Origin of the sequence: Streptoalloteichus tenebrarius (assembly GCF_024171885.1) — a bacterium.
GTDB classification, from domain to species: Bacteria; Actinomycetota; Actinomycetes; order Mycobacteriales; family Pseudonocardiaceae; genus Streptoalloteichus; species Streptoalloteichus tenebrarius.
Genome location: NZ_JAMTCP010000008.1, coordinates 113,820 through 212,692 on the forward strand (window position 1 = coordinate 113,820; position 98,873 = coordinate 212,692).

The window sequence follows — 98,873 nt, forward strand, 5'->3', positions numbered from 1 at the left end:
GGAGTCGGGTAGGCTCGGCAACCGATCAACTACTTTGGGTAATCGGGCGGACCGACGGAACGGGGGCGGCGTGGGCTGGCGGGGGGTGCGTGCGGCCGGGGTGGTCGTCCTCGGCCTTCTCGCCCTCGCCCTGGTCGGCTTCGGGTTGGCGCCGTCCTCCTCGGCGGCGGTGCCCTCGGTGCCCTTCTCGTCCGCCGCCCCGTGCGGCGAGGTCGAGGCGACGCGACCGGAACGGGAGGTGTCGGCCGACGCCTCGCTCCGGAGTCGCGCCGTTCCCCGGGGTCGGGTCGCGCGACGCGGTCCCGCTCCCCGGGACGACGGTCGCCCTCCCTGTCACGGTCGAGGAAATCTCATGACAACGGGGTCCGCCGAACGGCTCCCCGTGTCGCGGACAACCGCCGCGCTTCAGGTGTTCCGACGCTGATCGGCTTCTGTCGGGTGCGCTTTCGGAAACATCGTGGAAACAAGAGGGAAATCCCCTCGTCAATCGACGCCGCTCGTTGGGGCGCGTCCCTTTTCGTCCGCTGAGAGACCGGCGGGCCAACCAGATGGGTCCGCCTGACGTGCGGCTTCCACTCCCGTCGCTGTCCGTTTCGTGGATCTTCATGACGTTCGACCGATCTGTCCCATCGGGTGAGGAATTCCGCTAGGCTGATGATCGAAGTGCGGTGACGGGGGTTCCAACCGGCCGTCGTTCGGTCGGTTCGGGTGATTCGTTCCGCACGACTCGGGTGCGAATGGCGCAGCGCCCCGAGTTCCTTCGTGGGCGCCATTGTCGCCGTCCACGTGCCGCCGCGTTCACCGCTGGAAAACCGGGCCGTTCCCTGCCTTCCCTCGGCCCGATCGGACAACGAGTGACCCAGAGGCGAAGAGATGACATTCGAGCAACTCGTCGAGAACGCCCGCGCGCACCAGGCGCGGATCCCCGTCGCCCAGCGACGCCGACTCGCGGCCGGCCAGTCACCGGTCGCCCTGTTCATCACCTGCTCCGACTCCCGCGTCGTCCCGACGCTGATCACCGGCGCCGCCCCCGGCCAGCTCTTCGAGCTGAGGACGGCGGGCAACATCGTGCCGCCCTACCAGGAGGACCGGCCCAGCAGCGAGATCGCCACCATCGAGTTCGCCGTGGAGGAACTGGGCGTCTCCGACGTCGTGGTCTGCGGCCACTCGCACTGCGGGGCCGTGGCCGCCCGGCAACGCATCGACCAGATGGACCGGCTGCCGGCCGTCCGCGACTGGCTCCGCCTCACGACCGGGCGACCCGGCGCGCCCGTGGCCGAATCCGACCCCGCCGTGCGCGAGGCGGCTCGGCGCCACCTCGCCGAACAGCTCGCCACGCTCGCCGACTACCCGTTCGTGCGGTCCCGGGTGGAGCGCGGCGACCTCCGGCTGCACGGCTGGTTCTACGAGCTGGACACCGGGGTGGTCTGGTCGTGCCCTCCGGGGGCCGAACCGGCCGAGCCCGCCCTCCAGCCACTCTGAGCGGGGAGAAGCCATGAGTGTCGTGAACTACGTGGACCGGATCTCCCTGTGGTGGCGTCGGGACGCGGTGGCGGACCTCGGCGCGTCGCTGGTCGTGTTCCTGGTGGCCGTGCCGCTGTGCGTGGGCGTGGCGGTCGCCTCGGGCGCCCCCGCCGAGTTGGGGATCGTCACCGGCATCGTGGGCGGCCTGGTGGTGGGCGTGCTGCCCGGCAGCAGCCTCCAGGTCAGCGGGCCGGCGGCCGGGCTGACCGTGCTCGTCGCCGAGGCGGTGGCCCGGCACGGGCTGCCGGCCCTCGGCGTGATCGTGGCGGCCAGCGGCCTGATGCAGGTCCTGATGGGGCTGGCCAGGCTGGGCGGCTGGTTCCGCGCGATCTCGCCCTCGGTCGTCCAGGGCATGCTCGCCGGCATCGGCCTGGTGCTGCTGCTCGGCCAGGTCTACCCGGTGTTCGGCGCGCGGCAGCCGGGCAGCACGGCGGAGAAGCTGCTGGGCCTGCCCGGCCTGGTCGGCGGGCTGGACCAGGCGAGCGTCGCCGCGTCCTTCGGCGTGGGCGCGCTGACGCTGGCCGTGGTCGTGGGCTGGCAGCGGATGCCGGCCCGGCTGCGGGTGGTGCCCGGCGCCCTGGTCGCCGTGGTGCTGACCGCCGCGGCGGTGGCCGTGTTCGGCCTGCCGGTGGCCACGGTCGAGGTCGGCGGGCTCGGCTCCGTCATCGACCCGCCGGGGCCGCACCGGTTCGGGATGCTCGCCGATCCCGCGGTCCTCGGCGCGGCCGTCACCTTCGCCCTGGTGGCCTCGGCCGAGAGCCTGTTCAGCGCCGCGGCCGTCGACCGGATGCACTCCGGCCCGCCCACCCGGTACAACACCGAGCTGATCGCGCAGGGGGTGGGCAACACCGCGGCCGGGATGCTCGGCGCGTTGCCCATGACCGCGGTCATCGTGCGCAGCGCCGCCAACGTCCAGGCGGGGGCCCGCACGAAGGCGTCGCGGGTCCTGCACGGCGCCTGGCTGCTGCTCTTCGCGGTCTGGCTGCCGGGCCTGCTCGCCCTCGTCCCGCTCAGCACCCTGGCGGCGTTGCTGCTGCACGCCGGCTGGAAGTTGCTCGACCTGCGCCAGCTCGCCGCGCTGGCGCGGGCCCACCGCGCCGAGGCCGGCATCGTCGTGCTCACCGCCGGCGTGATCGCCGCCGTCGACCTGCTCGTCGGGGTGCTGGTCGGCCTGGCGGCGGCGGTCGCGAAGGCGGCGTGGGACGTCTCGCACTTCCACGTCACGTGGCAGGAGGACGGCGACGACCTGCTCGTGCGGCTCAGCGGCAACGCGACCTTCCTGCGGCTGCCCCGGCTGCTGGCCGCGTTGCAGGAGGTGCCGTCCGCCCGCCGGGTCCGGCTGGACCTGTCCGGCGTGCGGCACCTCGACCGGGCGTGCCGCCAGGCCGTGGAGAACTGGGCCGCCCAGCGGCGCAGGGGCGACAGCGACGTCCGGGTGTCGCCGCCGGTCGAGGTCGGGGTGTGAGGTCAGGGGCGTGACGCGCGGGGCGTGGGTGGGGAACGGCGGTTCCCCACCCACGCCCCTGCCCCTCCCGAGGTCTGCCCCTCCCGACGTCTGGCCCGGTCGGCCCCGCCTTCGGCCTTGGCTGTTTCCTCGCCGGCGGCCCGGGGGAGACGAGTCAGTCGAGCGGGATCCAGCTCCGCTGGACGCGCTGGGTGCCGGCGCGGACGCGGTAGGAGCGGGCGTGGGTCACCCCGCTGTCCGCCTTCTTCCGGTCCGCCAGGTAGTACCAGTCCATCTGGGCGGCGACGGGCGTCACCTCCAGCACCGACGCGCCGTGCGAGTCCAGCTCCACCCACCGGATGTGCCGGTTCAGGGCCATGATCCCGGCCTCCAGCGGGACCGACGCGGTGCGCGGCGGCGCCTTCAGGAAGTCGTCGATGTTGTCCGACGTGACCGACGTGCACACCAGCTCGGTCGCCACCGAGGGGCTCAGCGGGTAGGTGCCGGCGTCCAGCGGCACGTCCGACGCCCACGACGAGTGGATGTCCCCGGTGAGGAACACGGTGTCCCGCACGTGGTGGTCGGCCAGCGCGCGGAGCAGGGTGCGGCGGTCGGCGGCGTAGCCGTCCCACTGGTCGGTGAGCACCGCGCCGCCCTCCCTGGGCAGCCCGAGCAGTTCGGCCACGGGCGCGGTCAGCTCGGCGGGCAGCGGCGGCAGGAGCACCGGCGAGACCATCACCGAGGTGCCGACGAGCTTCCACTGCGCGGTCGAGCCCACCAGGCCGTCGACGAGCCAGCGCATCTGCTCCGCGCCGGTCATCGTGCGCTTCGGGTCGTCCACCGCGCCGTCGAACGGCTTGGCCTGCTGGGACCGGTAGCTGCGCAGGTCGAGCAGCGACAGCTCGGCCAGTCGGCCGAACCGGAGCCGGCGGTAGATCCGGTCCCCGACGTTGCGCACCGGCATCCACTCGAAGTACGCGCGGTGCGCGGCGGCCTTCCTCGTCGCGTAGTCGCCCTCGGTGTCCGGGCTGTGGTTCTGCGCTCCGCCGGACCACGCGTCGTTCGCGACTTCGTGGTCGTCCCACGTGACGATGAAGGGGTGGGTGGCGTGCAGCCGCTGGAGGTGCGGGTCCGTCTTGTACTGGGCGTGCCGCCGCCGGTAGTCGGCGAGGGTGACGGCCTCGTGCGGCGGGTCGTGCGGGCGGACCGAGTAGCCGAGCGGGAAGCCGCCGGGCCCGTACTCGTAGAGGTAGTCGCCCATGTGGAGCACGGCGTCCAGGTCGGCGCGTTCGGCGAGGAAGCGGTACGCGCCGAAGTGGCCCGCCTGCCAGTTGGCGCAGGAGACGACGCCGAAGCGCAGGCGCGCCACGGGGGCGTCGGCGGCGGGCGCGGTCCGCGTGAAGCCCACCGGGGAGGTCTGGCCGCCGTGGTGGAACCGGTAGGCGTAGCGCGTGGCCGGGGCGAGCCCGCCCACGTCCACCTTGACCGTGTGGTCGTGGTCGGGACCGGTGCGGACGACGCCGGAGGCGACGACCGCGCCGAAGGAGGCGTCGGTGGCGACCTCCCACCGCACCTCGACCTCGGGACCGACCCCGGAGCCGGGGACGGCGTCCTCGGTCGGCGAGACCCTGGTCCAGAGCAGGACGCCGTCCGGGAGGGGGTCGCCGGAGGCGACGCCGTGCTGGAACGTGCTGGCCGCGGCGGTCGCGGCGTGGGCGCCGGACGGGAGGGTGCCGGCCGCGGCGACGCCCAGCGCGGCGGCTCCGGTGGCGCGTAACAGGGTGCGCCGGTCCCACGGGGTGCTCACACCCCGTTACTGTGGGGTAACCGAGCGAAGATGAAAAGTCTTCGGATCAGGTGTTCACGAGACGATCACCGATCGGACCAGTGGCGTTCGGCGCGGCCACACCCGCCCCCGCCACCGGCTCCACCAGCGGCGGGGCCGCCAGCTCGGCCCGCAGCGCGGCCATCTCCCGCGCCGCCTCGTGCGCCAGGCAGGCCCGCATGCCGGCACGGAGGCACCGGTCCACGACGTGCCGGTGCTCCCGCCACAGGCGCATCCCCCGCCGCACCAACACCGGGACGGGCTTCCGCGCCTCCGACACGTCCCGCACGAACCGGCGGACGAACGTCACGCTCGCGCGGGGCGCCAGCACCAGCGCGTCGGCCAGCAGGCCGGCCTCCCGGCACCGCCCGACCAGCCGGTCGGCGAACAGCCCCTCGGCGAAGAACACCGGCGCGCCGTCCAGCCGCAGCTCGCGCGTGTCCACCCTGCGGTCGGCGCCGATCTCGTAGACCGGCGCGGCCACGGACCCGTGCGCGCACAGCTCGGCGATGGCCTCGAACGCCTCGTCCACCGCCCACGCGTCCGGGTCGTCCCAGTCGACCCTGCCCTCGGCGTCCCTGGGCAGCAACGGGTCGTCGCCGTCGCGGTAGAAGTCGTCCAGCCGGAGCACGGGCCAGTTGAGGCGGGCGGCGAGGGTGGACTTCCCGGACCCGGAGGGCCCGGCGAGGAGAACGACCTGGGCGGGCCTGGCTTCGACGGCGGGTGACGGCACGGGCAACGAGTGTCGCACGTTCGGGTGAGTCGCCCAAACCCCGGTCGTGTCGGGCGCGGGCGGTAGCGTCGGCGTCGTGGACGACGCGCTGTTCGACGAGGGCCTCTTCGACGTCGGCGGCCCCGGCTCCCGGCAGGAGGCCGCCGCGCCGGTCGTGGGACTGGGCGCGCCCGGTCCGTCCGGCTCGGGGAGCGAGCGGCTGGCGGCGAACGCCCCGCTGGCCGTCCGGATGCGCCCGCGCTCGCTGGACGAGGTGGTCGGGCAGGGGCACCTGCTCGGCCCCGGCGCCCCGCTGCGCCGGCTGGTCGAGGGGGCCGCTCCGGCGTCCGTGCTGCTCTACGGCCCGCCGGGCACCGGGAAGACCACGCTGGCCACCCTGGTCTCCCAGGCCACCGGCCGCCGGTTCGTGGCGTTGTCGGCGCTGACCGCCGGGGTCAAGGAGGTGCGCGGCGTCATCGAGGAGGCGCGCCGCCGGCTGGTCCGCTCCGGCGAGGCCACCGTGCTGTTCATCGACGAGGTCCACCGGTTCTCCCGCACCCAGCAGGACGCCCTGCTCGGCGCGGTGGAGGACCGGGTCGTGCTGCTCGTCGCCGCGACCACCGAGAACCCGTTCTTCTCGGTGGTCTCGCCGCTGCTGTCCCGCTCGCTGGTGTTGCAGCTCCGCCCGCTGACCGACGACGACGTGCGCGCGCTCGTGCGCCGCGCGCTGGCCGACGAGCGGGGGCTGGGCGGCGCGCTCACCCTGGAGCCCGACGCCGAGGACCACCTGGTGCGCCTCGCGGGCGGCGACGCGCGGCGGGCGCTCACCGCGCTGGAGGCCGCCGCCGACGCCGCCGCGTCGACCGAGGCGCGGGTGATCGACCTGCCCACGCTGGAGTCCACTGTGGACAAGGCCGCCGTGCGCTACGACCGCTCCGGCGACCAGCACTACGACGTCACCAGCGCGTTCATCAAGTCCATCCGGGGATCGGACGTCGACGCCGCGCTGCACTACCTGGCCCGCATGATCGAGGCGGGCGAGGACCCGAGGTTCATCGCCCGCCGGTTGATCGTCCACGCCAGCGAGGACGTCGGCATGGCCGACCCGACGGCGTTGCAGACCGCGGTCGCCGCCGCGCAGGCCGTGCAGCTCGTCGGCCTGCCCGAGGGGCGGCTCGCGCTGGCGCAGGCCACGATCCACCTCGCGACCGCGCCCAAGTCCAACGCGGTGATCACCGCGATCGACAGCGCGGCCGCCGACGTCCGCAAGGGCGAGGCCGGCACGGTCCCCCCGCACCTGCGCGACGGCCACTACGCGGGCGCGAACCGGCTGGGCAACGCCCAGGGCTACCGCTACCCGCACAACGTGCCCGAAGGCGTGGTGGCCCAGCAGTACGCGCCGGACGGCCTCGTCGGCCGGGACTACTACCGGCCCACCTCGCGCGGCGCGGAGCGCGTGCTCGCCGACCGCGTGCCCAAGCTGCGGCGGATGGTGCGGGGCGAGGGCTCCTCGTAGGCGGACGGGGCCGTCAGGGCGGTAGCGTCCCCTGGCCGTGGACACAGTGCGCACAGTGCATGCCTCGGCGACCGCGGAGCACCGCGCGGCGCGCGCCGAGCTGGCGGCGGCCGAACGCCAGCTCCGCGCCGCCGCCGAGCGGGTCGCGGCCCTGCGCCGGTCCCTCCCGCCGGGACCCGAGGTCGACCCGGCCACGCCGCTGACGACGGCCAGCGGCAAGCCGGTCACGCTGGGCGGCCTGTTCGGCCCGCACCGGACGCTGCTGACCTACGGGATGCGGTTCGACGAGGGGTGGGACGAGCCCTGCCCGACCTGCGCGATGTGGGTCGACGGCCTGGACGGCGTCGCGCCGCACCTGGCCGAGCGCGCCGGGGTCGCGGTGCTGGCCCCGGCCAGCCCCGGCCAGCTCGCCGCCGTCGCGGCGCGTCGTGCGTGGACGTGGGTCCCCGTGGCCTCCACCCAGCCCGGCGACCTCCTGGACCGGCTCGGGGCGCGCGACGAGGACGGCCGGCCGACGGCGGTGTTGTCGGTCTTCCACTGGGGTGAGGACGGTCGGGTGCGCCTGCACTGGCAGGGGCCGGCCGGTGAGGTGGGCTCCGCGAGCCGCGAGGCCGGGGCCACCGGAGAGGCTGACGGGGAGCCGGCCGGGGAGCCGGCCGGGGAGCCCGACGGGGAGATCGACCTCGTGCGGTCGCTGTGCGCGGCGTGGGGCCTGCTCGACCTGCTGCCGGAGGGGCCGGGCGACTGGCGCCCGACGCGGCGGGACCGCCCGGCGCCGCGCCGCTGACACCCCGCTCGCCCGCTGTCGCGCCGCCCACCGGGCGCCCGGCGTCCCCGAGCGTGGGGGGCGCCGGGCCGGCGGCGGTGGTCACCAGCCGTCGGGCGGCGGCAGCGTGGCGACGCGGTGCAGCGGATTGGGGATCTCTCCCCGGGGTTGGATCGCGTGGCGGTGCGGCAGCTCCGCGTACCCGGTCTGGAGGAGGCGGTCGCCGTTGAGCGGGTAGCGGGCGAAGGTGGGGGAGAGCAGGTCGCCCTCCGCCATCCGGTCGGCCAGGTCCGGGTGACGGCGGCGGTAGGACTCCACCTCGCCGCGCACCAGCCCCCACAGCCGCTCCTCCCGCAGCCCGTGGTGCTCGGCCAGCAGCACCGCCAGCGGGCGGAGCACGCCCACGAGCAGGGCGTCCACCAGGTACTGCCGGAGCACGCGCCAGGGCTTGCGGGGCAGGACGCGGTCGTGCGAGTCCGGTTCGGGGCCGCGCTCGGGCACCGGTTCCGCCGACACGTTGACGTCGTCGACGAGGTCCTTGAGGACCGCCCTGCGGGGCAGCCCGTCGGGGCCGACGATCACGAGCACGTTCTCGCCGTGCGGGTTCACCGTGATCCCGTAGCGGTACAGGACGTGCAGCAACGGTCGGAGCAGCGCCCGCAGCAGCGCCGCGAGCCACGCCTCGGCGTCGCCGCCGGCCCGCGCGACGTACTCGCCGACCAGGGGCCGGCCGTCCGGGTCGACGTGCAGGACGGCCGCCAGCGGCCACGCCCGCTCGCCGGGGGCCAGCGCCGGCTCCACCGGCTCGCGCCAGACGCAGCCCAGCGTCTCCAGCCAGGTGTACGGGACACCGTCCACTGAGGACAGAAACGGGTGGCGCACCGTCACCGAGGCCACCTCGCCGAGCAACACCGTCCCCCACTCCGCGAGCAGCTTGTCCGCTCGCCAGAGCCCGCGCAGCCACTGCGTGACCACCGGGGCCGCCAGCGTGCAGTGCGGGGGGATTCCCCGCCACACCGCGGTGTTGAGGACGCGCAGCGGCAGCTTGACCTGGAACCGGCCTGGATCGTCCACATTGGACATCGTGCGCACGGACTGCGTCGGCAGGTACCGGTCGGGGGCCTCGCCCAGCTCCACGATCCGGTCCGTGGCCAGCTCGGGCGCCCACAGCGTGCGGACCACGTGGTCGACCTGCCAGGGGTGCGCGGGCAGCCAGACGTAGGCGTCCGGGTCCAGACCGCGGCCCCGCAGCAGCTCCTCGAACGCGTGGACGGTCTCCGGGGCCAGCTCCCGGTCCCGCACGCCCCGCTCCGACAGCTCGGGCGTGCCCCGGAACTCGGCCAGTCCCCGGTGCACGGCCAGCCACGGCAGGCGCAGCGGCCGTCGGGACTCCGGGGCGTAGGCAGCGAGGTCTTCGGCCGAGAACCCCACCCTGCCCTTGTTGGCCACCAGCCACGGGTGCCCGGTGAGGTGGCCCTCCAACTCCGCGTGCCCGAACTCGGCCAGCTCGGCGGCCGGCCGCGCGGTGGCCGCCATGGCCACGTCGGCGGTGAGGGTGGCGGTCACCTCGTTCAGGTAACCGGCGAGCGTGGCCGGCGCGATCCCGACGGCGGGGGCCGCGTCGACCAGGAACTGCCGCACGTCCTCGGCGACCTGGCCGACGTCGTCGCCGAGGATGCCCGTCGCGGTCCGCCGCGCCGACCCCGGCTCCACGAGCCAGCCGCCGAAGGCGGTGCGACGCGCCAGGAAGGTGTAGGTGGCCCCCGGGAGGCGCAGCGCGTGGCGGTCGCCGCCGAGGGGTTCGGGGTCGAGCATCGCCTCGAAGGCCAGCTCGCCGATCGTCTTGGCCAGCAACGCCCGGCTGGCGCGCCGCCACGGGTCGTCGGTCACCGGACACCTCCCGGGGCGGCGAAGGTCGTGAACGCGGTCCGCTTCGGCAGCCGGTAGACCTCCCTGCTGGTCACGGCGTTGAGGATCGTGGCGTTGCGCACCGCGGCGATGTCCAGGTTCGGCGAGGACACGCCGTGGCTGTGCAGCTCCGCGTTGGCCACGAACACCCGGCAGCCGCCGACCTCGTCGGCCAGCTCGAGCGAGTGGTCCAGGCGGACCACCGGCCGTCCCCGGTCGTCCCGCCGGACCAGGTGCTCCACCGGGGCGAGGAACGCCGGCCGGCGCGGCGCGTAGCCCGTGGCCGCGACGACGAGGTCGGTGGGGTGCTCGAAGACGCGTCCGGTGTCCCGGTGCCGGCAGGTGAGCACCGGGCGACCACGCGCGTCGGTCCCCGAGGACTCCACGGCGACCCCGCACCGCAGCTCCACGTCGGCCAGGCCGTGCTCCAGCTCCCTGCGGTAGAGCAGCTCGTGGATCTCGTCCAACGTCGTCGTCGAGATCCCCTTGTAGAACTGCCACTGCTCGGCGGTGAGCTGGTCCCTGCGCTCCTGCGGCAACGCGTGGAAGTACCGCATGTACGCCGGCGTGGTCATCTCCAGCACCAGCTTGGTGTAGTCGAGCGGGGCGAACGACGGCGTCCTGGTCAGCCAGGTCACCGAGGGGCCGCCGGCCAGGTTGCGGCGCAGCAGGTCCACCACGACCTCCGCACCGGACTGGCCGGAGCCGACGACCGTGACATGCCCTGCTTTGTCCACATCGGACAGACGGTGCAGGTAGTCCGCCGTGTGCGTCAGGCGTTCGCCCGGCACGCCGGCCAGCGCGGGTGGCACGAACGGCTCGGTGCCCACGCCGAGCACGAGGTCGGCGGCCAGCATCCGCAGCCGCGCGCCGTCGCCCCTGACCACGTGGACGGCGAACCGCCGGGCCTCGGGGCACCACCGCACGCCCTCCACACGGTGCGAGAACCGCACGGACGGCAGCCGGGCCGCCGCCCACCGCAGGTAGTCCTCGTACTCCCTGCGGCTGGGGTGGAAGTCCTGGCGGATCGTGAACGGGTACAGCCGGTCCTGGTCGTGCAGGTAGGACAGGAACGACAGCGGGTGCGTCGGCGCGACCAGGGTGACCAGGTCGGCCAGGAAGTTCACCTGGAGCGCGGCGTCGTCGAACATCATGCCGGGGTGCCAGCGCAGCTCGGGCCGCGCCTCCAGCACCACGAGGTCAAGGTCGTCCACTGTGGACGCCAGTGCGGCGAGCCCGAGGTTGCACGGGCCGCAGCCCACGGCCACCACGTCGTGGACGGACGTCGGGACGGTGTCGCTCGCGGTTCGGGTGCTCAACGGGGCAGGTCCTCCTCGGTGCGCGGGTGCACGAGCAGCTCGGCGGTCTTGTCCGGCAGGCGGACCACGCCGCCGGCGACGAAGCCCGCCGCCAGGAAGGCGCGGATCGACGGGCCGTTGCCCACGTCGGGCTCGGCCACCACGCGGCGGCACGCCGGGTCGGCGTCCAGCAGGCCGCGGGCCACGGCGCGCAGCAGCGCGCGGCCCAGCCCCCGGCCGGTCCGCCCCAGCTCGCCCACGGCCACGTGCACGCCGATGTCGTGCGGGTGGTGCGGGTAGTGCCCGGCGAGCCGGTCCCTGACCACCCGGTACACCTCCAGGTAGGCCACCGGCTCCCCGTCCAGCGCGACCAGGCACGGCAGGGAGTGGTCGCCGGCGCGTTGCGCGGCCAGCTCCTCGGCCCACCGCCCGCGCGGCCACGCCTGCCGCCAGAACGCGGCCACGTGCGGGGCCCTCATCCAGCGGTGCACCAGCTCCAGGTCGGGTCCGTCGGGGCGCGCCGGCCACACCGTCCACGGCGGGCCGAGCACCGGGAGCGGCGGCGCGGGCGGGACCGGCCCCCGCGCCGGTCGCCGCATGTCCACTATGGACTCCACTGTGCACTCCACTGTGGACTTCACTGCGGATTCCACTGTGGACTCCAGTGTGGTCCCCGACGCGGTTCTCGACGCGCTTCCCGAGAGGGGCTCCGAGAAGGTCACGCGGCCACCTCCCGGAGCGGGTTGGGCGTGGTGAGGTAGACCGACTGGGCGGTCACCGGCGCGAGCACCTCGTCGATGCCGCGCAGCCGGGTCAGCAGGTTCGCCTTGCACGGCAGCGCGTCCGCCTCCAGCCAGCGCCGGGCCAGCCGGTCGCCGTCCGGTCCGGCGGCCGCCAACGCCGGCAGCGCCGCGCGCAGCCGCTCGGCCACCACCGCGAGCAGCTCGCGCTCGTCCGCGAGCCCGTCGACGCCCAGACACCCCACGACCGCCAGCGCCTGGTTGCGCAGCAGGTAGTAGGACAGCCGATCGTCGACGATCGGGTCGGCGACGGCCTCCAGGGTCGTCGAGTCCCCGCCGAGCAGGTCCAGCACCCGGGGCAGGTGCGACTCCGCCAGGTAGTAGCCCTGGTTGTCCCGGTACGCCCCACCGGCCACGGACCCGTCGGGGGCCAACCGAACCAGCGTGTTCTGCTGGTGGGCCTCCAGCCCGATCCCGGTGGCCGCGTACAGGTGCAGCATGGGCACCAGCACGCGGTCGACGTAGTCGGCCACCCACCGCGCCGCCCCGCCGCTGCCCATCCCGGTCACGAGCTGTCCGAGCCGGCTCCGCCCGACCCCCGGTCGCGGGGCGACGAGCCCGGCCAGGCAGCGCAGGTCGGTGACGCCGCCCGGCACCTCCCGCACCGCCACGTCCAGCCCGGTCACCTCCGGGCCCTCCGGCCGGCCCGGCTCGTCCACCGCCAGCCACGCGGGGTCCCGCACGATGGAGAAGCCCGGGTGCGCGCGCAGCGTGCCCGCCGCGTATCCGGCGTCCAACAGCCGGTTGACCTCCAGACCCCGCCGCAGCTCCTTCCTGGTCGCCTCGCGACGCGAGTTGGTGATCCGCAGCCCCAGCGAGAGCTTCAGCATCACCGGCGCGTCCGGCCGGTAGACGGTCCGCAGGCTCGACGTGGCCCACCAGCGAGGGCCCGCCGGCCCGAGGGGCTCCACCAGACCGGCCTCGACCAGCGCGGCGATCCGGGGCCGCATGATCAGGTCCCTTGCCTGCCACGGGTGGGCTGGCACCAGCACCCTGCCGTCCGCGCGCAACCCGGACAGGTCCGCCAACAGGGTGGCGCAGTCCCGGCCGCCCAACGCCGGCGCGCCCGCCACGGCGTCCTGCGACACGACGGCCGGGTCGGCGGCGAACCAGAAGAGCGGGAACGCGGCGCGCGTCTCCGGGGAGAAGCCGGCGGACTCCGCGACGGGAACCCCGTCCCGGCTCTTCGGGGCCGGGTGGTGCAGGTGCCCCAGCACCAACGCCTGCTCGGCGTCCAGGAACCCGTCCACCTCCGGGGGAGGGGCCGGGCGGTCCGCGCGGTACGCGAGGAACGCCGTCACCTGGCGCACCGAGTCGACGACCCGGGAGACCAGGTCGGTGATCTCGGCGGTGTCGACGCCGCCCGCCATGGCGCCGGCCTCGCCGGCCAGGAGGGTGGCGACCATGACCGGGTCCGCCGGGTTCGGCTCGTGCGGTCCGCCGTGCGGGAGGGCCAGGGACACCGGCCCGAACCGGTGCCACCCGGTGGGCGAGGCGTGCCGCACCTCCGTCACCACCGCCCGGCCCGTCGCCGGCAGCTCGATCCGCAGCGGACCCTCCGTGACCGGGGTGTTGGTCTCCCGGAGCCAGCACCGCAACAGCGCCTCCAGGTGGGCGTGTTCGGCCGCCTCGCGCGCCGGCAGTTCGTGCAGCAGGTCAGTCGTGCGGGCCAGCATGGTCACGCGGCCCCCTCCTCGGTCGTCAGGGCGGAGGTCGGGTCAGGGGTCGTCAGGGCGGCGTCGGTGGCATCGCTGACGGGTTCCGGCATGGCGCGATCCCTCCTCGGTCGGCCGGCGCGTCCGGCCACGCACGCGCGGGCGGCGTCGAGCACCGCGTCGACGAGGGCGTCCACGTCCTCGCGCGTCGCGGTCGGGTTGAGCAGGGTGAACTTCAGACAGACCCGACGCGGTGACCCCGGGCCGGCCAGCCGCACGGCGGTGCGGCCGACCAGGGCGTGGCCCTCCTCGGCGAGACGCCGCCGCAGGCCGGCGTTGACATCGTCGTCCCACGCGGGGTCGGGCGCGCGGTAGCGGAAGACCACGGTGGTCAGCTCGGCCGGGCCGACCAGCTCCAGCTCCGGCTCGGCGGCGATCCGCCGCTGCGCGTGCCCGGCCAGGGCGTGACAGGCGTCGACCATCCGGCCCAACCCGTGCCGGCCGTGCGCCAGCAACGTCGCCGCGATCTTCACCGCGTCCGGCCGGCGGGTGGTCTGGAGGCTGCGGCCGAGCAACCCGTCGTAGCCGGCGAGGCTGTCGTCGGCGGGGTTGAGGTAGGCGACCTCGCGGTCCAGCGCGGCGAACGCGGACGCGTCGGCGGTCAGCAGCGCGCTGGCCGCCGCCGGCTGCCACCCCAGCTTGTGCAGGTCCACCGTGACCGAGTCGGCCAGCTCCAGCCCGGCCAGCCGCGGCGCGAGCCGCTCGGAGAACAGGGCGCCGAAGCCGTAGGCGGCGTCGACGTGCAGCCAGACGCCGTGCTCGGCCGCCACCTCGGCGAGCTGGGGGAGCGGGTCGACCACGCCGAAGTCCGTGCTGCCCGCGGTCGCGACGATCGCGAGTGGGGTGTGCCCCGCGCCGAGGCGGCGAAGCCGCGCCGCCACCACGTCGACCCGCATGCGCCGCCGGTGGTCGACGGGCACCGGGCGCACCGCGCACTCGCCGAGGCCCAGCGCCGCGCACGCCCGGTGCACCGAGAAGTGCGCCAGCTCGGAGCAGAGGACCACCGGCCCGGGCAGCGCGGCCACCCCGTCCCGGCGGACGTCCATGCCCAGCCGGGTGGCGGCGGCGTCCCTGGCCAGCAGCAGGGCGAGCAGGTTGGACAGCGACCCGCCGGGCGTGAGCACGCCGTCAGCCCGGTCCCCGAGGCCGGCCAGCCCGGCCAGCGCGCCCACCACCCACCGCTCCACGGCCAGGGTGGCCGGGCCGGAGTCGTAGGTGTCCAGGGAGGAGTTGCCCGCGCTGGCCAGCGCGTCGGCGGCCACCGCCACCGCCAGCGGCGGGGGTTGCAGGTGCGCGGCGGCGAGGGGGTGCGCCAGGTCGACGCCGTGGCCGACCAGCACCCGGGCCAGCCGGTGCAGCGCGGCGTCCTCGCCGACGCCGACCAGGGGCAGGACGGCGGGGCCGAGGGCGTCGGCGGCGGACCGGAGCACGTCGGCGGGGGCGCCGACCGGCAGCGGGCCGCCGGACCGGGGCGCCGCCAGCGCCGCGCCCACGGCCGAGGCCAACGCCGTGGAGGTGGCGAGCAGGCCGTCGGGGGAGCCGGCCAGCAGGTCGGGGGCGAACCGGGGAAGGGGGTCGGGGGAGAGACGGGCGGGGGTCGTCGGGTGGGGGGTGGTGTGGGTCACCGCACCTCCGGCGGGGGACGAACGGAGCAGCCTGAGTTGACTTAGGTAAGCCTTACCTCAGTGACTGCGGTGACACCTGTCAAGGGGGAAACGCGTGAGGGCGGGCGTACGTCACGCGATCAGGGCGGCGCGGTAGCCTGACCCGCGATCACGGCAGACGCCTCGCGTCGGCCGGCGTGGCGCCGCCGGCGCGGGCCGGTTGGGCGAGCGCGCGACAATGCAACGCAACGCAAACGGACACCGACGGACCGGTGGGCCCACCATCGGCCGTCCAGGCTGACAACTCAGGAGGGCACGTGTCGCCAGGGCAGATCGCGGCGCTCATCGCAGCGGGCGCCTTCGTGCTGCTGGTGCTGCTGCTGGCGATCCCGCTGGTCAAGCTGGGGCGCGCCCTCGACGAGGCGACCATCGCCATCCGCAAGGCGCACGAGAACAGCACCCCGCTGTTCGTCGAGGCCAACACCACGTTGAACCACGTCAACACCCAGCTTGAGCGGGTCGACGGCATCACCGCGAACGCGCGCGCCGTCACCGGCAACGTCTCCGCGCTGACCTCGCTGTTCACCGCCACCCTCGGCGGCCCGCTCGTCAAGGCCGCCGCCCTGTCCTACGGGGTGAGCAAGGCCCTGCGCGCCCGGCGCGCCAAGAAGGGCGGCGACGCCGACGCGGGCCGCCGCTCCCGTCGCGCTCGGGGAGGTCGCAAGTGAGCCGTCTGTTCTGGTTCGCCCTCGGCGCGGCCGCGGGCGTCATGGTCACCAGGAAGGCGACCGAGACCGCGCGCCAGGCCACCCCGGCCGGCATCGCGGCCAACGTCTCGGACGCGCTCCGCGAGCTGGCCGGCGCGGTCGGCTCCTTCGGCGCCGAGGTGCGCGCCGGCATGTCGGAGCGGGAGCGGGAGCTGCACACCGTCGTGGAGCGGCGCACCGGCGGCCCCGCCGGCGCCGTCGAGGGTGGCTGGACCCCGCCCGCCGCGCTGCCCTGGGCGGGCAGCGACCTCGGGCAGGACCGGACCGCGCGGCGCTCGCCGGCCCGCCGGTCCCCCGGCGCGCGAGCGCGCCGGGCGGGAGGCTGATCCCGCTCCCCCCAGGGCGTCGCCACCGCCGCCCGGCGGTGGCCGCCCCCGATGAGCACCCGCGCCCCGCGCGGCGCCTCCCGCCGCCCCCGCCCGCCACAGCCACCGCTGACGTCGGCGGGAGAGGTACCGTCGACGCAGCCCACCACGAGGAACACCACCGTGCAGACCCACGAGATCCGCAAGCGCTTCCTTGAGCACTTCGAGCGCAACGGCCACACCGTCGTGCCGAGCGCGTCGCTCATCCTGGACGACCCGAACCTGCTGTTCGTCAACGCCGGGATGGTGCAGTTCAAGCCGTACTTCCTCGGCGAGGCCCCCGCGCCCTACCGGCGCGCGACCAGCATCCAGAAGTGTGTCCGCACCGGCGACATCGACAACGTCGGCCTCACCACGCGGCACAACACGTTCTTCCAGATGGCCGGCAACTTCTCGTTCGGCGACTACTTCAAGGAAGGCGCCATCGAGCTGGCCTGGGAGCTGGTGACCAAGAGCCAGGACGAGGGCGGCTACGGCTTCTCCCCCGACCGCATCTGGGTCACCGTCTACCAGGACGACGACGAGGCCATCGCCCTGTGGAAGAAGGTCGCCGGCCTGCCCGAGGAGCGCATCCAGCGCCGGGGCGGCGAGGACAACTACTGGGACATGGGCGTGCCCGGCCCCGGCGGCCCCTGCTCCGAGATCTACTTCGACCGCGGCCCCGAGTACGGCCGCGACGGCGGACCCGTCGTCGACGAGGACCGGTACCTGGAGATCTGGAACCTCGTCTTCATGCAGGACGAGCGCGGCGAGCTGAGCCCGAAGAAGGGCCACCCGCCGATCGGCGAGCTGCCCACCAAGAACATCGACACCGGCATGGGCATGGAGCGGGTCGCCTACCTGCTCCAGGGCGTGGACAACGTCTACGAGACCGACCTGGTCCGCCCGGTGATCGCCAGGGCCGAGGAGCTGACCGGCCGCCGGTACGGCGCCAACCCCGAGGACGACGTCCGGTTCCGGGTCATCGCCGACCACGCCCGCAGCGGCGTCATGCTCGTGGGTGACGGCGTCACCCCGGGCAACGAGGCGCGCGGCTACGTGCTGCGCCGGCTGCTGCGCCGCATCGTGCGCTCGGCCCGCCTGCTCGGCACCACCGAGCCGGTCCTCGGCACGTTCGCCGAGGTGGTGCGGGACGCGATGGGCCCGGCCTACCCCGAGCTGGTGACGGACTTCGAGCGCATCCACCGGGTGGTCACCGCCGAGGAGAACACCTTCCTCCAGACCCTGAGCACCGGCACGAAGATCTTCGACATGGCGGTGGCCGAGACGAGGTCGGCCGGGCGCAGCCTGCTCACCGGCGACAAGGCGTTCCAGCTCCACGACACCTACGGCTTCCCCATCGACCTGACGCTGGAGATGGCCGCCGAGCAGGGGCTGACCGTCGACGAGGACGGCTTCCGCAAGCTCATGGCCGAGCAGCGGGCCAGGGCCAAGGCCGACGCCGCCGCCCGCAAGACCGGCCACGGCGACAAGACCGTCTACCGCGAGCTGCTGGAGCTGGGCGCCACCGAGTTCACCGGCTACCACGAGCTGGCCAGCGAGGCGACCGTGCGCGGCCTGGTCCGCGACGGCCAGCGGGTCCGCTCCGCCGGCGAGGGCGAGATCGTCGAGCTGGTGCTCGACCGCACCCCGCTCTACGCCGAGTCCGGCGGCCAGGAGAGCGACGCGGGCACGATCACCTCGCCCAACGCCGAGCTGGAGGTGCTCGACGTCCAGAAGGTGGCCCGCAAGCTGTGGGTCCACCAGGTGCGGGTGCGCAACGGCGAGATCGCCGAGGGCCAGCACGTGATCGCCCAGGTCGACCAGGAGTGGCGGGTCGGCGCGCGGCAGGCGCACTCCGGCACCCACGTGGTGCACGCGGCGCTGCGCGAGGTGCTCGGTCCGTCCGCCCTCCAGAGCGGCTCGTACAACAAGCCGGGCTACCTGCGGCTGGACTTCGCGTGGACCTCGGCGCTGTCGCCGGAGACCCGCAGCGAGATCGAGGAGGTCTCCAACCTCGCGGTGCGGCGCGACCTGCCCGTGCGGGTCCTGTACACCTCGCTGCCGGAGGCCCAGCAGATGGGCGCCCTGGCGCTGTTCGGCGAGACCTACGACGAGACCGTCCGCGTCGTCGAGATCGGCGGGCCCTGGTCGCGCGAGCTGTGCGGCGGCACGCACGTCGACCACTCCTCGCAGATCGGCCCGGTGATGCTGCTCGGCGAGTCCTCGGTCGGCTCCGGGGTGCGGCGCCTGGAGGCCTACGTCGGCATCGAGGCGTTCCGCTACCTGGCCAGGGAGCGGGCGCTGGTGCAGAACATCGCCGGGATGCTCAAGGTGCCGAACGAGGAGTTGCCCGGCCGGATCGAGAGCCTGGTCGAGCGGCTGCGCGCCGCCGAGAAGGAGCTGGAGCGGCTGCGCGCCGCCCAGTTGCTGTCCTCGGTCGGCCAGCTCGCCGACACGGCCCAGGACGTGCGGGGCACCGCGCTCGTCGCGGCCGCCCTCCCGGACGGCGTCGGCGGCAACGACCTGCGCCAGGTCGCCACGGAGGTGCGCAACCGGCTGGGCGGCAAGCCCGGCGTGGTCGCGCTGTTCTCCGCCGACCAGGCCGCCGGCAAGGTGAACTTCGTCGTCGCCACCACCCCCGCCGCGCGGGAGGCCGGGCTGGCCGCCGGCAAGCTGGTGCCCGCCTTCGCCGCCGAGCTCGGCGGCCGGGGCGGCGGCAAGCCGGACATGGCCCAGGGCGGGGGCACCAACCCCGCCGGCGTGCCGGCCGCCATCGCCGCGCTGCGGGCCGCCCTCGAGGGGGTGGCCGGGGCGTGAGCCGTCCCGGGCCGGGCCGCCAGCCCGACCGCCCGGGGACGGACGACCCCGGGCCGGGCCGGCGGCTCGGCGTGGACGTCGGCGCGGTACGCGTCGGGGTGGCGCTGAGCGATCCGGCCCCGCTGCTGGCCAGTCCCCTCGTTACCCTGGCCAGGGACGCGGCCGCCGGCGCCGACCTCGACGCGTTGGCCGCGCTCGTGGCCGAGCACGAGGTGGTCGAGGTGGTGGTGGGCTTGCCGAGGACGCTGGCCGGCCGGCACGGCCCCGCGGCCGAGGCCGCGGTGGACTACGCCGAGGCCCTCGCCACCAGGATCGCCCCGGTGCCCGTGCGGCTGGCCGACGAGCGGCTGACGACCGTGACCGCGTCCCGGATGTTGTCCCAGCGCGGGGTCAGGGGCCGTCGGCAGCGGGCGGTCGTGGACCAGGCCGCCGCGGTGGAGATCCTCCAGTCCTGGCTGGACGCGCGGAAGGGCGCTTCGTGACCGACGACCTCGGCCTGTTCACCGACACCTCCTCGGACGACGCCGGCTCGGGCGGGGGCGACGACGCGCCGTCGAGGCGCCGCGGGGGCAAGCGGCGCCGGCTCACGACGATCGCGTTCGTCGTCGCCGGCCTGCTGATCATCGGTGGCGGCGGCTGGTACGCGATGTCGTTGTTCGGCGGCCTCGGCGGGTACGAGGACTACGAGGGCTCCGGCGAGCAGGACGTCGTGGTCAAGGTCGAGCAGGGCGACCTGCTCGCCAAGATCGGCAGCCGGCTGAACCAGCAGGGCGTCGTCGCCAGCGTGAAGGCGTTCACCAGGGCCGCGGACAAGAACAGCAAGGCCAGCGCCGTGCAGGCCGGGTACTACGTCCTGAAGACGAAGATGTCCGGCGAGGCCGCCGTGGCCCGGCTGGTCGACCCCAAGTCCAGGGTCGGCTCCTTCGAGGTGCGGGGCGGCCAGCAGCTCGACGACACCACCGACAACGCCGGCAAGATCTACGAGGGGATCTTCACCAAGATCTCCAAGGCGAGCTGCGCGACCCTGAACGGCAAGGACACCTGCGTCCCCGCCGACCAGCTCAAGGCCACGGCGGAGCAGACCGACCCCTCGGCGCTGGGCGTGCCGAGCTGGGCCGTGCCGAACGTGGCCAGGGCCGAGCCGAGGCGCCGGCTGGAGGGCCTGATCGTCCCCGGCACCTACGACGTCCGGCCCGGCTCCGACGCCGAGGAGCTGCTGCGCGAGGTGCTCCGGTCCTCCGCGCTGCGGTTGCAGGCCGCCGGGATGCCGGACAACACGGCCGACACCGGGTTCAGCCCGTACGAGATCCTGGTGATGGCGTCGCTGATCGAGCGCGAGGCGATCACCAAGGACTTCGGCAAGATCTCCAGGGTCATCTACAACCGCCTCGCCGTGAACCACAAGCTCGAGTTCGACTCGACCGTGAACTACCTGCTGTACAAGCAGCACATCACCACCGACGGCAACGCGCGGTCCGACCCCAGCCCGTACAACACCTACGTCTCCAAGGGCCTGCCCCCGACCCCCATCTCCGCGCCGAGCAAGCAGGCGATCGAGGCGGCGGTCAAGCCGGAGGCCGGCAAGTGGTTCTACTTCGTGGCCTGCGAGAAGGACGGCACGAGCTGCTTCTCCGAGACCTACCCGGAGCAGCAGGAGAACGAGCGCAGGGCCAGGGCGAACGGGGTGTACTGAGCCGGGGGACGGGCACTCCCTAGGCTGGTGGGCGTGACATCTCGGAGGGCGGCGGTCGTCGGGTCGCCGATCGAGCACTCGCTGTCCCCGGTCCTGCACCGCGCCGCCTACGCGGCCCTCGGCCTCGACGGCTGGACCTACGACCGCGTCGAGTGCGACGACACCCGGCTGCCAGCGCTGCTCGCCTCGCTCGGCCCGGAGTGGGCCGGGCTCTCCGTGACCATGCCGGGCAAGCGCGTCGCCCTGGCCGTCGCCGACGAGACGACCGAGCGCGCGGACGTCGTGGGCGCCGCGAACACCCTGGTCCGGCTGCCGGGCGGCGGCTGGCGCGCGGACTGCACGGACGTCGACGGCGTGGTGGGCGCGCTCAGGGCCGCAGGCGGGTACCGGCGCGGAGCCGGTGGTTCGGCGGTGGTTCTCGGCGCCGGCGGGACGGCGTTGGCCGCGTTGGCCGGGCTGGTGGAGTTGGGCGTGACCGAGGCGCGGTTGGTGGTGCGGGAGCCGGCGAGGGCGGGCGACGCGGCGCGCTGCGCGGAGCGCCTCGGGCTCCACCTGGAGACGCTGCGCTGGGCCGAGGTGGACCTCGGCGCGTTGGCGGCCGGGGCCGACGTCGCGATCAGCACCGTGCCGGCCGGGGTCGCGGACGCCGAGGCGGAGCGGCTGGCCGAGGCGCCCTGCGTGTTGGACGTGGTCTACCACCCGTGGCCGACGCCGTTGGCCAGCGCGGTGGCCGCCCGAGGGGGACGCCTGGCCACCGGGCTGGACATGTTGCTGCACCAGGCTTTCGGGCAGGTCGAACAGTTCACCGGGCGGAGCGCCCCCAAGGCCGCCATGCGGGACGCGTTGCGCTCCGCCACCGGCGACGTGCTGCCGCTTCCCCTCGACTGAGCGCGCGGCGGCGACCACTCGGAGGACCACCAGGACGTGTCCTCGAAGTTGGTGTGGCCGATCTGTTTGCTCCCGGGGCGTGGTGCGCAGGCACGAATTGACCGACGAGCAGTGGCAGGCGTGAGGACAGACCCCAGGAGGCGAGCGTCGCGCCTACTGCCGCAGGGACCGGCTCGAAGACCGGAAAGTGAAGGGTCCCACCGTCCGGTCGGGGGCTCGGACGGTGGGACCCCGTGCCCGGCGCGGGGCCGGGCCTCACTGTGGTTCTCGCGCTCAGCTCTCGTCGAGGTCGGTCGCGATGAGCGCGGCGACCGCGTCCAGCGCGGTCTCGGCGCCCTCGCCCTCGGCGGCGAGCACGACCTCGTCGCCGTGCATGGCGCCCAGCGTCATCAGCCCCAGGACGCTGGCGGCCTCCACCGGCTGGCCGCCCTCCTTGCGGATGGTGACCTTCGCCGGCTGCTCGGCGGCGGTCCTGGCGAGCACGGCGGCGGGCCGGGCGTGCAGGCCGACCTTGCTGGCGACGACGACCCGTCGTTCCGGCATGCTGATCCCTCTCTCCTTCGGTCGGGTGGCGACGCTCAGGCCCTGGTGGCCCGGGTCGTGCGGGTGGTCTCGCCGGTGGTCTCCACGTCGGTGGCGGCGTCCTCGTCCTCGCGGCCCGGCGTGCGCAGGTTCCACTTCTTGATCACGAACCGGAACACGACGTAGTAGATGACCGCGTAACCGAGGCCGACCGGGATGACCAGCCACGCGTTCGTGGAGATGCCCCAGTTCAGCACGTAGTCGATCGCGCCGGCGGAGAACGTGAATCCGGTGTGGACGTCCAGCGCGTTCATCAGCGCGTGCGAGGTGCCGGTCAGGAAGGCGTGGATGAAGTACAGCGGCCACGCCACGAACATGAACGAGAACTCCAGCGGCTCGGTCACGCCGGTGAGGAACGAGGTCAGGGCGGCGGAGAGCATGATGCCGCCGACGACCTTGCGCTGCTTCGGCCTGGCGCACTGCCAGATGGCGAGCGCCGCCGCGGGCAGGGCGAACATGAAGATCGGGAAGAAGCCGCTCTGGAAGGCGCCGGCGTCCGGGTCGTGGGCCTTGATGAACCGGTTGATGTCGCCCTTCTCGCCGCCGAACTCGCCGAAGACGAACCAGACGAAGGTGTTGATGATGTGGTGCAGGCCGAACGGCAGCAGCAGGCGGTTGATCACGCCGTAGGCGGCGCCGCCGATCACCGCGCTGCCGGTGATCGCCTCACCGATCCCGGTGATGCCCGCGTCGAACAGCGGGAACAGCAGGCCGAGCACGACACCGAGCACGACCATGGCCGCCGCGGTGATGATCGGCACGAACCGCCGGCCGCCGAAGAAGGCCAGGTACGGCGGCAGCTTCACCCGGTGGTACTTCTGCCACAACTGGGCGGAGACCAGACCGGCGATCAGGCCGGTCAGCACGCCGTAGGGCCACTTCTGCGGCATGACGCCCACGGCGTCGGCGATCGCGGTGGCGTCGGGCTTGCCGGGCACCGGCTGCGGGTCGAACGTCATGACCACCCGGCTCAGCACCAGGTAGCCGACGACGGCGGCCAGCGCGGTGGAGCCGTCGGACTTGCGGGCGAAGCCGATCGCGACGCCCACCGCGAACAGCAGCGGCAGGTAGTCGAACAGGACGCCGCCGGCGCCGCCGATGATCTCGGCGACCTTGAGCGTCCTCAGCACCTCGAAGCGGCCGAGCAGGTCGTCCTGGCCGAGGCGGAGCAGCAGACCGGCCGCGGGCAACGCGGCGATCGGCAGCATCAGGCTGCGGCCCAGCCGTTGGAGGACGGCCAGGCCCTTGATGTCGCGTGCTCCCGCGGGATTGGCGCTCATCGGGAACCTCCCTGGGCGGGGTGGGGACCGGAACCCGGGACGTTCCGGTCGAGCTGCATGGTCACCTGGTATAGATCGCCCCGGTACCAGGACGTCATGTCCTCGACGGGCTCCCCGTGGGCGCTGGCCACCCGCCGGAAGGCGAGCAGCGGGCTGCCGGGGCGGACGTCGAGCGAGCGCGCGGTCGCGGGGTCGGCGGTCTCGGCCCAGACGGTCTGCCGGCCGCTGTCGAGCACCACGCCGTACTCCTGCGCGAGCAGCCCGTACAGCGAGCCGGTCAGGTCGTGGCGGAGGAGGCCGGGCAGCAGGCGGGGGCCGTACCAGCCCCGTTCCACCGAGATCGGGGTGCCGTCGGCGGTGCGCAGCCGCTCCAGCCAGTAGGCGGGCTCGCCGGGGGAGAGCGCCAGCGCGTGGGCGGTCGCCGGCGGCGGGACCCGCTCCTCGGCGGCGAGCACGACCGTGCCCGGCTCCATGCCCCGCTGCCGCATATCCTCCGTGAACGACTCCAGGTAGAGCTGGGCCTCGACGCGGGGGCGGGCGGTGAACGTGCCCCTGCCCCTGGCCCTGGTCAGCAGCCCGTCGGCCACCAGTTGGCCGATCGCCTCGCGGACGGTCAGGCGGGAGACTCCGTAGCGGGCGGCCAGCTCGCGCTCGGACGGCACGGGGGAGCCGGGCGGCAGCTCGTGCTCGGCGAGCCGGCGCAGGATCTCGCGGAGCTGCGCGTGCTTGGGCGTGGGGCCGTCCAGCAGACGGGGAGTGGTGGCCGGGTGGTCGGAGTCGGGGGACCCCGTTCCCGGGCGTGCCTCGTCGGGCACGGCGCACCTCCCTGTGCTGGCCTGCGTGGATGTCGGCGTGGTCGACCGGGGCGCCGGACGTGTCCCGCCCCCGTGGTCACCGGCCGTCCGCCATTGGTACGGTCCGGTCTAAACCAGTTTGCGCCCGGCAGGATGCGCTTCCACCCGAACGGGTGTCAACTGCGGGCCGACGGACGTTGGCCGAGCCGTAACCTGCGGGCGCTCGACCCGACACCCGGCGCGACCAGCCGGAGCACGGCCGCTCCGGCGAACGGACTTCCAGGAGGACCAGGTGGCAGACAAGGCGGCGGCGATCCTCGCCGGTCTCGGCGGATCGGACAACATCGAGGAGATCGAGGCCTGCATCACCCGGCTGCGGTGCGAGGTGAAGGACGCGGCGCTGGTGGACCAGGCGGCGCTGAAGGCCGCCGGCGCCCACGGCGTGATGCAGCAGGGCACCGTGGTGCAGGTCGTGGTGGGCCCGGAGGCCGACACCCTGGCCGAGGACATCGAGGACCTGCGGTGACCCTGCGTGTCCTGAGCCCGGTCGCGGGCACGGTGGTGCCGCTGACCGAGGTGCCCGACCCGGTGTTCGCGCAGGCGATGGTCGGCCCGGGGATCGCGGTCGACCCCGACCGCGCGGCGGGCGACGCGGTCGCCCCGGTCGACGGCACGGTCGTGACGCTGCACCCGCACGCGTTCGTCGTGGCCACCGAGGGCGGCGCGGCGGTGCTCGTGCACCTGGGGATCGACACCGTCCAGCTCAAGGGCGAGGGCTTCACCCTGCACGTCGTCAAGGGCGAGGCCGTCCGCGCCGGCCAGCGGATGATCAGTTGGGACCCCTCGGCCATCGAGGCCGGCGGCAAGTCCCCGGTCTGCCCGGTGATCGCGCTGGACGCGCCGGCCGAGGCGCTGGTCGACGTGCGGGCGAACGGCCCGGTCGCGGCCGGCGAGCCGCTCTTCACCTGGCAGCGCTGAGCCGCCTCGGGAGGCGATGACGCGAAGGGGACGTCCGGTGGGGCGTCCCCTTCGTTCGCTCGCACGCGGCGCCGTCGTCTGAATCGATCCGTGGTGTCGCGAGAACGAGGGTTCGCCCGCCGGTGTGGCACGGGTGGCGACGGATTCGCATGACACGCGGCGACCCGCCCTGACCAGCGCGAATTTGTCGTGGCTCGGCCGCACCCTGTCGGCATGACCGAGACGATGCGCGCAGTTGTTCTGACGGTGGTGGCGGCAGGCGTGGGAGCGCTCCTGGGAGTCGGCGGACGCCTTCTCCTGCGCCGGCTCCGACGCGGTGTCGCCGTGCGACCCCCATGGTGCGAGATCGCCGTCGGCGGGCTCACCGCCGTCGTCGGCGCCCGCGCCACGGCGGGACACCTCACGCCGACATGGGCGCCGGTTCCCGTCGCACTGGGCTGGCTCGCCGTGCTGCTCACCGCGACGGACCTGGCCCGCCGCCGGCTCCCCGACGCCCTGACCCTGCCCGCCTACCCCGGCGTGGCGGCACTCCTCGGCGTCGCGGCCTGGGGCGGGGCCGGCCCCGGCCTCGTCGGGCGGGCATTGGCCGGCGCGGCGGTCTTCGGGTGCGCCCACGCGCTGGTCCACCTCGCGGCGCCCTCGGCCATGGGCGCGGGGGACGTGAAGCTCGCCGGGGTCCTCGGCGCCGTGCTGGCCGCGGTGGACTGGGCCGCCCTGCTCGTCGCGGCGTTCGGGGCGAACCTGCTGACCGCCCTCCTCGGCCTCCTGACGCCGGCGCGGTGCCGGGACGGACCGGCGTCGTCCCCCGGGGCGCGCGCGGTGCCGCACGGACCCGGGCTCCTCGCCGCCACCTGGTTGGTCGCCGCGTTCCCCGGCGAGGCGGTCTTCGCAGGTGATCGGACGTCCCCGTGGTGACCTCGCGGGCGGTCCCCCGCCCGGGACATGGCAGGATCGGGGGGTGCTGCGCTGGATGACCGCTGGGGAGTCGCACGGGCCGGCGCTGGTCGCCGTGCTGGAGGGCTTGGTGGCCGGGGTCGAGGTGACGAGCGCGGACGTGGCCACGCAGTTGGCCCGCCGCCGGCTCGGCCACGGCCGGGGCGCCCGGATGAAGTTCGAGGCCGACGAGGTGGAGTTCCTCGGCGGCGTGCGGCACGGGCGCACCATGGGCGGCCCGGTGGCGGTGCGCGTGGGCAACAGCGAGTGGCCCCGGTGGGAGAAGGTCATGTCTCCCGACCCGGTCGACCCCGCCGAGATCGCCCACCTGTCCCGCAACGCGCCGCTGACCCGGCCCCGTCCCGGCCACGCCGACCTGCCGGGCATGCAGAAGTACGGCTTCTCCGACGCCCGGCCGGTGCTGGAGCGGGCGAGCGCCAGGGAGACCGCCGCGCGCACCGCGCTCGGCACGGTGGCCAGGGCGTTCCTGCGGCAGGCGCTGGGCGTCGAGGTGCTCAGCCACGTGGTCTCGATCGGCGAGGTCGACGTGCCCGAGGACGCCGTGCTGCCCGGCCCCGGCGACCTGGCCGCGATCGACGAGAACCCGGTGCGCTGCTTCGACCAGCGCGCCAGCGAGGCGATGGTGGCCGAGGTCGACGCCGCGAAGAAGGACGGCGACACCCTCGGCGGCGTGGTCGAGGTGCTGGCCTACGGCCTGCCGCCGGGGCTGGGCTCGCACGTGCACTGGGACCGCCGGCTCGACTCCCGGCTCGCCGGCGCGCTCATGGGCATCCAGGCGATCAAGGGTGTCGAGGTCGGCGACGGGTTCACCACGGCGCGCCGGCGGGGCAGCCGGGCGCACGACGAGATCGAGCCGGCCGGCGGGGTCACCGGCGTGACCCGGCGGTCCAACCGGGCCGGCGGGCTGGAGGGCGGCATCACCAACGGCGAGCCACTGCGCGTGCGCGCCGCGATGAAGCCCATCTCCACCGTGCCCCGCGCGCTGTCCACTGTGGACGTCGCAACCGGGGGCCCGGCGGTGGCGATCAGCCAGCGCTCCGACGCGTGTGCCGTGCCGGCGGCCGGGGTGGTGGCCGAGGCCATGGTCGCCCTGGTGCTGGCGGACGCGGTGCTGGAGAAGTTTGGCGGCGACTCGATCGCCGAGACCCGGCGCAACGCCGAGTCCTACCTCGCGGAGCTGCGCGCGGCGGCCGAGCGCCGAGCCCAGTCCACTGTGGACCAGGAGGCCGGGTCGGCGGCCCAGGGGGAGGACCGGCGATGAGTCCGGTGGTCGTCCTGGTCGGCCCGCCGGGGTCGGGCAAGACCACCATCGGCGAGTTGCTGGCCGAGCGGCTGGGCGTCGCCTTCCGCGACACCGACGCCGACGTCGAGGCGACGGCCGGCCGGAGCGTGTCGGAGATCTTCACCGAGGACGGCGAGCCGGTGTTCCGGGCCATGGAGGAGCGGGCCGTGGCCGCCGCCCTGGCGGAGCACGACGGCGTGCTGGCCCTCGGCGGCGGCGCGGTGCTGTCGGCCGAGACCAGGCGGCGGCTCGCCGGGCACCCCGTCGTCTTCCTCAACGTGGGCCTGGCCGAGGGCGTGCGCCGCACCGGCCTGTCCACCGCCCGGCCGTTGCTGGCCGGGGTGAACCCGAGGGCGACGTTCCGGACGTTGCTGGAGGCCCGCCTCCCGCTTTACCGCGAGGTGGCCTCGGTGGAGGTCACCACCGACGAGCGGTCGCCCGACGAGGTGGCCGACTCGGTGCTGGCCGGCCTGTCGGGGTGCGGCGGCTGACGCGGTGATGCGATGAACCCGAATCGTCCGTGACAGGAGCGGGGACACAGTGACGACCGGCGACAGCGGGAGCTTCCGGGATCTTCCCCTCCGAACGCGGTCACGCCCGCCGCGGATTATCACCCTGAGGGTGAGGAGGTACCGGGCGCTCCGGGACATCCAGCTCGAGAAGCTTTCTGGCATGACGGTCCTCATCGGGCCGAACGGGAGTGGGAAGTCGACCCTCTTCGACGTGTTCGCCTTCCTGGACGCCTGCTTCTCCAAAGGGGTCTGGGCCGCCTGCGAGGAACGAGGCGGCCTCGGTGACATCAGGTCCAGGGGAACCCACGGTCCCGTGGCGGTGGAGCTGGAGTACCGCGAGTGGCCTCCCGACTTCGGCCCCCAGGGGCGGTTGCTCCACTATCAGTTGGAGGTCGACGAGCGGGATGGGCGTCCCGTCGTCTCGCGGGAGACGCTGCGCTGGAAGGGGAACCCAGGACCGGGCCGGAGCAGGTCCATCCTGAACTTCGAGAACGGCCAGGGCGAGGTCTTCGACGAGGGGAGTGGAAGCCGCCGCGAGGAGGCGTTGGCTGAGCCGGACATGCTCGCGGTGAACACTCTGGGACAACTCAAGGGGCACCCGAGGATCGAGGCGCTGCGACGGTTCATCTCGGGCTGGTATCTCTCGTACTTCTCGTCCGAGGAGGCCCGGGGGGTGCCCCGGTCCGGCCCCCAGGAGCGGTTGACGCGCACGGCCGACAACCTGGGAAACGTTCTTCAGTACCTGAAGCAGCGGGACCCGTCGCGGCTGCGGTCCGTGCTCGGGGCGCTGCGCGACACCGTCCCTGGACTGGAACGAGCCGATTACGAGACCACTGTTGACGGGCGTCTTGTCGTCCTTTTCAAGGACAAGCCGTTCCAGCAGCCGGTGCTCTCGAAGTTCGCCTCGGACGGCACGGTGAAGATGCTCGCCTATCTCGTGTTGCTGTCCGACCCCACTCCGCCGCCGTTCATCGGGATCGAGGAGCCCGAGAACCAGCTCTACCACTCTCTGCTTCCCGGACTCGCCGACCTCTGTCGGCAGGCAGCGGATCGCTCTCAGGTGTTGGTCACGACGCATTCGCACGAGTTCGTCAACGCTTGTCAGCCCAACGAGGTGATCGCGTTGTACCGGGAGTCCGACGGTTTCACCCGAGCGGTTCCGGCTGCTCATAACCCGTCGGTTCGCGCCATGCTGGAAAGTGGGGGGAAGCTCGGACACCTCTGGCAGGAGGGTTATTTCGACGTACCGCGTCCGATCACGCCGGGTGAGACGTGCGGGTGATCGTGCTCATCGACCGCGACGGCGACGACTGCGCACAACTGAAGGAGCGGTTGGAGAAGGAAGCGCGGTCGGCCAGGTTGGTGACGAGGGCCACCTCTCCGACGGAATGGGTGGTCGCCACACGCATCGCCGCGCGGGAGCTCGAAAACTGGTACTTCGGTGACTGGACGGCGGTCAGGCGGTCTTTCTCGCAGGTCGCGGAGCGTCCGCCCGCGTCCTACCGAAACAACCCGGATTGTGCCGCGAAGAAGACGTCCGAGGCCTTCGTGGGTGTCCTGAGGGATGCCGGCATCAGGCTGGAGTCGAAGCCGACGTGGGCGAAGAGGATCGCACCGCACCTGGAACCTGAGCGGAACACGTCTCCCAGTTTCCGCGCCTTCTGGAAGGCGGTCGAGGAGCTGGCGGACCCATGAGCCCGCGGTCGGGCGCTTCGCCGCGTGGACCTGTCCCTCCACGGGCGGGGGTCATCTGGTGGGATGGGGAGCGGTCCGGCGGGGAGAGTGAAGGGATCGTGATGTCCGAACCGGTGCGCATCAGGGTGGCCGCCGAGCGGCCCTACGACGTGGTGGTCGGGCGCGGTCTGCTCGGCGAGCTGGTCGAGACGCTGAAGGGCGTCGCGACCGCCGCCATCGTGCACCAGCCCACGTTGGCCGCCACGGCGGAGACGGTGCGCGAGGAGCTGGCCAACGCGGGGGTGGACGCCCACCGCGTGGAGATCCCGGACGCCGAGGACGGCAAGAGCCTGGCCGTGGCCGGCTTCTGCTGGGAGGTGCTCGGCCGGATCGGCATGGACCGCGGCGGCGTGGTGATCTCGCTGGGCGGCGGGGCCGTGACCGACCTCGCCGGGTTCGTGGCCGGCACCTGGATGCGCGGCGTGCGCGTGGTGCACGTGCCGACCACGTTGCTGGCGATGGTCGACGCCGCCGTCGGCGGCAAGGCCGGGATCAACACCGACGCCGGGAAGAACCTGGTCGGCGTGTTCCACGAGCCCACGGCGGTGCTGGTGGACCTGGCGACCCTGGAGTCGCTGCCGCGCAACGAGCTGGTCGCCGGCATGGCCGAGGTGGTCAAGGCCGGGTTCATCGCCGACCCGCGCATCCTGGAGCTGGTCGAGGAGGACCCGGAGCGGGCGACCGACCCGACGGGGGAGGTCCTCGGCGAGCTGGTCCGCCGCGCCATCCAGGTCAAGGCCGACGTCGTCTCCGCGGACCTGCGCGAGTCGCACCTGCGTGAGGTGCTCAACTACGGCCACACGCTGGCGCACGCGATCGAGCGGCGTGAGCGGTACCGGTGGCGGCACGGCGCGGCGGTGAGCGTCGGCCTGGTGTTCGCCGCCGAGCTGGCCAGGGCGGCCGGCCGGCTGGACGACGAGACCGCCGACCGGCACCGCGCGGTGCTGTCCGCGCTCGGGCTGCCGACCACCTACGACGCCGACGCGCTGCCCCAGCTCATGGAGGGCATGCGGGCCGACAAGAAGAACCGCTCCGGGGTGCTGCGGTTCGTCGTGCTCGACGGCCTGGCCAAGCCGGGGCGTCTGGAGGGGCCGGACCCGACGTTGATCGCCGCGGCCTACTCGGCCGTCGCCGGGGGCGGCTCGGGCGGTGGGACGATCCTGCTCTGAGCCGCCGGGGCCGGCGGCGCGAGGGACCGAGGCGGACCGAGGCGGACCGAGGCGAGGGAGTGCTGCGGTGAGGGTGCTGGTGCTCAACGGGCCGAACCTGGGTCGGCTCGGCACGCGGGAGCCGGAGATCTACGGCCGCACGACGCACGCCGACCTGGTGGTGCTCTGCGAGCGGACCGCGGCCGAGCTGGGCGTGGAGGTCGAGGTCCGGCAGACCGACCACGAGGGCGAGATGCTGGCCTGGCTGCACGAGGCCGCGGACCGGCGGCTTCCCGTGGTCCTCAACGCGGCCGCGTGGACGCACTACTCGGTCGCCGTCCGCGACGCCTGCGCCATGCTCACCGCCCCGCTGGTCGAGGTGCACATCTCGAACGTCCACCAGCGCGAGGAGTTCCGGCACCACAGCCTGATCTCGGCCGTGGCCTCCGGGGTGATCGTCGGTCTCGGCGTCACCGGGTACGCCCTCGCGCTCCGCTGGCTCGCGGAGACCGTCAGCGAGTGACCACGCACGAGTGACACCCCGCTCGGTGATTCCGAGCGGGGTCACCGGCCGCTGCGCCCGTTCCCGGTGACGGCCGGTAGGCAGGCGTGACGAAGTACCGGGCCAACTCCCCCACTCGGGTGATCAGGGGTCCCTAGACTGACGGGACCCGGGCGGCATCGGCTCCCGGGTCCCGGCACGGGCCGGGACACCCGAGCTGACGGAGGATCAGGAACACGATGCGCAAGCCGCGCCGAGCCCCGCGTGCCGCTGGTCCGCTGCTTGGCGTCGTGCTGCTCGCCGCGTGCGGCAACGCCGACGGCTCGCCGCAGCAGGAGCCCCCGCCCGCGCCGTCGGCGTCGGGCCAGCCCAGCGCCTCCAAGAAGCAGGACCGGCCGGCGTCGGCGGTGGCGTTGCAGGTCGACCGGGCGCGCCAGAGCCAGGGCGTGGTCGCCTCGGGCGGCCCGAGCGCGCCGTACAACTACGGCCCCACGGTCCTCCAGGAGGGCGGGCGGTACCGGGTGTGGTGGTGCAGCCAGCTCCCCGGCGCGGGACCGGCCGGCGACGACGTGCTCCACGCCGAGTCCACCAGCATCGACGGCCCGTTCGCCGCCGCCGGTGGCGCGCCCGCCGTGCCGGTGTTCAGCGGCAGCGGCTCGGGTTTCGACGGGATGCACACCTGCGACCCGTCGGTGATCAAGGTCGACGGGACCTACTACCTCTACTACACGGGCGCGGCCAGCGACGACCACGCGCACGGCAACGCCATCGGCGTGGCGAGCAGCCCGGACGGCCTCACGTGGACCCGCATGGCCAACGGCCAGCCGATCGTCACGCCGGCCGGCGACACCGTCCGGAAGAACGCCTACGGCGCGGGGCAGCCCTCGGCGCTGTACCTCGACGGCTGGTTCTACCTGATGTTCACCGACACCAGCGCGAAGGGCGCTGGCTGGAACGGCGCCGGCCAGTTCGTGCTCCGCGCCAAGGACCCGGCGTTCCAGACCGGGGTGCAGGCGCTGGGGCAGTCCGGCTTCACCGCCGTCACCTCGGAGAAGGCCCCGCGCGCCCGCTCGATCGTCGACGCGTTCAGCGCGGACTGGATGTGGGTCGACGCCCTCGACGCCTTCGCGATCGCCCACCAGACCGAGCAGGGCACCACGATCACCTTCTGGGACAGGGACTTCACCAGGAACCCGTACCAGCCGCTGGTGGTCAAGGGGCCGTGGCGGGAGGGGCCCGGCCTGGTGCGCCGGGCCGACGGGCACGCGCCCGTGTCGCGGGAGGACCCGTGCGGCCGGGTCCCGATCGACGTCCTGCGTGCCACCCGCACGGTCTCGGTGCCGCAGGAGGTGCCGACCGACCTGGCCCACTTCGGGCTGGAGGTGCACGGGGTGAACGCCTGCCGCGACCGGGGACGGGCGGCCGAGGTGCTGGAGGGCTTCGCGGTGCCGTCCCCCGAACGCACGGTGGACCTGGTGGTCGGCGGCGGTTTCGTGCGGGTGGAGCGGCGCAGCGTGGCCTCCGCCCTGGCCGTCCGCGTCCTCGACCACCGCCCGGCGATCCTGGAGGAGCTGCCGGTGACCGCCAGGATGTCGGCCGGTGTCCCCGCGGTCCGCGCGCCGGGCCGCCCGCTGGGCATGCTGCTCGACGACGGGCGGCTGTGGCTGGTGGGTTCGGAGCAGGTGGCGGCCCTGAACTCCTCGCCGGTCAGCGAGGTGAGCGAGGAGCGGTGGCGGCAGTACCCCAGCGCCCCGAACCTCGCCGCCCTGCGCTGACGCCCTCGACACGGACGGTCGGCGCCGCTCGCGGCCCGCGGCCAACGCGCCCCGGGCCAACGTGTCGCGGCGGCCCCTGGCACGCGACGCGCGGTGCCAGGGGCCGCGACGCCGTCAGCTCGTGATGTCCTTGGTGGCGAACCGCCGGCCAGCCAGCAGCAGGAAGACCGCGGAGTAGGCCACGGCCGAGAACGCGCCGCGCGCCATGTCGGTCCACTCGACCTCCGAGGTCAACACGTCGGACCAGGCGAACGAGTAGTGCGTCGGCAGGTAGACCCGCAGGTCGCCGAGCGCGGTGATCGAGTCGAGGATCTGCGACAGGATCGACGCCAGCACCGCGCCACCGACCGCGCCCAGCGGCGCGTCGGTCGACACGCTGAGCAGCAGCGCGAGCCCGGCCACCCAGCTCAGGTGCACGGCGAGGTAGACCACCGCGACCGCGAGCCGCAGCACGGCGACGCCGAAGGGCAGGGCCTCGCCGGTCGGGGTGACCAGCTCGCCGGTGCCGTACCAGAGCACGCCCGCGCCGAGCGAGACCAGCGGCAGCAGCACCAGCGCGAGCAGCGACAGCACACCCGAGACGACGGCCTTCTGCCGGAGCAGCCGATGTCGGGGCACCGGGATCGCCAGCAGGTACTTCAGGCTCGACCACGACGCCTCGCTGGCGACCGTGTCCCCGAAGAACAACGCCACCACGACGACGAACAGGAAGCTGGCCGAGGCGAACAACGCGAACGACACGAAGTTCGCCCCGCTGGCGGTCGCCAGGTCGACCAGACCTCCCGAGCGGCGGTTCCGCTCGTCCGACCCCAGCTCGAAGGCCAGCAACAACAGCAACGGCAGCGCCGCGAGCAGCCCCAGCGTGACCTGCGTGCGCCGCCGCCGGAGCTGGCGGACCAGCTCCACCCGCAGCGGCAGCGTGTGCCGCGCCCGGTAGCCCTCGGCCGAGCCGTCCGGGTTGGGGCCGGCCCCGCCGGGCTCCGGCAGCTCGGGCACGACGTGGCCGGTGTGACCCTCGCTCATTCCACCGCCTCCTCTCCGACGAGCTGGAGGAACGCGTCCTCCAGCCGGCGGCGCGGTCCCACCTGGTCGACGGCGACACCGGCCGCGACCAGCGCGGCCACCGCCGCGGACCGCGGCAGCACCCCGAGGTCGGCGTGCACGACCTGGCCGTCGGGGGTCACCGCGCCCACCCCGGGCAGCCCGCGCAGCGCGTCGGCGGCCAGCTCCACGTCGTCGACGCGGAACGCGACCTCCCCGCCGTCCACGATCTCGCCCACCTCGCCCACGGCGACCAGCCGGCCGTGGTGCATGACGACGACGTGGGTGCACGTCTGCTCCACCTCGGCGAGCAGGTGGCTGGACACCACGACGGTGCGCCCGGTGGCCGCGTAGCGCCGCAGCACCTCGCGCATGTGGTGGATCTGGGGCGGGTCCAGCCCGTTGGTCGGCTCGTCGAGCACCAGCAGGTCCGGCAGGCCGAGCATGGCCTGGGCGATCGCCAGGCGTTGCCGCATGCCCTGGCTGTACGTGCCGACCCTGCGGTGCACGGCCTTCCCGAGCCCGGCGATCTCCAGCGCCTCCTCAGCGTGGGCCTGCTCGGCGGGCCGTCCGGTGGCCGCCCAGTGCAGCCGGAGGTTGTCCAGGCCGGACAGGTGCGGCAGGAAACCCGTGCGCTCGACGAACGCGCCGATCCGGGACAGCACGGGCACGCCGGGCAGGACCCGGTGGCCGAACACCCTGATCTCGCCGGTGCTCGGGCGGACCAGGCCCATCAGCATGCGCAGCGTGGTGGTCTTCCCGGCGCCGTTGGGACCGAGCAGGCCCAGCACCTGTCCCCGCTCCACCCGGAACGACAGCCCGTCCACGGCCTTCAGGCCGCCCCGGTAGGACTTGCTGAGGTCCCTGATCACCAGGGGGACGTCGGCCAGCTCCTCGTGGACGTCGTCGAGGTGCCGGCGGCGGACCGCGACGCCCAGCGCGACCAGCGCCACGACCGCCAGCACGATCCCGACGCCCAGCAGCGGCAGGGCGGGCGTCCCGCCGGTGGCGGCCCGCCGGCCCGGCACCGTCGGCACGGAGAGCTGCCCGTCGCCGGCCAGCTCGATCCGGTGGACGGCGGGCGCGGTGGGGCCGGCGTAGCCCTGGTCGGTGGTGGTGACCGCGAGCTGCAACCGGTGGCCGGCCTCCACCGGCCGCACCACGCCGGGCAGCGTCACCGAGACCTCGACCGGCGTGCCGTCCGCCGGCAGACCGCCGACGCGCACCGGGGCGACGGCGTTACCGGGCAGGGTGCGCCGACCGTCCGGCCCCACGTCGTAGAGCTTGACGAACAGCACCGCCTCGCCCGTCGCGGGCTGTCCGGGCACCGAGGAGACCCGCAGCCGCACGCGGGAGGACCCCGTCACGAGCACCTGCGCGTCGACCGGCTCGCTGGTGAACACCGCGGTCTGGCCCGGCACGTCGGCGGCCAGGCCCCCGGCCAGGGCGGCGGCCCCCGAGCCGGCCCCGGACAGTCGGGAGCCGAGCCCCGGCAACGAGCTGAGCGAGGCGGGATTGCCGCCAGGCGGGTTGAGCACGACCTGCGCGGGGCCGCGCAGCGCGACCGGTCGCCGCTCCACGCCCTGGTCGTCCGGCCCGTCCAGGCCGGGGTAGCGGTCGGCCACGGCGACCCGGACCGTGGGGCCGCCGCTGCGGAACGCGCCCTGCACCGCGTACTCGAAGCCGGTCCCCGGATCGGGGCCGGTGTGTTTGAGGTGGAACGCGAACCAGTCCGCGATCTGGCCGCGCACGCTCGGACCCGGGTTGCCGCCGTCGTGGCCGCCGCTGTACCAGACGGTCTTCACCGTGCCGCCGCCCGCGGCGATCTGGCGGGCGGTGGCGTCGGACTGGTCGAGTCCGAACAGGGTGTCCTGCTCGCCCTGCACCAGCAGGGTGGGCGCCTTGATCCGTTCCGTCACGCTGGCGGGGGAGGAGCGCCGCAGCAGCTCGACGGTGGCGGCGCTGGCCCTGCCGGTTGTGGTGACCTCCACGTACGCCTGGCAGACCTCGGGGCGGAAGCGGCCGCAGGTCGCCGGCCCCTGCTGGGGCACGGGTTGGCCGGTCCTGGGGGCCTCGCCCCTGTCCGGCCGGCTTCCCTGGTCCAACTGGCCGCCCTGCGTCGGGCTGGGCGTCGGGGCCGCGCCCGGCTCGGGCGCCTGGCCCTTCGGCGTCGCGCCGCCGCCGGGACCCAGGCCGGCCGCGAAGAACAGCCCGGCCCAGTTCCGCTTGAACACGCCGTCGGCGGAGAAGGCGCCGGCGGCCGGCGTCCTCGGGGTGATCTTGCCCGTGGTGCCGGCGTTGGGCAGCAGCGCCTGGCCGAGGTCGTTGTAGGTGATCACGGGGGCGATGGCGTCGACCCGCGGGTCGACCCCGGCCAGCAGCAGGGCGAGCGCGCCGCCGTAGGAGCCGCCGGTCACGCCCACGCGCGGGTCGCCGGGGGCGTCCGTGGTGACCTCGGGCTGCCGGGAGAGCCAGTCCAGGAGCTGCTGGGCGTCGGCCACCTCGTAGTCGGGGGAGTTCAGCGCGATCTGGCCGGTGGACCGGCCGAAGCCGCGCGCCGAGTAGGCGAGGGCGACGAACCCGCGCTCGGCCAGCTCCCTGGCGTCCGCGGCCACCGCGTCCTTGTCGCCGCCGAAGCCGTGCGCGACGAGCACGGCCGGCGCCGGGGTGCGCTGGGGGAGGTGGAGGGTGGCGTCGAGCTGGACCGGCTGGTCCCTGCCGGGGCCGTCGGCCACGTCGATCCGCACGTCCCTGGTGCGGACCGGGGGTGGTCCGTCGTCGGCGCGGGTCCACACCACGGCGCCGGCGACGCCGGCCAGCACGACGACGACCGCGAGCAGGGCGAGCGTCCGGCGGCTGCGGGGGGAGGGGGCCACACGATCGACGGTAGGCGACCACGCCCCGTCGTGGGGCACCAGCCCGCCGGACCGGGCCGACCTGCGACTCCCCGTCCCGGGTCGTCGCCGAGGGTGGCGACGCGCACGCGGACTGCCCGGGTCGGGCTACCGCGCCGGCGGCTCAGTTGTCGGCGAAGGTCGTGGCGGCGGTGGTGACGTTGGCGGCGGCCGGTTGGTCGGCGGCGCCAGCCTCCTCGGCCCTGTCAGCGCTGGCGGGGCCGTCGGGGGAGACGGGGACGGTCTCGCAGTGGAGCTGGACGCCCTGGTCGACGAACGGCGGCTCGGCGAAGAACTCGCTGACCGCCTCCCGCCACCGCACGAAGCCGTCCGAGCCCTGGAACACGGCGCTGGGGTCGTCGACGGAGTCCCACTCGCCGATCACCAGGAACCGACGGGGGTCGCTGGAGCTGCGGACCAGGCGCAGGGTGCGACAGCCGACCGCGAGCACGTGCTGCGAGGCGTCGCGGTAGGCGGCGAGGAAGGCCTCCTCCGCCCCCTTGCGGATCAGCAGCTCCACCACGGTCACGACCACCTGGTGATGGTCGCACGACCCGTGTGGCGCTGTCCGCCCCCGATTAGGCCAAAAGTGTGATCTATCTTCCGGTGAGTGAGGAAAATGTGCTGAAATGGCTACCCACTGTGTCTGAATCGCGCAGGTTGGGGGCGCCGCATCCGGCGCGCCTGCCGCCAACCGGGTGCGTTCCGTGTTCAAGACCGTGTGAATGGTCACCCCCGCTGGTGTGCGGGGACGTGGGTCAGTGACAATCTTGGCCAGCGTGGAGGGGAGTATTCCTTCGCGGCGGCATCGTCATCACGGACCTCCGGGTCCCGGTGCCGTCGACCGGCTGGCCGTCGGTGGAAGAGACCTCCGGTCACTGGCGCATGCCCTGTACCGGAGGTGGACATGAACGTGCCCGTGTGGGTCTGGTTCGCGAGCATCGCGGGCCTGCTGGTCCTGCTCGCGGTCGACCTGGTGATCGTCGATCGGAAGCCGCACGAGGTCACCGTCGGCGAGGCCGCCCGCTGGGTCGTCTTCTACATCGCGTGCGCCGTGTTGTTCGGTGTCGGGATCTGGGCGTTCGCCGGGGGCTCCTACGCCGGCGAGTTCTTCGCCGGGTGGATCACCGAGTATTCACTGAGCGTCGACAACCTGTTCGTCTTCGTCATCATCATGGCGAAGTTCGCGGTGCCGCCGATCCACCAGCACCGCGTGCTGCTGGTCGGCATCCTGCTCGCGTTGATCATGCGGAGCATCTTCATCGCGGCGGGCGCCGCGGTCATCGCCCAGTTCAGTTGGGTCTTCTACCTGTTCGGCGCCTTCCTCATCTACACCGCGTGGAAGCTGGCCACCTCCGACGACGAGGGCGACGAGGAGTTCAAGGAGAACCCGGTCCTGCGGGTGCTGCGCCGGGTGCTGCCGGTGACCGACACCTACCACGACGGGCGCTCGTTCGTCCGGATCGAGGGTCGCCGCTGGGTCACCCCGATGTTCGTGGTGATGGTCGCGATCGGCACCACGGACCTGCTGTTCGCGCTCGACTCGATCCCGGCGATCTTCGGCCTCACCAAGGAGCCGTTCCTGGTCTTCACGGCGAACGCGTTCGCCCTGATGGGCCTGCGCCAGCTCTACTTCCTCATCGGCGGGTTGCTGAACCGGCTGGTCTACCTGTCGATCGGCCTGTCGGTGATCCTCGGCTTCATCGGCGTGAAGCTGATCCTGGAGGCGCTGCACACCAACTCGCTGCCGTTCCTCAACGGCGGTCAGCCGCTGCCGGTGCCGACGGTGAGCATCACCGTGTCGCTGACGGTGATCGTCGTGGTGCTCACGATCACGACGGTCGCGAGCCTGCTCAAGGTCCGCCGCGACCCGAGCGCGGTCAAGAAGGTGGGCTGAGCGCGCGTTCCTCGTCGGGCCCCCGTCGGCCCCCGCGAAGCCGGGGCGGTCGACGGGGGCCCGGTCGTGGTGGGCCGCGCGGAGTCGGCCCGAGGGGTCGTGAGCCTTGCTAACGATCGGGTAGCGTCGCCGTCCATGCGACCCGAGGACCTCACCCTGATCCCCACGATCGGCCGGCCGGCCCTGCGCGGCGACCTCCTCCTCGTCGACGTCGCCTGGCCCGACCTCGCCGCCGACGAGCAGCGCGGCGCGGTCTGGCGGGTGCCCCTCGACCGGGCCGAGGGCGGCCCCGGGGACCCCGAGGAGTGGACCAGGGGCGAGCGCGACAGCGCGCCCCGCGTCTCGCCGGACGGCCGCTGGGTGGCCTTCCTCCGCAAGGGGGCGAAGGGGCGGCCCCAGCTTCACGTCATCCCGACCGGCGGTGGCGAGGCCCGCCGCCTCACCGACCTGCCGCTGGGCGTCGGCTCGCCGGTGTGGGCCCCGGACTCCCGCCGGATCGCCTTCGTCGCCAGGGTCCCCGAGCCCGGCCGGTACGGCACCGAGGAGGGCGTGGGGCCGGAGGCGGAGGCGCCCCGGCGCATCACCCGGCTCACCTACCGCCTGGACGACGTCGGCTTCCTGCTCGACCGGCCGACGCAGCTCTTCGTGGTCGACGCCGCCGCCGAGGACCCCGCGCCCCGCCAGCTCACCACCGTCCCGACCAGCGTCTCCGGCCCGGCGTGGACGCCCGACGGGCTACACCTGGTCGTCGAGACCGAGCGGGACGGCGAACGGCCCGAGGACAGCCTGCACAGCGACCTCCTCGCCGTGCCGGCCGACGGCGGCGACGCGACGACGCTGGTCCGCACCCACGGCCGGGCGGAGCACCCGGTCGTGACCGAGGACGGCGTCCTGCTCTACCTCGGCTCCGAGTTCGAGGGGATCCACGCCGTCGCCAGGAACACCGGCCTGTGGGCGGTGCCGCTGCGCCTGGGCGAGGAGTGCGTGGCCGAGGCCGCGCCGCGTCGGCTCACCGACGTGGAGACGGTCGACTGCGAGCAACTGGCCGGTCCGCCCGTGCCCATGGGTGACGGCGTGGTCGTGGCCGTGCGCGACCGGGGAGCGGTGGAGCTGCGCCGGGTGCCGCTGGACGCCGAGGGCGCGACCCTGGCGGACCTGCCGGTGCTCGTGGGCGAGCGGGCCGCGGTGCGGGCGTTCGAGGTCGACGGCGACCGGATCGCGGCCGTGGTGTCCACGCCGGAGACCCCTGGCGAGGTGGTCCTCGTCGAGGCCGGTGGCGCCGCCAGGACCCTCACGAACTGGAGCGCGCCGCTGCGGGCCGCCGGCGTGCGCCCGGCCCGCGAGATCACCGCGACCGCGCCGGACGGCTACCCGGTGCACGGGTGGCTGGTGGCGCCGGAGGGCGAGGGGCCGCACCCGGTCCTGCTGTGCGTGCACGGCGGCCCGTTCCAGTACCACGGCTGGGGTTTCTTCGACGAGGCCCAGGTCTACGCGGCGGCCGGCTACGCGGTCGTGCTGCCCAACCCCCGGGGGTCGGCCGGCTACGGCCAGGAGCACGGACGCGCCGTGATCGGCGGGTTCGGCACGGTCGACGTCGACGACGTCCTGGCCCTGCTCAACGCCGCGCTGGAGCGCCCGGAGTGCGACGCGGAGCGGGTCGGCGTGATGGGCGGCTCGTACGGGGGCCTGCTCACCACCTGGCTGGCCGCCCACCACGGCCACCGGTTCCGCGCCGCGTGGAGCGAGCGGGCCGTCAACGCCTGGGACTCCTTCCGGGGCTCCTCCGACATCGGCTGGTGGTTCGCGGACGCCTACTGCGGCCCCGACCCCGAGGCGCAGCGCGCGATGAGCCCGTTGACGCACGCCCACCGCATCCGCATCCCGTTCGCGGTCGTGCACTCGGAGGCGGACTGGCGGTGCCCGGTGGAGCAGGCGCAGCGGCTGTTCGTCGCGCTCCGGCTCAACGGGGTGGCGGCCGAGATGGTCCTCTTCCCCGGAGAGGGGCACGAATTGACCCGGTCGGGTCGGCCCCGGCACCGCAGGCAGCGGTTCGACCTGGTCCTGGAGTGGTGGGAACGGCACCTGCTCGGCCGGCAGAAGTAGCCCTGATCGGGTGAAGCGGGAACGGTTGAGTACGGGTTGGCGACCAGATACCTACCTCGGACGGAGCAATCTGCCGGCCGTGACCTACACGATCGAGGCGTTCTACGCCAACCCGCGGGGCGTGAGCCCGGTCCTGCTGTCCACACCCGACGAGCTCGACCAGCTCGTCGACGACCTGTTCTCGGGCGTCCCCGCCGGCCATCCCGGCGGGGACGTCGCTCGTCGGGCCGACCACGACGCGTTGCTCTACCTCGCCGGCGGCGGGATGGGCATGCCCGACCACGAACTCCGGGTGGTGGTCGACCGGTCCGGGCGCGTGGGCGCCCTGTCCTTCGTCGCCGACGCCACCGACGTCGGCGGGACGTGGTTCAGCCGCTCGACCCTGCGCCTGGTCGAGCCGCCCACGCTCTACGCCGACTGCGGCAGCCTGCTCCGCTTCCCGACGAACTCGATCCTGGCCCTGCCCGACGTCCGGGAGGCGCTGCACGAGTTCCAGCGCACGGGCGCGCGGCCGACCTGCGTCGACTGGCAGCCCGCCGCCGGCTACCTCGTGGCCGCCGCCAGGGACGCCCTCACCTGGCTGCCGACGACAGCCTGACGGATTCCGCCTCCTCGTGACGACCTCGTCCGGCACCATGACCGGCATGGAGTGGCGGACCCGGCGCGCGGTGGCGGAGGACGTCCCGGAGATCGCCTCGATCAACGTGGCGGCCTGGCGGTCCGCCTATCGCGGGATCGTGCCCCAGGCCGTGCTCGACGGGATGTCCGAGCAGCGCCGCGCCGCGGGATGGAGCGGGTTCCTCCGCGAACCGGAGCCCACGGCGTTGTTCGTGGCGGTGCGCGCGGACGGGCGGATCGGCGCCTACTGCTCGGTCGGCGCCGTCCGCCTCGACGCCGACGCCCACCGGGATCTCCCCACCGGTGAGCTTTTCGCGATCTACGCCGCACCTGACCTGCGTGGCACCGGAGCCGGGCACGCGGTGCACGAGCACGCGCGGGAACACCTGGCGGCGTCGGGGTTCCGCCACGCCGTGCTGTGGGTCCTCGTCGACAACGCGCCCTCCCGCCGCTTCTACGAGGCCCACGGCTGGCGGTGCGACGACGTGGTCCAGAACCTGCGGATGGCCGGTGAGGACGTCGTGGAGGTCCGGTACTCGCGATCACTCGGCTGAGCGGGGAGGGCGAGGGCTCACCCGAGGAGCGTGTAGTTCAGTTCCTCGCAGATCCGGGCCAGCGGGAGGTCGAGGCCGGGGTGTTCCAGCGGGAGTAACACGTCCGGCGTGTCCGGCAGCGCGCTCGCGCCCGGCGGGTCCCACAGGCAGATCGCGGGGTTTCCGGAGTCCATCGAGGACCGGTACCACAGGCCGTCCAGCTCGGGGTAGGCCGCGCGGATCGCCCTGGCCCACGCCTGCGTCCTGTCCTTGGGGCCGCTGGAGATCGCCTGCGACGCGCCGGCCCTGGTCGGCCACAGCCCGGCCAGGTCGAGCAGGCGCAGCGTGCGGCGGGGCCGCAGCACCACGAGGTGGGGCTGCCGGGTTCGTCTGTCCACAGTGGACGTCGCCTGGTAGACCTCGGCGACGCTGGTGCGGACCGACAGGCCGAAGTAGAGCACGCCGTGCTCCCTCGTCCCGCTGGGACTGCCGTCCGGCGCGATGGGGTGCGGGTCGAAGCGGGCGTGCGGCAGCGGACCGGAGAACCGGAACGTGTTCCACTGCTGCGGGTGTCGGCCGGCGGCGGTGAAGACCCGCACCAGTCGGGTGGCGCGGTGCACCGCGACCACGTCCTCGGTGCGGCGCAGCAGCGCCTGGAGGACAGCCGGAGGGGGCGGCTGGGGGAGCCGTGCCATGCGCGTCCAGTCGTCTCGTCGTGGGCCGGGAGGGGGGTGGTCAACCCGGGCTAGGCCGGGCTGCCCAGGACGGACGCCAGCCGTGCCACGCGTTGCGGGTCGCCGCCGGCGAGCAGCCACTCCCTGGGGGTGGCCTGCCGGTCGCCGATCGGCAGGTCCTCCTGCGGGGTGGTCATGAACGCGGCCACCACCAGCGGCGGCTGGTCCGGCGGGAAGGCGGGGAGCACCACGTCCAGGCCGGGCAGCACCCTGGCGTCGGCGAACTGCCACGCCGGCAGCCGCCATCCGCCCCGGTCCTTCCAGCCCGTCAGCCGGCCGTCCGCGAGCCGGTGCCGGATCCGGCTCGCGTCGACGCCGAGCTGGGCCGCGACCTCGGTCACGGACAACGCGGTGTCCCGCAGGACGGCCTGGGTGGCCACGGCCCTGGCCCTGGGGTCTGGGTCGCCGTCGACGCGCGGCGAGAGGTCGAGGCCGACCTCCGCCAACGCCTCGCGCTGGTCGGGGGAGAAGTACGCGCCGGGGGTCGGGTGTGGTGGGGCGAGCCTGCGGGCCGCGTCCTCCACCAGTTCGAGGAACTCGGCGGCGGTGGCCTTCAGACCAGCTCTCGCCAACACCGTCTCCAGCGCGACAGTCATGCGCACAGTTTATAGCGGCTGTGCGCATTCGTGCGCTCTTGTGGCCAAATCAACCTGCTGCTTTCACCATACGCGCGCACACCGCTACAATGCGTTGTTCTGTTCGGGTGATTCTGTCGTGCTCGACTCGCTCACATGGCCCCCGTGCTTCCCCGTGTGAGGGCGCGCAACCGGAGGCCGAGCACCACCAGCGCGACACCCCACAGGATCGCGAAGACCCCGATCACCGTGACGAGCGCCAGCGCGCCCGCCCCCGGCTGGACGAACAGCAACACCCCCAACAGGACGGAGAGCGCGCCCGCGATCCCCAGCAGCCACTCGTTGCGGATCACCCGGCGCAGGCGGACCGCCCCGACGATCTGGAGCACCCCGACGACCACCGCCCACGCGGCGATGACGAGCAGCAACGCGAGCGCGGTGATCCCCGGCCAGACCAGGGCCGCCAGCCCCGCCAACAGGCCGAGCACGCCGAGCAGGCCCCACGTCCAGCGGTCGACGCCGGGCACCCCGCGGTCGGTGGCCACCATCGACAGCGCGACCACCCCGTCGACCAGGGCGAAGACGCCCCACAGCAGCACGAGGGCCAGCAGCGTGACGCCCGGCCAGACCAGGGCCAGCACGCCGAAGAGAATCGCGGCGACCCCGCGCACCACCGGCATCCACCACCGGCGCAGCAACAGCTCACCCATGACGGCCTCCTCGCTCCGACCTCCCTGGTCGGATCGCCGGGGGCGTCCGGCCCGAAACCCGCCTCCGGCCGTCCGGCGAGAAATGGGCGCCGCCGGGCGCCGAGGGACGCCCACGATTCGCTTCCACCGCCGATTCGTCACTCGCCGTGTTCGCGCCGGCGCGCGAATCGATCCCTCTCCGTCGATCCGCCGGTCGGCCGCGCCGACCGCGCGCACAACGGACACCGCCCTCGGTATGACAGATCTGTCGATCCCCGGCGTCTTGGTCAACCGCGGACATCGCGAGCGCCCGCGCGCCGAATTGCAAGAGCCCGAACAGACTCTTCTCCCGCCGGGTCCGACATATTCGTGGATCATGTGCGCGCAATTCAGCGCGCGCGTCGTCACGTGTCATCACGCGGCGCGCCACCGCCGGCGCGGTGGTCAGCTCCCCGCGCGTTCGAGGTCGCTGACCTCCGTGCCCGCCTTGGCCATGAGTTGCTGCGCGAGGTCCATCAGCGCCCTGGCCCCTGCCAGCTCCTCGCCGATGCGGGGCTCGTTGGGGTCCCGTGGCTCCCGGCTGGCGCGGCCCCTCGCCCGCAGCTCGCTGCCGTCCCGCAGGCGGAGCAGGGCGGCCGCCCTGGTGTGCGAGTCGTCCTCGTCGAACTCCACCTCGACGTGCCATCCGACTGGCTGCATCACGCTCACCTCCCCTTCCCGTCCAGGGTGCGCCCACCCCGGGACACCCGCCAGACCGCGGCGCCCGCCAGGCGTCCGCGCGGTCCCCGTGGGCCGCGTCACGCGTTCGGGACGGCGAGGCGCATGCTGATCTGGTGAGTGAGGAGGGCCGAATGGCGGAACGCAGGGACTGGCGGGAGCTGCGGGACCGGACGGCCGAACTCCTCCGGCGACGGACCGGCGTCGATCTGGCCGAGTGGAACCGACGGGTGCGGTCGGCCGAGCCGCGCTCCGAGAGCGAGCTGCGGGAGTGGCTCGCGACGCGCGGCGTCACGGGCTACCCGCAGACGGTGCTCGTCATGGAGCGCTTCGGCTACCCCGGCTACCTGCTGGCCTCGGCCGACGAGCTGATCGAGGGCCAGTACGCCGACCGGCCCGCGTTGCGTGAGGTCCTGGACCGGGTGGTGGAGGTGGCCGCCGGGCTCGGTCCCCTGCACGTCCAGGCGCGCAAGGGCTACGTCGCGCTGGTCGGGCCCCGCCGGACCTTCGCCCTGGTGCGCGCCTCCACGAAGCAGCGGGTCGACCTCGGGCTCCGCCTCCCCGGCCAGGCGCCGACCGGGCGTCTGCTGGCGGCCCGCTCCCTGGGCAACGAGACGATCAACACGCGCATCCCGCTGTCCGCGCCAGGGGACGTCGACGACGACGTGCTCAACTGGCTCCGACGCGCCTACGAGGCCAACCTCTGACCCGTGCCCTCCTCCGCCTCCGTCAGGGCGGGCGCGCGCAGACCCCGGCTGACCGTCGCCGCGACCGCCAGCGCGAGGAGGACGACCTCGAACGCCAGCAGGGTCCCGTGCGCGCCGAGCCGGTCCAGCGCCGCGCCGGTCAGCGCGTAGCCCAGAGGCGTCCCACCCTCCCCCAGGAAGGTGAGGAACCCCTCCACCCGACCCATCCGCCCGTGCGGCACCAGGCTCATCAGGTACCTGGACTGGATCACGTTGAGCACCGCGACCTGGAGGGAGATCGCGCCGAGCACGAGCGCGACACCCCAGCTCGGCAGGTCGAGCGGGAACAGGGCGAACAACGCCGCGGTGGCCCAGTGCTTGCCGACGACCGCGGGCAGCAGGCCGAGCCGGTCCTCCAGGCGGGACGCGAGCAGCGAGCCGAGGATCGAGCCGACGGCCGGCGCGGCCAGCACCAGGCCCGTCTGCGCGGCCGAGGCCCCGTGCTCCCGCACGAGGACGATCATCAGCAGCCCGATCCCGGCGAACAGGACGTCGCCGACGACGGTCAGCAGGGTCAGGGCGCGGACGGTCGGCTGTCGCAGGACCGTGCGCGCCCCGGTGGTCAGGTCCCGGCGCCAGCGCACGGACGGGTAGGGGCGGTCCGCGCCGAGACGGGTCCGGATGCCGAGGACGCACCCGGCGACCACCGCGAAGGTCGCGGCGTCGACCAGGAACGGCGCGGCGGGCGCCCACTCGAACAACAGGCCGGCCAGGGGTGGGGCGGTCACCGCGGAAACGCCCCAGATGGCCTCGTTCTGGCCGGCGGCCGTGCCGAGCTGGTCCCTCCCCACGATCCGGGGCAGCGCCGCGGTGTCGGCGATCCGGTACACCGTCGACGCCAGGCTGTTGACGAAGGCCACCGCGTAGAGGTGGGGCAGGGCGGGCTCGCCGCCGAGGAAGGCGAGGGCCACCGAGGTGATCGAGACCATGCTCACCGCCGCCGAGCCGACCAGCAGCGCGCGCCGGGACGTCCGGTCGACCAGCACGCCGATGGGCAACGCCAGCGCCAGCGGTGGGACCGCCTCCACGGCGCCGACCAGACCCGCGTGCAGCGGCGACCCGGTGAGCAGCAGGATCACCAGGGGGAAGGCCACGATCGTGATCTCGTCGCCGAGCGAGGAGACGACCGTGCCGCCCCACCAGAGCCGGAAGTCCCGGTTGTCCCGCAACCGCTGCCCGCGCGCCATCGACGTCCCCTCCCGACCCGGCCGCCGCCCGGGGGATGGTGCTGGAGGTCGCGGCGCTGCCGCACGCGGGTTTCGGCTGGGCCACCGGGAGGATCAAGATCATTCGAATGGGGCACGACGGGTGAGGGACGGCCCGATCGGTGTTAAGAAGGACGCAGCTCGACGGGCGGCTCGGCGCGCCTCGGTCCCGCGTCGTCCCTGCCTGACCCGGCGAGGATCGCGGCGCGCGGGCGGACGGTGATGCGGGTGGTCTCGGCTGAGGGCGTGGGGAGCACGTCCCTGTTGCTCGCGGTGGCCCGCGCGGCGGAGAGCCGTCGGCCCGACCGGCTGTTCACCGACCCCTACGCGGCGGAGTTCGCGGCCGCCGCGCCCGCCCTGCCCGACCTGCCGATGGAGTCGGGGGCCCGCCGGACCGCGCTGGCCGACTACCTGGCCGTGCGCACCCGCTTCTTCGACGACAGCCTGGTGGAGGCGGCCAACTTCGGCTGCCGGCAGGTCGTGCAGCTCGGGGCGGGGCTGGACACCAGGGCGTTCCGCCTCGACTGGCCGGCGGACACCACCGTCTTCGAGATCGACCAGCCGGCGGTGCTGGAGTTCAAGGAGTCGGTGCTGGAGCGGTGCGCCGCCACGCCGCGCTCGGGCAGGGTGGTGGTGCCGGCCGACCTCACCGCCGGCTGGGCCACGGCCCTGGTCGACGCCGGGTTCGATCCCGCGGAGCGCACCGTCTGGTCGGCCGAGGGCGTGCTGTACTACCTGACCGCCGAGGAGGGGGACCGGGTGATGGTCGCGCTCGGGGAGCGGACCGCGCCCGGCGGGCGGTTCGTCGTCGAGCACATCACCCGGGAGGTCGAGGGCTCGGTCACGCTCAGCGGCGTCCGGTCCGAGCTGGCCCGGCGCAGGGCGGAGTGGCGGTCCCACGTCGACGACCCGGTCGCCTGGCTCCGCGGCCACGGCTGGCACGTCCGCCTGTTCACACCGAACGAGCTGTTGGCGGCGAGCGGACGACAGCCCGAGGGGGAGGGCGCCGAGGCGCGGACGATCGGGTGGCTCGCGGTCTGCGAGCGGTGACGGCGCGACCTCGGGGCCGGGGCGCGGTCAGGAGGGTGGCGGGTCGCGGAGGTCGGTGCGCAGGGGGTGACCCTCGGGCACCTCGACCAGCACCAGCCGCAGCCCGTCCGGGTCGCTGATCCACGCCTCGTGCAGGCCCCACGGCTCGCGGCGCGGCTCCCGCAGGACGGGGACGCCGCGCCCGCGCAGGTCCTCGACGGTGCGGGCCAGGTCGCGCACCTGGAGCCAGAGCGCGAGGGCGTCGCCCGGGGCGGACGCGCCCCGGCCGGACACCTCCAGCAGGCCCTGGCCGAGGAAGAACACCGTCCCGCCGGGGAACTCGCGGTAGACGGCCAGGCCCAGGGTGTCGCGGTAGAAGGCGAGCGAACGGGCGGGGTCGCGGGGCCGGAGGATCACCCGGCTGCTCAGCAGTTCCACTCTTCCTCCGTACCAGTCCCGACTGGTCGGGGCACGCCGTCCGTGACGCCGCGCGCACGCGGTTGAAGTTTCAACTAACTCCGGTCATGGTGGGGACGTCACCCTCGGCACCCAGGAAGAGGCGGCCATGGACCCCACCGTCACCACAGCCACCACCACGTCGACCGCGCCGGGCGGGCGGATGCCCGTCCTCTACCTCGGCCACGGCGCGCCGCCCCTGGCCGACGACCCGCTGTGGACGCGACAGCTCGCCGGATGGGCGGCCGACCTGCCCCGCCCCGAGGCGGTCCTGATCGTCTCCGCGCACTGGGAGGAGGCCCCGCTCACCGTCGGGGCGACCACGACCGTGCCGCTGGTCTACGACTTCTGGGGCTTTCCCGAGCGGTACTACCAGGTCCGGTACCCCGCGCCCGGCGCGCCGCGCCTGGCCGAGGACGTCCGCAAGCTGCTCCGCTCGCCGGCGACCCCGGTCCACGACGAGCCGGAGCGGGGGTTGGACCACGGCGCGTACGTCCCGCTCGTCGAGATGTACCCGGAGGCCGACGTCCCGGTGCTCCAGATCTCCATGCCCACCCTCGACCCCCGGGGCCTGGTGGACCTCGGCCGTCGGCTCGCGCCGCTGCGCGACCAGGGCGTGCTGATCGTGGGGAGCGGGTTCATGACCCACAACCTCCGGGCGGTGGACCTGGGCAGGGAACCCGACTACGCCCCGCCCACCTGGTCCTCGGAGTTCGACGACTGGGTGGAGCGCGCCCTAAGCGCCCAGGACGTGGACGCGTTGCTGGACTTCCGGCACAAGGCGCCCGCCGCGCGGACCGCCCACCCGAGGACGGAGCACTTCGCCCCGCTCTTCGTCGCGTTGGGCGCGGCGTTGGACCGCCCCGAGGAGCAACGGAGTGTCATCGACGGCTACTGGTACGGGCTGTCGAAGCGCTCCGTCCAGTTCGGGTGACCGCGCCCCCGTCACCCGAAAGCGTCCACTGTGGACGTCGAGGTGTGGGCGGCGGCGTGCGGGGAAGCCGTTGTGACGCCGGGGAAGCCCGCCCCGGTGTCACGTGGTCCGGACCATTGGTCGGTACCGGGGTCCGGTCCGGGCGCGTAGGGTGCCGGCGAGAGCAACGTCACCCGAGGAAATACCTCTCGGGTGGTACCGCGTTGTCATGACCGTTGTTTCCCGTGGACGTGATGGTGGAGGACTCTCCCTGATGAGCACGGTTCCCAACGTTGAGCTCAACAACGGCGTGCAGATCCCGCAGCTCGGCTTCGGCGTCTTCCAGGTCCCGGACGCGGAGGTCGACGTCGCGCTCCGGGCCGCGCTCGAAGCCGGGTACCGCAGCATCGACACCGCGGCGATCTACCAGAACGAGAAGGGCGTCGGGCGGGTCATCGCCGAGTCCGACGTGCCGCGCTCCGAGCTGTTCGTCACCACCAAGCTGTGGAACGGCGAGCAGGGCTACGACGCGACGATGCGGGCCTTCGACGAGAGCCTGCGGCAGTTGCGGCTCGACTACCTCGACCTGTACCTCATCCACTGGCCGGTCCCGTCGCTGAACCGGTACGTGGACACCTGGAAGGCGTTCGTCAAGCTGCGCGAGGAGGGGCGGGTCCGCGCGATCGGCGTCTCCAACTTCACGCAGGACCACCTGACCCGGGTGATCGAGGAGACGGGCGTGGTGCCGGCCGTCAACCAGATCGAGCTGCACCCCAACTTCCCGCAGACCGAGCTGCGCGAGTTCCACGCGCGGCACGGCATCGCGACCGAGGCGTGGGCGCCGCTGGCCCAGGGCGGAGACCTGCTCAGGGACGCCTCCCTCGCCGGTGTCGCCGAGAAGCACGGCAGGACGCCGGCCCAGGTGGTCCTGCGGTGGCACCTCCAGCTCGGCAACATCGTGATCCCCAAGTCGGTCACCCCGTCCCGGATCAGGGAGAACATCGCGGTGTTCGACTTCGAGCTGGACGACGAGGACATGGCGACCATCGCGCGGCTGGAGACCGGCAAGCGCAACGGCCCCGACCCGGAGACCTTCGACGTCGTCGGCTGACCGTTCCCCGCGTCGCGACCGTCGGCGGGCCGCCCCATCCCGAGGTGGGGCGGCCCGCCCCGGCGTCGTCGGCCAGGCCGTGGTCTGGTAGTTGATCTTGGGTGCCTCGTGGGGAGCTGACCGAACAGGCGTGAGTACGGATCAAGCCGCTGCCGCCCATGGCCGAACGCTCGGGGCTATGACAGTCGGTCCCGGTTCCAGCGTGGACAAGCCGACGGCAGGCTGAGCGCGGTTACCGGAAGTACGCGCAGGCTTCTGACGACCCCACCAGCAGGGGTAAAGCGGACCACCAACGTGGACACCGTGTTGCACGCCGCGCCACGCTTCACCGGTCTGACGGCCGGCATCCCCTGTCACACCTGGTCTGGACGCATCCCCACCCACCCAGACCGGGTGCTCACCAACGAGGCCCACGACACCCGCGCGAACCACGAACACCGTGAAAGGTCGCACCAACCGCGTCACGCAAGGGCGCAGCCTGGCTAGCCGATACGACAGACCGCCCAGTCCTACCCGGCCGCCCTCACGATCACCAGCATGATGATCTGGTCAGCCACCGAACAGACAGCGACGCCCTAGGCGCGGGTGGCCACGGCGTACTCGGCGGGAAGGTCCAACGGGCTGCCGTCCGCCAGCCGGTCGGTCGTGCGCAGCGTGACCCGTCCCGTCTCCAGCAGGCGCAGGCCCGCCGCCTCCAGCAGGCGACGCTCGTTCAGGTCGGACCACTGCGCGGCGACGATCCCGTACCCCATCACCCGCTTCACCTTGGGAATTCCCTCCTCCTCTCCCGCCGCGGAGTCGAGAAGGTCGCCGGCCTCCGGCGTGAGCTCCAGCGCGAACACGTGGCCGCGCTCGCCCAGCAGCCGGGCCAGGTTCGCCGCCGCCGCCAGTTTGCTCTCCGGCGGGAGCTGGTGCAGCACCGCCCGCATGTAGACGTTGGCGTCGCCCAGCTCGGCGGACAGGTCCGCCACCGCCGCGGTGTCGAGCAGGTCGAGCCGGCGGAACTCCACGTTGTCCGGCACGTACCCGGCCCTGGCGCGCTCCACCGCCGACTCCGAGACGTCGAGCCCGATCACCCGGGGGAAGCACGTCCCCAGGAACAGGGTCTGCCTGCCGTTGCCGCACCCGATGTCGAGCAGCGGCAGGTCGCGTTCGAAGTACGGCTCGAAGAGCGGCACGTGCTCGGCCACGTGCGCCGTGGCGTCCCCGTCCCACGGCGCCGCGCCCGGTGTCGTCGGCAGGTCGTGCCAGTACCGTTCCCATGCCTCGGCGAGCCCGCTGGTCATCTCGTCCTCCTCCGTCCGGCGCAACCAGGCTGCGCCTCCCCGGCGCCCTCCGCCAACTCTGATCCCCGGCGATCCCCCGGACGCGGGGCGCCCGCCGAACGGCCGCGCTGTGACGCCCGTCAAGACGAGGACGAGTTGACCTCCTGATTACTTGAGGTTGGAGGCTGGGCGCATGACAACGACGGACGCGCGGCCGCCCCTGATCGAGGACTCCACCGTGGACCACGAGCGGGACGTCGCCGCGATCAGGCAGATCATCGCCGACGCCGAGAAGGCGTTCAACACCAACGACGCCGAGTTGCTGACCGCCCCCTTCGCCCGCAACGCGTCGGTCGTCAACGCGATGGGCGTCCAGATGACGGGGCGCGAGGCCATCCAGGACGCCAACCAGCGCGGCCTGTCCGGGTTCCTCCGCGACGAGCACGCCCGGTACCGCATGACCGACGTTGTCTTCCTCCGCCCCGACGTCGCGGTCGCCCACAAGCACGCGTGGGCGACGACGCCGGACGGCGAGCTGATCGACACCGACCACGCCATGGTCGCGATCTACGTCCTGGTGAAGGAGGACGGCCGCTGGTGGGTCGCCGCCCGCCAGAACACCCTCGTCGCCCGCTGACCCACCCGGGGACGTCGCCGGCGGGGGCCGCCCACGGGGGAGGGACGGCCCCCGCCCGAGCGCCGTCAGGGGCGCGGGAGGAACGAGGCGACCTCCGCCAGCGCCCCGAGCACCTCGTCGTCCACGGTCCCGCCCAGCCGCTCGGTCTCGGCGATCGTGATCGTGTCGCCGTTCGGGTGGGGGTGGTAGTGCCGTCCGGTGAACCTGATCTCCGCCATCCCCAGCAACCCGCTGCCCAACGGTCTGACGTCCCCGCTCCCGTGAACGTCCATCACGCTCCTGAAACGACGCACGTCGTCCCTGCGGGGGAAGCGGACCCACACCACCGAGACCACCGCCGTGTTCTGGCCGTCGCCCACCGCGAACAGCATCCGGTCCAGCGACGTGCACGGGGTCCGCGCGAAGAACCGCTGGACCTCTCCGAACGAGTTGCGCAGGCAGTCCAGATCCCGCCGCGCCGCCTGCCGGAGCCGCCGCATCCCCAGGCGACGCCACGCCTCGTCGGCGTCACCCCGACGCGCGGCCTCGCGGCTCTCGGACTTCCGCGCCCGAACGCTCCGCCCCGCCGCGGACCCACCGGCGCCGGAGGACCCGGCCGTGGCCCCGCCCGAGGACCCCAGCGTCATGCCACCGACCGTTCCGGCACCGCCACTCGCGGCGACGAGGCCGGCGGTCACGGCGGCCGCGACGAACACAGCGGCCTTCCCGCGACGCGGCGCGGGGTCAGAGCCGCCGCCCGCCCCGCCGATCCTCCGGTCCGCCATCCGGCTCCTCCCTCGCCATCCGGGATCCCGGGTATTCGAAGGGAAGTGACGGATTGGTGAGTGCGGAAACCGGTCAGAAACCCCCGATCAGTTGATCTCCGCGATCGAGGTCCGGGGTCGGCCGTGCCCGCCTCTGCCCGTTCTCTATTCGCCGTCGTGCGAGGGCACGGACAGCAGCGACAGGCTTTCCTCATGCGCCGGCTCGGCGGCTCGACGCGGGGTCGGGCCGGGCGAGCCGGGTCCGGCGTCGCGCGTCTCCTGGAGACCACGCACCGCGAGGCGGTCGGCGCGCTCGTTCTCCGGATGCCCCGCGTGCCCCTTGACCCAGTACCACCCCACCTCGTGCGGGGCCATCGCGGCGTCCAGCCGCTGCCACAGGTCCACGTTCTTCACCGGCTTCTTTTCGCTGGTCAGCCAGCCGTTGGCCTTCCAGCGGGGCATCCACGACGTGACCCCGTTCTTCACGTAGGTGCTGTCGGTGTGCAGCCGGACCACGCTCGGGCGCTTCAGGCACTCCAACGCCTGGATCGGAGCCATCAGCTCCATCCGGTTGTTGGTCGTCATCCCCGGCTCGCCGCCGTACAGCTCCTTCTCGTGCCGGCCGGACCGCAGGACCGCGCCCCAGCCGCCGGGCCCGGGATTCCCGCTGCACGCACCGTCGGTGTAGATGTCCACGGTCGGCCTGGTCCCGAGCTCCGTCACACCCGGACCATACCGACCCGCCCCGCGAAGCCCCGCCGCTCCCCTCGGCCGCCCTCGACACCACCCTGGCGAAACGGAACGGGGCCGCCTGAGGTGCCAGGCGGCCCCGTTCGGGAAGATCCTCGGATCACCAGCCGCGTTCGCGCCACTCGGCGAGGTGGGGGCGCTGCTCGCCGAGGGTGGAGTCGTCGCCGTGGCCGGGGTAGAACCAGGTGTCGTCCGGCAGCACGTCGAAGATCCGCTCCTTCACGTCGGTGAACAGCGACGTGAAGTCCTCGGGGCTGGTCGTCTTGCCCACGCCGCCGGGGAAGAGCGAGTCGCCGGTGAACAGGTGCGGGTGCCCCTGCGGGTCGCGGTAGAGCAGGGCGATCGAGCCGGGGGTGTGCCCACGCAGGTGGATCACCTCCAGCTCGCACTGGCCGAACCGCACGACGTCGCCGTGCTCGACCAGTTGGTCCGGCGGCACCGGGAGGGCCTCCGCGTCGGCCGGGTGGGCCACGGTGTTCGCCCCGGTCGCCCCGGCCACCGCGCCCAGCGCCTGCCAGTGGTCGCCGTGCTGGTGCGTGGTCACGATCGTGGTGAGCTGGGGCCGGTCGGCGTCGTGCCCGATGAGGTCGGACAGCCGCTCCGGGTCGTTGGCCGCGTCCACCAGCAGGGCCTCCCCGCTGCGGCGGCACACCAGGAGGTAGGCGTTGTTGTCCATCGGGCCGACCGAGATCTTGCTGATGGTCAGCTCCGCCAGCGTGCGCCGGGCGGCGGGGCCGCCGGGCTCGACGTGGCCGGTGTAGTCGTCGAGAACCTCCACGATCGCGACCGTAGTGCACCGCGCCGGCGGGCAGGGGGCTGCCCCGAGGATCTCTCACCGGGGTGACCGGAAGTTCTCAGCTCGTCTTCAGGTGCGCCCCCTACGCTGGCCACAAAAGATCTTGACGAGAGGAGGACGACTCACCGAACCCGGTGCCACGAGCCGTCACCCTGCGAGCCGGCCCCACCGGCGCGAGGGACCGTCGCTCGCGAACGACCCGCTGTCCCAGGACGGTCGGTCGTCACGCCGCCTTCCCTGCCTTCCCTGGGGCGCGGCCCTGAACGACGACGCGGCCCTGGCCACCCGGTTCACGCCCCCGAAACCCGGCACCCGACCCGGGCAACCCCACGGAGCGGCAAGCCCGACGTCGGAAGCCCAACCCCCACCAGCCCGACCCGAACGACCCCAGTCCGAAACGGCCCAGCCTCGAACCAACCCGATCCCGAACCAACCCAGTCCCGACGATCGCCGGGGCGAGGGCGGCCACCCCCTGTCCGCTCCCCGCCCGAGGGTCCGACCCCGTCCGAGAGCCCGACCGCGCGCTCCCACCCGAGGGAACGCACCCCGACCGGTCCGGGTTCCCGCCGTCGGTGGTCTGATCCGGCGCGCGCCGACCGGAGCCCTCCCCGCCCGGTGGCGCCACGGCGACCGAGCCGACCGAAACGCCCGTCCCCCGTGCCCGACCCGACCCGCACCAGCCCGATCACGACCTCCCTGACCACGACCTCCCCGACCCTGACCGACCCCGTCCCGGAACGGGCGGTTCCCCGGCGGCCGGACCCGGCGCCGCCGGACCCGACCGTGGCGGCGGGGACAACCGCGCACACCGTCCCGCGGGCGGCCATCGCCCGACCGATGCCGCTCCCCGCGGGACGGGGTCCCCCGACACCTCCCCGGGCCGGGCGAGCCGTTGACCCCCGACGGCCCGCACGACCTCCTGTGGGAAACACCCGCGCCCGTGGCACGCGCACGCCCCGGCGCCGAGGACACCCGGTCCCCGACGCCGTCGCGCCAGCCCGTGCCGCCCCCAACGGGCGCGGCCCGACCGGCACCCCCACTGCCGACCCGAACCGCCGACCCCGAATCGGCCCGTTCCGCCGGTTCCCGTCCGGAAACCCCTGACCTTGATTCCCGAACAGCGTTCCCCCGAAGGCGCCCTCCCCGACCCGGCGCCGTCCCCCCGCCCGTCCACCGGCTCCCGGCGCCGCACGAGCTGGGACCTGCTCCGCGTCGTCGCGGTGCTGGCCGTCGTCCTCCAACACGCCACCCATCAGGGCCCCATCAGCCACCCGGAGCTGGGGCCCACCCCCTTCACGTTCTCCGTGCAGGCCGGCGCCGCCACCCTGCTCGTCATCTCGGCGTTCTTCGTGTGCTGCACGGTGCGCCGCGCCCGGCCGCTGCGGTGGTGGTGGAACCGGGTGAGCCGGTTGATGCCGCCGTACCTGGTCGCCGTGCTGGTCACCTACGCGCTCGTCGTCCTGGTGGCGGCGCCCGACTGGTACCGGCCGACCCTCGGCGACCTGCTGGGCAACCTGCTGCTGGCGCAGGCCTGGTGGCCCGACGTGCACTACGTCGACGGGTCGTACTGGACCCTGCCCGTCCAGCTCCTCGCGTTCACGGCGGCCGCCGTGCTGTGGCCGCTGCGCTGGATGCGCGGCTGGCGCGCCCCGCTGACGCTGTGGGCCATCGTCGTCGTCCCGACGCTGCTCCGGCTCACCTGGCGCACCGACGACGCCAGCCAACTCGTCCGCTCCGTCTACGACGGGCTCGGCCTCTACCGCACCCACCTGTTCGCCGCCGGCGTGGGCATCTGGCTGTGGAGCCGCCGCCGGCTGCGCGGCTGGCACCTGACGCTCCTGCTGGGCGCCGTGCTCCTGGCCCACGAGGTGCAGACGAAGGACCGGCCCTCCACCATCGCGGTCGGGGTGATGCTCGGCCTGGTGTGTCTGGCGGCCGCGGGACCGGACTGGACCTTCGCGCGGTTCCTCCGCCAGCCGGCCACGTTCCTCGCCGGCATCTCCTACGGCGTGTACCTGCTCAACCAGGAGATCGGCTACCTGCTCGCCCGGCTCCTGCTCGACCGGGGCGCGGGGCCGTGGACGCGCCTGCTGGCGACGGTCGCCGCCGCGATCCTGCTGGGCTGGTTGCTGACGACCCTGGTCGAGCGGCCGGCGCACCGCTGGCTCACCGGACCGGTCGCCGACCGCCTGGCGACCGCCGGCCGGGCGGCGGGTCTGCGCGCCGGTTGGGGCGTGCGGCTGGCGCTGGCCCTCGGGTTCCGCTGGGCGGTGCGGATCGCGGGCCTCCACCAGCTCCCCGCGCCCAGGGGGTCGGCCGGTCAGATCCAGGGCGGCAGGTCGGGCAGCTCCCCGGCCAGGGCCATCCCGTCACCCCGTCCGGTCAGCCAGGCGAGCACGCTGGCCGCCTGGCCCCTGACCGAGACCGGGTTCCCGCTGACCGGGGAGAGGACCTCCCACACCCGCTGACTCCCGTCGGGAAGGTCGACGTGCAACCGCATCGGCGGCACGTCGGCCCGACCGCGGAAGTGGACGACGGCGTCGTCCAGCAGCGGCTTCAGGTGGTCGTCGGGGATGTCGCCGAACCCCACGTCGCGGTCGAGGTCCACCAGGTGCACCCAGACCTCGCGCAACCGCATCCAGGGGATGTCGTAGGCCATGATCGGGCGGCCTCGGCTGCCCACCACCTCGGCGCGCCAGGAGTCCTCGGTCAGCCGGGCGGCCGCGGCCGTGAACCGCTCACACGCGGCGCGCAGGTCCTCGGCCAGCAGCCGCCAGTGCCGCGCCGCGCCCTCCTCGATGTCGGCGTCCCGGTCGGCCCTGCTCGCGTACATCTGGTGTTCGATCCCGGTTCTCGCCCAGGTGAGCAGGTTGACCAGCGCGTCGGCGTTGCGGGCCAGGTGGGTGATGACGTGGGCCCTGGTCCAGCCCGGGCACAGGCTCGACCCGTGCGCCGTGGCCTCGTCCATCCTCTCGACGACGTCGAGGAGGCGGCCGGTGGCGTGGTCCAGGGCGGTCAGTCCGGCGGTGGCCCGTCCGGCGGCCTGGGCTGCGGCCGCGGACCGGGCGAGGGCCAGGGACCGGAGGTCCGGTCGCGTCTCCGCTGCGGACATGGCGCCCCTCCTGGAGGTGGGGTGAGCGGGTGGCGTGAGCGGGGTGCGGCAGGGATGCGGTAGGGAACAGGGTAAGTGCGACGAGCAACCCCCCGATAGACCCGATCGGGGTCGCTGAACCGCTGCCGACCACTGGTTTTGCCCATCGTCGCCCGGTGGTGGTGACGGAGCGTGTACGCGGGGTCGGTCGCGTGGCGCAACTACTCTCACCAAGTGGAACGAAACCGCCGAACGGTGGAACCTGTCGGGCGTCTCCGGTTAGCTCTCCTTCCCGGGGGAGAGCTGAGCGGAGGCCGACGGTGACCAGCACGGTGCCCGAGACACGGGCGGAACAGGGGCGTACCCGACGCAGGGGACTGGTGGCGGCGTCCATCGGCAACGCCCTGGAGTGGTTCGACTGGAACAGTTTCGCCATCTTCTCGGCGTTCTTCGCCCCGCAGTTCTTCGCCAAGGGCGACCCGGCCGTGGCGCTGCTCAGCGCGTTGGCGATCTTCGCGGTCGGCTTCTTCTTCCGCCCCCTCGGGGGCGCGCTGCTCGCGGCGTTCGCCGACCGCAGGGGCCGCAGGGCCGGGCTGACGCTGTCGGTGGTGCTGATGGCCGGCGGCAGCCTGCTGATCGCGGTGAGCCCGACCTACGAGCAGGTGGGGCTGCTGGCGCCGGTCCTGCTGCTGCTCGCCCGCATCGCGCAGGGCCTGTCCACGGGCGGCGAGTTCGCGGCGTCCTCGACCTACCTCGCCGAGCTGGCGCCGCCCGGCCGTCGCGGGTTCTACGCGAGCTTCCTGTACCTGAGCACCACGCTGGGGACGGTCCTCTCGACGCTGCTCGCCACGGTGCTCACCGGGACGCTCGGCAAGGCCGCCGTGGCCGAGTGGGCCTGGCGGATCCCGTTCGCGATCGGCGCGCTGCTGGGCGTCTACGGCCTGTACCTGCGGCGCACGCTGGAGGAGACCGAGGCGTACACGGAGGGCCGGGGGCGCCGGGTGTCCCGCCCCACGCTGGAGTTGCTCCGCAAGCACCCGCTCGGCGCCCTGCGGGTGGTCGGCTTCACGGTCGGCGCCACCACCGCCTACTACACGTTCGCGGTCTACCTGCCGAACTACGCGCAGAAGGAGCACGCCGTTCCGACGTCGTCGGCGCTGTGGGCGTCGGTGGCGGCGCAGCTCGTCATGATGGGCGTCCTCCCGCTGCTCGGCGCGTTGTCGGACCGCGTGGGCCGTCGGCCGCTGCTGATCACCTTCGCCGTCGGGTTCGTGGTGCTCGTCGTCCCGCTGTTCGCCCTGCTCGACTCGTCGGCGTTCACGCTGTTCGCGGTCATGACCGTCGGTCTGGCGCTCTTCTCCTGCTACGGGGCGGTGGCCCCGGCGGCGATGGCCGAGCTGTTCCCCACCGAGGTGCGCGCGGCCGGCGTCGGCCTGCCGTACGCCCTCACGGTCGCGCTGTTCGGCGGCACCGCGCCCTACGTGGTCGAGTGGCTTGCCGCACAGGGGCGCGGGGGGCTCTACCCCTGGTACCTCAGCCTGCTGTGCCTGGTGAGTCTGGTGGTGTACCTGAGGGGGAAGGAGACGCGGGACGCCGACCTCGTTCGGGTGGACAAGGGCTGAGCCGGGTCCCTGCGGGCGGAACAGAACGACCCGCCTCACCGGTTGTTGTCGGTGGGCGGGCCTACAGTGGTCGGCGGCCGTCCTGGGCGGTTCGGCCAGGGCACGACGGCGCACGTCCGGCGCTTCGGCGTCGGGCCGCGTCGCCTCGCCGGTCGGCGCCGGGTCGATGTTCCCCGGCGACGTCGTGGGACTCCCGTCCGCGACGCCGCCGAGGGCGTCGACGGCGCCCGGCGGCGCTCCACGACACAACCGCCCGCCCCTCCGCACGGACCTGATCCGAAGGGACCTGCCCCAGTGGCCGACCGACTCGTCGTTCGCGGTGCCCGAGAGCACAACCTCCGCGGCGTGGACCTGGAGCTGCCGCGGGACAGCCTGATCGTGTTCACCGGGCTGTCCGGGTCGGGGAAGTCCAGCCTGGCCTTCGACACGATCTTCGCCGAGGGGCAGCGACGGTACGTCGAGTCGCTCTCGGCCTACGCCAGGCAGTTCCTCGGCCAGATGGACAAGCCCGACGTGGACTTCATCGAGGGCCTGTCGCCCGCGGTGTCCATCGACCAGAAGTCGACCTCGCGCAACCCGCGCTCGACGGTCGGCACCATCACCGAGGTCTACGACTACCTGCGGCTGCTGTACGCGCGCGCCGGCAAGCCGCACTGCCCGACCTGCGGCGAGCCGATCAGCCGGCAGACCCCGCAGCAGATCGTCGACCAGGTGCTCGCCATGGAGGAGGGCACCCGGTTCCAGGTGCTCGCCCCGGTCGTGCGCGGCCGCAAGGGCGAGTACGTGGACCTGTTCGAGCAGCTCCAGACCCAGGGCTTCTCCCGGGTCAGGGTGGACGGCGAGGTCCACCCGCTGACCGAGCCGCCGAAGCTGAAGAAGCAGGAGAAGCACCACATCGCGGTGGTCGTCGACCGGCTCACCGTGAAGCGCAACGCCAAGCAGCGGCTGACCGACTCGGTCGAGACCGCGCTGCGCCTGGCCGACGGCCTCGTCGTGCTGGAGTTCGTCGACCTGCCCGAGGGCGACCCGCAGCGCGAGCGCGGCTTCTCCGAGCGCATGGCCTGCCCGAACGGCCACCCGTTGGCGATCGACGAGCTGGAGCCGCGCTCGTTCTCCTTCAACTCGCCGTTCGGGGCCTGCCCGGAGTGCACCGGCATCGGCGTGCGCAAGGAGGTCGACCCCGAGCTGGTGGTGCCGGACGACGAGCTGTCGCTGGCCGAGGGCGCGATCGCGCCGTGGGCGGGCGGCCAGAGCGCCGAGTACTTCACCCGCCTGCTGGAGGCGCTGGCCGAGACGATCGGCTTCCGCATGGACGTGCCGTGGCGCCGGCTGCCCGCCAAGGTGCAGAAGGCCGTGCTGCACGGCGTCAACGAGCAGGTGCACGTCCGCTACCGCAACCGGTACGGCCGCGAGCGGGCCTACTACGCGAACTTCGAGGGCGTCATCCCGTTCCTCGAACGGCGGCTGGACCAGACCGAGTCCGAGTACATGCGTGAGAAGTACGAGGGCTACATGCGGGAGGTGCCCTGCCCCGCGTGCCAGGGCACCCGGCTCAAGCCGGAGATCCTCGCGGTCACGCTGGAGCACGCCGAGCTGGGCGAGCGCTCCATCGCCGAGGTCTGCGCGATGAGCGTGCGGGACTGCGCGGACTTCCTGTCCGGCCTGGCCCTCGGCCCGCGCGAGCGCATGATCGCCGAGCGGGTGCTCAAGGAGGTGCAGGCGCGTCTGGGCTTCCTGCTCGACGTCGGCCTGGACTACCTGTCGCTCGACCGCGCGGCCGGCACCCTGTCCGGCGGCGAGGCCCAGCGCATCCGCCTGGCGACGCAGATCGGCTCCGGGCTGGTGGGCGTGCTGTACGTGCTCGACGAGCCGTCGATCGGCCTGCACCAGCGGGACAACCACCGGCTCATCGAGACGTTGACCCGGCTGCGCGACCTGGGCAACACGCTGATCGTGGTCGAGCACGACGAGGACACCATCCGCACCTCGGACTGGGTGGTCGACATCGGCCCCGGCGCGGGCGAGCACGGCGGTCAGGTGGTGCACAGCGGTCCCGTCGAGGGGCTGCTGTCGCACGCGAGCTCGTTGACCGGCGCGTACCTGTCCGGGCGCAAGCGCATCGCGGTGCCGGCGACCCGGCGGCCGGTCGACAGGAAGCGCCAGCTCACCGTGGTCGGCGCGCGGGAGCACAACCTGCGCTCGATCGAGGTGTCCTTCCCGCTGGGTTGCCTGGTCGCCGTCACCGGCGTGTCCGGCTCCGGCAAGTCCACGCTGGTCAACGACATCCTGGCGACCGTGCTGGCGAACAAGCTCAACGGCGCGCGCCAGGTGCCCGGCCGGCACACCAGGGTCAAGGGGCTGGAGCACGTCGACAAGCTGGTTCAGGTGGACCAGTCGCCGATCGGCAGGACTCCCCGGTCGAACCCGGCCACCTACACCGGCGTGTTCGACCACATCCGCAAGCTCTTCGCCGCGACCACCGAGGCGAAGGTGCGGGGCTACCAGCCCGGCCGGTTCTCGTTCAACGTCAAGGGCGGGCGCTGCGAGGCGTGCGCCGGCGACGGCACCATCAAGATCGAGATGAACTTCCTGCCGGACGTCTACGTCCCGTGCGAGGTGTGCAAGGGCGCCCGGTACAACCGGGAGACCCTGGAGGTGCACTACAAGGGCAAGACGATCGCCGAGGTCCTCGACATGCCGATCGAGGAGGCGGCGGAGTTCTTCCAGCCGATCAACGCCATCCACCGGCACCTGCGGACGCTCGTCGACGTGGGCCTGGGCTACGTGCGGCTGGGCCAGCCGGCTCCGACGCTGTCCGGCGGCGAGGCGCAGCGGGTGAAGCTGGCCAGCGAGCTCCAGAAGCGCTCGACCGGCAAGACGGTCTACATCCTCGACGAGCCCACCACGGGCCTGCACTTCGAGGACATCCGCAAGCTGCTCGGCGTGATCAACGGCCTGGTGGACAAGGGCAACACCGTGATCGTCATCGAGCACAACCTCGACGTCATCAAGACGGCGGACTGGATCATCGACATGGGGCCGGAGGGCGGCTCCGGCGGCGGCATGGTGGTCGCCGAGGGCACGCCGGAGGTCGTCGCGGCGGACGAGGACAGCCACACGGGCCGGTTCCTGCGACACGTGCTGGGGCTGCCGGAGCTCGACTCGGCGTCCGCCTGATCTTCACCCACCAGCGGCACGGGGCGCGCTCACTCGCCTGAGTGAGCGCGCCCCGTTGTTCGTTCATCACGGCTGACCGGGGTCCCGGCGTCGTGTCCCGTCGCCAGGGGTGGCAGGGGGGAGCGCCGGGGCCGGGCGCAACTCTTTATTGCTGGTAACGGTCGAGTTGTCCACAGGGCGCCAAGTTGTCCACAGGGCGCGCTGATGCTCTTGGACGGGCGGTCGTTCCTGGATAGGCTGGAGCGGGGCTCGCCCCCCAGGGCGGGTGGGGGCTGTCCACTGGGGCAGTGACTGCGGGCCCGGTTCTGGTAAGTGTTTTCTGTGTTGTGTCAACCCTTTCGCCGTGTTGGGGGACAGGGTTGTCCACAGGTGCTGGAGTTGTCCACAGAGGATTGGCGTGGCCCTGTGTCGAGGGGTGTGCGGCGGTAGGCTGGAGCGGGGCTCGCCCCCCGGAGAGGGCGGGGGCTGCGCGGGGGACGGGTTCGTCGGGCGCACGGCCAGCGGTGATCCCCAGGGCCGGTGCCGGGTGCCAGTCGGTGTCAGTCGGCGCCCACGGCGAAGCGCACCGGCGGGAGGATCGCCTGCGCGTCCGCCCCGCTGGCCACCCAGAGCCCGATGACGAACGCGGCGGTCGCCTCCAGCAACCCCGCCCGTTCCAGTCCGCCGCCGTCGATCGGCGTGCAGCCCAGATCCGAGACCAGGTCGCGCACCGTCGTCAGCGCGGCGTCGTCGTCCCCGCACAGCGGCACGGCCAGCGGCCGGCCGTCGAAGACGGGCGGCCGCATCCGCCACACGTCCACGTGGCACACGTTGAACGCCTTGACGACGTGCGCTCCCGTCGTGCCGGCGATCTCCTCGGCCAGGGAGGCGCCGTTCCGCCTCTCCAGCGTGAAGCGGCCCGGCACCACCGGGTTCGTGCAGTCGACGAGCACGCGGCCACCCAGCAGCCCCTCCTCGGCGCCCGCCTCCGACAGGACCGCGAGCGCCGCCGAGGCGGGCACCGCGAGGAGCGTCGCCGAGCCGAACGCCGCCGCCTCGGCGAACGTCCCGGCCCTGGCGGCCGGTCCCATCCGGTCCGCCAGCGCGGTGGCCCGCTCGGGGGACCGCCCGCTGACCATCACCTCATGGCCGGCGCGAACCCACTGCGTGCCCAGCGCGTCCGCCATGTCGCCGGCTCCGAGAATCCCGATGCGCATCCGTACTCCTCTGGTTGGGGGACGCGTCGACGGTAGGAGGACCGACAGGCACCGTTCGGTAAGGAACGAGTGGTACACAGTGGACGTTCGGAGTCGACGGGAGGGGAGATCCGCGGTGGACGGTGACGACGGGTTCCTCGCCGACTGTCGCGCCCGTCTCGCCTTCGACCTGGTGGGCAACACGTGGAACGCCGTCGTGGTCTGGGCGCTGCGCCAGGGGCCTCGACGTCCGGTCGACCTGGCGGACCGGATCGGGGGGATCAGCGCGAAGGTGCTCACGCAGACCCTGCGTCGCCTCGAACACAGCGGCCTCGTCCTGCGCCGCGCCTACGCCGAGGCCCCGCCGCGCGTGGAGTACGAGCTGACCGAGCTGGGCCGCACGCTGGTGGAGCCGATCGAGGCGTTCGGGCGTTGGGCCTACGAGCACGGCGACGACGTCCTCGCCGCGCAGGACCGGGCCGACGGCGCCCACGCGGGTTGAGCGCCCCGGGTGTGACCGCCCCGGGTGTGACCGGTGGGGCCACCCCCGGGGACCGGACCACGAGTTCTCAGACCACGAGTTCTCAGACCACGAGGCTCAGACGACGAGCCCCGACCACGGGCCCCAGACGACGAGGCTCAGACCACGAGGCTCAGACCACGAGGCTGAGCAGGCCCGCCACCGCGAAGCCGACCACGGACAGGATCGTCTCCAGGACGGTCCACGTCCGCAGCGTCTCCTTGACCGGGATGCCGAAGTACCGCGAGACGATCCAGAACCCGCCGTCGTTGACGTGCGAGGCGATGATCGACCCGGCGGCGATCGCCACGGCGACCAGCGCGAGCTGCGGCTGCGTGTACTGCCCGTCGGTCAGCAGCGGGCCGACGATCCCGCCGGTGGTCACGATCGCCACCGTGGCCGAGCCCTGGGCGACGCGCAGCGCGCAACTGATCACGTAGGCGAGCACGATGAGGGGCAGGCCGGCCGAGGACAGCGTGCCGGCCAGCGCCTTGCCGACCCCGGTGGCGGCCAGCACCGCTCCGAAGAACCCGCCGGCGCCCACGACGAGCAGGAGCATGCCCACCGGCCGCAGCGAGCGGGCGGCCAGGCCGCTGACCTCGGCCGTGGTCATGCCGCGGCGCAGGGCGAGCAACCAGATCGCGAGCAGCACCGCGATGGTCAGCGCGACCGCGGGGGAGCCGAGGAAGGTCAGCACGCCGAGCACCGCGGACCCCTTGGGCAGCGCCATCCCACCGAACGTGGCGCCCAGGATCAGCACCAGCGGGATGCCGATGATCGTGGCCACCAGGGCGAGCGGCGGCTCGGGCCGGTCCTCGGCCGCCGGGGCGGCGTCCCCGGCGCCCACCTCCTCCGGCACCGGCAGGTGCAGCCGCCGGCCGATCCAGGAGGAGAAGAGGACGCCGCCGACGAACCACGCGGGGATGCCGCAGGCCAGGCCCATGATGATGATCCAGCCCATGTCCACCTTGAGCAGGCCGGCCAGTGCGACCGGCCCGGGGTGGGGCGGCAGGAACGCGTGCGTGACCGACAGGCCGGCCAGCAGCGGCAGGCAGAAGAGCAGGATCGACCGCCCGCTGCGCCGCGCCGCCACGTACACCAGGGGCGCGAGCACGAAGATGCCGATGTCGAAGAACACCGGGATGCCGAAGACCAGACCGGACAACCCCATCGCGAGGGGCGCGCGCCGTTCGCCGAACGCGTGGAGCAGGCGCCGGGTGAGGACCTCGGCTCCGCCGGAGGCCTCCAGCACCGCGCCGAGCAGCGTGCCCAACCCGATGATCACGGTGACGTGCCCGAGGATGCCGCCGAAGCCGCCCTCCAGCAGCGACTCCTTGCCGCTCTGCGCGGAGCCGACGATCCGCTCCACCGGCAGGCCGGCGCCGAGCGCGACGAGCAGACCGGCGAGCAGCAGCGCGATGAACGGCTCGATCCTGACCTTGATGATCAGGAACAGCAGCAGGGCGATGCCGAGCGCGGACAGGGTCAGCAGCCCGGCCGTGTCCTGCCGCAACCACTCCAGCAATGCGGCCACGAGAGTCCTCCAGGGTAGGGGTGTCCGCGCCCACGGCCGGAACGCGGCGGGCGTGGGGAGAGCGGGGTGGCGGGTCAGCCGCGGCGGATCGAGCGGCCGGGCAGCGCGCCGGTCGGTCGGCCGTCGTCGACCACGGGCACCCCGTTGACCAGCACGTGGCGCACGCCGACGGCGGGGCGCCTCGGCTCGTCGAAGGTGGCGGTGTCCGTGATCGTGTCGGGGTCGAACAGGACGAGGTCGGCGGCGTGCCCGACGCGCACCAGGCCCCGGTCGCGCAGGCGGAGGCGGCGTGCGGGCCGCCCGGTCATGTGGGCGACGCACTCCTCCAGGCTCAACACCCCCAGCTCGCGCACATACCGCCCGAGGTAGCGCGGGAACGTCCCCCACGCGCGGGGGTGCGGGCGTTCGCCCACGAGCAGCCCGTCGCTGCCGACGGTGTGGGCGGGGTGGCGCATGATCGCCCGCACGTTGTCCTCGTGCCCGACGTGCATCAGGCAGGACGTGCCGAGGCGCTCGGCGACCAGCACGTCGAAGTACAGCTCCGCCGGCGGCCGGCCCGCCCGGCGCGCCGCCTCGGCGACGCTCAGCCCGACCAGGTGGCCGTGCTCGGCGCGGCGCACGCCGTTGATCTCGATGGTCTCCCAGTCGACGGGCACGCCGTGGCAGCCGTCCGAGCCGACCTCCTCCAGCTCGTGCCGGACGCGTTCCCTGGTCGCGGCGTCGGTGAGGCGGACCAGCGCGGCCTCGACCCCGCCCTCGGTCACCCAGCTCGGCAGCAACGCGGACAGGTAGGTCGCGCCGGGCAGGTACGGGTAGGTGTCCAGGGTGATGTCGCACCCTTCGGCCAACGCACTGTCCACAAGGGACAGGAGTTCGCCGGCCCTGCCCGCGTTGACCGGGAAGTTCATCGTGGCGTGCGCGAGGTGCAGCGGGCAGCCGGACCGCCGCGACACCTCGATCATCTCCGCGTAGGCGTCGAGCGCGCCCGCCCCGTAGCTGCGGTGGTGCGGGCTGTAGAACCCGCCGTGCGCCGCGACCACCTCGCACAGCGCGACCAGCTCGTCGGTGTCGGCGTACATCCCTGGCGTGTAGGTCAGGCCCGAGGACATGCCGACCGCGCCCTGGGCCAGTCCCTCGGCGAGCAGTCGGCGCATCGCGTCCAGCTCGTCGGCGGTGGCCGGGCGCGCCTCCCAGCCGAGGCACATCATCCGCAGCGTCCCCTGCGGCACGAGGTAGGCCGCGTTGACGGCCACCCCGCGGTCGAGCCGGTCCAGGTACTCGCCGACGGTGCGCCAGTCCCAGTCGAACCCGGGCGGGTCGTCGTTCCAGCCGGCGAGCTGCGCGCGAAGCTGGGCGAGCACGTCGTCGTCGACCGGCGCGTAGGACAGCCCGTCCTGGCCGAGGACCTCCAGCGTCACGCCCTGGGACACCTTCGCCAGGTGGTCGGGGTTGGCCAGGAGCTGGAGGTCGGAGTGGGAGTGCATGTCGATGAAGCCGGGCGCGAGCACGAGCCCGTCGGCGTCCACCACCCGCCGGCCGCCGAGCCGGCGGTCCCGGTCGACGGCCGCGATCCGGCCGTCCGCGACGCCGACGTCCGCGCGCACCGCCGGCGCGCCGGTCCCGTCGACGACGGTCGCGTCCCTGAAGACGATGTCCACGTGTCCGCCCTCCCCGCCGGCGCTCAGAAGTAGGTCCGGACCAGGTCGACGACGGTCTCGCCGTCCTCGTCGACGACCGGGACGAGCGGCCACTTGTCGAAGACCGTGCAGGGGTGCGACAGCCCGAGGCCCACCCAGTCCCCGACGGCCAGCTCGACCCCGGCGCCGACCTCCAGGAAGGCGTGCTGGTCGGCGAGCGCGGTGACCCGGCAGCCGGTGAGCGGTCGCTCCGGCCCGCCGGCCGGCCGCAGCGCCCGCGGTTCGGGCAGGTCCTGGTCGAACGAGACGTCCCTGCGGCCGAGGGTGAGCAACGCCAGCCCCGGCTCCGGTCGGGAGCAGACCTGCGCCCACGCCCGCAGCGCCGGACGGAACGGCGGTTCGCCGCCCGAGAGCCGGTGTTCCCTGCCGAACGGCGACAGTCGTCGGTACAGGCCGTCGTCGTGCGTGAGGTAGGCGCCGCTGCGCAGGACGGGCAGCACGTCGAGCCCGCCGGGCCACGGCTCGGTGAACGCGGCGGCGACCTGGTCGAAGTACGAGCTGCCTCCCGCGGAGACGAACACCCGGTCCAGCCCGGCGAAGTGCCCCGCCTCGGCGAGGAGCACGACCAGCTCGCGCAGCCGCCGCAGATAGGTGTCCACAGTGGACAGTGCATCCCCCGACGTCTCGTGGGCGAGCGCGCCCTCGTAGCCCGCGACACCCACCAGCCGCAACGCCGGGCTGGCCGCCACCGCCTCCGCGACCGCCACGCCCTCGGACACCTCGCGCACCCCGGAGCGGCCCCCGCTGGCGCCCAGCTCGACGGCCACGTCCACGGGCCGGCCCGACCGGCGGTCCGCCAGCGCCTCCGTCATCAGCTCCACGCCCCGCGTCGAGTCCACCCAGCAGACGAACTCGAAGTCCGGGTCGCGGTCCAGCTCGTCGGCGACCCAGCGCAGCGCGGCGGCGTCGACCAGCTCGTTGGCGAACACCACCCGGCTGACCCCGAACGCCCGGTACACGCGGAGCTGGCTCGCCGTCGCGGCCGTGATCGCCCACGCCCCCGCGTCGAGCTGGGCGGCGAAGAGCTGCGGCGCCATCGTGGTCTTGCCGTGTGGGGCCAGCGCGAGCCCGTGCCGGGCGCACCACTCCGCCATCGTGCGCAGGTTGTGCTCTAGCGCCGGTTTCCCGATCACCACGAGCGGGCCGACGAACCCGTCGGCGAACAGGCGGGGCCGGCGGGCGGCCAGCTCACCGACCGTGGCGCCGAACGCCGACGCGGGCATCCCCTTGAAGCGCCAGTCGATCCGCTCGGACCGGATCGCCGCGACCGCGGCCCGGTCGATGTTGGCCGGACGCACCGCCCACCTCCGCTCTGTTGCACGATGTGCAACGGCAGTTGCAAGATGTGATGCGGGGGTGTGTAGCATTCCCGCGGCCGCCCGGTCAACGACGTCGCGCTCGGTGGTGGGCCGTGCACGGAAGGGGACACATGGGGCAGTCCGGTGTGGACGGGAACAGGGTCGACCCCCGGGAGCGGGGCCGCGACCGGCGCGCGGACGTGGTCTGCCTCGGCGAGTCGCTGGCCGTGTTCGTCCCCGACGGTCACCAGGCGCGGCGCTACCTGCTCACCGTCGGCGGGGCCGAGTCCAACGTCGCCTGCCACCTGGCCAGGGCCGGCCTCCCGGTGCGCTGGGTCGGGGCGGTCGGCGCGGACGACCTCGGCGAGGCCGTGCTCGCCCACCTGCGTTCCTTCGGCGTGGACGTCACGGACGTGCGGATCGACCCCGAACGCCCGACCGGCCTCTACGTGAAGGAGCCGCACGCGGACGGCAGCCGGATGCGCTACTACCGCAGGGGCTCGGCCGCCTCCGCCCTCGGCCCCGACCTGCTCGCCGCGCTCGACCTGAGCGCCACCCGGCTGGTGCACCTCACCGGCATCACCGCCGCGCTGTCCCCGAGCTGCCACGCGCTGTCGCGCGCCGCGCTGGCCCCGCGCAGCGGCGGGCACCTGGTGTCGTTCGACGTCAACTGGCGTCCGGTGTTGTGGCGCGACCAGGATGCCCGGGTGCTGACCGAACTGGCCAACGCCGCCGACGTGGTGTTCGTGGGGGAGGACGAGGCCGAGGCCCTGTGGGGCACCGGCGACCCGGAACGCGTCCGCGAGCTGCTGCCCGCGCCGACCACCCTGGTGGTCAAACAGGGCGCCAGGGGCGCGACCCTCGTCGAGGGCGACGCGCTGGTGTTCCAGCCCGCGCTCGCCGTGGACGTCGTCGAACCCGTCGGGGCGGGGGACGCCTTCGCCGCCGGTTTCCTCGCCGCCACGCTCGCGGGCGCGGAGCCGACCCGTCGCCTGCGCGCCGGCCACCTGCTCGCCGCCGCCACCCTGTGCAGCCACGAGGACGTGGCCGAGCCCCTGCCCGCCGACCTGGTCGCCGACCTGCTCGCGGCCGACGAGACCACCTGGGCGGCCGCCCGCGTCACCAGGGAGGGGGTGACGGGCCGATGAGCCAGAGCCTCGACCGCGCGTTGACCATGCTCACCGAGCTGGCCGGCGGCCCCCGCACGCTCGACCAGCTCGCCGGCACCCTCGGCGTCCACAAGTCCACGGCGTTGCGCCTGCTCCGCACCCTGGAGTCGCACCGCTTCGTGCAGCGCGACGACGTCCGCCACTACCGCCTCGGCACGGCCATGTTCGACCTGGCCAACCAGGCGCTGGAGGAACGCGACGTGCGCCGCCTCGTCGAACCGCACCTGCGCGCCCTCAACGCCAGGACCGGGCACACCGTCCACCTCGCCAGCTACGAGGACGGCGAGGTCGTCTACATCGACAAGTACGACAGCCGACACCCGGTGCGCATGTACTCCCGGATCGGGCGACGCGCCGCCCTGCACTGCACCGCCGTGGCCAAGGTCCTGGTCGCCGCGCTGCCGGCCGCCGAGCGCCGCGCGATCGCCGCCTCGATCGACTACCCGAGGCTCACCGCGAACACGATCACCGACAGCCAGGGCTACCTCGACGAGCTGGAGCGGGTCCGCGAACAGGGCTACGCGGTCGACAACGCCGAGCACGAGGACTTCATCCACTGCCTCGGCGCGCCGATCCGAGGGGCGGGCGGCCGGGTGGTCGCCGCGGTGTCGCTGTCGGTGCCGCAGATGCTGCTCGACTTCGACGGCCTGATGGAGCTGCTGCCGGACCTGGTGCGCACCGCGGAGGCCGCCTCCGTCGAGTGCGGCTGGACCCCGACCCCCGGGCGCGTCCCGGGAACCACGAGGAAGGACGACTGATGGCCAAGACCGAGATCCGCACCGCCGACGCCCCGACGCCGGTCGCCAGGTTCACGCAGGGCGTGCGCAAGGGCAACATCCTCCAGGTGGCGGGGCAGGTGGCGTTCGACCCGGCGACCGGCGCGATCGTCGGGGACACCGTGGCGGAGCAGACCCGGCAGGCCCTGCGCAACGTCAACGCGGTGCTGGCCGCGGCCGACGCGAGCATGGACGACGTCGTGATGCTGCGCGTCTACCTGACCGACACCGCGCACTTCGCCGAGATGAACGAGGCGTACGGCGAGTTCGTCGCCGAGCCGTACCCCGCCCGCACCACCGTCTACGTCGGGCTGCCCGAGGGCCTGCTCGTCGAGATCGACGCGCTCGCCGTCGTCGGCGACTGACCCCGCGGCCGGCCGGCGCGCCGGGAACCGCCCGACCGCGTGCCAGCGGGTCGGGCGGTTCGTCTTTCCTCGCCAGTCGGCGCCGGGCCGCCAGGCCGTACGGTCGACCCAGGCGATGATCGTGGGGAGGCCGGATGAAGTGGTACGCCGACGATCCGGGCCGCAGGGCCAGGCAGCTCGCGGCGGACGTGTTCACGCTGCTGTGGATCGCGCTCTGGGTGGTGCTGGCCCTCCGGCTGCGCGACGACGTCCTGCGCCTGCGGGCGCCGGGCGACCGGATGGTCGACGCCGGGGCCAACCTGGAGGGGGCCTTCGGCGCCGCCGCCGAGCACGCCGCGCGCGTCCCGCTGCTCGGTGAGTCCCTGGCCAGGGCGTTCGGCAGGGGAGAGGCGGCGGGGACCCGGCTGGAGACCGCGGGGCACAGCCAGGTCGCGGCGGTGGAGACGACCGCCACCTGGCTCGCCGTCGTGGTGATCGTGGTCCCCGTGCTGATGCTGCTCCTGGTGTGGCTGCCGGCCCGGCTGCGGTACGCGCGGGAGGCGGCGGCGGTCCGCCAGCTCGCCGACCGGGGCGGCTTCGACGACGTGCTCGCGCTCCGCGCGCTGACCCGCCTGCCCGCCCGGCGTCTGGGCCGCTACGCCTCGGACCCGGCGACGGCGTGGCGTTCCGGCGATCCACACGCGGTCGCCGCGTTGGCGCAGGCCCAGCTCGACGCCCTGGGTCTGCGGCGTCGGCCGGGTGGCCCGCCCCCGCTGTCCGCCCCGACCGGCGCCGACCGACCCTGACCAACACCGTCGACACGGTCGACACGTTCGACACGTTCGACACGTTCGACACGGACCGGGGCTGGGCAGCGCTGACCGAGACGGACCGGGGCTGGCCAGCACCGACGCGCAGCGGCCAGCGCCGATCGACACCAGCCGGCACCGACCGGCACCGGCCGGCACCGACCGACAGCGGCCAGCGGTGATGCCCGAGACGAGAAGTCCCCCTCCTGCCGGGAGGAAAGAGCCTCCGGCGGGAGGGGGACCGTTGTTCGCTGGTCGGTGGTCCTGGGTCAGTAGACGGGGCCGGTGTACTTCTCGCCGGGTCCCTTGCCGGGCTCGTCCGGCACCGGGGAGGCCTCGCGGAACGCGCGCTGCACCGCCTGGAGACCCTCCCGCAGCGGCCCCGCGTGCGGCCCCAGGTACTCGGCCGAGGCGGTGACCAGGCCGGCGAGCGCGGTGATCAGCCGGCGCGCCTCGTCGAGGTCGCGGCGCTCGCTGGCGTCCGGGTCCTCGTCGGCCAGGCCCAGCTTCTCCGCCGCCGCGGACAGCAGCATCACGGCCGCCTTGCTGATGACCTCGACGCTCGGCACCTCGGCGAGCTCCCGGACGGGTTGCTGGTCGGACTCGGTTCGCATGGACTCGGACACGGCTGCTACCCTGTCACGAGCGACCAGCCCCCGCGCAGCCGGGGGCGGCCAAGTGGAGCCCCCGCTCCCACCCGAGCCACCGATCCAGGAGGCCGGGTCCGGTCCACCACCGGTCATCGTGCCGGTGATGGCGATGCGCGCGCCACCTGGCGCGGCGTCGAACGGTCGGAAGCGGGCCCCGTGCGTTCTCAGACGCCGGGGCTCTCGTCTTTCGCGGGAGTGGGTCCACCGCAGCACCGACCGAACCGAGGAGGCCCCATCAGCTCCGAGCCGCGCATCAACGACCGCATCCGGGTCCCGGAGGTCCGTCTCGTCGGACCGCAGGGTGAGCAGGTCGGGATCGTCCGCATCGAGGACGCGCTCCGACTCGCCCAGGAAGCGGACCTCGACCTCGTGGAGGTCGCCCCGCAGGCGCGCCCGCCGGTCTGCAAGCTCATGGACTACGGCAAGTTCAAGTACGAGAGCGCGCAGAAGGCCCGCGAGGCACGCCGGAACCAGCAGCTCACGGTGATCAAGGAGCAGAAGCTCCGACCGAAGATCGACACCCATGACTACGAGACGAAGAAGAAGGCCGTGGCCCGCTTCCTCGAGCATGGGAACAAGGTCAAGGTGACGATCATGTTCCGCGGCCGCGAGCAGTCCCGGCCGGAGCTCGGTTTCCGGCTCCTCCAGCGGCTTGCCGACGACGTCGCCGAGCTGGGGTTCGTGGAGGCCGCTCCCAAGCAGGACGGTCGAAACATGATCATGGTGCTCGCTCCGCACAAGAACGTGAAGCCGCAGCGCCCGAAGGCGGCGGCCAGCGCCGAGGAGGCCAGCACCGCCAGCACCACCGACGCGGAGTGAGCCGGGGACACCCCGGCTCACCCCCCTGACGGGCCGGTACGGCCGGCCCACACCGCCCGCGCCCGCGGGCGGTGGCATGAGGGGCCCGGCGTCGCCGCCGGGCCCCCGGAAGACCGACGAGGACGACGAATGCCGAAGAACAAGACGCACAGCGGGATGTCCAAGCGCATCAAGGTCAGCGGCAAGGGCAAGCTGCAGCACGAGCGCGCGAACCGCCGGCACCTGCTCGAGCACAAGCCGACGACCCGCACTCGGCGCCTTGCCGGCACCGACACCCTGGCCAAGCAGGACGTCGCGCGCGTCAAGAAGCTGCTCGGCCGCTGACGGCCGAAGGCCCTCCCAGACCTTCCTCCGCCAGGGCGGCTGATCGTCGCCCCCGAGACAACGACAGGACGGACCCGTGGCACGCGTCAAGCGGGCGGTCAACGCCCAGAAGAAGCGCCGCACTGTGCTCGAGCTGGCCAGCGGCTACCGGGGGCAGCGCTCCCGGCTGTACCGCAAGGCCAAGGAGCAGATGCTCCACTCGCTCAACTACGCCTACCGGGACCGCCGTGCCCGCAAGGGTGACTTCCGCCAGCTCTGGATCACGCGGATCAACGCCGCCGCGCGGCAGAACGGCATCACCTACAACCGGTTCATCCAGGGCCTGAAGGCCGCCGGCGTCGAGGTCGACCGCAAGATCCTCGCCGAGCTGGCCGTCAACGACCCGGCCGCGTTCACCGCGCTGGCCGACCTGGCCCGCAAGAGCCTGCCCACCGGGGACGCGGCCTGATCCGCGAGCAGCGCACCGGACGACCCGGGGACGGTCCGTTCACCGAGCGGACCCCCCGGGTCGCCGCCGCTCGGCACCTGACCCGCCGCGCCGGCCGGGACCGGGCGGGGCGCTTCCTCGCCGAGGGCGCCCAGGCCGTCAGGGAGGCCCTGGCCTGGGCCGCCGCCGGACGCGGGCGCGTGCACGAGTTGTTCGCCACCGAGGAGGCCGGCCAGCGCCACCCCGAGCTGCTGGCCGCCGCGCGGCGCGCCGGGGTCCCGGTGAGCACCGTGACCGAGCGGGCCGCCGCGGGGCTGTCGGAGACCGTGACCCCGCAGGGCCTGGTGGCGGTCTGCGACCCGGTGGACGTGCGGCTGTCCTCGGCCCTCGCCGGCCGGCCCCGGCTCGTCGCCGTGCTGGTCGGGGTGTCCGACCCCGGCAACGCCGGCACCGTGCTGCGCGTGGCGGACGCCGCCGGCGCCGACGCGGTGATCTTCGCCGGCGACGCGGTCGACCCACACAACGGCAAGTGCGTGCGGGCCACCACCGGCAGCCTGTTCCACCTCCCCGTGGTGCGCGGCCGGGACGTCGACGCCGTGTTCCACGCGTGCCGCGCCGCCGGGCTGCGGCTGGTGGCCGCCGACGGCCACGCCGAGACGGACCTGGACGCCGCCGAGGAGTTCGGCGACCTGCTGCGCCCCACCGCCTGGGTGTTCGGCAGCGAGGCGCACGGCCTGCCGGCCGAGGTGCTGGGCGCGGTCGACGAGGTGGTGCGCGTGCCGTTGTACGGCGCGGCCGAGAGCCTCAACCTCGCCACCGCGGCGGCGGTCTGCCTCTACACCAGCGCCCGCGCGCAGCGTCGCGGCTGACCAGGAGCTGGTCGGAGCCGGCCAGGAGCGGTCAGGCCGAGAGCAGGACCGCGGCGCCGGTGACGCGGTCCTCGGCGAGGTCGGCGAGCGCGTGGTCGGCCGCGCCGAGGTCGTAGGCGGTGGTGCGGACCCGGAGCGGGACCCGGGCGGCCAGCCCGAGGAACTCCGCCCCGTCGGCCCGGGTGTTGGCGGTGACGCTGCGCACCGTGCGCTCGCCGTACAGGTGGCGCTGGTAGTTCAACGGCGGGACGTCCGTCAGGTGGATGCCGGCCAGCACCAGCACCCCGCCCCAGTCCAGCGCCTCCAACGCGGGCGGGACCAGCTCCCCGGCCGGCGCGAACAGGATCGCCGCGTCCAGGGGCTCGGGTGGCCGGTCGGCGGCCCCGCCCGCCCAGGCGACGCCCAGGTCGAGCGCGAGTTCCCGCGCGTGGGGTGAGCGGGTGAACACGGACACGTGCGCGCCGGCGGCGAGCGCCACCTGGGCCGTGAGGTGCCCGCTCGCGCCGAAGCCGTAGATCCCGAGTCGTCCGCCGTCCGGCAGCTCCGCCCGCCGCAACGCGCGGTAGCCGATGATGCCCGCGCACAACAGCGGGGCCAGCTTCTCGTCCGGGTACCCCTCGGGCAGGCGGTAGGCGAAGTCCGCGGGGACGGTGGCGAACTCCGCGTACCCGCCGTCCTCGTCCCACCCCGTGTAGACGGAGTAGGGGCACAGGTTCTCCCGCCCGGCCAGGCAGTACCGGCACTCCCCGCAGGTCCCGCGCAGCCACGCGACGCCGACCCGCTCACCGAGGCTGAACCCGGTCACGGCCGCGCCGAGCGCCACGACCTCGCCGACGACCTCGTGGCCGGGCACCACGCCCGGCCGGTGCACCGGCAGGTCGCCCTCGGCCACGTGCAGGTCCGTCCGGCAGACCCCGCACGCGCGCACGCGCACCAACAGCTCGTCGTCGGCCGGGGCCGGCACCGGCCGGTGCTCCAGCACCATCGGCCATCCCCGCGCCGGCCCCGGTCGTCGGACCGACCACGCCCGCATCACGCGTCCATGAAACGCCGTCGGCCGTCGGGCAGCAGCCCGAGCCGGCGGGCACCGTCAGACAGTCAGGTGCGGTCGGTCGGACGGGTTCGGCCGGACGGTTCGTTCGGGCAGGCGGTTCGGTCGGCAGGCGGTTCAGTCGGACAGGCGGGCGGTCAGCTCGCGGACCACCGGGTCCGAGTCCACCGGCCGGCCCCGCTCGGACAACGCCCGGGTGAGCGTGTCGAGGACCCCGGCGACGGTGTCCTCGTCGGCCTCCTGGCTGAGCAGCGCCGCCGCCCGCCTCGCGTCCTGCTCGGCCTGGTCCGGCCGGCCCGCCGCGAGGTGGATGCGCCCGGCGCGGCCGGCGAGGAACGCCTGCCAGTCGGGGTCGCCGAGGTCGACGGCGAGCTGCTCGGCCTCCGCGTTGGCGGCCAGCGCCTCGTCGAACCGCTCGTGGCTGGCCAGCAGCGCGGCCCGGAAGCCGACGGCGTTGGCGTGCTCGGCCACGGCGCCGTCGGCGACGTTCCCGCCGCCGGCCCCGCCCGCGCCGGCCTCCCTGGTCAGCGCGACCGCCCTGTCCAGCGCCGCCGAGGCGGCGGCCAGGTCCGGCGTGACCGTCTGCGCGAGCCGGACCAGGGAGCCCGCGGCCGCCACCGGGTCGCCGACGCCCTCCCGCAGGTCGGCCGCGCGCCGGAACGCCTCGGCCGCGCCGTCCGGGTCGCCCGTCATCGTCCGGGCCCTGCCGAGGTTGTCGAGCACCGTGGCCAGCAGCCCCGGCTGGTTGTCGCCCATCCGTTCCGCGACGACGCCGAAGTGCTCCGCCGCCGCGGCGTGCTCGCCGAGCGCGCCGCAGGCGAAGCCCAGCCGGTAGCGGACGTTGAGCTCGAACTCCTCGTCGGGCCGTGGCCCGGCCAGCCGCAGGCCCTCCTCCAGCGTCTCGGCCGCCTCCAGGCTGCGCCCCTGGGACAGGTAGCCGCCGGCGAGGTAGAGGCAGGCCGTGGCGGCGGCCGCGGCCGGCAGGTGCCGCCGGGCCGAGGCCACGGTCGCGACCAGGTCGGGGACCCGGTCGCCGCCCCGGTCGAGGTGGTCGAGCAGGAAGGCGCGTTCCAGCAGCGCGAGCGCGTGCCACGGGCCGTCCACCGTGCCGGCGAACTCCGCGAACGCGTCCAGCGCGGTCAGGCCCTCCTCGATCCGGCCGCCGTCGAGCAGCAGGCGCGCCCGTGCGCGCAACGCGGCGTACCGCGTGGCGGCGGGCGCCGACTCGGCCAGGACCTGGTCGAGCAGCGCCAGCGCCGCCGCCCGGTCGCCCCGGTCGGCGAGCAGGCTGGCGCGTTCCACCCGCACCCACCCCAGTCGACGGGGCAGCCGGTCCCTGGCGACGCGTTCGGCGTGGTCGAGGTGCTCGGCCCTGCGCCGGCCGTTCCCGCCGTCGGACCCGTCGGCGTCGCCGGCGACCGCGTCGGGTTCGGAGCCCGACTCGGTGTCGGCCGTCTCCGACGGCTCGGGCGGGCCGGAACCGCTGGACTCCAGGTGCGACAGGACGTCGGCCACGGTCAGGTGGGCGGCGATCAGCGCGCTCGGGTCGTCCAGGACCTCCGCGTCCCGCAGCGCCCGTTCCGCCCTGGCCAGCGCGGAGGTGCTGGGATCGTGCGCGTCGAGCAGCCCGATCGCGCGGCACTCGAAGCGGATCGCCGAGACGTGCTCTCCCTCCGCGCGCAGCCGTTCGACCAGGCGCTCAAGCTCGGCGAGGATCTCGGCGCGCGGGGTCGCGGCCACCTCCCGCCACAGCCGGTGCGCGGCGACGCGCGCGGCCAACGCCGGGGGCAGCAGCGGGTCGAGGTCGGCGGGGAGTCGTTCGAGGAGGCGGGCGCCGTCGAACATCTCCCCCTCGTCCAGTGCCGCGACCGCGCGCTCGGCGAGCGTGACGGGGTCCGCGACGTCGGCGGTGTCGGCGGGGTTGGCGCCACCCGAACCAGAAGCCCCGACCGGCACGTCGGACGACGCGGCCGAGGAGTCCACCGACGAGTCCGCAGTGGAGCTATCTCTATCCACTGTGGACGCCAAACGATTGAAGTCCACAGTGGACGACGAGCCCACGGGAGCCCCCGGGACGGGGAGCTGGACCGGGATGACCTCCGTCGCGCCCAGGACGCGAGCGATCCGACGGCTCTGCGCGTCGGTGCCGTTGCGGGCGTCGAACCGCGCGGCCAGGTCCCACGCCGTCCGCTCCAGCTCCTCCCGCAACTCCTCGCCGGACACCGTGCGCGCGGCGCTCCCGGACGTCGACGGCAGCGTGAACTCGATCCGCCGCCGCTCGGACAGGGGGACCCGGCTCAGCAGCAACGCCGCGTTGGCCGCGAAGGACATCGCGTTCCGGGGCGTCGGCGGGTCGGTGACCATGTCGAGGTGCCGGCGCAGGAGGTGCAGGCCCCGCTCGACGTTGTCCGTCACCGCGCAGAACCACAGGTGGTGGTAGATCGAGGTGCGCCCCCGCGCCACGTCGCGCTCGGCGCGGTAGGACACCAGGTGCGCGTGGGCGGCGAAGTCGGTCCGCCCGGTCGCCAGCAGCGCCGGCAACAACGCCGTCAGCACGCCGTGCGGTTGCTCCCGGCACGTCGTCTCGCCGGACAGCACCGGCTCGGCGTGCCGCACGGCCTCCTCGAACCGCTCCCGCCGCACGAGGTGGTCGACCTGGGCCTCCACCACGCAGGCCGCGCAGTTGCTCATCCGGTCCGGCTCGGCGGCCAGCCAGGCGGCGTAGTGCCGGTCCTCGGCCTCCTCGTCGCCCACGTGGGCCGCCACCGACACCCGGATGCCGTGCACGGGGTGCGCGGAGAACCCCTGCCGCTGGTAGTGCGCGGCCAGGTCGTCCACCAGCGCCTCGACCTGCCGGAGGCCGAACCGGGGGTCGTCCACGAGCGCCCCCGGCAGCCACTTGTGCTGCCAGTTCAGCCAGTGCGTCATCGACTCGTCGAACGCCTCGGGCGTCCGCCGCTCCGCGTTCCTGCACCACGCGAACGGCGCGAGCATCAGGTCGTTGCGGCGCAGCTCGGAGTAGGCGTCCACCAGCTCCAGCCTGGCGAGCACACCGAGCTGGACGTCGCCGGCGGCGTCGGCCAGCCGGGCGGCGCGCTCCAGCAGCTCGCACCGCGCGTCGCCGACCGGCATGCTCATCGCCTCGCCGATGAGTTGGCGCACGCGCTCCCGTTCGGCGGTGGACGCGTCGAAGTCGTCGGTCACCTCAGGTCGGCCCTTCCGGATCGTCGGGTCGCTCGCGCCGGTCCGCCGTCAGCCCCGGACGGCGCGGTCGAGCAACGCGAGGAACGAGTGGTTCAGCGCCGCGGTCTCCCTGGGGCGCAGCGGCCGCCGGGACTGGAGCACGGCGTGCACGTACAGCGACTCCACCACCAGCTCGGCCAGGGAGTCCCCGGCGAGGGCCGGCAGCCGCTGCGCGAGCGGGTTGCGGGCGTTGAGCACGAGCCGCTGGCCGGCCGTCGGCTCGTCGTCGACCAACCGCTCCAGCAGGTCGGCCCACAGCGGGTCGCTGTCCTGCCGCGCCTGCTCGGCGTCCTGCCGCCGCTGGCCGGCGGGGTCGCTGATCAGGAGGGCCGGCAGCGACACCGGGTCGAACTCGCGCAGCACGGGCGCGCAGTCGTGCCGGGCCAACACCTTCTCGGCGACCGAGAGCACCGGGGCGAAGCCCGCCGCCACCCCCGGCGCGGGGGAGTCCAGCGCGGCCAGCAGCTCCGTGGGCTCCACCCGGCGCGCCACGGCCGAGCCCTCCAGTTCGCCGAGGCGGCGGACCAGCTCGGTGTCGTAGGCGTAGCCCGCGTTCACCAGGCCGATGCCCTGGGCCTCGGCCACCGGCGCGAGCTGGCGGAACTCGTCGGCGTCCGGGGTGTACAGGAGCGTGGGGTAGCGCCGCCGGAACTGCCGCAGCGGCATGATGCCCTCGGTGGTCTCGAACGGCAGCCACCGCTCGGCCAGCCGCAGCATCTCGTCGTCCACCAGCGCCACGGACTTGATCCCCAGGTGGTGCGTGGCGAGCAGCTCCGCCGCCTGGTCCGGCCGCGTCGCCCCCAGCCGCACGATCCAGTCCCGCAGCGACGCGCCGAGCTGGTCCCTGACCGCCAGCAGCGTCTCGTCCTCGTACAGGGCCTCCCGGCTGGCGGTGGGGCGCAGCGTCTCCGTGTTCACCACGCACCGCGCGAAGTAGGCCCAGTCGGGCAGCAGCCCCTCCACCGCCGTCCCGACCAACATCCGCTTCAGGTAGACGCGGTGCGCCTGCCGGTTGCCGGGATGGGCGCCGCCGGGCAGCACGAACACCGCGCCCGTGAGCCCGGCCGCCGGCGCCGACACCGGCAGCACGCCGAACGGGCGGAAGCCGAGCGTCGCCTCGCAGTAGTCGGCCAGCCGGGCCTCGTGCTCCTCGGGGGACTCGTCGGCCCGCCGCAGCCACGGCAGCTCGCCCAGGGTGACCCGCTGGTCGCCGCCGGGGCCCCGCACGTCCACCGCGACCGGCAGCAGCGCGCCGAACTCCTCGGCCAGGGCCGTCACCACGTCCCGGCACAGCCAGTGCTCGGCGTCCGGCCGGGGCACCAGCTCCACGGTCGTGCCCACCTCGGCCGTGGCCGTGTCGTCGACCTCCACCGAGTAGCTGCCGGACGCGTCGGCCACCCAGCGGACGGCGGGGCCGCCCCTGGCCGACCGGGTGGTCAGCTCGACCCGCTCCGCCACCAGGAAGCAGGAGAGCATGCCCACCCCGAACTGGCCGAGGAACCCCTGGCGGGTGAAGCCCAGCTCGTCCCGCTTGGAGGTGCCGCCCAGGGTGGACAGCAGCGAGTGGACCTCGGCCTCGGTCAGGCCGATCCCGCTGTCGGTGATCCGCAGCCGGCCGGTGCCCGTGGTCTCGGCGGGTTCGACCACCACGGTGGCCGGGCAGTCGGGGTCGACCTCCCGGCGCGCGGTGATGGCGTCGACCGCGTTCTGTAGCAGCTCCCGCACGTAGACCCGGGGGCTGCTGTAGAGGTGGTGGCTCAACAGGTCGATGACGCCACGCAGGTTGACGCCGAAGGTGTGGGTCAAGGTGCAACCTCAGGGGTGATCGGACCGTCGGTGCGAGATCAACGGGGGCGAGGTTACTGCGTCACCCGGACAGTGACGCCAGCCGATTCACGTCCCCGTCACCGTGGGTGACGATCCCGTGCGCCAACTGCGTCAATCCCACTCGGACCGATCACATAGGATCGGTCTGTTGCGCGTGGCCCTCGGGCCGCGACGACGTGTAGTGGCCGTCACGGACCCCGGGAGCTGTCCACCAACCATGTCCGGAGCCAACGACCCGTACGACCCCAAGGAGGTCGCGGCGCTCGCGCCGGAGGCCTTGCAGGACGCCGTCGAGCGGGCGAGGGCGGCGTTCGCCGCCGCCGCCGACCTCGACGCGTTGGCCACTGCCAAGCCGGCGCACCTCGGCGAGCGGTCGCCGCTGCTGACCGCCCGCAGGGAGATCGGCGCGCTGCCCCCGGCGGCGCGGTCCGAGGCCGGCAAGCGCGTCAACGAGGCCCGCGCCGCGATCCAGTCCGCCTTCGACGAGCGGCGCGCGGCCCTCCAGGCCGAGCGCGACGAGCGCGTGCTGCGCGAGGAGGCCGTCGACGTCACGCTGCCGTGGGACCGCGTCCCGCTCGGCGCGCGCCACCCGGTCAGCCAGCTCGCCGACCACGTCGCCGACGTGTTCGTGGCCATGGGCTACGAGGTGGCCGAGGGGCCGGAGCTGGAGACCGAGTGGTTCAACTTCGACGCGTTGAACTTCGGCAAGGACCACCCGGCCCGCACCATGCAGGACACGTTCTACGTGGCGCCGAAGGAATCCGGCCTCCTCCTGCGCACCCACACCTCGCCGGTGCAGATCCGGTCGCTGCTCGACCGCGACCTGCCGGTGTACGTGGTCTGTCCCGGCCGGACGTTCCGCACCGACGAGCTGGACGCCACCCACACCCCGGTCTTCCACCAGGTGGAGGGCCTCGCCGTGGACAAGGGCATCACCATGGGGCACCTCAAGGGCACCCTGGACGCCTTCGCCCGCGCCATGTTCGGGGAGCAGTCGCGGACCAGGCTGCGGCCGTCGTACTTCCCGTTCACCGAGCCGTCGGCCGAGGTGGACGTGTGGTTCCCCGAGAAGAAGGGCGGCCCCGGCTGGGTCGAGTGGGGCGGCTGCGGCATGACCCACCCGAACGTGCTGCGCGCCTGCGGCATCGACCCCGACGTCTACTCCGGCTTCGCCTTCGGCATGGGCCTGGAGCGCACCCTCCAGTTCCGCAACGGCATCCCGGACATGCGGGACATGGTCGAGGGCGACGTCCGCTTCACCCTGCCCTTCGGAACGGAGGCCTGAGTCGTGCGCATCCCCGTTTCCTGGCTGGGGACCCATCTCCAGCTTCCGGAGGACGTCACCGCGCAGCAGCTCGCCGACGCGTTCGTGCGCATCGGCCTGGAGGTCGAGGGCGTGCACCCGGTCGGCCCGGTCACCGGGCCGCTGGTGGTCGCCAGGGTCGCCGAGATCGAGGAGCTGACCGGCTTCAAGAAGCCGATCCGGTTCTGCCGGGTCGAGGTCGGCCCGGACGGCGCCGACGACTCGCGCGGCATCGTCTGCGGCGCCACCAACTTCCGCGAGGGCGACCTCGTGGTCGTCGCCCTGCCCGGCGCGGTGCTGCCCGGCGACTTCAAGATCGCCTCGCGCAAGACCTACGGTCGGATCAGCGATGGCATGATCTGCTCCGCGAGGGAGCTGGGCCTAGGCGACGAGCATGCCGGCATCCTGGTGCTGCCCACCGGCACCGCCGGTCCCGGCGACGACGCCACCGAGCTGCTGGGCCTGGACGACAGCGTCATCGAGCTGTCGATCACCCCCGACCGGGGCTACTGCTTCTCCGTGCGCGGCCTGGCCCGCGAGCTGGCCTGCGCGCTGGACCTGCCCTACGGCGACCCCGCCGCGATCGAGGTGCCCGAGGCCGACGGCGACGCCCACCAGGTCAGGGTGGAGGACCCGGTCGGCTGCCGCCGGTTCGTGATGCGCCGGGTGTGCGAGGTCGACCCGACCGCGCCCACCCCGTGGTGGATGCGCCGCCGGCTCATGCTGGCCGGCATCCGGTCGATCTCGCTCGCGGTCGACGTCACCAACTACGTGATGCTGGAGACCGGCCAGCCGCTGCACGCCTTCGACGCCAACCTCGTCAAGGGCGAGCTGGTCGTGCGCAGGGCCGTGGCGGGGGAGAAGCTGACCACCCTGGACGGTGTCGAGCGCGTGCTCGACCCGGACGACCTGGTGATCTGCGACGACACCGGCCCGGTGTCGCTGGCCGGCACCATGGGCGGGGCCAGCACCGAGATCGGCTCGGACAGCACCGAGGTGCTGCTGGAGGCGGCCACCTGGGAGCCGGCCACGATCGCCAGGATGGTCCGCCGGCACAAGCTGCCCAGCGAGGCGGCGAAGCGCTTCGAGCGCGGCGTCGACCCGGCGCTGCCGCCGGCCGCCGCCGAGATGGCCGCCCAGCTCCTGGTCCGCTACGGCGACGGCCGGTTCGGCAGGGGCCGCACCGACGTCGGTGAGGTGCCGGCGCCCACCCCGATCACCATGCCGCTGGCCCTGCCCGACCGGGTGGCCGGCGTGCGGTACGAGCGGGGCGCGACCGCGCGTCGGCTCGGCCAGATCGGGTGCCGGATGGAGCTGACCACCGCCGACGACGGCACCGCGCTGGTCACCGCGATCCCGCCGAGCTGGCGGCCCGACCTCACCCAGCCCGCCGACCTCGTCGAGGAGGTGCTGCGGCTGGAGGGGTACGACACGATCCCGTCCACGCTGCCGCCGGCCCCGGCCGGCAGGGGGCTGACCGAGGCCCAGCGCCGCCGCCGCGCGGTCGCCCGCGCCCTGGCCAACGCCGGGTACGTCGAGGTGCTGCCCTTCCCGTTCACCGGCCCCGGCGTCTGGGACGCCTTCGGCCTGCCCGCCGACGACGTGCGGCGCAGGACGGCGAAGGTGCTCAACCCGATGGAGCCGGAGAAGGCCGAGCTGACCACCACCCTGCTGCCCGGCCTGCTGGAGGCGTTGCAGCGCAACGTCGCCAGGGGCCAGCGCGACGTGGCCCTGTTCCACATCGGCCAGGTCGTGCTGCCGCGCGCCCAGCAGGTGCCGGTCCCCGACGTGGGTGTCGCGGGGCGGCCCTCCGACGAGGAGCTGGCCAGCCTGGACGCGGCGCTGCCGCGGCAGCCCACGCACGTGGCAGTGGTGCTGGCGGGCAACCGCGAGCAGGCCGGCTGGTGGGGCAAGGGCCGCGCGGCGAGCTGGGCGGACGCGGTCGAGGCCGCGCGCGTGGTCGCCGGCACCGCCGGGGTGGAGCTGAGGGTCGTCTCGGGCGACCTGGCGCCGTGGCACCCTGGCCGGTGCGCGGAGCTGCGGGTGGGCGACGCCCCGGTGGGGCACGCCGGCGAGCTGCACCCCAAGGTCGTGGAGGCGCTCGGGCTGCCGCCGCGCACCTGCGCGATGGAACTCGACCTGGACCTGCTGCCGCTGGTGGAGCGCCGTCCCGCTCCGGTGGTGTCGCCGTACCCGCCGGTGCTGCTGGACATCGCGCTGGTGCTGGACGAGGGGGTACCGGTCGCCGAGGTCGCGGACGCGGTGCGCTCGGGTGGCGGTGCGCTGTTGGAGGACGTCCGGCTGTTCGACGTCTACCAGAGCGAGCAGCTCGGGGAGGGCAAGCGGTCGCTCGCGTTCGCGCTGCGGTTCCGCGCCCCCGACCGGACGCTGACCGTCGAGGAGGCGACCGAGGCCAGGGACGCGGCCGTCGCCGCCGCGTCGGAGCGCTTCGGCGCCACGCTGCGCGCCTGAGCCTGACGGCCCGCACGCCAACACCACGGGACGCCCCCGACCCCTCAGGGTCGGGGGCGTCTCTCGTGAGGTGCGACGCCCCGCGCGGGCTTACGGTCGTGCCGTGACCTCGCCTGGTGACAGCGTCGTGGGCACGCGGGTGGGCGGTTTCGCGGTGCGGGACCACGGGGGGAGCGGTCCCACCGCCCTGCTCCTGCACGGCAGCGGGCACAACCTGGAGGCGTGGGAGCCGTTCGTCGCGCGGGTGCGGGACCGCCTGCGGCTGGTGGCCGTGGACCTGCGGGGGCACGGCCGGACGATGCTGGAGTCCTCGGACGCCGAGCAGTACTGGCGGGACATCGGCCCGCTCGTGGCCGGGCTCGGCCTGCGGCGCCCCGTCCTGGTCGGTCACTCGCTGGGCGGGTACGCGGCGACCGCCTTTGCCGCGTCCGGGGGCGCGTGCGCGGCGGTCGTCGCCGTCGACGGTTTCGTCCCGGACCCGCGGGAGCGGGTCGAGCAGGAGACCGCCCTGCGCGACCAGGCGGAGTGGGAGCGGTCGCTGTGGGAGGCCTTCCGCTACGGGTGGCGGGCCAGCGAGGCCGAGCTGGCGGAGCACCTGCGTTCGCGGCCCGACCCGCTCGGGCTGTACCAGGGGGTCGATCCGGCGGCCGTGACCGCGCTCCTGCGGCGGTCGTTCGTCCCGGACGGGGCTGGCGGCTGGCTGCGCCGGCCGACGATGGACGAGATCCGCCGGCTCAGCAGGGCCCCGGAGGGGGAGATCTACCCGTCGGTGGAGGTCTACGACCGGGTCACGGTCCCGATGCTGCTGGTCATGGCCTCGCAGGGGTTCTACTGGACCCGGTACGAGCAGATGGCGCGGGTCGCGGCGGCCGGCGGCAACCGCCGGCTCGTCACCGTGGAGGGCGGGCACAACCTCGTCATGCAGCAGCCGGAGCGGCTCGCCGAGGTCGTCGTCGACTTCGTGTCGTCGCTGCCGGCGCTGGTGTCCGAGGACTGAGCCGACCTCACCCCGCTCCGGCTCCCGTCACACCCTGAGCCGATCCTTGATGCGGGAGACCGCGTTCTGGAGTGCGGTCGGCTCGTGGGTCACCTTCTCCTCGTCCCACCGCACGGCGTTGAGCGCGGCTCGGCGAACGAAGGCGGACATGGCCAGTCCTGCCGCCCCCCGCCCACTGCGGTCGGCCACGACGCGGAGCTGGTGCCCGTTGGGCGATCTCCTCGGCCTCGCCCGGATCGGATCTGACGGAGACGACCCGGGACCACCTCCCCGGCGTCCGCACCTCGACCGGCTCAGCGAAGAGATCGGGGTCGTTCCGGTGTGTGGAGTAGTACTTGGCGGCCTCGGCGTCGGTCATGTCCTCGGGCCGCCTGCCCGTGTCACACCTCCCGAGCCGTGATCGGACGAGTCGGGCGAGAGGCGGAGGAGCAGGCCACCACGGGCCGACGAGTCTTCCGCCGTGTGTCACCGCACGGATGAGGTAGTCGCCTGACCTGTCCTTCTTGTTCCGTCTCGCCAGCACTCGGCCCTTGATCGCCATCTCGATCTCCGTCGTCGACACGCCGTGCCGAGTCGGGGGAACTCGTTGCCCGTGGGGTGGGGCGAGCGCGCTGGCAGATCTCGAACGGGTGACGCACCTCGCATGGGTTTGTAAGACTTTGCATGGGCGTGCATACTTATGCGCATGACGGTTCGGGTGACGGTCGCCGGGGCGAGCGGGTACGCGGGTGGCGAGGTGCTGCGCCTCCTGCTCGCGCACCCCGAGGTGGAGATCGGCGCGGTGACGGCGGGCGGCAGCGCGGGCACGCCGCTCGGGCGGCACCAGCCGCACCTGCTGCCGCTGGCCGACCGGGTCCTGGCCGACACCACCGCCGACCAGTTGGCCGGCCACGACGTCGTCTTCCTCGCGCTGCCGCACGGCCACTCGGCCGCGCTGGCCGCCCAGCTCGGCGACGACGTGCTGGTCGTCGACTGCGGCGCCGACTTCCGGCTCACCGACGCCGACGCCTGGCGGCGCTACTACGGCGGGGAGCACGCCGGGAGCTGGCCCTACGGCCTGCCCGAGCTGCCCCTGGCGGGTGGCGGTCGGCAGCGGGAGGCGCTGCGGGGAGCCCGGCGGATCGCCGTTCCCGGCTGCTACCCGACCGCCGCGTCGCTGGCGCTCGCCCCGGCGCTGGCCGCCGGCCTGGTCGCCCCGGACGTCGTGGTCGTCGCGGTGTCCGGCACCTCCGGCGCGGGCCGCTCCCTGAAGCCGAACCTCCTCGGGTCCGAGGTCATGGGCTCGGCGAGCGCCTACGGCGTCGGCGGCGTGCACCGGCACACCCCGGAGATCGCGCAGAACCTCGCCGCCGCCGGTGGCGCGCCGGTGACCGTGTCCTTCACGCCGGTGCTCGCCCCGATGCCGCGCGGCATCCTCGCGACCTGCACGGCCCCGCTGCTCGCCGACGCCGACCCCGAGGCGGCGCGCAAGGTCTACGCCGACGCCTACGCCGACGAGCCGTTCGTCCACCTGCTGCCCGAGGGCGTGTGGCCGACCACGGCGGCGACCCTCGGCGCGAACGCCGTGCACCTCCAGGTCGCCGTCGACGCCGACGCCCGCCGTCTGGTCGTGGTCGCCGCGGAGGACAACCTGACCAAGGGCACCGCCGGCGCCGCCGTGCAGTGCATGAACATCGCCCTCGACCTGCCGGAGACCACCGGCCTGTCCACCGTGGGAGTCGCCCCGTGAGCGCGCAGCCCGTCGCCGACCCGACCACCGACGCCACCGTGGCCACCGAGTCCACTGTGTCCACTGTGTCCACTGTGGACCGCACTGTCGGGGTGACCGCGCCCCTCGGCTTCCGCGCCGCCGGCGTGGCCGCCGGGATCAAGGCGTCCGGCGCCGCCGACCTCGCGCTCGTCGTCAACGACGGGCCCTCCGACACCGCCGCCGGGGTCTTCACCGAGAACAAGGTGAAGGCGGCCCCGGTGCTGTGGTCCCAGCAGGTGCTGCGGCAGCGGCGGTTGCGGGCCGTCGTGCTCAACTCCGGCGGCGCGAACGCCTGCACCGGGCCCGAGGGCTTCCAGGACGCGCACGCCACGGCCGAGAAGGTCGCCGAGGCCCTCGGGGTCGGCGCGATCGACGTCGCGGTGTGCTCGACCGGCCTGATCGGCGAACGGCTCCCCATGGCCGCTGTTCTGTCCGGTGTGGACGGTGCCGTCGCCGCGCTCGGCGGGGACGCCGGCGCCGGGCTCGCCGCGGCCACCGCGATCATGACCACCGACACCCGGCCCAAGCAGGCCGCCCTGCGTCACCCGTCGGGCTGGACGGTGGGCGGCATGGGCAAGGGCTCCGGCATGATGGCCCCCAGCCTGGCCACGATGCTCGTCGTGCTCACCACCGACGCCGTGGTCGAGCCGGAGACGGCCGACGCCGCGCTCCGCGCCGCCACCCGCGTCACCTTCGACCGGCTGGACATCGACGGCAGCATGTCCACCAACGACACGGTGCTGCTGCTCGCCTCGGGCGCCTCCGGCGTGGTCGCCGCGCCCGACGAGCTGGCCGCCGCGCTCACCTCCGTGAGCGCGGACCTCGCCGGCCAGATGCGGGCCGACGCCGAGGGCGGCACCAAGGAGATCACGATCACGGTCACCGGCGCGGCCAGCGACGCCGACGCGCTCACCGTGGCCCGCTGGGTCGCCAGGGACAGCCTCGTGAAGACCGCGCTGTTCGGCTCCGACCCGAACTGGGGTCGGATCGCGGCCGCCGCGGGCGCCGCCCCGGCCGAGCTGGACCCCGACACCCTCGACGTGACCATCAACGGCGTGCTGCTCTGCCGCGGTGGCGCCAAGGCCGCCGAGCGCGCCGAGGCCGACCTGTCCGGCCGCGAGGTCGACGTCCACATCGAACTGGGCATCGGCGGGGGAAGCGCGACCGTGCTCACCTCCGACCTGTCGCACGGCTACGTCGAGGAGAACAGTGCCTACTCGTCCTGAGGCGACGGCGGCCGCGACCACCGACGCCCACCACCGGATCGCCGAGGCCGCGGGCAAGGCCGCGGTGCTCGTCGAGGCGCTGCCCTGGCTGCGGCGGTTCCACGGCGCCACGGTCGTCGTCAAGTACGGCGGCAACGCCATGGTCGACGACCAGCTCAAGCGGGCCTTCGCGCAGGACATGGTGTTCCTGCGGATGGCGGGGGTGCGGCCGGTCGTGGTGCACGGCGGCGGCCCGCAGATCGGCGCGATGCTGGACCGGCTCGGCATCAGCAGCGAGTTCCGGGGCGGGCTGCGGGTCACCACGCCCGAGGCGATGGACGTCGTGCGCATGGTGCTGGTCGGCCAGGTCGGGCGCGAGCTGGTGGGCCTGATCAACGAGCACGGGCCGTACGCGGTGGGGATGTCCGGCGAGGACGCGCGGCTGTTCACCGCGCGCCGCAGGGGCACGGTCGTGGACGGCGAGTCGGTGGACCTCGGCCTGGTCGGCGACGTCGTGGACGTCAACCCCGAGGTGGTGCTGGACCTGCTGGAGGCCGGCCGCATCCCGGTCGTCTCCACCGTCGCCCCCGACCAGGACGGCGTGGTGCACAACGTCAACGCCGACACGGCGGCCGCGGCGCTCGCGGTGGCGTTGCGGGCGGAGAAGCTGGTCGTGCTCACCGACGTCGAGGGCCTGTACGCGAACTGGCCGGACCGGTCCTCGCTGGTGCCCAGGGTCGACGCGGACACCCTGGAGCGGATGTTGCCGGGGCTCGCCTCCGGCATGGTGCCCAAGATGGAGGGCTGCCTGCGGGCGGTGCGCGGCGGCGTGCCCAGCGCGCACGTCATCGACGGGCGGCTGGCCCACTCGGTTCTCCTCGAAGTCTTCACCAGCTCCGGTGTCGGGACCATGGTCGTCCCGACCAGGGGGGAGGGGGCGTGATGGATCTCGGCAACGACGCCGGCCAGCGGCGCTGGCAGGCCTCGATGATGAACAACTACGGCACGCCCCGGCTCACCCTGGTGCGCGGCGAGGGCGCCCACGTGTGGGACGCCGACGGCACCCGGTACCTGGACCTGCTGTCCGGCATCGCGGTCAACGCCCTGGGCCACGCGCACCCCGCGGTCGTCGCGGCGGTCACCGAGCAGGTCGGCCGGCTGGGCCACGTCTCGAACTTCTTCGCCGCCGAGCCGACGCTGGAGCTGGCCGAGACCCTGCTGGACCTCGCCGGCCTGCACGGCGAGGCGAGGGTGTTGTTCTGCAACTCGGGGGCCGAGGCCAACGAGGCCGCCTTCAAGATCGCCCGGCGGACCGGGCGGCCGACGGTGGTGGCGGCCGAGGGCGGCTTCCACGGCCGCACGATGGGCGCCCTCGCGCTCACCGGCCAGCCGGCCAAGCGCGCGCCCTTCGAGCCGCTGACGCCTGGTGTCGTGCACGTCCCCTACGGCGACGCCGACGCGCTGGAGTCCATTGTGGACGATCAGACGGCCGCCGTCGTGCTGGAGCCGGTGCAGGGCGAGAACGGCGTGCTGGTCCCGCCGGACGGCTACCTCCAGCGGGCCAGGGAGATCACCGCCAGGCACGGCGCGCTGCTCGTGCTCGACGAGGTGCAGACCGGGATCGGTCGCACCGGCGCCTGGTTCGCCTTCCAGCACGCCGGGATCGTCCCCGACGTGATCACCCTGGCCAAGGGCGTCGGCGGCGGCCTGCCGCTGGGCGTGTGCATCGGCGTCGGCGGGGCGGGCGAGCTGCTGGAGCCCGGACAGCACGGCACCACCTTCGGCGGCAACCCCGTCTGCTGCGCCGCCGGCCTCGCCGTCCTGCGGGCCATCCGCGACGAGGGCCTGCTCGACCACGTCTCCCGGCTGGGCAAGGAGATCGCCAACGGGATCGAGGAGATGGGTCACCCGCTCGTCTCCGGGGTCCGCGGCGTGGGCCTGCTGCTGGGCGTGACGCTGCGCCAGCCGGTCGCCGCGGCCGTGGCCGACCACGCCCGCCGGGCCGGCTACCTGGTCAACAACGTCCAGCCCGACGCGATCCGCCTCGCCCCGCCGTTGGTGCTCGCCGAGTCCGACGCCCACCAGTTCCTGGCCGACCTGCCGGCGGTGCTCGACGCCGCCCTCACCCCCTCGGAGGCGACGTCATGACTCCCCGCCACTTCCTCAGGGACGACGACCTGTCGCCGGACGAGCAGCTCGCCGTGCTCGACCTCGCCGACGAGCTGAAGCGGGACCCGCTGGGCAACCGGGCGCTGGCCGGCCCCCGGTCGGTCGCGGTGATCTTCGAGAAGAACTCCACCCGCACCCGGCTGTCCTTCGAGGTGGGCATCGCCCAGCTCGGCGGCCACCCGGTGATCGTCGACGGCCGGATGATGCAGCTCGGCCGCGAGGAGACCATCGAGGACACCTCGCGCATCCTGTCCCGCTACGTCGACGCCGTGGTCTGGCGGACCTTCGCCCAGGCCCGCATCGACGCCATGGCCTCGGCCTCCCGGGTCCCGGTGGTCAACGCGCTCACCGACGAGTTCCACCCCTGCCAGGTCCTGGCCGACCTCCAGACCGTGCGGGAGCGGTGCGGGAAGCTCGCCGGCCTCACCCTGACCTACCTCGGCGACGGCGCCAACAACATGGCCCACTCGCTGATGCTCGGCGGCGCCACCGCCGGCATGCACGTGCGGATCGCCGCGCCCGAGGCGTTCCAGCCGCTGCCCTGGGTGCTCGACGCGGCGGCCAGCAGGGCGGCGGAGACCGGCGGCTCGGTCACCGTGCTGACCGACCCCAAGGCCGCCGTGGACGGCGCCGACGTGCTCAGCACCGACGCGTGGACGTCCATGGGGCAGGAGAACGACGGCAAGGACCGCGTCGGCCCGTTCCGGCCGTACCAGGTGAACGCGGAGCTGCTCGCCGCGGCGGGCACCGACCCGATCCTCCTGCACTGCCTGCCGGCCCACCGGGGCTGGGAGGTCACCGACGAGGTGCTGGACGGCCCGAGCAGCGCGGTGTGGGACGAGGCGGAGAACCGCCTGCACGCGCAGAAGGCCCTGCTGGTCTGGCTGATGAGCGGGGGAGGAGCGCGACGATGACCAGCGCGACGACCAGGGCCGCCCGACAGGCCAGGATCGTGGAGCTGGTGGCCAACTTCGCGATCCGCAGCCAGGCGGAGCTGGCGCGGATGCTCGCCGCCGAGGGGATCGAGGCCACCCAGGCCACCCTGTCCAGGGACCTCGACGAGCTCGGCGCGGTGAAGCTGCGCGGCGCCGACGGCGGAGCCCCGATCTACGTGATCCCCGAGGACGGCAGCCCGGTGCGCGGCGTGCAGGGCGGCACCTCCCGGCTCGCCCGGCTGCTCGGCGAGCTGCTGGTCTCCGCCGACGCCTCGGCCAACCTCGCCGTCCTGCGCACCCCGCCCGGCGCGGCCCAGTTCCTGGCCAGCGCCCTCGACAGGGCCGCCCTGCACGAGGTCGTGGGCACCATCGCCGGCGACGACACCGTCATGGTCATCGCCCGCGAGCCGCTGACCGGCGCGGAGCTCGCCGAACGCTTCACCGACATGGCGGCGGGCAACCGCCCCCAGAACGACTGACCGACCCCGACAAGCTTGCGTGACGAAGGAGAACGACCATGACCGAGCGGGTGGTGCTCGCCTACTCCGGCGGCCTCGACACGTCCGTCGCCATCGGCTGGATCGCCCAGGAGACCGGCGCCGAGGTGGTCGCCGTCGCCGTGGACGTCGGCCAGGGCGGCGAGGACCTGGAGACCATCCGGCAGCGGGCCCTGGCCTGCGGCGCGGTGGAGGCCGTCGTCGCCGACGCCAGGGACGAGTTCGCCGAGCAGTACTGCCTGCCGGCGCTCCAGACCAACGCGCTCTACATGGAGCGCTACCCGGTCGTCTCGGCGCTGTCCCGGCCGCTGATCGTCAAGCACCTCGTGCAGGCCGCCAAGATGCACGGCGCCGACACCGTCGCCCACGGCTGCACCGGCAAGGGCAACGACCAGGTCCGGTTCGAGGTCGGCATCGGCGCGCTCGCGCCCGACCTCAAGGTGATCGCCCCGGTCCGCGACTACGCGTGGACCAGGGAGAAGGCCATCGCCTGGGCCGAGGACAGGAACCTGCCGATCGACGTCAACAAGAAGTCGCCGTACTCGATCGACCAGAACGTCTGGGGCCGGGCCGTGGAGACCGGGTTCCTGGAGGACATCTGGAACGCCCCGATCGAGGACGTCTACAGCTACACCCAGGACCCCACCGAGCCCAGGGACCCCGACGAGCTGGTCATCACGTTCGACCAGGGCGTGCCCGTGGCCATCGACGGCGAGACCGTCACCGTGCTCCAGGCGATCCAGGAGCTGAACCGGCGGGCGGGCGCCCAGGGCGTCGGCCGGATCGACATCGTCGAGGACCGGCTGGTCGGCATCAAGAGCCGCGAGGTCTACGAGGCGCCCGGCGCCATCGCCCTGATCACCGCGCACCAGGAGCTGGAGAACGTGACCCTGGAGCGCGACCTCGCCCGGTTCAAGCGGCAGGTCGAGCAGCGCTGGACCGAGCTGGTCTACGACGGCCTGTGGTTCTCGCCGCTCAAGGACGCCCTCGACACCTTCGTGGCCGAGACCCAGCGGCACGTCTCCGGCGAGATCCGGCTCGTCCTGCACGGCGGCCGGGCCGTGGTCACCGGCCGGCGCAGCGAGCAGTCGCTGTACGACTTCAACCTGGCCACCTACGACGAGGGCGACAGCTTCGACCAGTCGCTGGCCAAGGGCTTCGTGCAGCTCTGGGGCCTGCCCAGCAAGATCGCGGCGAAGCGGGACCTGAGGGGAGCCAAGTGACCCAGCCCGCCGGTGGCGCGCTGTGGGGCGGCCGGTTCGAGTCCGGACCGGCCGCCGCCATGGCCGCCCTGAGCCTGTCCACCCACTTCGACTGGCGGCTGGCGCCGCACGACATCGCCGGGTCCCGGGCGCACGCCAGGGTCCTGCACCGCGCGGGCCTGCTGTCCGACGACGAGCTGACCGCCATGCTCGCCGGGCTCGACCGGCTCGCCGAGGACGTCCGGACCGGGGCCTTCACCCCGGCCCCCGCCGACGAGGACGTGCACACCGCACTGGAGCGCGGCCTGATCGAGCGGGTCGGCCCCGAGCTGGGCGGCAAGCTGCGCGCCGGCCGGTCCCGCAATGACCAGGTCGCCACCCTGTTCCGCATGTGGCTGCGCGAGGCCGCCCGCCGGGTGGCCGCCGGCGTCCTCGACGTGGTCGACGCGCTGGTCGCGCAGGTCGAGCGGCACCCCGACGCGGTGATGCCCGGCCGGACCCACCTCCAGCACGCCCAGCCCGTGCTGCTGGCCCACCACCTGCTCGCGCACTGCCAGGCGCTGCTGCGCGACGTGGAGCGGCTGCGCGACTGGGACGCCAGGGCGGCGTTCTCGCCCTACGGCTCTGGCGCGCTGGCCGGCTCCTCCCTCGGCCTCGACCCCGCCGCCGTCGCCGCCGACCTCGGCTTCGCCGCGCCGGTGGAGAACTCGATCGACGGCACGGCCGCCAGGGACTTCGCCGCCGAGATCGCGTTCTGCCTCGCCATGCTCGGCGTCGACCTGTCCCGGATCGCCGAGGAAGTGATCATCTGGACCACGGCGGAGTTCGGCTACGCCGTGCTGGACGACGCGTGGGCCACCGGCAGCTCGATCATGCCGCAGAAGAAGAACCCGGACGTGGCGGAGCTGGCCAGGGGCAAGTCCGGTCGGCTGGTCGGCAACCTCACCGGGCTCATGGCCACCCTCAAGGCGCAGCCGCTGGCCTACAACCGGGACCTCCAGGAGGACAAGGAGCCGCTGTTCGACTCGGTCGAGCAGCTCGACCTCCTCCTGCCGGCGATGGCCGGCATGCTCGGCACCCTGCGGTTCGACACCGACCGGATGGCCGAGCTCGCGCCGGCCGGGTTCACGCTGGCCACCGACATCGCCGAGTGGCTGGTGCGACAGGGCGTGCCCTTCCGGGTTGCCCACGAGGCCGCCGGCGCGTGCGTGCGCGCCGCCGAGGCCCGGGGCGTGGGGCTGGACGAGCTGACCGACGAGGAGCTGACCCGGTGCTGCCCGCACCTCACCCCGGAAGTGCGTAGTGTGCTCACCGTGAAGGGTTCGATCGCGTCACGGAACGCGCACGGCGGCACCGCCCCCGAGCGGGTGGCCGAGCAACGCGCCCGGCTGGTGGAGCGGGTCCGCGACCACCGCGCGTGGGCCAGCGCGACCCCGGTGGCTCGGTGAGCGCGGCGCCCGAGCCCGCGCCACGACAGCTCGTGAGCCGGCAGGACCTGGCCGTCGACCCCCTGGTCGCGGCCAGGTCCCTGCTGGGCTCCGTGGTGGAGTCCACGACCGAGGAGGGCACGGTCGCCGTCCGCCTGGTCGAGGTCGAGGCCTACCGAGGGGGTGACGACCCCGCGTCGCACTGCTACCGGGGACGCACCCCCCGCAACGACGTCATGTGGGGTCCGGCCGGCCACCTCTACGTCTACTTCGTCTACGGCCTGCACTTCTGCGCCAACATCGTCTGCCTCACCGACGGCGAGCCGGGCGCGGTCCTGCTGCGGGCCGGCGAGGTCGTCGACGGCCTCGACCTGGCCCGACGGCGCCGCCCCAGCGCCCGCAACGACGCCGAGCTCGCCAAGGGGCCAGCCCGGCTGACCACCGTGCTCGGCCTGGCCAGGGAGCACAACGGCGCCGACGTGACCGACGACGCGTCCGCCGTCCGGTTGCTGCCCGGCGACACCGTGCCGGACGAGGCGATCCGCGTCGGCCCGCGTGTGGGCGTCGCCACCGCCATGGACCTGCCGTGGCGCTTCTGGGTGGACTCGCCCGCCGTGAGCACCTACCGCAGGGGCACGCGCGCCCGCCGGGTCAAGCTGACCCACTAGCCCACGTCGCCGACCCCGACGACCCCGCCGACCCCGTCTGCCCGGGATCGGGCAGGGCGGCCGTGTCGGCGGCCGGCTCGCCCCGTCGGCTGTCCGGAATCCGCGCGGCCGAGGTCTCCGTCGAGGTCTCCGTCGAGGGCTCCGTCAAGGGCTCTGTCGAAGGCACTGTCGAAGGCACCGTCGAGGGCTGCGCCGAGGGCACGGCGGCGTGACCCGCCTGACCGCCCGCCGCCTGCGCGCGCTCCAGGAAGCGCAGCAACTCGACGGGGAAGGGCAGCACGACCGTCGAGTTCTTCTCGGCGGCGACCTCGACCATCGTCTGCAACAGCCTGAGCTGGAGCGCCGCCGGCGCGTCGCTCATCACCTGCGCGGCCTGCGCGAGCTTCTGCGACGCCTGGAGCTCGCCGTCGGCGGTGATCACCCGAGCCCGCCGCTCCCGCTCCGCCTCGGCCTGCCGGGCGATCGAGCGCTTCATGCCCTCCGGCAGCGCCACGTCCTTGATCTCCACCCGGTCGATGTGGATGCCCCAGCCCAGGGCGGGGTTGTCGATCATCATCTCCAGGCCCTGGTTGAGCCGCTCCCGGTTGGACAGCAGGTCGTCCAGCTCGCTCTTGCCGATGATCGACCGCAGCGAGGTCTGCGCCACCTGGCCCACGGCGAACAGGTAGTCCTGCACCTCGACCACCGCCTGCACCGGGTCGACGACCTTGAAGTAGACCACCGCGTCCACCCGCACCGTCACGTTGTCCCTGGTGATGCCCTCCTGGGCGGGGACCGGCATCGTGACGATCTGGAGGTTGACCTTCCGCATCCGGTCGGCGACCGGGAGGATCAGCCGCAGGCCCGGCTCGCGGGGCGAGGACACCACCCGACCGAACCGGAACACCACCCCGCGCTCGTACTGGCGGACGACGCGGACGCCCGAGCCCGCCCACAGGGCGAGGAGGGCGAGGATCCCGAGAACCGCTTCCACGACCATGGCCCGCTCCCGTGTCTCGCACGGCCGTGCCGACGACGCCCGACGGGTGATACCTGGTCGTGCGGACCGAACGGTACGGCTCGACCTGGGGGTACCCCGGATGGTAGTCCCGGCCCGCCCCGACGCCACCCTCGCCGACCAGGGATGATGGCATCGGAGGTCCCGCGGGGGCCGGCGCCGCCGCGCGCCGCCCGGACGCGGGGCCGACCGCCAAACGCATTGAACCGGTGAGGGAAGATTCCGAGCGTGAGCGAGCACATCCTCGACGAGCTGACCTGGCGCGGCCTGATCGCGCAGTCCACCGACCTCGACGCCCTGCGCAGGGACCTGGAGTCGGGCCCGCTCACGCTGTATGCCGGCTTCGACCCGACCGCGCCCAGCCTGCACGCCGGCCACCTCGTCCCGCTGCTCGCGCTGCGGCGCTTCCAGCTCGCGGGGCACCGGCCGATCGCGCTGGCCGGCGGCGCCACCGGCCTGATCGGCGACCCGAGGGACGTGGGTGAGCGCACGCTGCACTCCGCCGACATGGTCGCGGAGTGGACCGAGCGCATCCGGGCGCAGCTCTCGCGGTTCGTCGACTTCGACGACTCGCCGACCGGCGCGCTGGTGGAGAACAACGCGAACTGGACCGCCGACCTGCCGGTGACCGCGTTCCTCAGGGACGTGGGCAAGCACTTCACGGTCAACGTGATGCTCGGCAGGGAGACGATCAAGCGCCGGCTGGAGGGCGAGGGCATCTCGTACACCGAGTTCAGCTACATGCTGCTCCAGGCCCACGACTACCTCCAGCTCTTCCGCCGGCACGACTGCCGGCTCCAGCTCGGCGGCTCCGACCAGTGGGGCAACATCGTGGCTGGCGTCGACCTGGTCCGCCGGGTCGAGTCGGTCCAGACCCACGCGGTGACCCTGCCGCTGGTCACGGACTCGGAGGGCAGGAAGTTCGGCAAGTCCACCGGCGGCGGCAACCTCTGGCTGGACCCGACGATGACCTCGCCGTACGCGTGGTACCAGTACTTCGTCAACACCGCGGACGCCGACGTCGGCCGCTACCTGCGGATGTTCACCTTCCTCACCGAGGAGGAGATCCGCGCCCTCGAACAGGACGTCGTGGACCGGCCCCAGCTCCGCGGCGCGCAGCGCCGGCTGGCCGACGAGCTGACCACGCTCGTGCACGGCGCGGAGGAGACCCGCAGGGTCGTGGCCGCCAGCCAGGCGCTGTTCGGCCGGGGCGAGCTGCGGGAGCTGGACGCGGCCACGCTGGACGCGGCCATGGCCGAGGCGCCGACCGGAACGGTGCGGCTGGCCGACGAGCCGACCATCGTCGACCTGCTGGTCGCCTGCGGCGTCGCGCCCAGCAAGGGGGCCGCGCGCCGGACGGTCAACGAGGGCGGCGCCTACGTCAACAACACGAAGATCAGCGACGAGGACTGGCGGCCGGGTGAGGCCGACCTGCTCCACGGACGCTGGCTGGTCGTCCGCCGTGGCAAGCGTCACACGGCGGGCGTGGACGTCGTCCGCTAGCGTCGGCGTTGTCCCCACGCGGGGCCGCACCCTCTCCACCTGCGGAAACGGGTGACGGTCCCGCGTGGCGCCAGCGGCCGACCAGGCGATTTGACGCCCCGGCGACGCTCGCGTACCTTTCTCCAAGTCAGCGCGGAACGGACGCGGACGCCCCGGCCGGGAGGTCGGAGAGCGCGGCGGACGAGCGGATGACAGAGCCGCGAACCAAGCTCCCACCGGATGGTGGTAGAGTGGGCGGCCGCCGGTTCGGATCCCAGATCTCCTCCTCGTGGGGCGGATGTGCGTGGGCTCTCCGGGCTGGTGAACACCGAAAGCTACTCACGAATATGCTGGTCGGGTGCGGTGCTGCCGGGTCTCTCTCGGAATGAGGGTGGATTTGACAGTCCGCGGAACGGCCGGATAGCGTGGGAAACACCAAAACCGAAAACGGGCCGATGAGGAACTCCTTTCGAGGGTTCTTCTGCTCGGTTGGGTCCGCTGTGGCCGCGAACGCGTGGTGCGGGTGGATTTGACGGGGTGAATTGGTTCGGCTAGGGTTGGTGGGCGTTACAAGCGAATGAAGTGAGACAGCGCCCCGGATCGGGACATGCGGTTGTGTGTCTGGTGAGGGTGTGCGTGTGTTCTTTGAGAACTCAACAGCGTGCCGAATGTATGCCAGTGATGGATACCCCCGATGATGGGGTTCCTTTGAGATGCAACAACACTGCGC

86 protein-coding genes and 2 pseudogenes are annotated in these 98,873 nt (G+C 73.8%); 54 read left to right on the plus strand and 34 right to left on the minus strand.

Annotation, left to right across the window (positions count from 1 at the left end):
* Positions 1-873 precede the first annotated feature (873 nt).
* A complete protein-coding gene (locus LX15_RS10495) occupies positions 874-1,482 on the plus strand; it encodes a carbonic anhydrase (RefSeq protein ID WP_253669328.1) in 609 nt (202 codons plus the stop codon).
* Positions 1,483-1,495: 13 nt separating this feature from the next.
* Complete coding sequence (locus LX15_RS10500) at positions 1,496-2,989, plus strand: SulP family inorganic anion transporter (RefSeq protein WP_253669329.1); 1,494 nt, start codon at positions 1,496-1,498, stop codon at positions 2,987-2,989.
* Between the two features lie 154 nt (positions 2,990-3,143).
* On the opposite strand, the gene LX15_RS10505 is transcribed toward LX15_RS10500, so the two are convergent.
* Positions 3,144-4,775 carry an alkaline phosphatase D family protein gene (locus LX15_RS10505; RefSeq protein ID WP_253669330.1) on the minus strand — a complete coding sequence of 544 codons (1,632 nt, stop codon included), beginning with the start codon at positions 4,773-4,775 and terminating at the stop codon, positions 3,144-3,146.
* Positions 4,776-4,821: 46 nt separating this feature from the next.
* Entirely contained in the window at positions 4,822-5,526 is a 705-nt protein-coding gene (locus LX15_RS10510) for a uridine kinase family protein (protein ID WP_253669331.1), read from the minus strand.
* 154 nt (positions 5,527-5,680) lie between these two features.
* Between LX15_RS10510 and LX15_RS10515 the strand changes: the two genes are divergently transcribed.
* Both LX15_RS10515 and LX15_RS10520 read left to right on the plus strand, forming a co-directional pair.
* Entirely contained in the window at positions 5,681-7,021 is a 1,341-nt protein-coding gene (locus tag LX15_RS10515) for a replication-associated recombination protein A (protein WP_253669413.1), read from the plus strand.
* Positions 7,022-7,076: 55 nt separating this feature from the next.
* On the plus strand, positions 7,077-7,808 hold the full coding sequence (locus tag LX15_RS10520; protein WP_253669332.1) for a DUF899 family protein: 732 nt from the start codon (positions 7,077-7,079) through the stop codon (positions 7,806-7,808).
* Between the two features lie 81 nt (positions 7,809-7,889).
* On the opposite strand, the gene LX15_RS10525 is transcribed toward LX15_RS10520, so the two are convergent.
* From LX15_RS10525 to LX15_RS10545, 5 genes are all read right to left on the minus strand, one after another.
* Entirely contained in the window at positions 7,890-9,677 is a 1,788-nt protein-coding gene (locus LX15_RS10525; protein WP_253669333.1) for an IucA/IucC family protein, read from the minus strand.
* Positions 9,674-11,014, minus strand: coding sequence for a lysine N(6)-hydroxylase/L-ornithine N(5)-oxygenase family protein (locus LX15_RS10530; RefSeq protein ID WP_253669334.1), 1,341 nt, complete (start codon positions 11,012-11,014; stop codon positions 9,674-9,676). Before LX15_RS10530 ends, LX15_RS10525 begins: the two co-directional genes overlap by 4 nt.
* On the minus strand, positions 11,011-11,646 hold the full coding sequence (locus LX15_RS10535) for a GNAT family N-acetyltransferase (protein WP_253669335.1): 636 nt from the start codon (positions 11,644-11,646) through the stop codon (positions 11,011-11,013). The genes LX15_RS10530 and LX15_RS10535 overlap by 4 nt, the downstream gene beginning before the upstream one ends.
* 65 nt (positions 11,647-11,711) lie before the next feature.
* Positions 11,712-13,469, minus strand: a complete 1,758-nt coding sequence (locus LX15_RS10540; protein WP_253669414.1) for an IucA/IucC family protein — start codon at positions 13,467-13,469, stop codon at positions 11,712-11,714.
* 2 nt (positions 13,470-13,471) lie between these two features.
* Positions 13,472-15,133: a pyridoxal phosphate-dependent decarboxylase family protein gene (locus tag LX15_RS10545; RefSeq protein WP_308213443.1), complete on the minus strand. Its 1,662-nt coding sequence runs from the start codon at positions 15,131-15,133 to the stop codon at positions 13,472-13,474.
* A 296-nt stretch (positions 15,134-15,429) separates the two neighbouring features.
* Here LX15_RS10545 and LX15_RS10555 point away from each other — a divergent pair, with 296 nt between their 5' ends.
* The 6 genes from LX15_RS10555 to LX15_RS10580 all read left to right on the plus strand — a co-directional run bounded on the left by LX15_RS10555 (position 15,430) and on the right by LX15_RS10580 (position 21,624).
* Complete coding sequence (locus tag LX15_RS10555) at positions 15,430-15,840, plus strand: DUF948 domain-containing protein (protein ID WP_253669336.1); 411 nt, start codon at positions 15,430-15,432, stop codon at positions 15,838-15,840.
* A complete protein-coding gene (locus LX15_RS10560; protein WP_253669337.1) occupies positions 15,837-16,205 on the plus strand; it encodes a hypothetical protein in 369 nt (122 codons plus the stop codon). The genes LX15_RS10555 and LX15_RS10560 overlap by 4 nt, the downstream gene beginning before the upstream one ends.
* 162 nt (positions 16,206-16,367) lie before the next feature.
* Entirely contained in the window at positions 16,368-19,043 is a 2,676-nt protein-coding gene (gene alaS / locus LX15_RS10565; protein ID WP_253669338.1) for an alanine--tRNA ligase, read from the plus strand.
* The gene (gene ruvX, locus LX15_RS10570) at positions 19,040-19,525 is read left to right on the plus strand and encodes a Holliday junction resolvase RuvX (RefSeq protein ID WP_253669339.1); all 486 of its coding nucleotides are present in this window, start codon (positions 19,040-19,042) and stop codon (positions 19,523-19,525) included. Before alaS ends, ruvX begins: the two co-directional genes overlap by 4 nt.
* On the plus strand, positions 19,522-20,736 hold the full coding sequence (gene mltG / locus LX15_RS10575; protein ID WP_253669340.1) for an endolytic transglycosylase MltG: 1,215 nt from the start codon (positions 19,522-19,524) through the stop codon (positions 20,734-20,736). Before ruvX ends, mltG begins: the two co-directional genes overlap by 4 nt.
* Before the next feature lie 33 nt (positions 20,737-20,769).
* Positions 20,770-21,624: a shikimate dehydrogenase gene (locus LX15_RS10580; RefSeq protein WP_253669341.1), complete on the plus strand. Its 855-nt coding sequence runs from the start codon at positions 20,770-20,772 to the stop codon at positions 21,622-21,624.
* 273 nt (positions 21,625-21,897) lie between these two features.
* Here LX15_RS10580 and LX15_RS10585 read toward each other — a convergent pair whose 3' ends face one another.
* From LX15_RS10585 to LX15_RS10595, 3 genes are read right to left on the minus strand one after another with little or no spacing between them, the layout of a single operon-like run.
* A complete protein-coding gene (locus tag LX15_RS10585) occupies positions 21,898-22,167 on the minus strand; it encodes an HPr family phosphocarrier protein (RefSeq protein WP_253669342.1) in 270 nt (89 codons plus the stop codon).
* A 35-nt stretch (positions 22,168-22,202) separates the two neighbouring features.
* Positions 22,203-23,486 carry a PTS transporter subunit EIIC gene (locus LX15_RS10590; RefSeq protein ID WP_253669343.1) on the minus strand — a complete coding sequence of 428 codons (1,284 nt, stop codon included), beginning with the start codon at positions 23,484-23,486 and terminating at the stop codon, positions 22,203-22,205.
* On the minus strand, positions 23,483-24,235 hold the full coding sequence (locus tag LX15_RS10595; protein ID WP_253669416.1) for a GntR family transcriptional regulator: 753 nt from the start codon (positions 24,233-24,235) through the stop codon (positions 23,483-23,485). Before LX15_RS10595 ends, LX15_RS10590 begins: the two co-directional genes overlap by 4 nt.
* Before the next feature lie 184 nt (positions 24,236-24,419).
* Between LX15_RS10595 and LX15_RS32385 the strand changes: the two genes are divergently transcribed.
* The 10 genes from LX15_RS32385 (at position 24,420) to LX15_RS10645 (ending at position 33,165) form a co-directional block, all read left to right on the plus strand.
* Positions 24,420-24,806: a PTS sugar transporter subunit IIB gene (locus LX15_RS32385; protein ID WP_301304347.1), complete on the plus strand. Its 387-nt coding sequence runs from the start codon at positions 24,420-24,422 to the stop codon at positions 24,804-24,806.
* A complete protein-coding gene (locus LX15_RS10605) occupies positions 24,803-25,258 on the plus strand; it encodes a PTS sugar transporter subunit IIA (protein ID WP_253669345.1) in 456 nt (151 codons plus the stop codon). The genes LX15_RS32385 and LX15_RS10605 overlap by 4 nt, the downstream gene beginning before the upstream one ends.
* 324 nt (positions 25,259-25,582) lie before the next feature.
* Complete coding sequence (locus tag LX15_RS10610) at positions 25,583-26,173, plus strand: prepilin peptidase (protein WP_253669346.1); 591 nt, start codon at positions 25,583-25,585, stop codon at positions 26,171-26,173.
* 43 nt (positions 26,174-26,216) lie between these two features.
* Positions 26,217-27,473 (plus strand): chorismate synthase, encoded by a 1,257-nt coding sequence (gene aroC / locus LX15_RS10615; protein ID WP_253669347.1) that lies wholly within the window; start codon positions 26,217-26,219, stop codon positions 27,471-27,473.
* Entirely contained in the window at positions 27,470-27,985 is a 516-nt protein-coding gene (locus tag LX15_RS10620; protein ID WP_253669348.1) for a shikimate kinase, read from the plus strand. The genes aroC and LX15_RS10620 overlap by 4 nt, the downstream gene beginning before the upstream one ends.
* A 49-nt stretch (positions 27,986-28,034) precedes the next feature.
* Positions 28,035-29,288 carry an AAA family ATPase gene (locus LX15_RS10625; protein WP_253669349.1) on the plus strand — a complete coding sequence of 418 codons (1,254 nt, stop codon included), beginning with the start codon at positions 28,035-28,037 and terminating at the stop codon, positions 29,286-29,288.
* Positions 29,279-29,701, plus strand: coding sequence for a DUF4276 family protein (locus LX15_RS10630; protein ID WP_253669350.1), 423 nt, complete (start codon positions 29,279-29,281; stop codon positions 29,699-29,701). The genes LX15_RS10625 and LX15_RS10630 overlap by 10 nt, the downstream gene beginning before the upstream one ends.
* A gap of 101 nt (positions 29,702-29,802) precedes the next feature.
* Complete coding sequence (aroB, locus tag LX15_RS10635; RefSeq protein ID WP_253669351.1) at positions 29,803-30,909, plus strand: 3-dehydroquinate synthase; 1,107 nt, start codon at positions 29,803-29,805, stop codon at positions 30,907-30,909.
* A 67-nt stretch (positions 30,910-30,976) separates the two neighbouring features.
* Complete coding sequence (gene aroQ, locus LX15_RS10640; RefSeq protein ID WP_253669352.1) at positions 30,977-31,411, plus strand: type II 3-dehydroquinate dehydratase; 435 nt, start codon at positions 30,977-30,979, stop codon at positions 31,409-31,411.
* A gap of 218 nt (positions 31,412-31,629) precedes the next feature.
* Positions 31,630-33,165 carry a glycoside hydrolase family protein gene (locus LX15_RS10645; RefSeq protein ID WP_253669353.1) on the plus strand — a complete coding sequence of 512 codons (1,536 nt, stop codon included), beginning with the start codon at positions 31,630-31,632 and terminating at the stop codon, positions 33,163-33,165.
* Between the two features lie 114 nt (positions 33,166-33,279).
* On the opposite strand, the gene LX15_RS10650 is transcribed toward LX15_RS10645, so the two are convergent.
* From LX15_RS10650 to LX15_RS10660, 3 genes are all read right to left on the minus strand, one after another.
* Positions 33,280-34,188: an ABC transporter permease gene (locus LX15_RS10650; protein ID WP_253669354.1), complete on the minus strand. Its 909-nt coding sequence runs from the start codon at positions 34,186-34,188 to the stop codon at positions 33,280-33,282.
* Positions 34,185-37,082 (minus strand): alpha/beta fold hydrolase, encoded by a 2,898-nt coding sequence (locus LX15_RS10655; protein WP_253669355.1) that lies wholly within the window; start codon positions 37,080-37,082, stop codon positions 34,185-34,187. Before LX15_RS10655 ends, LX15_RS10650 begins: the two co-directional genes overlap by 4 nt.
* Positions 37,083-37,224: 142 nt before the next feature.
* Positions 37,225-37,635: a putative quinol monooxygenase gene (locus LX15_RS10660; RefSeq protein WP_253669356.1), complete on the minus strand. Its 411-nt coding sequence runs from the start codon at positions 37,633-37,635 to the stop codon at positions 37,225-37,227.
* 372 nt (positions 37,636-38,007) lie between these two features.
* On the opposite strand from LX15_RS10660, the gene LX15_RS10665 reads away from it, so the two are divergent.
* From LX15_RS10665 to LX15_RS10680, 4 genes are all read left to right on the plus strand, one after another.
* A complete protein-coding gene (locus tag LX15_RS10665) occupies positions 38,008-38,997 on the plus strand; it encodes a TerC family protein (RefSeq protein WP_253669357.1) in 990 nt (329 codons plus the stop codon).
* 135 nt (positions 38,998-39,132) lie between these two features.
* Entirely contained in the window at positions 39,133-41,100 is a 1,968-nt protein-coding gene (locus LX15_RS10670) for a S9 family peptidase (RefSeq protein WP_253669358.1), read from the plus strand.
* A 79-nt stretch (positions 41,101-41,179) separates the two neighbouring features.
* A complete protein-coding gene (locus LX15_RS10675; RefSeq protein ID WP_253669359.1) occupies positions 41,180-41,698 on the plus strand; it encodes an Imm1 family immunity protein in 519 nt (172 codons plus the stop codon).
* A gap of 16 nt (positions 41,699-41,714) precedes the next feature.
* Complete coding sequence (locus LX15_RS10680) at positions 41,715-42,272, plus strand: GNAT family N-acetyltransferase (RefSeq protein WP_253669360.1); 558 nt, start codon at positions 41,715-41,717, stop codon at positions 42,270-42,272.
* 17 nt (positions 42,273-42,289) lie between these two features.
* On the opposite strand, the gene LX15_RS10685 is transcribed toward LX15_RS10680, so the two are convergent.
* From LX15_RS10685 to LX15_RS10700, 4 genes are all read right to left on the minus strand, one after another.
* A complete protein-coding gene (locus tag LX15_RS10685; RefSeq protein WP_253669361.1) occupies positions 42,290-42,946 on the minus strand; it encodes an RES family NAD+ phosphorylase in 657 nt (218 codons plus the stop codon).
* A 50-nt stretch (positions 42,947-42,996) separates the two neighbouring features.
* On the minus strand, positions 42,997-43,581 hold the full coding sequence (locus LX15_RS10690; RefSeq protein WP_253669362.1) for a MerR family transcriptional regulator: 585 nt from the start codon (positions 43,579-43,581) through the stop codon (positions 42,997-42,999).
* Between the two features lie 131 nt (positions 43,582-43,712).
* Entirely contained in the window at positions 43,713-44,270 is a 558-nt protein-coding gene (locus tag LX15_RS10695; protein WP_253669363.1) for an HdeD family acid-resistance protein, read from the minus strand.
* Positions 44,271-44,693: 423 nt separating this feature from the next.
* The gene (locus LX15_RS10700) at positions 44,694-44,948 is read right to left on the minus strand and encodes a DUF1876 domain-containing protein (RefSeq protein WP_253669364.1); all 255 of its coding nucleotides are present in this window, start codon (positions 44,946-44,948) and stop codon (positions 44,694-44,696) included.
* Between the two features lie 152 nt (positions 44,949-45,100).
* On the opposite strand from LX15_RS10700, the gene LX15_RS10705 reads away from it, so the two are divergent.
* Complete coding sequence (locus LX15_RS10705; protein ID WP_253669365.1) at positions 45,101-45,673, plus strand: DUF5655 domain-containing protein; 573 nt, start codon at positions 45,101-45,103, stop codon at positions 45,671-45,673.
* Here the strand turns inward: LX15_RS10705 and LX15_RS10710 are convergent.
* Positions 45,655-46,899, minus strand: coding sequence for an MFS transporter (locus tag LX15_RS10710; protein WP_253669366.1), 1,245 nt, complete (start codon positions 46,897-46,899; stop codon positions 45,655-45,657). The genes LX15_RS10705 and LX15_RS10710 overlap by 19 nt on opposite strands.
* Before the next feature lie 246 nt (positions 46,900-47,145).
* On the opposite strand from LX15_RS10710, the gene LX15_RS10715 reads away from it, so the two are divergent.
* The gene (locus tag LX15_RS10715) at positions 47,146-47,967 is read left to right on the plus strand and encodes an SAM-dependent methyltransferase (RefSeq protein WP_253669367.1); all 822 of its coding nucleotides are present in this window, start codon (positions 47,146-47,148) and stop codon (positions 47,965-47,967) included.
* A 27-nt stretch (positions 47,968-47,994) separates the two neighbouring features.
* On the opposite strand, the gene LX15_RS10720 is transcribed toward LX15_RS10715, so the two are convergent.
* A complete protein-coding gene (locus LX15_RS10720) occupies positions 47,995-48,384 on the minus strand; it encodes a VOC family protein (RefSeq protein ID WP_253669368.1) in 390 nt (129 codons plus the stop codon).
* 127 nt (positions 48,385-48,511) lie between these two features.
* Here LX15_RS10720 and LX15_RS10725 point away from each other — a divergent pair, with 127 nt between their 5' ends.
* Together LX15_RS10725 and LX15_RS10730 are read left to right on the plus strand one after the other, a co-directional pair.
* On the plus strand, positions 48,512-49,336 hold the full coding sequence (locus LX15_RS10725; RefSeq protein ID WP_253669369.1) for a dioxygenase family protein: 825 nt from the start codon (positions 48,512-48,514) through the stop codon (positions 49,334-49,336).
* 253 nt (positions 49,337-49,589) lie between these two features.
* A complete protein-coding gene (locus LX15_RS10730; protein ID WP_253669370.1) occupies positions 49,590-50,426 on the plus strand; it encodes an aldo/keto reductase in 837 nt (278 codons plus the stop codon).
* 575 nt (positions 50,427-51,001) lie between these two features.
* On the opposite strand, the gene LX15_RS10735 is transcribed toward LX15_RS10730, so the two are convergent.
* Positions 51,002-51,712, minus strand: coding sequence for a class I SAM-dependent methyltransferase (locus LX15_RS10735; RefSeq protein WP_253669371.1), 711 nt, complete (start codon positions 51,710-51,712; stop codon positions 51,002-51,004).
* A 172-nt stretch (positions 51,713-51,884) separates the two neighbouring features.
* On the opposite strand from LX15_RS10735, the gene LX15_RS10740 reads away from it, so the two are divergent.
* A complete protein-coding gene (locus LX15_RS10740; RefSeq protein WP_191892433.1) occupies positions 51,885-52,328 on the plus strand; it encodes an SgcJ/EcaC family oxidoreductase in 444 nt (147 codons plus the stop codon).
* A gap of 65 nt (positions 52,329-52,393) precedes the next feature.
* Here LX15_RS10740 and LX15_RS10745 read toward each other — a convergent pair whose 3' ends face one another.
* From LX15_RS10745 to LX15_RS10755, 3 genes and pseudogenes are all read right to left on the minus strand, one after another.
* Positions 52,394-53,092 (minus strand): hypothetical protein, encoded by a 699-nt coding sequence (locus LX15_RS10745; protein ID WP_253669372.1) that lies wholly within the window; start codon positions 53,090-53,092, stop codon positions 52,394-52,396.
* Between the two features lie 240 nt (positions 53,093-53,332).
* Positions 53,333-53,794 (minus strand): annotated as a pseudogene (gene rnhA / locus LX15_RS10750) (ribonuclease HI); the annotation flags it as partial.
* Positions 53,795-53,921: 127 nt separating this feature from the next.
* Positions 53,922-54,599, minus strand: coding sequence for an MBL fold metallo-hydrolase (locus LX15_RS10755; protein ID WP_253669374.1), 678 nt, complete (start codon positions 54,597-54,599; stop codon positions 53,922-53,924).
* 1,124 nt (positions 54,600-55,723) lie between these two features.
* Between LX15_RS10755 and LX15_RS10760 the strand changes: the two genes are divergently transcribed.
* A complete protein-coding gene (locus tag LX15_RS10760; RefSeq protein WP_372502579.1) occupies positions 55,724-57,085 on the plus strand; it encodes an acyltransferase family protein in 1,362 nt (453 codons plus the stop codon).
* On the opposite strand, the pseudogene LX15_RS10765 reads toward LX15_RS10760, so the two are convergent.
* Positions 57,052-57,729 (minus strand): annotated as a pseudogene (locus LX15_RS10765) (maleylpyruvate isomerase N-terminal domain-containing protein); the annotation flags it as partial. The gene LX15_RS10760 and the pseudogene LX15_RS10765 sit on opposite strands and share 34 nt — an antisense overlap.
* Before the next feature lie 299 nt (positions 57,730-58,028).
* Here LX15_RS10765 and LX15_RS10770 point away from each other — a divergent pair.
* Together LX15_RS10770 and uvrA are read left to right on the plus strand one after the other, a co-directional pair.
* A complete protein-coding gene (locus LX15_RS10770) occupies positions 58,029-59,330 on the plus strand; it encodes an MFS transporter (protein WP_253669376.1) in 1,302 nt (433 codons plus the stop codon).
* A 294-nt stretch (positions 59,331-59,624) separates the two neighbouring features.
* Positions 59,625-62,507, plus strand: a complete 2,883-nt coding sequence (gene uvrA / locus LX15_RS10775; RefSeq protein WP_253669377.1) for an excinuclease ABC subunit UvrA — start codon at positions 59,625-59,627, stop codon at positions 62,505-62,507.
* A 539-nt stretch (positions 62,508-63,046) separates the two neighbouring features.
* Here uvrA and LX15_RS10780 read toward each other — a convergent pair.
* Positions 63,047-63,703 (minus strand): NADPH-dependent F420 reductase, encoded by a 657-nt coding sequence (locus LX15_RS10780; protein ID WP_253669378.1) that lies wholly within the window; start codon positions 63,701-63,703, stop codon positions 63,047-63,049.
* A gap of 115 nt (positions 63,704-63,818) precedes the next feature.
* Here LX15_RS10780 and LX15_RS10785 point away from each other — a divergent pair, with 115 nt between their 5' ends.
* On the plus strand, positions 63,819-64,184 hold the full coding sequence (locus LX15_RS10785) for a winged helix-turn-helix transcriptional regulator (protein WP_253669379.1): 366 nt from the start codon (positions 63,819-63,821) through the stop codon (positions 64,182-64,184).
* Positions 64,185-64,335: 151 nt separating this feature from the next.
* Here the strand turns inward: LX15_RS10785 and LX15_RS10790 are convergent, their stop codons facing one another.
* The 3 genes from LX15_RS10790 to LX15_RS10800 all read right to left on the minus strand — a co-directional run bounded on the left by LX15_RS10790 (position 64,336) and on the right by LX15_RS10800 (position 68,731).
* Positions 64,336-65,727 carry a GntP family permease gene (locus LX15_RS10790; RefSeq protein WP_253669417.1) on the minus strand — a complete coding sequence of 464 codons (1,392 nt, stop codon included), beginning with the start codon at positions 65,725-65,727 and terminating at the stop codon, positions 64,336-64,338.
* An 83-nt stretch (positions 65,728-65,810) separates the two neighbouring features.
* Positions 65,811-67,394, minus strand: a complete 1,584-nt coding sequence (locus LX15_RS10795) for an N-acyl-D-amino-acid deacylase family protein (RefSeq protein ID WP_253669380.1) — start codon at positions 67,392-67,394, stop codon at positions 65,811-65,813.
* A gap of 23 nt (positions 67,395-67,417) precedes the next feature.
* Positions 67,418-68,731, minus strand: coding sequence for an amino acid deaminase (locus tag LX15_RS10800; RefSeq protein WP_253669381.1), 1,314 nt, complete (start codon positions 68,729-68,731; stop codon positions 67,418-67,420).
* Positions 68,732-68,862: 131 nt separating this feature from the next.
* Between LX15_RS10800 and LX15_RS10805 the strand changes: the two genes are divergently transcribed.
* The 4 genes from LX15_RS10805 to LX15_RS10820 all read left to right on the plus strand — a co-directional run bounded on the left by LX15_RS10805 (position 68,863) and on the right by LX15_RS10820 (position 71,826).
* Positions 68,863-69,879, plus strand: a complete 1,017-nt coding sequence (locus LX15_RS10805; RefSeq protein ID WP_253669382.1) for a sugar kinase — start codon at positions 68,863-68,865, stop codon at positions 69,877-69,879.
* Positions 69,876-70,658: an IclR family transcriptional regulator gene (locus LX15_RS10810; protein ID WP_253669383.1), complete on the plus strand. Its 783-nt coding sequence runs from the start codon at positions 69,876-69,878 to the stop codon at positions 70,656-70,658. Before LX15_RS10805 ends, LX15_RS10810 begins: the two co-directional genes overlap by 4 nt.
* A complete protein-coding gene (locus LX15_RS10815) occupies positions 70,658-71,041 on the plus strand; it encodes a RidA family protein (protein ID WP_253669384.1) in 384 nt (127 codons plus the stop codon). Before LX15_RS10810 ends, LX15_RS10815 begins: the two co-directional genes overlap by 1 nt.
* 134 nt (positions 71,042-71,175) lie before the next feature.
* Positions 71,176-71,826, plus strand: a complete 651-nt coding sequence (locus tag LX15_RS10820) for a hypothetical protein (RefSeq protein WP_253669385.1) — start codon at positions 71,176-71,178, stop codon at positions 71,824-71,826.
* A 272-nt stretch (positions 71,827-72,098) separates the two neighbouring features.
* Here LX15_RS10820 and LX15_RS10825 read toward each other — a convergent pair whose 3' ends face one another.
* Entirely contained in the window at positions 72,099-72,443 is a 345-nt protein-coding gene (locus LX15_RS10825; RefSeq protein WP_253669418.1) for a DUF1844 domain-containing protein, read from the minus strand.
* A gap of 231 nt (positions 72,444-72,674) precedes the next feature.
* Here LX15_RS10825 and infC point away from each other — a divergent pair, with 231 nt between their 5' ends.
* From infC to LX15_RS10845, 4 genes are all read left to right on the plus strand, one after another.
* A complete protein-coding gene (gene infC, locus LX15_RS10830) occupies positions 72,675-73,298 on the plus strand; it encodes a translation initiation factor IF-3 (RefSeq protein ID WP_253669386.1) in 624 nt (207 codons plus the stop codon).
* Between the two features lie 129 nt (positions 73,299-73,427).
* Positions 73,428-73,622: a 50S ribosomal protein L35 gene (gene rpmI / locus LX15_RS10835; RefSeq protein ID WP_253669387.1), complete on the plus strand. Its 195-nt coding sequence runs from the start codon at positions 73,428-73,430 to the stop codon at positions 73,620-73,622.
* Positions 73,623-73,698: 76 nt separating this feature from the next.
* Positions 73,699-74,070, plus strand: a complete 372-nt coding sequence (gene rplT, locus LX15_RS10840; RefSeq protein WP_253669388.1) for a 50S ribosomal protein L20 — start codon at positions 73,699-73,701, stop codon at positions 74,068-74,070.
* A complete protein-coding gene (locus tag LX15_RS10845) occupies positions 74,070-74,918 on the plus strand; it encodes a TrmH family RNA methyltransferase (protein ID WP_253669419.1) in 849 nt (282 codons plus the stop codon). The genes rplT and LX15_RS10845 overlap by 1 nt, the downstream gene beginning before the upstream one ends.
* A gap of 31 nt (positions 74,919-74,949) precedes the next feature.
* Here the strand turns inward: LX15_RS10845 and LX15_RS10850 are convergent, their stop codons facing one another.
* From LX15_RS10850 to LX15_RS10860, 3 genes are all read right to left on the minus strand, one after another.
* Positions 74,950-75,951 carry a zinc-dependent alcohol dehydrogenase family protein gene (locus LX15_RS10850; RefSeq protein ID WP_253669389.1) on the minus strand — a complete coding sequence of 334 codons (1,002 nt, stop codon included), beginning with the start codon at positions 75,949-75,951 and terminating at the stop codon, positions 74,950-74,952.
* Between the two features lie 135 nt (positions 75,952-76,086).
* Positions 76,087-79,173 carry a hypothetical protein gene (locus tag LX15_RS10855; protein ID WP_253669390.1) on the minus strand — a complete coding sequence of 1,029 codons (3,087 nt, stop codon included), beginning with the start codon at positions 79,171-79,173 and terminating at the stop codon, positions 76,087-76,089.
* A gap of 48 nt (positions 79,174-79,221) precedes the next feature.
* Positions 79,222-81,018, minus strand: a complete 1,797-nt coding sequence (locus LX15_RS10860; RefSeq protein WP_253669391.1) for an HSP90 family protein — start codon at positions 81,016-81,018, stop codon at positions 79,222-79,224.
* Between the two features lie 238 nt (positions 81,019-81,256).
* On the opposite strand from LX15_RS10860, the gene pheS reads away from it, so the two are divergent.
* The 3 genes from pheS to LX15_RS10875 all read left to right on the plus strand — a co-directional run bounded on the left by pheS (position 81,257) and on the right by LX15_RS10875 (position 85,811).
* Positions 81,257-82,324: a phenylalanine--tRNA ligase subunit alpha gene (gene pheS / locus LX15_RS10865; RefSeq protein WP_253669392.1), complete on the plus strand. Its 1,068-nt coding sequence runs from the start codon at positions 81,257-81,259 to the stop codon at positions 82,322-82,324.
* Positions 82,325-82,327: 3 nt separating this feature from the next.
* On the plus strand, positions 82,328-84,814 hold the full coding sequence (gene pheT, locus LX15_RS10870; RefSeq protein WP_253669393.1) for a phenylalanine--tRNA ligase subunit beta: 2,487 nt from the start codon (positions 82,328-82,330) through the stop codon (positions 84,812-84,814).
* A 103-nt stretch (positions 84,815-84,917) separates the two neighbouring features.
* On the plus strand, positions 84,918-85,811 hold the full coding sequence (locus tag LX15_RS10875) for an alpha/beta fold hydrolase (protein WP_253669394.1): 894 nt from the start codon (positions 84,918-84,920) through the stop codon (positions 85,809-85,811).
* Between the two features lie 27 nt (positions 85,812-85,838).
* Here LX15_RS10875 and LX15_RS32390 read toward each other — a convergent pair whose 3' ends face one another.
* Positions 85,839-85,961 (minus strand): hypothetical protein, encoded by a 123-nt coding sequence (locus LX15_RS32390; protein ID WP_301304350.1) that lies wholly within the window; start codon positions 85,959-85,961, stop codon positions 85,839-85,841.
* 535 nt (positions 85,962-86,496) lie between these two features.
* On the opposite strand from LX15_RS32390, the gene argC reads away from it, so the two are divergent.
* The 9 genes from argC to LX15_RS10920 all read left to right on the plus strand — a co-directional run bounded on the left by argC (position 86,497) and on the right by LX15_RS10920 (position 95,664).
* A complete protein-coding gene (gene argC, locus LX15_RS10880) occupies positions 86,497-87,540 on the plus strand; it encodes an N-acetyl-gamma-glutamyl-phosphate reductase (RefSeq protein WP_253669395.1) in 1,044 nt (347 codons plus the stop codon).
* 92 nt (positions 87,541-87,632) lie between these two features.
* Positions 87,633-88,787, plus strand: a complete 1,155-nt coding sequence (gene argJ / locus LX15_RS10885; RefSeq protein WP_372502587.1) for a bifunctional glutamate N-acetyltransferase/amino-acid acetyltransferase ArgJ — start codon at positions 87,633-87,635, stop codon at positions 88,785-88,787.
* Entirely contained in the window at positions 88,771-89,709 is a 939-nt protein-coding gene (gene argB / locus LX15_RS10890; protein ID WP_253669396.1) for an acetylglutamate kinase, read from the plus strand. The genes argJ and argB overlap by 17 nt, the downstream gene beginning before the upstream one ends.
* Positions 89,709-90,914 (plus strand): acetylornithine transaminase, encoded by a 1,206-nt coding sequence (locus LX15_RS10895; RefSeq protein WP_253669397.1) that lies wholly within the window; start codon positions 89,709-89,711, stop codon positions 90,912-90,914. The genes argB and LX15_RS10895 overlap by 1 nt, the downstream gene beginning before the upstream one ends.
* Entirely contained in the window at positions 90,911-91,849 is a 939-nt protein-coding gene (gene argF / locus LX15_RS10900; protein ID WP_253669398.1) for an ornithine carbamoyltransferase, read from the plus strand. The genes LX15_RS10895 and argF overlap by 4 nt, the downstream gene beginning before the upstream one ends.
* Positions 91,846-92,349 (plus strand): arginine repressor, encoded by a 504-nt coding sequence (locus LX15_RS10905; protein ID WP_253669399.1) that lies wholly within the window; start codon positions 91,846-91,848, stop codon positions 92,347-92,349. Before argF ends, LX15_RS10905 begins: the two co-directional genes overlap by 4 nt.
* Positions 92,350-92,387: 38 nt before the next feature.
* The gene (locus LX15_RS10910) at positions 92,388-93,590 is read left to right on the plus strand and encodes an argininosuccinate synthase (RefSeq protein WP_253669400.1); all 1,203 of its coding nucleotides are present in this window, start codon (positions 92,388-92,390) and stop codon (positions 93,588-93,590) included.
* Complete coding sequence (gene argH, locus LX15_RS10915) at positions 93,587-95,017, plus strand: argininosuccinate lyase (protein WP_308213444.1); 1,431 nt, start codon at positions 93,587-93,589, stop codon at positions 95,015-95,017. Before LX15_RS10910 ends, argH begins: the two co-directional genes overlap by 4 nt.
* The gene (locus LX15_RS10920) at positions 95,014-95,664 is read left to right on the plus strand and encodes a DNA-3-methyladenine glycosylase (RefSeq protein ID WP_253669401.1); all 651 of its coding nucleotides are present in this window, start codon (positions 95,014-95,016) and stop codon (positions 95,662-95,664) included. Before argH ends, LX15_RS10920 begins: the two co-directional genes overlap by 4 nt.
* On the opposite strand, the gene LX15_RS10925 is transcribed toward LX15_RS10920, so the two are convergent.
* Positions 95,648-96,643 (minus strand): slipin family protein, encoded by a 996-nt coding sequence (locus LX15_RS10925; protein WP_253669402.1) that lies wholly within the window; start codon positions 96,641-96,643, stop codon positions 95,648-95,650. The genes LX15_RS10920 and LX15_RS10925 overlap by 17 nt on opposite strands.
* Before the next feature lie 246 nt (positions 96,644-96,889).
* Between LX15_RS10925 and tyrS the strand changes: the two genes are divergently transcribed.
* Entirely contained in the window at positions 96,890-98,164 is a 1,275-nt protein-coding gene (gene tyrS, locus LX15_RS10930; RefSeq protein ID WP_253669403.1) for a tyrosine--tRNA ligase, read from the plus strand.
* Positions 98,165-98,873 lie beyond the last annotated feature (709 nt).

Excerpts from the sequence above, each read along its gene's own strand:
- LX15_RS10495 (WP_253669328.1), top strand. The coding sequence starts at position 874 with ATGACATTCGAGCAACTCGTCGAGAACGCCCGCGCGCACCAGGCGCGG.
- LX15_RS10500 (WP_253669329.1), top strand. The coding sequence starts at position 1,496 with ATGAGTGTCGTGAACTACGTGGACCGGATCTCCCTGTGGTGGCGTCGG.
- LX15_RS10540 (WP_253669414.1), bottom strand. The coding sequence starts at position 13,469 with ATGCTGGCCCGCACGACTGACCTGCTGCACGAACTGCCGGCGCGCGAG.
- LX15_RS10585 (WP_253669342.1), bottom strand. The coding sequence starts at position 22,167 with ATGCCGGAACGACGGGTCGTCGTCGCCAGCAAGGTCGGCCTGCACGCC.
- LX15_RS10590 (WP_253669343.1), bottom strand. The coding sequence starts at position 23,486 with ATGAGCGCCAATCCCGCGGGAGCACGCGACATCAAGGGCCTGGCCGTC.
- LX15_RS10620 (WP_253669348.1), top strand. The coding sequence starts at position 27,470 with ATGAGTCCGGTGGTCGTCCTGGTCGGCCCGCCGGGGTCGGGCAAGACC.
- aroB (WP_253669351.1), top strand. The coding sequence starts at position 29,803 with ATGTCCGAACCGGTGCGCATCAGGGTGGCCGCCGAGCGGCCCTACGAC.
- LX15_RS10645 (WP_253669353.1), top strand. The coding sequence starts at position 31,630 with ATGCGCAAGCCGCGCCGAGCCCCGCGTGCCGCTGGTCCGCTGCTTGGC.
- LX15_RS10650 (WP_253669354.1), bottom strand. The coding sequence starts at position 34,188 with ATGAGCGAGGGTCACACCGGCCACGTCGTGCCCGAGCTGCCGGAGCCC.
- LX15_RS10665 (WP_253669357.1), top strand. The coding sequence starts at position 38,008 with ATGAACGTGCCCGTGTGGGTCTGGTTCGCGAGCATCGCGGGCCTGCTG.
- LX15_RS10670 (WP_253669358.1), top strand. The coding sequence starts at position 39,133 with ATGCGACCCGAGGACCTCACCCTGATCCCCACGATCGGCCGGCCGGCC.
- LX15_RS10685 (WP_253669361.1), bottom strand. The coding sequence starts at position 42,946 with ATGGCACGGCTCCCCCAGCCGCCCCCTCCGGCTGTCCTCCAGGCGCTG.
- LX15_RS10690 (WP_253669362.1), bottom strand. The coding sequence starts at position 43,581 with ATGACTGTCGCGCTGGAGACGGTGTTGGCGAGAGCTGGTCTGAAGGCC.
- LX15_RS10695 (WP_253669363.1), bottom strand. The coding sequence starts at position 44,270 with ATGGGTGAGCTGTTGCTGCGCCGGTGGTGGATGCCGGTGGTGCGCGGG.
- LX15_RS10700 (WP_253669364.1), bottom strand. The coding sequence starts at position 44,948 with ATGCAGCCAGTCGGATGGCACGTCGAGGTGGAGTTCGACGAGGACGAC.
- LX15_RS10705 (WP_253669365.1), top strand. The coding sequence starts at position 45,101 with ATGGCGGAACGCAGGGACTGGCGGGAGCTGCGGGACCGGACGGCCGAA.
- LX15_RS10710 (WP_253669366.1), bottom strand. The coding sequence starts at position 46,899 with ATGGCGCGCGGGCAGCGGTTGCGGGACAACCGGGACTTCCGGCTCTGG.
- LX15_RS10725 (WP_253669369.1), top strand. The coding sequence starts at position 48,512 with ATGGACCCCACCGTCACCACAGCCACCACCACGTCGACCGCGCCGGGC.
- LX15_RS10730 (WP_253669370.1), top strand. The coding sequence starts at position 49,590 with ATGAGCACGGTTCCCAACGTTGAGCTCAACAACGGCGTGCAGATCCCG.
- LX15_RS10735 (WP_253669371.1), bottom strand. The coding sequence starts at position 51,712 with ATGACCAGCGGGCTCGCCGAGGCATGGGAACGGTACTGGCACGACCTG.
- LX15_RS10740 (WP_191892433.1), top strand. The coding sequence starts at position 51,885 with ATGACAACGACGGACGCGCGGCCGCCCCTGATCGAGGACTCCACCGTG.
- LX15_RS10745 (WP_253669372.1), bottom strand. The coding sequence starts at position 53,092 with ATGGCGGACCGGAGGATCGGCGGGGCGGGCGGCGGCTCTGACCCCGCG.
- LX15_RS10780 (WP_253669378.1), bottom strand. The coding sequence starts at position 63,703 with ATGCGCATCGGGATTCTCGGAGCCGGCGACATGGCGGACGCGCTGGGC.
- LX15_RS10805 (WP_253669382.1), top strand. The coding sequence starts at position 68,863 with ATGGGGCAGTCCGGTGTGGACGGGAACAGGGTCGACCCCCGGGAGCGG.
- LX15_RS10810 (WP_253669383.1), top strand. The coding sequence starts at position 69,876 with ATGAGCCAGAGCCTCGACCGCGCGTTGACCATGCTCACCGAGCTGGCC.
- LX15_RS10815 (WP_253669384.1), top strand. The coding sequence starts at position 70,658 with ATGGCCAAGACCGAGATCCGCACCGCCGACGCCCCGACGCCGGTCGCC.
- LX15_RS10820 (WP_253669385.1), top strand. The coding sequence starts at position 71,176 with ATGAAGTGGTACGCCGACGATCCGGGCCGCAGGGCCAGGCAGCTCGCG.
- LX15_RS10825 (WP_253669418.1), bottom strand. The coding sequence starts at position 72,443 with ATGCGAACCGAGTCCGACCAGCAACCCGTCCGGGAGCTCGCCGAGGTG.
- rpmI (WP_253669387.1), top strand. The coding sequence starts at position 73,428 with ATGCCGAAGAACAAGACGCACAGCGGGATGTCCAAGCGCATCAAGGTC.
- LX15_RS10850 (WP_253669389.1), bottom strand. The coding sequence starts at position 75,951 with ATGCGGGCGTGGTCGGTCCGACGACCGGGGCCGGCGCGGGGATGGCCG.
- pheS (WP_253669392.1), top strand. The coding sequence starts at position 81,257 with ATGTCCGGAGCCAACGACCCGTACGACCCCAAGGAGGTCGCGGCGCTC.
- LX15_RS32390 (WP_301304350.1), bottom strand. The coding sequence starts at position 85,961 with ATGTCCGCCTTCGTTCGCCGAGCCGCGCTCAACGCCGTGCGGTGGGAC.
- argC (WP_253669395.1), top strand. The coding sequence starts at position 86,497 with ATGACGGTTCGGGTGACGGTCGCCGGGGCGAGCGGGTACGCGGGTGGC.
- LX15_RS10895 (WP_253669397.1), top strand. The coding sequence starts at position 89,709 with ATGGATCTCGGCAACGACGCCGGCCAGCGGCGCTGGCAGGCCTCGATG.
- argF (WP_253669398.1), top strand. The coding sequence starts at position 90,911 with ATGACTCCCCGCCACTTCCTCAGGGACGACGACCTGTCGCCGGACGAG.
- LX15_RS10905 (WP_253669399.1), top strand. The coding sequence starts at position 91,846 with ATGACCAGCGCGACGACCAGGGCCGCCCGACAGGCCAGGATCGTGGAG.
- LX15_RS10910 (WP_253669400.1), top strand. The coding sequence starts at position 92,388 with ATGACCGAGCGGGTGGTGCTCGCCTACTCCGGCGGCCTCGACACGTCC.
- LX15_RS10925 (WP_253669402.1), bottom strand. The coding sequence starts at position 96,643 with ATGGTCGTGGAAGCGGTTCTCGGGATCCTCGCCCTCCTCGCCCTGTGG.